General features: G+C 73.2%; 100 protein-coding genes (2 of these 100 only partly in view). 52 read left to right on the forward strand and 48 right to left on the reverse strand.

Annotated features, from left to right (window positions below; translation table 11 throughout):
* Positions 1-853 carry the 5' portion of an SMP-30/gluconolactonase/LRE family protein gene (locus ACH414_RS30170; protein ID WP_391768708.1) on the reverse strand. Its footprint begins 5 nt before the window's first position, so only the first 853 of its 858 coding nucleotides appear in the window; the start codon lies at positions 851-853; the stop codon falls past the left edge of the window.
* Positions 850-1,623, reverse strand: coding sequence for an IclR family transcriptional regulator (locus tag ACH414_RS30175; RefSeq protein WP_382540987.1), 774 nt, complete (start codon positions 1,621-1,623; stop codon positions 850-852). The genes ACH414_RS30170 and ACH414_RS30175 overlap by 4 nt, the downstream gene beginning before the upstream one ends.
* Positions 1,624-1,787: 164 nt before the next feature.
* Between ACH414_RS30175 and ACH414_RS30180 the strand changes: the two genes are divergently transcribed.
* From ACH414_RS30180 to mmsB, 6 genes are all read left to right on the forward strand, one after another.
* Positions 1,788-2,942: a mandelate racemase/muconate lactonizing enzyme family protein gene (locus ACH414_RS30180; RefSeq protein WP_382540990.1), complete on the forward strand. Its 1,155-nt coding sequence runs from the start codon at positions 1,788-1,790 to the stop codon at positions 2,940-2,942.
* Positions 2,939-3,952 (forward strand): zinc-binding dehydrogenase, encoded by a 1,014-nt coding sequence (locus tag ACH414_RS30185; RefSeq protein ID WP_398944191.1) that lies wholly within the window; start codon positions 2,939-2,941, stop codon positions 3,950-3,952. The genes ACH414_RS30180 and ACH414_RS30185 overlap by 4 nt, the downstream gene beginning before the upstream one ends.
* Positions 3,953-4,250: 298 nt before the next feature.
* Positions 4,251-5,246: a hypothetical protein gene (locus ACH414_RS30190; RefSeq protein ID WP_398944315.1), complete on the forward strand. Its 996-nt coding sequence runs from the start codon at positions 4,251-4,253 to the stop codon at positions 5,244-5,246.
* Between the two features lie 3 nt (positions 5,247-5,249).
* Positions 5,250-6,359 (forward strand): multiple monosaccharide ABC transporter substrate-binding protein, encoded by a 1,110-nt coding sequence (chvE, locus tag ACH414_RS30195; protein ID WP_382540998.1) that lies wholly within the window; start codon positions 5,250-5,252, stop codon positions 6,357-6,359.
* Positions 6,356-7,930, forward strand: coding sequence for a multiple monosaccharide ABC transporter ATP-binding protein (gene mmsA / locus ACH414_RS30200; protein WP_382541001.1), 1,575 nt, complete (start codon positions 6,356-6,358; stop codon positions 7,928-7,930). The genes chvE and mmsA overlap by 4 nt, the downstream gene beginning before the upstream one ends.
* Positions 7,931-7,939: 9 nt before the next feature.
* Positions 7,940-9,169, forward strand: a complete 1,230-nt coding sequence (gene mmsB / locus ACH414_RS30205; RefSeq protein WP_398944193.1) for a multiple monosaccharide ABC transporter permease — start codon at positions 7,940-7,942, stop codon at positions 9,167-9,169.
* A 111-nt stretch (positions 9,170-9,280) separates the two neighbouring features.
* Here the strand turns inward: mmsB and ACH414_RS30210 are convergent, their stop codons facing one another.
* Positions 9,281-10,786, reverse strand: coding sequence for an alpha-N-arabinofuranosidase (locus tag ACH414_RS30210; protein ID WP_382541007.1), 1,506 nt, complete (start codon positions 10,784-10,786; stop codon positions 9,281-9,283).
* 223 nt (positions 10,787-11,009) lie between these two features.
* On the opposite strand from ACH414_RS30210, the gene ACH414_RS30215 reads away from it, so the two are divergent.
* Positions 11,010-11,948: a poly-gamma-glutamate hydrolase family protein gene (locus ACH414_RS30215; protein WP_398944195.1), complete on the forward strand. Its 939-nt coding sequence runs from the start codon at positions 11,010-11,012 to the stop codon at positions 11,946-11,948.
* A gap of 54 nt (positions 11,949-12,002) precedes the next feature.
* On the opposite strand, the gene ACH414_RS30220 is transcribed toward ACH414_RS30215, so the two are convergent.
* From ACH414_RS30220 to ACH414_RS30235, 4 genes are all read right to left on the reverse strand, one after another.
* Positions 12,003-12,719: a hypothetical protein gene (locus ACH414_RS30220; protein ID WP_382541013.1), complete on the reverse strand. Its 717-nt coding sequence runs from the start codon at positions 12,717-12,719 to the stop codon at positions 12,003-12,005.
* Complete coding sequence (locus ACH414_RS30225; protein WP_382541016.1) at positions 12,719-13,297, reverse strand: SigE family RNA polymerase sigma factor; 579 nt, start codon at positions 13,295-13,297, stop codon at positions 12,719-12,721. Before ACH414_RS30225 ends, ACH414_RS30220 begins: the two co-directional genes overlap by 1 nt.
* Positions 13,278-14,342 carry a LacI family DNA-binding transcriptional regulator gene (locus ACH414_RS30230; RefSeq protein WP_382541018.1) on the reverse strand — a complete coding sequence of 355 codons (1,065 nt, stop codon included), beginning with the start codon at positions 14,340-14,342 and terminating at the stop codon, positions 13,278-13,280. Before ACH414_RS30230 ends, ACH414_RS30225 begins: the two co-directional genes overlap by 20 nt.
* Positions 14,343-14,533: 191 nt before the next feature.
* On the reverse strand, positions 14,534-17,428 hold the full coding sequence (locus ACH414_RS30235) for a glycoside hydrolase family 48 protein (protein ID WP_398944197.1): 2,895 nt from the start codon (positions 17,426-17,428) through the stop codon (positions 14,534-14,536).
* A 267-nt stretch (positions 17,429-17,695) separates the two neighbouring features.
* Between ACH414_RS30235 and ACH414_RS30240 the strand changes: the two genes are divergently transcribed.
* Positions 17,696-19,225 carry a cellulase family glycosylhydrolase gene (locus ACH414_RS30240; protein WP_398944199.1) on the forward strand — a complete coding sequence of 510 codons (1,530 nt, stop codon included), beginning with the start codon at positions 17,696-17,698 and terminating at the stop codon, positions 19,223-19,225.
* Positions 19,226-19,241: 16 nt separating this feature from the next.
* Positions 19,242-21,005, forward strand: coding sequence for a glycoside hydrolase family 6 protein (locus ACH414_RS30245; RefSeq protein WP_382541026.1), 1,764 nt, complete (start codon positions 19,242-19,244; stop codon positions 21,003-21,005).
* Positions 21,006-21,116: 111 nt separating this feature from the next.
* Here ACH414_RS30245 and ACH414_RS30250 read toward each other — a convergent pair whose 3' ends face one another.
* Entirely contained in the window at positions 21,117-22,154 is a 1,038-nt protein-coding gene (locus ACH414_RS30250) for a LacI family DNA-binding transcriptional regulator (protein ID WP_382541432.1), read from the reverse strand.
* 290 nt (positions 22,155-22,444) lie between these two features.
* Between ACH414_RS30250 and ACH414_RS30255 the strand changes: the two genes are divergently transcribed.
* From ACH414_RS30255 to ACH414_RS30275, 5 genes are all read left to right on the forward strand, one after another.
* Positions 22,445-23,791: an ABC transporter substrate-binding protein gene (locus ACH414_RS30255; protein WP_398944201.1), complete on the forward strand. Its 1,347-nt coding sequence runs from the start codon at positions 22,445-22,447 to the stop codon at positions 23,789-23,791.
* 78 nt (positions 23,792-23,869) lie between these two features.
* On the forward strand, positions 23,870-24,874 hold the full coding sequence (locus tag ACH414_RS30260; RefSeq protein WP_382541032.1) for a carbohydrate ABC transporter permease: 1,005 nt from the start codon (positions 23,870-23,872) through the stop codon (positions 24,872-24,874).
* Positions 24,875-24,877: 3 nt separating this feature from the next.
* Positions 24,878-25,759, forward strand: a complete 882-nt coding sequence (locus ACH414_RS30265; RefSeq protein ID WP_382541035.1) for a carbohydrate ABC transporter permease — start codon at positions 24,878-24,880, stop codon at positions 25,757-25,759.
* 61 nt (positions 25,760-25,820) lie between these two features.
* The gene (locus ACH414_RS30270) at positions 25,821-27,266 is read left to right on the forward strand and encodes a GH1 family beta-glucosidase (protein ID WP_382541038.1); all 1,446 of its coding nucleotides are present in this window, start codon (positions 25,821-25,823) and stop codon (positions 27,264-27,266) included.
* Positions 27,267-27,346: 80 nt separating this feature from the next.
* A complete protein-coding gene (locus tag ACH414_RS30275; RefSeq protein ID WP_382541041.1) occupies positions 27,347-27,991 on the forward strand; it encodes a 1,4-alpha-glucan branching protein in 645 nt (214 codons plus the stop codon).
* Positions 27,992-28,050: 59 nt separating this feature from the next.
* Here the strand turns inward: ACH414_RS30275 and ACH414_RS30280 are convergent, their stop codons facing one another.
* Positions 28,051-28,968 (reverse strand): glutaminase, encoded by a 918-nt coding sequence (locus ACH414_RS30280; RefSeq protein ID WP_382541043.1) that lies wholly within the window; start codon positions 28,966-28,968, stop codon positions 28,051-28,053.
* 121 nt (positions 28,969-29,089) lie between these two features.
* Between ACH414_RS30280 and ACH414_RS30285 the strand changes: the two genes are divergently transcribed.
* Both ACH414_RS30285 and ACH414_RS30290 read left to right on the forward strand, forming a co-directional pair.
* Entirely contained in the window at positions 29,090-30,031 is a 942-nt protein-coding gene (locus ACH414_RS30285) for an endonuclease/exonuclease/phosphatase family protein (RefSeq protein ID WP_398944205.1), read from the forward strand.
* Between the two features lie 117 nt (positions 30,032-30,148).
* Positions 30,149-30,952: a VOC family protein gene (locus tag ACH414_RS30290; RefSeq protein WP_398944207.1), complete on the forward strand. Its 804-nt coding sequence runs from the start codon at positions 30,149-30,151 to the stop codon at positions 30,950-30,952.
* A gap of 8 nt (positions 30,953-30,960) precedes the next feature.
* Here ACH414_RS30290 and helR read toward each other — a convergent pair whose 3' ends face one another.
* Complete coding sequence (helR, locus tag ACH414_RS30295; RefSeq protein ID WP_386569903.1) at positions 30,961-33,165, reverse strand: RNA polymerase recycling motor ATPase HelR; 2,205 nt, start codon at positions 33,163-33,165, stop codon at positions 30,961-30,963.
* Positions 33,166-33,307: 142 nt separating this feature from the next.
* Entirely contained in the window at positions 33,308-34,387 is a 1,080-nt protein-coding gene (locus ACH414_RS30300; RefSeq protein WP_382541054.1) for an enoyl-CoA hydratase/isomerase family protein, read from the reverse strand.
* A 210-nt stretch (positions 34,388-34,597) separates the two neighbouring features.
* Here ACH414_RS30300 and ACH414_RS30305 point away from each other — a divergent pair, with 210 nt between their 5' ends.
* Positions 34,598-37,369, forward strand: coding sequence for a SpoIIE family protein phosphatase (locus tag ACH414_RS30305; protein WP_398944210.1), 2,772 nt, complete (start codon positions 34,598-34,600; stop codon positions 37,367-37,369).
* A gap of 40 nt (positions 37,370-37,409) precedes the next feature.
* Positions 37,410-37,820 carry a VOC family protein gene (locus tag ACH414_RS30310; protein WP_382541060.1) on the forward strand — a complete coding sequence of 137 codons (411 nt, stop codon included), beginning with the start codon at positions 37,410-37,412 and terminating at the stop codon, positions 37,818-37,820.
* Between the two features lie 16 nt (positions 37,821-37,836).
* Here ACH414_RS30310 and ACH414_RS30315 read toward each other — a convergent pair whose 3' ends face one another.
* On the reverse strand, positions 37,837-40,146 hold the full coding sequence (locus ACH414_RS30315) for a glycosyl hydrolase family 18 protein (RefSeq protein ID WP_398944211.1): 2,310 nt from the start codon (positions 40,144-40,146) through the stop codon (positions 37,837-37,839).
* 307 nt (positions 40,147-40,453) lie between these two features.
* On the reverse strand, positions 40,454-41,623 hold the full coding sequence (locus ACH414_RS30320) for an erythromycin esterase family protein (protein ID WP_398944213.1): 1,170 nt from the start codon (positions 41,621-41,623) through the stop codon (positions 40,454-40,456).
* A gap of 100 nt (positions 41,624-41,723) precedes the next feature.
* Here ACH414_RS30320 and ACH414_RS30325 point away from each other — a divergent pair, with 100 nt between their 5' ends.
* Positions 41,724-42,452 (forward strand): TioE family transcriptional regulator, encoded by a 729-nt coding sequence (locus ACH414_RS30325; RefSeq protein ID WP_391768724.1) that lies wholly within the window; start codon positions 41,724-41,726, stop codon positions 42,450-42,452.
* Between the two features lie 47 nt (positions 42,453-42,499).
* Positions 42,500-43,084, forward strand: coding sequence for a TetR/AcrR family transcriptional regulator (locus ACH414_RS30330; protein WP_382541069.1), 585 nt, complete (start codon positions 42,500-42,502; stop codon positions 43,082-43,084).
* Between the two features lie 11 nt (positions 43,085-43,095).
* Here ACH414_RS30330 and ACH414_RS30335 read toward each other — a convergent pair whose 3' ends face one another.
* A complete protein-coding gene (locus ACH414_RS30335) occupies positions 43,096-44,382 on the reverse strand; it encodes a phosphoribosyltransferase family protein (RefSeq protein ID WP_398944215.1) in 1,287 nt (428 codons plus the stop codon).
* 416 nt (positions 44,383-44,798) lie between these two features.
* Between ACH414_RS30335 and ACH414_RS30340 the strand changes: the two genes are divergently transcribed.
* Entirely contained in the window at positions 44,799-46,124 is a 1,326-nt protein-coding gene (locus tag ACH414_RS30340; RefSeq protein WP_398944217.1) for a serine hydrolase domain-containing protein, read from the forward strand.
* Between the two features lie 3 nt (positions 46,125-46,127).
* Here the strand turns inward: ACH414_RS30340 and ACH414_RS30345 are convergent, their stop codons facing one another.
* Positions 46,128-46,721 (reverse strand): hypothetical protein, encoded by a 594-nt coding sequence (locus ACH414_RS30345; RefSeq protein ID WP_391768727.1) that lies wholly within the window; start codon positions 46,719-46,721, stop codon positions 46,128-46,130.
* A 181-nt stretch (positions 46,722-46,902) separates the two neighbouring features.
* On the opposite strand from ACH414_RS30345, the gene ACH414_RS30350 reads away from it, so the two are divergent.
* Positions 46,903-47,550: an NADPH-dependent F420 reductase gene (locus ACH414_RS30350; protein ID WP_391768728.1), complete on the forward strand. Its 648-nt coding sequence runs from the start codon at positions 46,903-46,905 to the stop codon at positions 47,548-47,550.
* Positions 47,551-47,556: 6 nt separating this feature from the next.
* Here ACH414_RS30350 and ACH414_RS30355 read toward each other — a convergent pair whose 3' ends face one another.
* Positions 47,557-48,984 (reverse strand): aspartate ammonia-lyase, encoded by a 1,428-nt coding sequence (locus ACH414_RS30355; RefSeq protein ID WP_382541084.1) that lies wholly within the window; start codon positions 48,982-48,984, stop codon positions 47,557-47,559.
* A 297-nt stretch (positions 48,985-49,281) separates the two neighbouring features.
* Positions 49,282-50,325: an asparaginase gene (locus tag ACH414_RS30360; protein ID WP_382541087.1), complete on the reverse strand. Its 1,044-nt coding sequence runs from the start codon at positions 50,323-50,325 to the stop codon at positions 49,282-49,284.
* Between the two features lie 107 nt (positions 50,326-50,432).
* On the opposite strand from ACH414_RS30360, the gene ACH414_RS30365 reads away from it, so the two are divergent.
* The gene (locus ACH414_RS30365) at positions 50,433-50,888 is read left to right on the forward strand and encodes an Lrp/AsnC family transcriptional regulator (RefSeq protein WP_382541090.1); all 456 of its coding nucleotides are present in this window, start codon (positions 50,433-50,435) and stop codon (positions 50,886-50,888) included.
* A gap of 82 nt (positions 50,889-50,970) precedes the next feature.
* Here ACH414_RS30365 and ACH414_RS30370 read toward each other — a convergent pair whose 3' ends face one another.
* A complete protein-coding gene (locus ACH414_RS30370) occupies positions 50,971-51,741 on the reverse strand; it encodes a hypothetical protein (protein ID WP_398944221.1) in 771 nt (256 codons plus the stop codon).
* A 199-nt stretch (positions 51,742-51,940) separates the two neighbouring features.
* Between ACH414_RS30370 and ACH414_RS30375 the strand changes: the two genes are divergently transcribed.
* From ACH414_RS30375 to ACH414_RS30385, 3 genes are all read left to right on the forward strand, one after another.
* Complete coding sequence (locus tag ACH414_RS30375) at positions 51,941-52,654, forward strand: molybdopterin-dependent oxidoreductase (RefSeq protein ID WP_398944223.1); 714 nt, start codon at positions 51,941-51,943, stop codon at positions 52,652-52,654.
* Positions 52,638-53,264, forward strand: a complete 627-nt coding sequence (locus tag ACH414_RS30380; RefSeq protein WP_382541099.1) for a cytochrome b/b6 domain-containing protein — start codon at positions 52,638-52,640, stop codon at positions 53,262-53,264. The genes ACH414_RS30375 and ACH414_RS30380 overlap by 17 nt, the downstream gene beginning before the upstream one ends.
* 151 nt (positions 53,265-53,415) lie before the next feature.
* Entirely contained in the window at positions 53,416-54,330 is a 915-nt protein-coding gene (locus ACH414_RS30385) for a potassium channel family protein (protein ID WP_398944225.1), read from the forward strand.
* Between the two features lie 164 nt (positions 54,331-54,494).
* Here ACH414_RS30385 and ACH414_RS30390 read toward each other — a convergent pair whose 3' ends face one another.
* Positions 54,495-54,956, reverse strand: coding sequence for a CBS domain-containing protein (locus ACH414_RS30390; RefSeq protein ID WP_382541106.1), 462 nt, complete (start codon positions 54,954-54,956; stop codon positions 54,495-54,497).
* A gap of 699 nt (positions 54,957-55,655) precedes the next feature.
* Here ACH414_RS30390 and ACH414_RS30395 point away from each other — a divergent pair.
* The 10 genes from ACH414_RS30395 to ACH414_RS30440 all read left to right on the forward strand — a co-directional run bounded on the left by ACH414_RS30395 (position 55,656) and on the right by ACH414_RS30440 (position 64,979).
* Positions 55,656-56,288 (forward strand): hypothetical protein, encoded by a 633-nt coding sequence (locus ACH414_RS30395; RefSeq protein WP_398944227.1) that lies wholly within the window; start codon positions 55,656-55,658, stop codon positions 56,286-56,288.
* Positions 56,289-56,429: 141 nt separating this feature from the next.
* The gene (locus ACH414_RS30400; RefSeq protein ID WP_382541112.1) at positions 56,430-56,900 is read left to right on the forward strand and encodes a Crp/Fnr family transcriptional regulator; all 471 of its coding nucleotides are present in this window, start codon (positions 56,430-56,432) and stop codon (positions 56,898-56,900) included.
* Between the two features lie 10 nt (positions 56,901-56,910).
* A complete protein-coding gene (locus tag ACH414_RS30405) occupies positions 56,911-57,564 on the forward strand; it encodes a CBS domain-containing protein (RefSeq protein ID WP_382541115.1) in 654 nt (217 codons plus the stop codon).
* A gap of 124 nt (positions 57,565-57,688) precedes the next feature.
* The gene (locus ACH414_RS30410) at positions 57,689-58,294 is read left to right on the forward strand and encodes a CBS domain-containing protein (protein WP_398944230.1); all 606 of its coding nucleotides are present in this window, start codon (positions 57,689-57,691) and stop codon (positions 58,292-58,294) included.
* Positions 58,295-58,389: 95 nt separating this feature from the next.
* Positions 58,390-58,989: a CBS domain-containing protein gene (locus tag ACH414_RS30415; protein WP_382541121.1), complete on the forward strand. Its 600-nt coding sequence runs from the start codon at positions 58,390-58,392 to the stop codon at positions 58,987-58,989.
* Between the two features lie 135 nt (positions 58,990-59,124).
* Positions 59,125-59,817, forward strand: coding sequence for a CBS domain-containing protein (locus tag ACH414_RS30420; protein ID WP_382541124.1), 693 nt, complete (start codon positions 59,125-59,127; stop codon positions 59,815-59,817).
* Between the two features lie 261 nt (positions 59,818-60,078).
* Positions 60,079-61,293, forward strand: coding sequence for an MFS transporter (locus tag ACH414_RS30425; protein WP_382541126.1), 1,215 nt, complete (start codon positions 60,079-60,081; stop codon positions 61,291-61,293).
* Between the two features lie 399 nt (positions 61,294-61,692).
* Complete coding sequence (locus ACH414_RS30430) at positions 61,693-63,201, forward strand: hydrolase (protein ID WP_398944233.1); 1,509 nt, start codon at positions 61,693-61,695, stop codon at positions 63,199-63,201.
* A 70-nt stretch (positions 63,202-63,271) separates the two neighbouring features.
* On the forward strand, positions 63,272-64,072 hold the full coding sequence (locus tag ACH414_RS30435; RefSeq protein WP_382541131.1) for an endonuclease I family protein: 801 nt from the start codon (positions 63,272-63,274) through the stop codon (positions 64,070-64,072).
* A gap of 190 nt (positions 64,073-64,262) precedes the next feature.
* Entirely contained in the window at positions 64,263-64,979 is a 717-nt protein-coding gene (locus tag ACH414_RS30440) for a flavodoxin family protein (protein WP_382541134.1), read from the forward strand.
* A gap of 53 nt (positions 64,980-65,032) precedes the next feature.
* On the opposite strand, the gene ACH414_RS30445 is transcribed toward ACH414_RS30440, so the two are convergent.
* The 4 genes from ACH414_RS30445 to ACH414_RS30460 form a co-directional block, all read right to left on the reverse strand.
* Complete coding sequence (locus ACH414_RS30445; protein WP_398944235.1) at positions 65,033-66,781, reverse strand: serine/threonine-protein kinase; 1,749 nt, start codon at positions 66,779-66,781, stop codon at positions 65,033-65,035.
* A 125-nt stretch (positions 66,782-66,906) separates the two neighbouring features.
* Complete coding sequence (locus ACH414_RS30450) at positions 66,907-68,127, reverse strand: metallophosphoesterase (protein ID WP_382541140.1); 1,221 nt, start codon at positions 68,125-68,127, stop codon at positions 66,907-66,909.
* Between the two features lie 169 nt (positions 68,128-68,296).
* Positions 68,297-68,923 (reverse strand): hypothetical protein, encoded by a 627-nt coding sequence (locus tag ACH414_RS30455; protein WP_382541143.1) that lies wholly within the window; start codon positions 68,921-68,923, stop codon positions 68,297-68,299.
* 159 nt (positions 68,924-69,082) lie between these two features.
* Positions 69,083-69,760, reverse strand: a complete 678-nt coding sequence (locus ACH414_RS30460; RefSeq protein ID WP_398944237.1) for a GntR family transcriptional regulator — start codon at positions 69,758-69,760, stop codon at positions 69,083-69,085.
* 185 nt (positions 69,761-69,945) lie between these two features.
* On the opposite strand from ACH414_RS30460, the gene ACH414_RS30465 reads away from it, so the two are divergent.
* From ACH414_RS30465 to ACH414_RS30475, 3 genes are all read left to right on the forward strand, one after another.
* The gene (locus tag ACH414_RS30465; RefSeq protein WP_382541148.1) at positions 69,946-70,518 is read left to right on the forward strand and encodes a hypothetical protein; all 573 of its coding nucleotides are present in this window, start codon (positions 69,946-69,948) and stop codon (positions 70,516-70,518) included.
* Between the two features lie 189 nt (positions 70,519-70,707).
* Positions 70,708-72,006, forward strand: coding sequence for a VWA domain-containing protein (locus ACH414_RS30470; RefSeq protein WP_398944239.1), 1,299 nt, complete (start codon positions 70,708-70,710; stop codon positions 72,004-72,006).
* Complete coding sequence (locus ACH414_RS30475) at positions 72,006-72,815, forward strand: hypothetical protein (RefSeq protein ID WP_382541154.1); 810 nt, start codon at positions 72,006-72,008, stop codon at positions 72,813-72,815. Before ACH414_RS30470 ends, ACH414_RS30475 begins: the two co-directional genes overlap by 1 nt.
* Before the next feature lie 50 nt (positions 72,816-72,865).
* Here ACH414_RS30475 and ACH414_RS30480 read toward each other — a convergent pair whose 3' ends face one another.
* The 4 genes from ACH414_RS30480 to ACH414_RS30495 all read right to left on the reverse strand — a co-directional run bounded on the left by ACH414_RS30480 (position 72,866) and on the right by ACH414_RS30495 (position 77,183).
* The gene (locus ACH414_RS30480) at positions 72,866-73,609 is read right to left on the reverse strand and encodes a response regulator (protein WP_398944241.1); all 744 of its coding nucleotides are present in this window, start codon (positions 73,607-73,609) and stop codon (positions 72,866-72,868) included.
* The gene (locus ACH414_RS30485; protein ID WP_398944243.1) at positions 73,606-74,910 is read right to left on the reverse strand and encodes a sensor histidine kinase; all 1,305 of its coding nucleotides are present in this window, start codon (positions 74,908-74,910) and stop codon (positions 73,606-73,608) included. The genes ACH414_RS30480 and ACH414_RS30485 overlap by 4 nt, the downstream gene beginning before the upstream one ends.
* Positions 74,911-74,983: 73 nt before the next feature.
* Positions 74,984-76,222: an acyltransferase gene (locus ACH414_RS30490; RefSeq protein WP_398944245.1), complete on the reverse strand. Its 1,239-nt coding sequence runs from the start codon at positions 76,220-76,222 to the stop codon at positions 74,984-74,986.
* A complete protein-coding gene (locus ACH414_RS30495; protein WP_398944246.1) occupies positions 76,215-77,183 on the reverse strand; it encodes an alpha/beta hydrolase in 969 nt (322 codons plus the stop codon). The genes ACH414_RS30490 and ACH414_RS30495 overlap by 8 nt, the downstream gene beginning before the upstream one ends.
* Before the next feature lie 259 nt (positions 77,184-77,442).
* Here ACH414_RS30495 and ACH414_RS30500 point away from each other — a divergent pair, with 259 nt between their 5' ends.
* Positions 77,443-78,540 (forward strand): NAD(P)/FAD-dependent oxidoreductase, encoded by a 1,098-nt coding sequence (locus tag ACH414_RS30500; RefSeq protein ID WP_398944247.1) that lies wholly within the window; start codon positions 77,443-77,445, stop codon positions 78,538-78,540.
* A 13-nt stretch (positions 78,541-78,553) separates the two neighbouring features.
* On the opposite strand, the gene ACH414_RS30505 is transcribed toward ACH414_RS30500, so the two are convergent.
* Together ACH414_RS30505 and ACH414_RS30510 are read right to left on the reverse strand one after the other, a co-directional pair.
* Positions 78,554-78,991 carry a MarR family winged helix-turn-helix transcriptional regulator gene (locus ACH414_RS30505; RefSeq protein WP_398944317.1) on the reverse strand — a complete coding sequence of 146 codons (438 nt, stop codon included), beginning with the start codon at positions 78,989-78,991 and terminating at the stop codon, positions 78,554-78,556.
* A gap of 95 nt (positions 78,992-79,086) precedes the next feature.
* Positions 79,087-79,581 carry a hypothetical protein gene (locus tag ACH414_RS30510; protein WP_398944248.1) on the reverse strand — a complete coding sequence of 165 codons (495 nt, stop codon included), beginning with the start codon at positions 79,579-79,581 and terminating at the stop codon, positions 79,087-79,089.
* A gap of 224 nt (positions 79,582-79,805) precedes the next feature.
* Here ACH414_RS30510 and ACH414_RS30515 point away from each other — a divergent pair, with 224 nt between their 5' ends.
* On the forward strand, positions 79,806-80,159 hold the full coding sequence (locus ACH414_RS30515) for a hypothetical protein (RefSeq protein ID WP_382541172.1): 354 nt from the start codon (positions 79,806-79,808) through the stop codon (positions 80,157-80,159).
* Positions 80,160-80,183: 24 nt separating this feature from the next.
* Here ACH414_RS30515 and ACH414_RS30520 read toward each other — a convergent pair whose 3' ends face one another.
* The 4 genes from ACH414_RS30520 to ACH414_RS30535 form a co-directional block, all read right to left on the reverse strand.
* Positions 80,184-80,783, reverse strand: coding sequence for a dihydrofolate reductase family protein (locus ACH414_RS30520; protein ID WP_398944250.1), 600 nt, complete (start codon positions 80,781-80,783; stop codon positions 80,184-80,186).
* Positions 80,784-80,824: 41 nt separating this feature from the next.
* Positions 80,825-81,304: a (2Fe-2S)-binding protein gene (locus ACH414_RS30525; protein ID WP_382541178.1), complete on the reverse strand. Its 480-nt coding sequence runs from the start codon at positions 81,302-81,304 to the stop codon at positions 80,825-80,827.
* Between the two features lie 29 nt (positions 81,305-81,333).
* Positions 81,334-83,688: a molybdopterin cofactor-binding domain-containing protein gene (locus ACH414_RS30530; RefSeq protein WP_398944251.1), complete on the reverse strand. Its 2,355-nt coding sequence runs from the start codon at positions 83,686-83,688 to the stop codon at positions 81,334-81,336.
* Between the two features lie 210 nt (positions 83,689-83,898).
* Complete coding sequence (locus tag ACH414_RS30535) at positions 83,899-84,225, reverse strand: hypothetical protein (RefSeq protein ID WP_382541183.1); 327 nt, start codon at positions 84,223-84,225, stop codon at positions 83,899-83,901.
* A gap of 139 nt (positions 84,226-84,364) precedes the next feature.
* Here ACH414_RS30535 and ACH414_RS30540 point away from each other — a divergent pair, with 139 nt between their 5' ends.
* Positions 84,365-85,135, forward strand: a complete 771-nt coding sequence (locus tag ACH414_RS30540) for a type 1 glutamine amidotransferase (protein ID WP_382541186.1) — start codon at positions 84,365-84,367, stop codon at positions 85,133-85,135.
* 88 nt (positions 85,136-85,223) lie between these two features.
* Entirely contained in the window at positions 85,224-85,664 is a 441-nt protein-coding gene (locus tag ACH414_RS30545) for an OsmC family protein (protein ID WP_391768740.1), read from the forward strand.
* A gap of 51 nt (positions 85,665-85,715) precedes the next feature.
* Here the strand turns inward: ACH414_RS30545 and ACH414_RS30550 are convergent, their stop codons facing one another.
* Positions 85,716-86,408 (reverse strand): RraA family protein, encoded by a 693-nt coding sequence (locus ACH414_RS30550; RefSeq protein ID WP_382541441.1) that lies wholly within the window; start codon positions 86,406-86,408, stop codon positions 85,716-85,718.
* Between the two features lie 187 nt (positions 86,409-86,595).
* Between ACH414_RS30550 and ACH414_RS30555 the strand changes: the two genes are divergently transcribed.
* Positions 86,596-87,366 (forward strand): metallophosphoesterase, encoded by a 771-nt coding sequence (locus tag ACH414_RS30555; protein ID WP_391768741.1) that lies wholly within the window; start codon positions 86,596-86,598, stop codon positions 87,364-87,366.
* A gap of 133 nt (positions 87,367-87,499) precedes the next feature.
* On the opposite strand, the gene ACH414_RS30560 is transcribed toward ACH414_RS30555, so the two are convergent.
* Positions 87,500-88,969, reverse strand: a complete 1,470-nt coding sequence (locus tag ACH414_RS30560; protein WP_398944254.1) for a carboxylesterase/lipase family protein — start codon at positions 88,967-88,969, stop codon at positions 87,500-87,502.
* Between the two features lie 393 nt (positions 88,970-89,362).
* Between ACH414_RS30560 and ACH414_RS30565 the strand changes: the two genes are divergently transcribed.
* Positions 89,363-90,760 (forward strand): ROK family protein, encoded by a 1,398-nt coding sequence (locus ACH414_RS30565; protein WP_398944256.1) that lies wholly within the window; start codon positions 89,363-89,365, stop codon positions 90,758-90,760.
* A gap of 131 nt (positions 90,761-90,891) precedes the next feature.
* On the opposite strand, the gene ACH414_RS30570 is transcribed toward ACH414_RS30565, so the two are convergent.
* The 9 genes from ACH414_RS30570 to ACH414_RS30610 form a co-directional block, all read right to left on the reverse strand.
* A complete protein-coding gene (locus ACH414_RS30570) occupies positions 90,892-91,425 on the reverse strand; it encodes a GNAT family N-acetyltransferase (RefSeq protein WP_382541200.1) in 534 nt (177 codons plus the stop codon).
* 126 nt (positions 91,426-91,551) lie between these two features.
* Positions 91,552-92,061: a DinB family protein gene (locus ACH414_RS30575; RefSeq protein ID WP_382541203.1), complete on the reverse strand. Its 510-nt coding sequence runs from the start codon at positions 92,059-92,061 to the stop codon at positions 91,552-91,554.
* Positions 92,062-92,152: 91 nt separating this feature from the next.
* A complete protein-coding gene (locus tag ACH414_RS30580) occupies positions 92,153-94,468 on the reverse strand; it encodes an arylsulfatase (protein ID WP_398944257.1) in 2,316 nt (771 codons plus the stop codon).
* A complete protein-coding gene (locus ACH414_RS30585) occupies positions 94,465-95,412 on the reverse strand; it encodes a formylglycine-generating enzyme family protein (RefSeq protein WP_398944259.1) in 948 nt (315 codons plus the stop codon). The genes ACH414_RS30580 and ACH414_RS30585 overlap by 4 nt, the downstream gene beginning before the upstream one ends.
* On the reverse strand, positions 95,409-97,259 hold the full coding sequence (locus ACH414_RS30590) for a dipeptide ABC transporter ATP-binding protein (RefSeq protein WP_398944261.1): 1,851 nt from the start codon (positions 97,257-97,259) through the stop codon (positions 95,409-95,411). The genes ACH414_RS30585 and ACH414_RS30590 overlap by 4 nt, the downstream gene beginning before the upstream one ends.
* Entirely contained in the window at positions 97,256-98,164 is a 909-nt protein-coding gene (locus ACH414_RS30595; RefSeq protein ID WP_398944263.1) for an ABC transporter permease, read from the reverse strand. Before ACH414_RS30595 ends, ACH414_RS30590 begins: the two co-directional genes overlap by 4 nt.
* A 5-nt stretch (positions 98,165-98,169) precedes the next feature.
* Complete coding sequence (locus ACH414_RS30600) at positions 98,170-99,114, reverse strand: ABC transporter permease (protein ID WP_398944264.1); 945 nt, start codon at positions 99,112-99,114, stop codon at positions 98,170-98,172.
* A 3-nt stretch (positions 99,115-99,117) separates the two neighbouring features.
* On the reverse strand, positions 99,118-100,710 hold the full coding sequence (locus ACH414_RS30605) for an ABC transporter substrate-binding protein (RefSeq protein WP_398944266.1): 1,593 nt from the start codon (positions 100,708-100,710) through the stop codon (positions 99,118-99,120).
* A gap of 503 nt (positions 100,711-101,213) precedes the next feature.
* Entirely contained in the window at positions 101,214-102,446 is a 1,233-nt protein-coding gene (locus ACH414_RS30610; RefSeq protein WP_398944269.1) for an ROK family protein, read from the reverse strand.
* 403 nt (positions 102,447-102,849) lie between these two features.
* Here ACH414_RS30610 and ACH414_RS30615 point away from each other — a divergent pair, with 403 nt between their 5' ends.
* Entirely contained in the window at positions 102,850-103,830 is a 981-nt protein-coding gene (locus ACH414_RS30615) for a TauD/TfdA dioxygenase family protein (RefSeq protein ID WP_382541226.1), read from the forward strand.
* A complete protein-coding gene (locus tag ACH414_RS30620) occupies positions 103,830-105,248 on the forward strand; it encodes a sulfatase-like hydrolase/transferase (protein WP_386568924.1) in 1,419 nt (472 codons plus the stop codon). Before ACH414_RS30615 ends, ACH414_RS30620 begins: the two co-directional genes overlap by 1 nt.
* Positions 105,249-105,314: 66 nt before the next feature.
* On the opposite strand, the gene ACH414_RS30625 is transcribed toward ACH414_RS30620, so the two are convergent.
* A complete protein-coding gene (locus ACH414_RS30625) occupies positions 105,315-105,686 on the reverse strand; it encodes a cupin domain-containing protein (RefSeq protein ID WP_382541232.1) in 372 nt (123 codons plus the stop codon).
* Between the two features lie 355 nt (positions 105,687-106,041).
* On the opposite strand from ACH414_RS30625, the gene ACH414_RS30630 reads away from it, so the two are divergent.
* The 4 genes from ACH414_RS30630 (at position 106,042) to ACH414_RS30645 (ending at position 109,118) form a co-directional block, all read left to right on the forward strand.
* Entirely contained in the window at positions 106,042-106,422 is a 381-nt protein-coding gene (locus ACH414_RS30630; protein WP_382541235.1) for a VOC family protein, read from the forward strand.
* Between the two features lie 272 nt (positions 106,423-106,694).
* Positions 106,695-107,054, forward strand: coding sequence for an SPW repeat protein (locus ACH414_RS30635; RefSeq protein WP_382541238.1), 360 nt, complete (start codon positions 106,695-106,697; stop codon positions 107,052-107,054).
* A 194-nt stretch (positions 107,055-107,248) separates the two neighbouring features.
* A complete protein-coding gene (locus tag ACH414_RS30640) occupies positions 107,249-107,605 on the forward strand; it encodes a DUF805 domain-containing protein (protein WP_382541240.1) in 357 nt (118 codons plus the stop codon).
* 226 nt (positions 107,606-107,831) lie between these two features.
* Entirely contained in the window at positions 107,832-109,118 is a 1,287-nt protein-coding gene (locus tag ACH414_RS30645) for an ATP-binding protein (protein WP_391768751.1), read from the forward strand.
* Positions 109,119-109,132: 14 nt separating this feature from the next.
* Here ACH414_RS30645 and ACH414_RS30650 read toward each other — a convergent pair whose 3' ends face one another.
* Entirely contained in the window at positions 109,133-109,621 is a 489-nt protein-coding gene (locus ACH414_RS30650) for a GNAT family N-acetyltransferase (protein WP_382541246.1), read from the reverse strand.
* 227 nt (positions 109,622-109,848) lie between these two features.
* On the opposite strand from ACH414_RS30650, the gene ACH414_RS30655 reads away from it, so the two are divergent.
* Positions 109,849-110,859 (forward strand): quinone oxidoreductase family protein, encoded by a 1,011-nt coding sequence (locus tag ACH414_RS30655; RefSeq protein WP_398944271.1) that lies wholly within the window; start codon positions 109,849-109,851, stop codon positions 110,857-110,859.
* A gap of 144 nt (positions 110,860-111,003) precedes the next feature.
* Here ACH414_RS30655 and ACH414_RS30660 read toward each other — a convergent pair whose 3' ends face one another.
* Together ACH414_RS30660 and ACH414_RS30665 are read right to left on the reverse strand one after the other, a co-directional pair.
* Positions 111,004-112,203, reverse strand: coding sequence for a pyridoxal-phosphate dependent enzyme (locus tag ACH414_RS30660; protein ID WP_398944272.1), 1,200 nt, complete (start codon positions 112,201-112,203; stop codon positions 111,004-111,006).
* Positions 112,204-112,273: 70 nt separating this feature from the next.
* Positions 112,274-113,551: the 3' portion of a hypothetical protein gene (locus ACH414_RS30665; RefSeq protein WP_398944274.1), read on the reverse strand. The gene runs 234 nt beyond the window's last position; the window shows 1,278 of its 1,512 coding nt (coding positions 235-1,512); its start codon lies beyond the right edge, outside the window — the gene reads right to left on this strand; it ends in the stop codon at positions 112,274-112,276.

The following is a 113,551-nucleotide window of genomic DNA, read 5'->3' on the forward strand; positions in this document are numbered from 1 at the left end:
CGGCGAAGGGCGTGCCGGGCAGGCCCTGGCCGACGTCCGGCAGGACGAGCACGGAACCGGCGAGCGGTTCGGGCCGGTCGAGGCCGGTGCGGGCGGTGGTGACGTACAGGTCGCGCAGGCCGGGGCCGCCGAAGGCGCAGGCGGTCGGGCGGCGGACGGGGAGCGGGACGGTCCGGTCGAGGATGCCGTCGGGGGTGTAGCGGTGCAGCCGGCCGCCGTCCCAGAGGGCGACCCAGACGCAGCCGTCGGCGTCGACGGTGAGACCGTCGGGGTATCCGGCGCCCGGGGCGAGGGTGGCGAAGCGCCGGCGTTCGACGACCTTCCCCTCCTCGACGCGCAGGGTGTCGATCCGGCGGGTGGGGCTGTCGACGTAGTAGGCGTAGCGGGGGTCCTCGGGGCTCCAGCCGAGGCCGTTGCTGATGGTGACCCGGTCGACGAGGGTGGTCGTGCCTCCGTCGGGGGCGATGCGTACGAGGCTGCCGCCGCCGGGGCGTTCGTCGTAGCGCATGGTCCCGGCCCACAGGCTGCCGTCGGGGGCGACGGCGGCGTCGTTGCCGCGGCGTCCGGGCACGGGGTCGTGGTGGAGCCAGGCGAAGGAGCCGTCGGGGTCGTAGCTTCCGACGCCGTCCCTGAGGTTGACGACGAGTCCGCCGCCCGCGCGGGGTTTCGCCGCGCCGACGTGCTGGCCGACGTCCGTCACGGTGCGGGTGCCGTCGGCCGGCCGATGGGTGTGGACGCGGGAGCCGAGGATGTCGACCCAGATCAGGCGCTCGGCGGCCGGGTCCCAGGTGGGTCCCTCGCCGAGGGCGGCGTCCGTCGCGACGGCGACCTCGATCGGGGTGCCGTCGCTCATCGCCGGCCGTCCCGGTGGCCGAGGCTGACGGAGAGGTCGGCGGCGCCCTTGGCGGCGAGCGCGGCGAGTTCGACGGCGCGCTCGTCGTTCCAGCGGATCACGGGCACGGAGATCGACAGGGCGGCGACCACCCGCCCGGAGGCGTCCCGTACGGGTGCGGCCACGCAGGAGACGTCGGGGTTGGACTCGCGCTGCTCGGTGGCGGTCCCGAGGATCCGGATCGCGTCGAGTTCGGCGCGCAGGGCGTCCGGGTCGGTGATGCTGTGGGGGGTCATGGCGACCAGTTCGCGGCCGTCGATGCGGGCCGCGAGCTCGGACTCGGGCAGCATGGCGAGGAGCATCTTGCCGACGGAGGTGCAGTGGGCGGGCAGCCGGCGGCCGGCGGCGGAGACCATCCGGACGGCGTGGGTGGAGTCGACCTTGGCGATGTAGATGACGTCGAGGTCCTCCAGGACGGCGAGGTGGACGGTCTCGTCGCAGGTCTCGGCGATCTCGTGGGCGACGCGCCGGCCCTCGGCGGCGAGGTCGAGCTGTTCGGCGTAGCGGCTGCCGAGCTGGTGGGTGCGGACCCCGAGCCGGTAGCGGCCGGGCTGTTCGGGGACGGCCGCCAGGTAGTTGCGGGCGGCGAGGGTGGTGAGCAGCTCGTGGGTGGTGGTGCGCGGGAGCTGCAGCCTTCGTGTGATCTCGGGTGCGGACAGGGTGGTGTCGCTCTGGAGGAACAGCTCCAGAATGTCGAATGCTCTGGTCACCGCTGGTACGAGACGCCCCATGGCCGTCACCCCGCCCCTCTGCTCGTTCGAAATACCGATCGCTGTCCGGCCTAACGAACATACGACACGGCCGCGCCCATTGACACCCCGTCGGAGGCCTGAATACCTTCACGCCACCATTCCGAACACGTTTCGAAATTTCGAACAGGCGGGGAGCAACTACCGTGCGGATCACGGGAATCACCACTCATGTCGTCGGAACGCCCTGGCGCAATCTCACCTACGTCCTGGTCCATACCGACGAGGGCCTGACCGGTGTCGGCGAGACCCGGATGCTCGGGCACACCGACGCCCTCCTCGGCTACCTCCGCGAGGCGGAGGTCAACCACATCGCCGGCTCGGACCCCTTCGCGGTCGAGGACCTCGTCCGGCGCATGAAGTACGGCGACTACGGGCGGGCCGGCGAGATCGTGATGTCCGGCATCGCCGTCATCGAGACGGCCTGCTGGGACATCAAGGGCAAGGCCCTGGGCGTGCCCGTGTGGCAGCTGCTCGGCGGGAAGGTGACCGACCGCGTCAAGGCCTACGCCAACGGCTGGTACACCACCGAGCGCACCCCGGAGGCCTACCACGAGGCGGCCCGGGGGGTGGTGGCGCGGGGCTACCGGGCCCTGAAGATCGACCCGTTCGGCGACGGGCACCTCGAGCTCGACGCCGAGAAGTCGCGGTACGCGGTGTCGCTGATCGAGGCGGTCCGCGACGCGATCGGTCCCGACACCGAGCTGATGGTGGAGATGCACGGGCGCTTCTCCCCCGCCACGGCGGTACGGCTGGCCCACGAGCTCGCGCCGTTCCGGCCGGCCTGGCTGGAGGAGCCGGTCCCGCCGGAGAACCTCAAGGCGCTGCGGAAGGTCGCCGACAAGGTGGACCTGCCGATCGCGACCGGCGAGCGGATACACGACCGGATCGAGTTCCGCGAACTCTTCGAATCGCAGGCGGTCGACGTCATCCAGCCCGACCTCGGACACATCGGCGGCATCCTGGAGTCCCGCAAGCTCGCCGCCACCGCCGAGACCCACTACATGATGGTCGCCCCGCACAACGTGGGCGGCGCGGTGCTCACCGCCGCCTCGCTCCAACTCGCGGCCTGCACGCCGAACTTCAAGATCCTGGAGCACTTCAACGACTTCGCCGACGCGGAGATCACCAAGATCGTGCACGGCGCGCCGCGGGTCGACCCGGAGACCGGCTGCTTCGAGATCTCGCACGCGCCGGGTCTCGGCGTGGAGCTGGACGTGGACGCCGCGGCCGCCTTCCCGCAGCAGCGGGCGCACTTCGACCTGTGGGCCGAGGGCTGGGAGCGGAGGGCCCCGAAGTGAGCCGGTCCGTCGAGGTCCTCGCTCCCGGGGAGCACCGGCTCGTCACCCGCGAGGTGCCCGAGCCCGGGCCGGGCGAGGTGCGGGTCCGGGTGGCCGCCGCGGGCATCTGCCTGAGCGACCGCGAGCTCTACGAGGGGCACCGCGCCCCCGGCTATGTCCGCTATCCCGTCGTGCCGGGCCACGAGTGGGCGGGCACGGTGGAGGCGGCGGGACCGGGCGTGGACCCGGCGCTCGTCGGGCGCCCGTGCGTGGCGGAGGGCTTCCGGTCCTGCGGGGTGTGCGAGCGCTGCCGCCACGGGGAGACCAGCCTGTGCACCGCGGGCTACGCGGAGACCGGCTTCACCGAGCCGGGGGCCTTCGCCGACCATCTGCTCGTGCCCGCGCGGCTGCTGCATCCGCTGCCCGAGGGCACGGACCTGCGGGCGGCCGCCCTGCTCGAACCGGCCGCGGTGGTCGCCGCCGCGGTACGGGCCGGGCGCCCGCGCCCCGGGACGCGTGTCGCGGTCGTCGGCGCCGGCACCCTCGGCCTGCTCGCGGTCCAGCTGCTCGCCGCGTCCTCGCCGGCCGAACTGACCGTGGTCGAACCGCGGTCGGCGCGCCGGGAGCAGGCGCTGCGGCACGGCGCGAGCGGGGTCATGGAGCCGAAGGAGGCCGAGCGCGACGCGTACGGCCGCTTCGACCTGGTGGTGGAGACGGCCGGCGCCCCGGCCACGGCCGCCGGGTCCTGCCTGCTGGCCCGCCGGGGCGGGCGGGTGGTGCTGACGGGCATGTTCGCCGCCGGGGCCGTCGGCATCGACCCCGTCCACCTCTCGGTCAGCCAGCTGGAGGTGCGCAGCGTCTTCGGCGCGTCCTCGGCGGACTGGGCCGAGGCGGTGCGCGCCTTCGGTCTCGGCTTGCTCGACCCCGGTCCGCTGGTCAGCCACGAGTTCCCGCTGGAGCGGTTCGCGGAGGCCCTCGCCCTGGTGGGCGGCGGCGATCCGCAGACCGGAAAGGTGCTGCTGCTGCCCTGAGTGGGGCCCACGCCCACGGCCGTCACGCCCACGGCCGCACGCCACAACCCTCACACGCCCACAGCCGTGACGCCCAGGACCGCACCCCCACGGACGTCACGCCCAGGGCCCCACGCCCAGGGCCCCACGCCCAGGGCCCCACACCCACGGCCGCACGCCCGAGCGCGCTGGCGCCCCAGCGCCCCAGCGCCCCGAGGGCCGGCGAGTCCAGCGCCCACGCCCTTCCCGTACCGCCCTACGCCAGCCCTCACGAACATCGTTCGACATACCGAACAGAGCAGGAGAGCCTCCCGTGTCCGTGATCGTCCCCCCGACCGCGCCCGCGCCGTCGAACCCGCCCCCGCCCCGGCTCCCCGGCGCCGCCGCACTCGACCGGATCGGCCACCCCGCGCCCGCGGCCGAGCCCGCCGACGCCTCCCCGCACGCCTTCCCCGACGGCGGCACCTGGCGCACGGAGATCCCCTCCGTCGAGGGGCCCGAGGCACTCGCCGCGGTCCTGAAGGAGAGCACCCGGCTCGATGTCCCGGTGCACCGCGTCAGCCAGGGCAGCGGCGTGTGGATGCTCACCGACGACGAGATCACCGAGATGGTGGGGGCCTGCGCGGAACGCTCCGTCGAGCTCTGCCTGTTCACCGGTCCGCGCGGCTCCTGGGACATCGGCGCCGCGACCCGCACCGACTCCGGCGGGGCGGGTCTGCGGGCCCGCGGCCACGACGCCCTCGCCGGGTGCGTCGAGGACGCCCTGCGCGCCACGGAGCTCGGCGTGCGCTGCCTGCTCGTCGCCGACGAGGGCGTGCTGTGGACCCTGCACCGGCTGCGCACGGCCGGCGTGCTGCCCGCCGACACCACCTTCAAGGTGTCCGCGCTGATCGGACCGGTCAACCCGGCTTCGTACGCGGTGTACGAGCAGCTCGGCGCCGACTCCCTCAACGTGCCCTCCGACCTCACCCTGGCCCATCTGACGGAGATCCGCCGGGTCAGCCGCGCCCCCATGGACCTCTATGTGGAGGCCCCGGACGACCTCGGCGGCTACGTCCGCATGTACGAGGCGGCCGAGCTGATCCGGCGCGGCGCGCCGCTCTACCTCAAGTTCGGCCTCAGCCGCTCGGCCGGCATCTACCCGTACGGCGCCCATCTGCGCGAACACGCCCTGGCCACCGCGCGCGAGCGGGTGCGCCGCGGGCGGCTCGTCCTCGACCTGCTGGCCCGGCACGGCGCCGACGGCGGCATGTCCCCGCTCGGCTCCCGGCTCCCCGGCGAGCTGCGGCGATTCCCCGCGACCGAAGGGAACTGACCCATGCGCACCCGCACCCTGCGCGCCGCCGCGGCGGCGGCACTGCTCGCCACCCTCCTGGCCGGCTGCGGCCAGGAGGCCCGCGGCGGCAGCCGCTACAAGCCCGACACCGGCAAGGGCGGCACGATCGGCCTCGCCATGCCCACCAAGGCGTCGGAACGCTGGATCGCCGACGGCGAGAACATGGCGAAGCAGTTTCAGAAGGCCGGCTACGAGACCGACCTCCAGTACGGCGACGACAAGGTCGAGAACCAGATCGCCCAGATCGAGAACATGATCACCAAGGGCCGTCGGCTCCTGGTGGTCGCGGCGATCGACGGCGCGGCCCTCACCGAGGTGCTCAAGCGCGCCCACGACGCCGGGATCCCCGTGATCTCGTACGACCGGCTCATCATGGGCACCGCCAACGTCGACTACTACGCCTCCTTCGACAACGAGCGGGTCGGCGAGCTCCAGGCGCGGTACATCGTCGACCGGCTGAAGCTCGGCGCGCCCGGCAAGGGCGGCGGCAAGCCGTACGACATCGAGCTCTTCGCGGGCTCCCCCGACGACAACAACACGCGCTACTTCTGGAACGGCGCGATGAAGGTGCTCAAGCCCTACTTCGACAGCGGCCGGCTGGTCGTCCGCAGCGGGCAGACCCAGCTGAACCAGGCGACGACCCTGCGCTGGGACGGCGGCACCGCCCAGAAGCGGATGGACGACCTCATCAGCAAGAACTACGGCGAGGAGAGCATCGACGCGGTCCTCTCCCCGTACGACGGCATGTCCATCGGCATCATCTCGGCACTGAGAAGCGCCGGTTACGGCACGGCGGGGCAGCCGCTGCCGGTGGTCACCGGACAGGACGCCGAGCTCGCCTCGGTGAAGTCGATCATCCGCGGGGAGCAGACCCAGACCGTCTTCAAGGACACCCGCAAGCTGGCCGCGCAGGCGGTCGCGATGGGCGACGCCGTCCTCAACGGGCGCAAGCCAGAGGTCAACAACGTCAAGGACTACGACAACGGGAAGAAGATCGTCCCCGCGTTCCTCCTCGACCCGGTCAGCATCGACCGGACCAACACCCGACTCCTCGTCCGTGAGGGCTACTTCACCGCGGGACAGCTCTCATGACCCGGCCGCCCGCCGACGGGACGCCCGTCCTGGAGATGCGGTCCATCACCAAGACCTTCCCCGGTGTCAAGGCCCTGGACGGAGTGCGACTGACCGTCCGGCCCGCCGAGATCCACGCCCTGTGCGGGGAGAACGGCGCGGGCAAGTCCACCCTGATGAAGGTCCTCAGCGGCGTCCACCCGCACGGCAGCTACACGGGCGAGATCCACTTCGAGGGCAAGCCGCTCGCCCTGCGCGACATCCGCGACGGCGAGCGCCACGGCATCGTCATCATCCACCAGGAGCTGGCGCTCGTCCCCCAGCTCTCCATCGCCGAGAACATCTTCCTCGGCAACGAGCGCACCCGCCACGGAGTCGTCGACTGGCCGGGCACCCTGCGCGAGGCCCAGCGGCTGATGAAGCGGGTCGGACTGCGCGAGCGGCCGCACACCCCGGTGTCCGAACTCGGCGTCGGCGGACAGCAGCTGGTGGAGATCGCCAAGGCACTGGCGAAGGAGGTCAAGCTGCTCATCCTGGACGAGCCGACGGCCGCCCTCAACGACGCCGACAGCGCGGCCCTGCTCGACCTGGTCCTGGAACTGCGCTCCCAGGGCATCGCCTGTGTCGTCATCTCCCACAAGCTGGGCGAGATCCGCCGGATCGCCGACACCGTGACCGTGGTGCGCGACGGCCGGACCGTCGAGACCCTCACGGTCCGCGCCACTCCGGACGCCGAGCCCGAGCTCTCCGAGGAGCGGATCATCCGCGGCATGGTCGGCCGGGAACTCGACCGCCGCTTCCCCGAGCGGACCGCGTGCACCCACGAGGAGGCCGGACGGGAGGCGCTGCGGGTGAGCGGCTGGACCGTCCGCCACCCCGTCGACCGTCGGCGCACCGTCGTCGACGACGTCTCCCTGACCGTGCGCCGCGGCGAGATCGTCGGGATCGCCGGACTGATGGGCGCGGGCCGCACCGAGCTCGCCATGTCGCTGTTCGGGCGCTCCTACGGGCAGTACGTCTCCGGCACGGTGGCGGTCGACGGGCACGAGCGGGGCATCGCGAACGTCCCCGACGCCATCGCCGCGGGCCTCGCGTACGTCACCGAGGACCGCAAGCAGTACGGCCTCAACCTCATCGACACCGTCCACCGCAACATCTCGCTGGCCTCGCTGCACCGGATGCGGCGGCGCGGGGTCGTCGACGAGCACCGGGAGCGGAGCGTCGCCGAAGGGTTCCGCGACAGCCTGAACATCAAGACCCCCACCGTCCTGGAGGAGGTCGGCCGGCTGTCCGGCGGCAACCAGCAGAAGGTCGTCCTCGGCCGGTGGATCCACGCCGACCCACGGGTGCTGATCCTCGACGAGCCGACCCGCGGCATCGACGTCGGCGCCAAGTACGAGATCTACACGGTGATCGACCGGCTCGCCGCCGAGGGCCGGGCCGTCCTCTTCATCTCCTCGGAGCTCCCGGAGCTCCTGGGGATGTGCGACCGGATCTACACCATGGCCGAGGGCCGGCTGACCGCCGAGGTCGCCCGCGCCGACGCCACCCAGGAAACCCTGATGCGCCACATGACCCTGAGCGGAAGCTGAGGCCCCGACATGACGACCACGACCCCTTCCGCCGAGGACACCATGACGTCCGGGCAGGCCAGAGCGTCCACCGGGGCACTGCTCCTCGCGGGGCTGCGGGCCAACATGCGCCAGTACGGCATGCTCGTCGCGCTCGCCTTCCTCGTCGTGCTGTTCCAGATATGGACCGACGGCACCCTGCTGCTGCCCAACAACGTCTCCAACCTGATCCAGCAGAACAGCTACATCCTGATCCTGGCCATGGGCATGATGATCGTGATCGTGGCCGGTCACATCGACCTGTCCGTGGGCTCGCTCGCCGCCTTCGTCGGCGCCCTCGCCGCGGTCCAGATGGTGCGCCACGACATGCCGTGGGTCCTGGCCCTGGTGATCTCGCTGCTGGTCGGCGCGGTCGCCGGCGCCTGGCAGGGCTACTTCATCGCCTATCTCGGCATCCCGTCGTTCATCGTGACGCTCGCCGGGATGCTGCTCTTCCGCGGGCTCACCCAGATCTTCCTGGAGGGCCGCTCGCTGGCGCCGTTCCCGGACGGCTTCCAGAACATCGCCAAGGGCTTCCTGCCCGAGATGGGCCCGTACACGCAGTACCACAACCCCACGCTGCTGCTCGGCCTCGCGGCGGTCGTGCTCCTGCTCGTCCGCGAGTGGCAGAGCCGCAGGCGGCAGGTGGAGTACGCGCTCGACGTGCCGCCCACCGGGCTCTGGGTCCTCAAGTGCGTGGCCATCACGGCGGCCGTCGTCGCCTTCACCCTCACCCTGGCGAGCTTCCACGGCGTGCCCGTCGTCATGCTCGTGATGGGCGCGCTGCTCATCGGCCTCGGCTATGTGATGCGCAACGCGGTCGTCGGGCGCCATGTGTACGCGCTCGGCGGGAACAAGGCGGCGGCGAAGCTCTCCGGCGTCAAGGACCGGCGGGTCACCTTCCTCGTGTTCGTGAACATGGGCGTGCTCGCCGCCCTCGCCGGCTGTGTCTACGCGGCCCGGCTCAACGCCGGTACCCCGCAGGCCGGCCTCAACTTCGAACTGGAGGCGATCGCCGCCGCGTTCATCGGCGGGGCGTCCATGAGCGGCGGGGTCGGCACGGTCATGGGCGCCGTCATCGGCGGCCTCGTCCTCGGCGTCCTCAACAACGGCATGTCGCTCGTCGGCATCGGCACCGACTACCAGCAGGTCATCAAGGGACTGGTGCTGCTCGCGGCGGTCGGCTTCGACGTGTGGAACAAGCGCCGCTCGGGTCGCTGACACCGGCGGGTACGACCGGCGCACAGGGCCCAACGGGTCACCGGTCTGACGGGGGGGTGCGGAGGAGGGCGGCGTCTCGCCCTCCTCCGCACCTCCCCCGGCCGGCGATGGTCAGGCCAGCCTGATGACGTTCCAGGACAGCGGCTCCAGGGTCGCCTTCAGGACACCGTCGGCGAGGCCGGCACCGCTCACCGGGTGCGGGACGACCCGGTCGGGCGCGTCGGCGGTGTTGCGGGCGTCGGGGTCGGCGTCGGCCAGGGCGGTGTGCTCGACGACCCGGGTGAGACCGAGGCCGTGCAGCACCACCTCCAGCGGCAGCGGGGCGTGCCGGTCCCGGTTCACGGCGAACACGGTGACCGTGCCGTCCTCCGCGCGCACGGCGGTCGCGTGCAGCAGGGGCACCTCCCCGTGCACCCGTGTCTCGTGCCGGGGAGCGTCCACCCGTACGTCGAGCACGGTGCCCCTGCCGTGGCGGGAGGCCTGGGCGAAGGGGAAGAAGGTCGTCTGGCGCCAGGCGGGCCCGCCGGGCTCGGTCATGATGGGCGCGATCACGTTGACGAGCTGCGCCAGGCAGGCGACCGCCACCCGGTCGGCGTGGCGCAGCAACGCGATGAGGAGCGAGCCGAGGACCACGGCGTCGGTGACGGTGTAGACGTCCTCCAGGAGGCGTGGGGCCTCCTGCCAGTCCTCGACGGGGTGCGGGTTGGGACGCCCGTGGTACCAGATGTTCCACTCGTCGAAGGAGAGGGTGAGCCGCTTCGACGACTTCAGCCGGGCGCCGACGTGGTCGCAGGTGGCGACGACGTCCTCGATGAAGCTCTCCATGTCGACCGCGGAGGCGAGGAAGGAGTCCCGGTCGCCGTCCGTCTCCTGGTAGTAGGCGTGCAGGGAGACGTGGTCGACCAGCTCGTAGGTCTCCGCGAGGACGGTGGCCTCCCAGGCGCCGAAGGTCTCCATGGAGCGGTGCGAACTGCCGCAGACGACGAGTTCCAGCTCCGGGTCGAACTGCCGCATCGCGCGGGCGGTCTCGGCGGCGAGCCGGCCGTACTCCTCGGCCGTCTTGTGGCCGGTCTGCCAGGGGCCGTCCATCTCGTTGCCGAGGCACCACAGCCGGATGCCGAAGGGCTCCTTGTCGCCGTGGGTTATCCGGCGGTCGGCGAGTTCGGTGCCGGCGGGGTGGTTGGCGTACTCGAGGAGGTCCAGGGCCTCGGCGACCCCGCGGGTGCCGAGGTTGAGGGCCATCATCGGCTCCGTTCCGGGCCCCGCCTTCCGCAGGAAGGTCATGAACTCCGAGATGCCGAAACGGTTGCTCTCGGTCGAGCGCCAGGCCAGGTCGAGGCGGCGCGGCCGCAGCGCGACCGGGCCCGTGCCGTCCTCCCAGCGGTAGCCGGAGACGAAGTTGCCGCCCGGGTAGCGGACGACGGTGACGCCCAGCTCGCGGACGAGCTCCAGGACGTCGGTGCGCAGTCCGTCCTCGTCGGCGGCCGGATGGCCGGGCTCGTGGATGCCGGTGTGGACGCAGCGGCCGAGGTGTTCGACGAACGAGCCGAAGAGACGCGGGTCGACCGGGCCCACGGTGAAGGCGGGGTGGAGGGTGAAACGTGCGGTGCGGGACATGGGTGCCTTTCCGTACGTGAAGGGGGTGGAGCCGGACGGCACGGTTTCGACGCGCCGAGACCGCTGGCCCGTCGGCAGGGATGCGCGACTGCCGGCCCGACTGACGGTCGCCGCCGACGGCGAGAAGGTTGCCGCCGGCCGCCCGGCGGGACCGTTCAGGGCTTGTCATGTTCAGGGGCACCCCGCGGACGAGGTCGCCGGGGCGCCGGTGCAAGATCACCCCATGAACAACACCAGCAGACGCTCCGTCCTCGCCTCCGCCGTCGCCGCCGCGGCGGCCCTGCCCACCCTCAACGCCGTCGTCGGGAGCGGCGCCACCCCGGCCGCCGCGGTCGCCACGCCCGACTCCAACTCCGAGCTGTACACCAAGACCGCGAGCAAGGAGGGCACCGACTGGGTCCGCCGCTTCCGCGTCGGCCCGCCGCTCCAGCTGACGGACAACCTCCGCGGCGGCAGCTCCGTCGTGCGCAGCACGGCGATCATCGCGCCGCACGGCGGCGGCATCGAGCCCGGCACCAGCGAGCTGTGCATGCGCATCGCCGGCTACACGCCCTTCGCGGCGTCCACCGACCCGGCGGACCCGTCGATACCCGGCACCGCGGCGATCGCCGACGAGCCGCAGCGCGACTTCTGGATGTTCGAGGCCCTGCAGAACTCGGCGGCGCAGCACGTGACCTCGACCGGCTGCGACGACCCGGCCGCGCTCGCCGTGTGTACGAACAACCTGTACGCGGTGTCCGTGCACGGCAAGGAGGACGCCGTGAACAAGGAGATCGTCATCGGCGGCCTCGACGAGCGGCTGAAGCGGAACCTGGCCGCCGCCTTCAGGGCCAACGGGCTCAAGAGCGGCTACGCGGACGCCACGATGAACGTGACCATCACGATGAACGGCACCGACCCGGGCATCGACGGCAACTCGCCCTCGAACATCGTGAACCGGACCCGGACCGGCGCCGGTGCCCAGCTGGAGATCTCCACGGCCCTGCGCTCGGCGATGTTCGGCATCTGGAACCAGGGCGTGAGCGGCCGGATGTCCAGCTACGGCCAGAACTCCTCCACGAACGCCTACGCGGAGCACTTCTGGAACGCGTTCGTCACCGCCGTGCGCCAGGCGATCGACTACCACGAGCGCGGCAAGGACGCCCTCTACCCGGAAGCGTGACCCCCGGTCCCGGCGGGCTCTCCCCCGGGCCGCCCCCGGAAGGGCCGTCGAACGTCAACGTGGCGGCCCTTCCGTGTGGGGCGCGAAGCCGCCGTACGCGCCGCCCTGTCGGGCGTCGGCGGCGGTCGCGGTCACCTTGTACGTGTCGGCGCCGGAGTCCCGCGGGCCCTCGGCGTGGTTGTACTGGGCGGCGAAGACGTGCCGGCCCGCGGGCGCGGTACGGCCGGGCCTGAGGGTCCAGCGGTAGACGAGGTGCTCCCGCTCCGCCCGTACGGAGACGGTGAAGTCCTCGGCCGGCAGGGTGCGCCAGTTGCCGGTGTCGGCGACGCCGCCGGTCTGGGCGATGCGCAGTTCGACGGTGAGGGCGGTCAGCGGCGCCGGGGTGGTCAGGGCGAGGTCGCTCTGGGCCCAGTAGCGGTTGCTGCCGGGGTCGATCACACCGGTGGCGGTCAGCCGCAGGGGCCGGGCCGGAGCGGTCGCGGCCGGGGCGGCGGGCCCGGAGGGCCGGGCAAGGGTGGTCACGGTGTACCCGGCGGCGAGCACCGCGGCGACCGCCAGGGCCGCGCCGGCAGCCCTCAGCACCGGGCGTACGGCGCGCACGGAGGGGCGGGCCGGGCCCCGGCGGGCACCGGGCTCCGCGGTCGTGCCGCGCTCGACCCGGGCGAGCATCCGGGCCCGGTCGGGCGCATGGGCGTGCGCCGCCTCGCGCAGGCGTGCCCGTACCTCTTCGGGGGACGCCACGGCCTCCCGGCGCGTCGTCGGCTCTTCCATCACACGTGCCTTCCGGCCAGTTCCGAGGCCGCGCCCGGCCCGAGGGCGCGCTGGAGTTCGGCCATGCCCTTGGAGGTCTGGCTCTTGACGGTGCCGACGGATATCCCCAGGGCCAGGGCGGTGTCCCGCTCGGAGAGGTCGAAGGCGTGCCGCAGCACAACACAGGCGCGTTTGCGGAACGGCAGGGCCCGCAGCGCGGTGCGCACGTCGACGACGGCCGGGACGTCGGGGTCGTCGACGCGCTCGGAGCGGCGGTCCCAGAACAGCGCGATCCGGCGCCGTTCGCGGACGGCGCTGCGGATGCGGCTGCGGACCAGGTGGGCGACGACCCCGCGGGCGTAGGCGAGCGGCCGGTCGGCGTCGCGCACCCGGTCCCAGCGGTGCCAGAGGGCCACCATCGCGTCGGCGGCGAGGTCGTCCGCGGCCTCGGCCTCGCCGCTCAACAGATGTGCGAACCGGGCGAGTTCGGCGTAGTGACGCTCGAAGAAGGCGCGGAACTCGACGGCGTCGTCCCCCCTGGCCCCGACGCCTGCGCGGCCGGGGCCGCTCGCCGTGCGCTCATCGGGAACCGCGGCCACCCCGGTCCCTCTCCCCCGCGTCCCGGCCCGCGGGCGCTGCCGCGGGGGCCGGCCCCGTGCTGCCGCGGTCGACGGTCTCGGGGGCGAGCAGGACGACGCCGGGCGGCTCCTGTCCTTCGAGGTGGGCGAAGAGCCGCTCGACGGCCTGCCGGCCCATCTCCTGGGCGGGCAGGCCGATGGAGGTGAGCGGTACGGAGGCCTGGGCGGCGGCCTGGCCCGCGCAGACGGCGAAGACGGAGACGTCCTCGGGCACGGCCCGCCCCTCCCGGCGCAGCAGGGTGAGCAGCGGCTCGATCGCGGCCTCGTTCTGGACCACGAGGGCGGTGGTGCCGGGGCGTTCCTCGAAGATGCGGGTGACGGTCGCGGTGACGGCGGCGTGGCCCCCGTCGCTGGGCCGGTGGAGCAGCGACACGGACCGCTCGGCCGCGGCGGCGCGCAGTCCGCGCAGGGTGCGCTCGGCGAAGCCGGTCCCCCGGGCGTAGACGGCGGGCGGCTCGCCGAGCACGGCGATCTGCCGGTGCCCGAGCGCCGCCAGGTGGTCGACGCACTGGGCGCCGGCGGCCTCGAAGTCGAGGTCGACGCAGCTCAGTCCCTCGGTGTCGGCGGGCAGGCCGATGAGGACGGCGGGCCGGTCGGTGGACGTGAGGTAGGGCAGGCGGGGGTCGTCGAGCTCGACGTCCATCACGATCAGGGCGTCGGCGAGCGCGCTGCCCTCGACGCGGCGGATCGCCTCGGGGCCTTCCTCGCCGGTGAGCAGCAGGACGTCGTATCCGTGGGTGCGGGCCGTGGTGGTGACGGCCATCGCGATCTCCATGAGCACGGGCACGTACATGTCCGTGCGCAGCGGCATCATCAGGGCCAGTATGTTGGTGCGGCTGCTCGCGAGGGCGCGGGCCCCGGCGTGCGGGCGGTAGCCGAGCTCGTCGATGCTCTGCCGGATGCGCTCTCGGGTGGCGGCGGAGATGGACCGCTTGCCGCTCAGCACGTAGCTGACGGTGCTGGCCGACACTCCGGCGTGGCGTGCGACGTCCGCGAGGGTGACCATGCTCTTCTCCGCCCCGTTCTTCGTGAAGTCCGCCCCGCGCGAGGGGAAGCGCTTCGATTCCTGTGGTCCCCGACCCTATCGTCCACGGCCCGAATTGTGACCGGGCGGAACGGAAGAGAGCCGGGCGGACCCTCCCGCGGGTCCGCCCGGCCTCGTCGTACGCGCAGCTGCCCGCTGTGGCGGGGCGGCTGCTATTCGAGCAGCTCCGCGTACGAGCCCATGGCCAGGGCGATGTCCGCCTGGGCCCAGAACCGGTGGTAGGTGAAGACGGGGGCGGCGCCGCCCGCCAGGTAGGCCTCGATCTTCGGCCAGGCCGGGTCGTTCTTGTAGAAGGAGCGGATCGAGGTGAACGTGGAGGACGCGTCGATCTTGTCGCCGTTCGGCATGGTTCCGGTCCAGCCGCTGGGGACGTAGACCGGGTCGTCGAAGCGGTTGTAGTCGGCGCGGGTCTCCGGGACGGCGATGCCGAGCGGGTCCTGGTAGTGGGTCCACATGCCGTCGAGGAGGGCCTTGGCGATCCGCTTGGCCTCCGCGTGGCCGGACTTGGCCGCGTAGTAGGTGAGGGTCTTGGCGTAGGCGGCGGCCACGCCGACGTCGTCGGTGTAGTCGGCGACGGTGACGTGCAGACCGGCGTTGGCGCCGGGGTTCGTCGCGTTCCAGGTGTCGGGCGCGCCGGACCACTGGAGGGTGGAGGGCACGCGGTAGGTGCCGTCGGGGTTGATCGTGGTCTTCGACAGGGCCCAGTTCACCCACTTGTCGAGCACGGTCTTGGCCTTGGCGTCACCGGTCTGCTGGTAGTACTCGGCGACCCGCTCCATCGACCAGGCCTGGAAGCCGAACCACTGGTTGGACGGCGGGTCGTGGTAGACCGGCTTCTCGTCGTAGTACATGCCGTGGAAGGTGGGGGTGCCGGCCGGCGGGGTGGCGTAGCGGCCCTGCCAGCTGTTGGTGGCGCCGCCCGCGATGGCGCCCTCGTCGGACTGGAGCCAGCGGTAGAACTCCAGCTGCCGGTCGAGGCTGGTCGCCCAGTCCGTAGCACCGGTGGCCGACTTGGGCTTCAGCGGGGCGTAGGAGCTCAGCGCGTAGGCGGCGAGGGGGTTCTGGTAGCCGCCGTGGGCGTGGCTGGAGCCGATGCGCCAGGACCAGCCCGCGTTGGTGTCGGTGGCTCCGCCCCAGGCGTAGTACCAGGACAGCAGGTAGTGGGAGCTGTTCTTGCCGGTGCCGGCCGGGCAGGCGGTCGGCCCGGCGCAGTCGCCCACCTTCTTGAAGTACTTGTCGAACATGGCGTAGCGCAGGTAGTCGCCCATCTTGGCGGCCTTGCCGACGGTCGTGGCGACCTGGGCGCCCTTGCCCTGCTGCTTGGACCAGACATCGGCCCAGTACACGGCCTGGATGGCGCGGGCGTCGGCGTCGGGGGCGTCGGTGAACTTCCACTGCTTGGCGTAGGAGCCGTCCCCGGTGAACAGGTCGAGGTAGCCGTTGGTGCCGCCGTAGGCGAACTTGTCGCAGGTGGGGTGGGTGACGGTCTCCCAGACCGACTCCTGCGGGCCGCGCTGGAAGGTGTTGATGTACGACGGTCCGGTGGCCGTCGGACCGGCGGAGCACTTTCCGGGCTCGTTGCCGTAGCCGTAGACGTTGTCGACGTCCTGGATCCAGTGCATCCCGTAGATGTCGTCGGTGCCGTACGCGCTCTTCAGCTCGGCGGCGAGCGGGTCGGCGCCGGCCGTGACGGAGTTGTCCAGCCGCGCCGGGTACTGGGACGGCAGGTCCCACTCGGGTGCGTAGGTGGCGGGCTTGGCCGCGTTGTAGAAGGAGGTGGTGGGCTGGTCGGCGTGGGTGGGGATCATGTACTTCTCGAGCGTGTCCCACGCGCCGTTGAGCTTGGACCAGTCGCCGGTGATCTTGCCGTACATCGCCTGGAGCCAGACGAGGTAGCTGTACGCCTCCGAGGTCGTCTCGTGGCCGTGGTCGGGGGCCTCGACGATCAGGGTCTCGACGGAGTGGTACGGGATGCCCTCGGGCGAGAAGTAGCCGTTGGCGGGGTTGGTGATCTTCCCGTAGAGGTCGAGGAAGCGGGCGTCGTAGGTGGACTCGGCGGCCAGCTGGGTGGCGGTGACCTCTGCCTTGGTGTGGCCGGGGGCGGTCGCGGTGAAGACCGCGGTGCCGGTGCCGGTCCCCGCGGCGCTGACGGTCACCTGCTGGGCGGTGCTCCAGTTCGCCGGGGTGAAGGTGAGGGTGGCCGGGCTCGCGGTGAGGCCGGTGACGCCGGAGGTGCGGGCCACGCTCACCGTGACGTTCGCGGCCGGCTGGGTGGAGAGCTTGAGGCCGAAGCCGGCGCTCGTGCCCTGGCGTACGGAGAGCTGCGCGGGCGAGGCGACCAGGGCGGGGCCCGCGGCGACGGTGATGCCGACGGGGGCCGACTCGCCGGTCGCGCCGAGGGAGTCGTACGCCTTGGCGTAGAGGGAGTGGGCGCCGGCGGCCAGGGAGGTGGCTCCCAGGGTGTAGGGCGCGGTGGTGTCGGTGCCGATCAGGGCGGTGTCGCTGTAGAACTCCACCTTGGAGATGGTGGCGTTGTCGGCGGCGGCGGCGGTCGCGGCGAGCGGGACGGCGTCGCCCTGGGTGTAGACGGCCCCGGGCGCCGGGCTGGTGAGGACCGTGACGGGCGGCTGGTGCGCGCCGGTGCAGGCGGTGCCGTTGACCGTGAAGGAGGTCGGCGCCGTGTTGGTGCCGGTGTACGAGAACTGGGCGCCGGTGGTGACGGCGGCGCCGGCGGCGACGGTGCCGTTCCAGGACGCGTTGGTGACGGTGACGGTCTTGCCGGACTGGGTCCAGGTGCCGTTCCAGCCGTTGCTCAGCTTCTGGTCACCGGTGTACGCGTAGCCGAGGGTCCAGCCGTCGAGTGCGCTGGTGCCGCGGTTGGTCAGGGTGAGCTCGGCGGTGAAGCCGGAGCCCCAGTCGTTGGTCTTGTAGTCGACGCTGCACTGCACGGCTGCCGCCTGGGCGGGCGGTCCGACGGCGAGCATCCCGGCGGGCAGGGCGAGCAGGGCGGCCAGCGCGATCAGCGGCCTGCGGGGTGGGGAGGGCATGCGGTGGTTCTCCTCGCGGCTCGGGAGGCGGGGGGAGTGCCCGTCGAGGGCACGGTCAAGCTCTGAACCAGTGGGAGCGCTCCCACTGTGCAGAGCCGAGGAGATCCCGTCAAGACACGTGAAGAGTCGAAGGCACCCGAGGCAGGAAATTGGCGAACTCCCCTTTTCCTTGGCGCGAGTTGACGCTACGGTCTGGCCCCACCAGTGGGAGCGATTCCATGCCGTCGGCACGCCGTCAGGGCCGTGCCCTCGCCGAAGGAGTCGCTCATGCGACATCCCCCGCGTCTGTTCGCGCTGCTCGCGGGAGCGGCGCTCACCATGGCGAGCACCGCTCTCGCCGTGGCCGGTGCGGCCCAAGGAGCCGCGGCCGCACCGCTCTGCACCGTGCAGTACTCCGTCGCCGGCTCCTGGGCCGGCGGATTCCAGGGAGCGGTGACCGTCACCAACGACGGCCCCGCGCTGACCTCCTGGAAGCTCGCCTTCGACTTTCCGGCCGGCCAGGTCGTCAGCCAGGGCTGGGGCGCCAAGTGGTCCCAGTCCGGCGCGAGCGTCACGGCCGTGAACGAGAGCTGGAACGGTTCGCTCGCCACGGGCGCGAGCACGACCACCGGCTTCCTCGCCTCCTGGTCGGGCGGCAACCCCGCCCCCGGCGCCTTCACGCTCAACGGCACGGTCTGCAACCAGGAGCCGACGCCGACGCCCACGCCGACGCCGACGCCGACGCCCACTCCGACGACGCCCGCCCCGACGCCCACCCCCACTCCCCCGACCCCCGCCCCCGGCGCGCCCGAGCTCGGCGTCAGCGGCAACCGGCTGGTCGACCAGAACGGCGCCACCCGCCGGCTGCTCGGCGTGAACCGCTCGGGCGGCGAGTTCATGTGCGTGCAGGGCTACGGCATCTTCGACGGCCCCGTCGACGACGCCTCGGTCCGGGCCATCGCCGACTGGAAGGCCAACACCGTCCGCATCCCGCTCAACGAGGAGTGCTGGCTCGGCCTGGACAACGTGAAGCCCGAATACCGCGGCGCCGCCTACGTCAGCGCCGTCAAGGACCTGGTGAACCGGGTGCTCGCGCACGGCCTGACGCCGGTGGTCGAACTGCACTGGACCCACGGCCAGTACACCGGCAACTCCGCCGGCTGCGCCGACGTGCACGCCACCTGCCAGAAGCCGATGCCCGACGCCCGGTACACCCCGGCGTTCTGGACCTCGGTGGCCGACACCTTCAAGAACGACCGGCGCGTGGTCTTCGACCTGTTCAACGAGCCCTATCCGGACCGGGCGACCGCCACCGCCGCCCAGGCCTGGAGCTGCTGGCGCGACGGCGGCAGCTGCCCCGGCATCGGCTACGAGGTCGCCGGCATGCAGGACCTGGTGGACGCGGTCCGCGCGACCGGAGCGCAGAACCTGCTCCTGGTGCCCGGCATCGCGTACTCCAACGACCTGAGCCAGTGGCTCGCGTACGCCCCCAAGGACCCGGCGGACCGCACGGCCGCCGCCTGGCACGTCTACAACTTCAACACCTGCTCCGACGAGACGTGCTGGAACAGCACCCTCGCCCCGGTCGCCGCCCAGGTCCCCCTGGTGGCGGGCGAGATCGGCGAGAACACCTGTGGGCACGCGTTCGTCGACCGCGTCATGGAGTGGTTCGACGACCGTTCCCTGTCGTATCTCGGCTGGACCTGGAACACCTGGAACTGCAGCTCCGGGCCCGCCCTGATCACCTCGTACGACGGCACCCCCACCGCATTCGGCATCGGGCTGCGCGACCACCTGCGCAGCCTGAACGGACACTGAAAGGGCCTTCACCCCCATGAGCCGCACAACCAGCCGTACCGCCCTGCTCGCGGCACTCGGCCTGATCACGGCGACCGGCGCCACCGCCACCGTGATCGGCACGGCCGCCGCCGGGGCCGCCACCCCGGGCTGCCGGGTCGACTACCAGATCGCCAGCCAGTGGAACACCGGCTTCGGCGCCAACGTGACCGTCACCAACACCGGGGACCCCGTCTCCGCCTGGACCCTGGAGTGGTCCTTCGGCGGCGACCAGGCGGTCACCCAGGGCTGGAACGCCGCGATCACCCAGTCCGGCGCCGCCGTCACCGCCAAGAACCTCTCCTACAACGGGACCCTGGCCACCGGAGGCTCCACCTCCTTCGGCTTCAACGGCTCCTACAGCGGGACCAACGCCATCCCGACCTCGTTCAAGCTGAACGGCGTGGTCTGCAACGGCGCGACGCCGCCGACCACTCCGCCGACGACCCCGCCGACCACGCCCCCCACGACCCCGCCCACCACGCCTCCGACCACGCCGCCGCCCACCGGGACCAAGGCGGACAACCCCTATGTCGGCGCCCGGGTGTACGTGAACCCGGAGTGGTCCGCCCACGCGGCGGCCGAGCCGGGCGGCACCCGGGTGTCGAACCAGCCCACCGGCATCTGGGTGGACCGGATCGCCGCGATCAACGGGGCGAACGGCGGCATGGGCGTGCGTGCGCACCTCGACGAGGCGCTGCGCCAGAAGGGCGCCGGCGAGATGGTCGTCCAGTTCGTCATCTACAACCTGCCCGGCCGGGACTGCGCGGCCCTCTCCTCCAACGGCGAACTCGGCCCGACGGAGATCGACAAGTACAAGACGCAGTACATCGACCCGATCGCGGCGATCCAGTCCGACCCGAAGTACGCGGGCCTGCGCATCGTCAACACGGTCGAACTCGACTCGCTGCCCAACCTGGTCACCAACGTGAGCGGCCGCGCGACGGCGACCCCGAACTGCGACGTGATGAAGTCCAACGGCAACTACATCAAGGGCGTCGGCTACGCCCTGAACAAACTGGGCGCGATCCCCAACGTCTACAACTACCTGGACGCCGGCCACCACGGCTGGCTCGGCTGGGACGACAACTTCGGCCCCTCCGCCGAACTCTTCAAGACGGCGGCGACCGCCGAGGGTTCGACCGTCGCCAACGTCACCGGCTTCATCGTCAACACCGCGAACTACAGCGCCCTGAAGGAGGACCACTTCTCGATCAACGACTCCGTCAACGGCGTCTCGGTCCGCCAGTCCAAGTGGCTGGACTGGAACCGCTACACCGACGAACTGTCGTACGCCCAGGCGATGCGCGAGAAGCTGGTCTCGATCGGCTTCGACTCGAAGATCGGCATGCTGATCGACACCTCCCGCAACGGCTGGGGCGGCACCGCCCGGCCGACCGCCCCCGGCGCGAAGACCGACGTCAACACGTACATCGACGGCGGCCGTTACGACCGCCGGCTCAACACCGGAAACTGGTGCAACCAGGCGGGCGCGGGCCTCGGCGAACGCCCCAAGGCGGCCCCGGAGCCGGGCATCGACGCGTACGTCTGGATGAAGCCCCCGGGCGAGTCCGACGGGGCGAGCTCGGAGATCCCGAACGACGAGGGCAAGGGCTTCGACCGCATGTGCGACCCGACGTACACCGGCAACCCCCGGAACAACAACAGCATGTCGGGCGCGCTGCCGAACGCCCCGCTGTCGGGCAAGTGGTTCTCGGCGCAGTTCCAGGAGCTCATGAAGAACGCCTACCCGGCGCTGTGAGGCACTGACAGGGCCTCGGGCAGGACCTCCTGACAGGACCTCGCAGGAACGGGAGAAGGGCGGGCCGGGACCCGAGGGTCCCGGCCCGCCCCTCGGCGTGCCCCGGCCCGGTCAGGACGACTCCCGTACCACCAGCTCCGTCGGCAGCACCCTCGGCGCCGCCTCCACGGCCGTGGCGCTGTCCGCGGTCTCCGCGATCCGCCGGAGGAGGAGCCGGGCCATGGTGCGGCCCATCTCCTCGGTGGGCTGGCGCACGCTGGTCAGGGGCGGGTCCATCAGGCGGGCCACGGCCGAGTCGTCGACCCCGACCAGGGCCACGTCCTCGGGGACCCGGCGGCCGGCCTCCCGCAGGACACCGCGGGCGCCGGCCGCCATGACGTCGGAGGCGGCGAAGACGGCGTCCAGGTCCGGGCTGCGGTCGAGCAGTTCGCGCATGGCCCGGCGGCCGCCCTCCTCGGTGAAGTCGGCGGTGGCGACCAGGCGTTCGTCGGGTTCCAGACCGGCCGCGGCGATGCCCTCGCGGTAGCCGTCGAGGCGTGCCCGGGCCGCGTACATGTCGAGGGGCCCGGTGACGGTCGCGATCCTGCGGCGCCCGCGCCCGGCGAGGTGCGCGACGGCGGCCCGGCCCGCGCCCGCGTTGTCGGAGTCGACAAAGGCGGCGGACTCGTCGGCCGAGCGCCGGCCGCCGAGGACGACGGGCAGGCCGAGCTCGCGCACGAGGTCGGGCAGCGGGTCGTCGGCGTGCACCGAGGTCAGCAGGACGCCGTCCACCCGCCGGGCGGCCAGGTACTGCTCGAAGCGCTGCCGCTCCCGCTCGGTGCGGACCAGGGTGAGGAGCAGCTGCTGGTCGGCCTCGCCGAGCTCGGCGCTGACCCCGCGGATCAGCTCCAGGAAGTAGGGCTCGGCGAAGAGCCGTGCCTCGGTCTCCGGGATGACCAGGGCGACGGCGTCGGTGCGGCTGCCGGCGAGGGTGCGGGCGGCCTGGTTGGGCACGTAGCCGAGCTCCTCGATGGCCCGGCGGACGGCCGCGCGGGCCTGTTCGCTGACCCGGGGCGAGCCGTTGATCACCCGCGAGACGGTGCCCCGCCCGACCCCGGCCCTGGCCGCGACCTCCTCCAGCGTGGGCCTGCCGCTCTGCCGTCCGTTCACCACCCTGGTACTCCCCTCGTGCGGGACCTCGCCCTTTGCGGCGATCAGGTCAAGATAGGCCACGACCGCCGCTCCCGTCAGAGCCGGTGCCGTTCGGCACCCGAACCATGGGAGCGCTCCCACACTAGCGGATTCCGGGCACGGCTCCCGCCACGCCCCACTCGGCGACGAATCCGTGTTCACGTCTTGACACCGGCACCCGGCAGGCAGGAACCTTCCGGCAACGACGACGTGGGAGCGCTCCCACCCTGGAGCGCACAGCATGCACGACCTTGGACGAGGAGAGTGGAATGCGCACTTCCAGCAGCAGACGGGTGAGCCGCGCCCGCCGCACCGCACTCACGGCGGTCGCCGCACTGACGGCCGGCACCGCCCTGCTCACCGGCTGCGGCGGTGACGACGGCGGGTCGGACGCCGCCGACGACGGGACCATCACGCTGCGGATCGGGACCTTCGGGTCCTTCGGCTACGACGACAAGACCGGGGCCAAGCTCTACGCCGAGTACCAGAAGACCCACCCCAAGATCAAGATCGTCGAGTCCAACGTCGCCGACGGCCAGAAGTACTGGGACACCCTCAAGCTCCGCCTCTCCCGCAACAGCGGACTCGCCGACATCCAGGCCATCGAGGTCGGCTACATAGCCGAGGCCACCGGCTCCTCGATGGCCGACAAGTGGGTGGACCTGTCCAAGAACGGCGGCGCCGACCTGGGCGCCTTCCTCGACTGGAAGGTCAAGCAGGCCACCACCGCCGACGGCAAGGTCATCGGCCTCGGCACCGACATCGGCCCCATGGCCATCTGCTACAACAAGGAGCTCTTCGCCAGGGCCAAGCTGCCCACCGACCGCACCGAGGTCGGCAAGCTCTGGGCCGGCGACTGGTCGAAGTTCCTGGCGACCGGCAAGACGTACCAGAAGAACGCGCCCGCGGGGACCTCCTTCCACGACTCCGCGAGCGGCCTTTTCAACGCCGTCATCTCCAGCGAGCCGCAGCAGTACGCGAACGCGAGCGGGCAGCTGGCCTGGGAGGACAGCCCCGGGGTGAAGAAGGCCTGGGACACCGCCATCGCGGCGGCGGAAGGCGGACTCACCGCCAAGCTGCGCCAGTTCGACGAGAAGGGCACCTGGAACGCCGCCTTCAAGAACTCGAAGTTCGCCACGGTCGCCTGCCCCAGCTGGATGACCGGAATCATCAAGGACCAGGCGGGCGCCGCCAACCAGGGCAAGTGGGACATCGCCTCGCCGCCGGTCGCCGGCAACTGGGGCGGCTCCTTCCTCGCCGTCCCCAAGTCCGGCAAGCACGCCAAGGAGGCCGCGGAGCTGGCCGCCTGGCTGACCGCGCCGGAGCAGCACGCCAAGGTGTTCGCCGTGAACGGCAACATCCCGTCGACCAAGGACACGCTGTCCTCGGCCGCCGTGGTCGGCGCCAAGCTGCCGTACTTCGGCGACACCCCGGTCGGCGAGATCTTCGCCGCCGCCGCGGCGAACATCCGCCCGGCCCCGATCAGCCGCTGGGACGGCCAGATGAAGACCTTCCTGACCGACAACGGCATCCTCGACATCGAGCAGCGCGGCACGGACCCGGCCAAGGCCTGGGAGAACGTGAAGAAGCTGGCCGAGGACAAGATCGACCAGTGACGTGAGGCGCGCGACGGCCCGCCCCGCGGGCCGTCGCCGCCCCTCGCACCCGCAGCTCCGACCTGGAAGGACGCCCCCGTGGCCACCTCCGTACGGGCGAGGAACGGCGGCTCCCCGTCGCCCGACGCACCGCCCTCCCCCGCGCCGCGCTCCGGCGCGGGACGCACCGGCGGGTCCCGCCGCAGCCGGCTCTACCGCTGGGACCTGAAGGCGACCCCGTACCTCTTCGTCGCCCCCTTCTTCCTCACCTTCGCCGCCTTCGGCCTCTTCCCGCTGATCTACACGGGCTGGCTCTCCCTCAACCGGGTCGAACTCGGCGGCGACCCGCGGTGGAAGGGCCTGGAGAACTACACCGACCTGGCCACCAGCGAGTTCTTCTGGAACGCTCTGGCCAACACCTTCACCATCGGGGTGATCTCGACCGTCCCGCAGCTGCTCATGGCGCTCGGGCTCGCCCATCTGCTCAACTACAAGCTGCGCGCCCGCGGTTTCTTCCGGGTCGCCGTCCTCGCCCCGTACGCGACCTCGATCGCGGCGGCCACCCTGGTCTTCGCCCAGCTCTTCAACACGGACTACGGGCTGATCAACTCGGCGCTCGGCTGGGTCGGGTTCGACCCGGTCGACTGGGAGGCGTCCAAGTGGCCCGCGCAGATCGCCATCTCGACCATCGTCACCTGGCGGTGGACCGGCTACAACGCGCTGATCTACCTGGCGGCGATGCAGGCGGTGCCCCAGGACCTGTACGAGGCGGCGGCGCTGGACGGTGCCTCGCGCTGGCGCCAGTTCCTCAGCGTGACCATCCCGTCGATCCGGCCCACCATCCTCTTCACCATCATCGTCTCCACCATCGGCGCCACCCAGCTCTTCGGGGAGCCGATGCTCTACGGCGGCAGCGTCGGCATCTCCGGCGGAAGCGGCAACCAGTTCCAGACGCTCAGTCTGCTGATGTACGAGAAGGGCTGGGTCACCGGCGCCCTCGGCCAGGCCTCCGCCATCGCCTGGGTGATGCTGCTGCTCCTGCTGCTCATCGGCGCCGTCCAGTCGCTCGTCGCCCGTTCGCAACGCAGGAAGCTGGGGGGCTGACCCGTGGCCGCTACTTCGTTCCTTTCCCAGCGGAAGAATCCGCTCCGGCAGTCGGCCGGCCGTCAGCACCACGCGGGACCGCTGACGTACGTGCTGCTCGGCGTCGCCGCGCTGTTCTCGCTCTTCCCCCTCTACTGGAACCTCGTCGCCGCCTCGCACAGCGGTGAGCGCGTGGTGGAGGCGCCGGCCCCGCTGCTGCCCGGCCCGCGCCTCTTCGACAACCTCTCCTTCGCCTGGAACCAGGTGGACATGGGAGAGGCCCTGGTCAACACGACCGTGGTCGCCTCGCTCGTGGCACTGTCGACGGTGCTGTTCTCCACGCTCGCCGGCTTCGCCTTCGCCAAGCTCCCGTTCAAGGGGCGCGGCGCGCTGCTGACCCTGGTCGTGGCGACGATGACGATCCCGCCGCAGCTCAGCGTGATCCCGCTCTACCGGATCATCACCGACCTGGGCTGGGTCGACCAGCTCCAGTCGGTGGTCCTGCCCTCGCTGGTCGCCGCCTTCGGTGTGTTCTTCATGCGCCAGTACCTCGTCGAGGCGCTGCCCGTCGAGCTGGTGGAGGCGGCCCGGATGGACGGTGCGCACTCGCTGCGGATCGTCTGGCACGTGGTCTTCCCGGTGGCCCGGCCCGCGATGGCCGTGCTCGGCATGCTGGTGTTCGTGCAGGCCTGGAACGACTTCTTCTGGCCGTTCATCGCGCTCACCCCGGACGGCAACCCCACCCTCCAGGTGGCGCTCGCCGGGCTCGGCGCGGGCAACCACACCGTCGACCAGGCGGTGGTGCTGACCGGTGCCCTCATCTCCACGGTGCCGCTGCTCCTCGTGTTCGCCGTGCTCGGCAAGCACATCGTCGGCGGGATCACCGCGGGCGCCGTCAAGAGCTGACGGCGCCCCTCCCCCCTCGTTCGTCCCGCATCCTTTTCCTCTGCGTTGGGAGCGCTCTCTTATGACCGCGTCCGAGATCCGGCCGCTCACCGCCGTCCGCCGATTCCCGTCCGACTTCCTGTGGGGCGCCGCCACCGCCGCGTACCAGATCGAGGGCGCGGCGGCGGAGGACGGGCGCACACCGTCCATCTGGGACACCTTCTCGCACACCCCGGGGAAGGTCTTCCAGGGCCACAACGGCGATGTCGCCGTCGACCACTACCACCGCTTCCGCGAGGACGTCCGGCTGATGGGCGAACTCGGTCTGAACGCCTACCGGTTCTCCGTCTCCTGGTCCCGGGTCCAGCCGACCGGGCGGGGTCCGGCCGTGCAGAAGGGCCTGGACTTCTACCGGCGGCTCGTCGACGAGCTGCTCGCGGCCGGGATCGAGCCGGCTCTGACCCTCTACCACTGGGACCTGCCGCAGGAGCTGGAGGACGCGGGCGGCTGGCCGGAGCGGGCGACGGCGGAGCGGTTCGCCGCGTACGCGGCCCTGATGGCCGACGCCCTGGGCGACCGGGTCACCCGCTGGACCACGCTCAACGAGCCCTGGTGCTCGGCTTTCCTGGGTTACGGCTCCGGGGTGCACGCCCCGGGCCGCACGGACCCGGTGGCCGCGCTGCGGGCCGCCCACCACCTCAACCTCGGCCACGGCCTCGCCGTGCAGGCCCTGCGCTCCGCGCTGCCGGCCGGGGCGAAGCTCGCGGTCTCGCTGAATCTGCACGAGGTGCGCCCGCTGACCCCGTCGGCCGCCGACCGGGAGGCGGCCCGGCGGATCGACACCGTCGGCAACGGGGTCTGGCTGGGTCCGATGCTGGAAGGCGCCTATCCCGAGGAGCTGTTCGCCGACACCGCGCACCTGACCGACTGGTCCTTCGTGCGGGACGGCGACACGGCGACGGCCGGGCAGCCTTTGGACTGGCTGGGCATCAACTACTACACGCCGACGGTGGTCTCGCGGGTCGGCGAGGGCGAGGAGAAGCCCCAGGACGACGGGCACGGCAACAGCGCGCACTCCCCCTGGCCGGGTGCCGACGACGTCGCGTTCCACCAGGCGGACGGCGAACGCACCGCGATGGGCTGGCCGGTGGACCCGGAGGGGCTGTACGACCTGCTGACCCGGATCTCGGCGCGCTACCCGGGCCTGCCGCTGGTGGTCAGCGAGAACGGGGCCGCGTACGAGGACGTGGTCGGCCCGGACGGCACGGTGCACGACCCGGAGCGCGCCGCCTACGTCCACGCCCATCTGCGGGCGGTGCACCGGGCGGTCGAGGACGGGGCCGAGGTGGCGGGCTACTTCCTGTGGTCGCTGCTCGACAACTTCGAGTGGGCGTACGGCTACGCGAAGCGGTTCGGGGCCGTGCACATCGACTACGAGACGCTGCGGCGCACGCCGAAGTCCAGTGCCCGCTGGTACGCGCGGGTGGCCCGCTCGGGCGAGCTGCACGCGCCGGACGCGAGGGACTGAGGAAGCGGAGCGAGAGGTACGGTTCCGGGGCGGGCCCGCGCGCCCGGGAACCGTACCGACGCGGAGGAAGTGCACGAGGAATGGCCGTCATTCACAAGACCACGATGCAGCCGACCAAGCTGGAGCTCCTTGCGACCTGGCTCCCGACCCGGCCCTGGTACCGGGGCGGCGAGGGCACCGAGCCGGTCCTGGAGCGGGCGGGTGGTTTCCGGCTCGACGACCCGGAGGGCGAGGTGGGCATCGAGTTCATGGTGGTCACGGACGCCTCGGGCGAGGAGACGCACGCCTATCTGGTGCCGCTGACCTACCGCGGGGCGCCGCTGGAGGGCGCGGAGGGCGGGCTGATCGGCACGTCCGAGCACGGGGTGCTCGGGACCCGGTGGGTGTACGACGGGACCCACGACCCGGTGCTGCTGGGCGAGTTGACGGCCCTGCTCGAAGGCCGGGCGGTGCCGCAGGCGCAGAGCCTTTCGGACACGCCGGACCCGACCGTCGCCGTCTCCTTCGACGGCTCGGGCTCCTGGGACCGGGGCGCGGTGCCGGTCGTCGAGGACGGGGCCTACGGCACCGACGTGCGGCTCGGCGCCGCTGCGCCGGTGCTGCGGGTGGCGCGGGTCCTCGACGCCAAGGCGGCCGGCTCGCGAGGCGAGGTGACCGCGGGCTGGCGCCTCCCCGACGGCGAGGAGCGCCGGGGCGCGTACGTCCTGGTGTTCGACGCGGCCTGACGGCGGGGCCGCGGGACCGGCCGGTCCTGACCGGGGCCCGCGGACCGGCCCGGTGCGTGTCAGAAGACGGACAGGCCGGTGATGGTGGTGAAGCGGTCGAGCGCGGCGACTCCGGCGACGGAGTTGCCGCGCTCGTCGAGGCCGGGGCCCCACACGGCCAGGGTGCAGCGGCCGGGGACGACGGCGATGATGCCGCCGCCGACGCCGCTCTTGCCGGGCAGTCCGACGCGGTAGGCGAAGTCGCCCGCGGCGTCGTAGGTGCCGCAGGTGAGCATGACGGCGTTGACCTGCTTGGCCTGGCTGCGGGTGAGCAGCCGGGAGCCGTCGGCGCGGACGCCGTGGCGGGCGAGGAAGCCGGTGGCGAGGGCGAGGTCGGCGCAGGAGGCCTCGATGGAGCACTGGCGGAAGTACTCCCGCAGCAGGGTGGGCACGGGGTTGGCGATGTTGTCGTAGCTCGCCATGAAGTGGGCGAGGGCGGCGTTGCGGTCGCCGTGCGCGGTCTCCGAGGCGGCGACGTCCCGGTCGAAGTCGAGGTCCTGGTTGCCGCTCTCGGCGCGCAGGAAGTCGAGCAGGACACCGGAGGCGTCGCCGGTCATCCGGTGCAGCTGGTCGGTGACGACGAGGGCGCCCGCGTTGATGAAGGGATTGCGCGGGATGCCGTTCTCGTACTCCAGCTGGACGAGCGAGTTGAACGGGTTGCCCGAGGGTTCGCGGCCGACGTGGTCCCAGAGGGGTTCGCCCTTGCGGGCCAGGGCGAGGGCGAGGGTGAAGACCTTGGTGACGGACTGCGTGGAGAAGGGCTGCTGCCACTCCCCCACGCCGTAGACCGTCCCGTCGAGCTCGGCGACGGCCATGCCGAAGCGGCGCGGGTCGGCGGAGGCCAGCGCGGGGATGTAGTCGGCGGGCCGGCCGCGCTCGGCGAGGGCCTCGATCTCCTCGGCGATGCGGTCCAGGACGGGTGCGAACGTCAACAGCATGATCACATGATGCGCCGGGCGGTGACCGGGCGCTGTCGGTGGCCCCCCTTAAGATCATCCGTTATCGCACGGAAACGGCATCCGGCCGCGGCGCGGCCGGCCACAGGAGGGGGATTCCGGCATGCGAGGAAACGTCCGCAGAGGGCTTCGACTGGCGCTGGCGGGGGCGCTGGCCGCGGTGCTGCTGCCGGCGACGGCGGCGGCCCAGGACGAGGCGCCGGCGCCGCGCACGTACACGGTCTGGCACTGGAACGTGGCGGGCAACACCATCCACAACGGCTCGACGACCGACGGACTGGTCACCCAGGCCGCCGCCTCCCTCGTCTCCCGGGGCGCCGACTTCGCCTCCTTCAACGAGCTGTGCCAGGGCCAGTACGACGCCCTGGTGGCGGAGCTGCGGGCCAGGGGCTGGCCGCAGGACCCGCAGAACTTCGGCCGGTTCGAGCCGAGCCGCCAGGCCGGGAACACCGCGGTGTGCAACGGCGAGGCCTTCGGCAACGCCCTGTTCAGCAAGCGGGCGCTGGGCGCCGCCGCCCGTCTCCCGCTGCCGGACGACGGCTCGGCGGAGAAGCGCAACATGCTGTGCGCGCCGCTGACGGACGGCACGGCGACCCGGTTCTGCACGACGCACATCACCACGAACCAGGCGTTCAACGTGGCCCAGCTGGAGTTCGTCCGGGGCGCGCTTGAGGCCTATCACTCGGCCGGTGAGACGGTCCTGATCGCGGGCGACTTCAACGCCCAGCCGCACTACGCCCGGCTGAACTCGTACTACGCGCCGAGCGTGGACACCCCGAACAACGCGGGCAACACCGGGCAGTACCGGGAGCTGGACGACGACGACGCCGGGAACTGCCCCGGCTACGGCGAGTGGACCGCGGACGGGACGCCGGGGACGACGCCCCCGTGCGGCGGCTACGCCAAGATCGACCACATCTTCGTGCGGGAGAGCACGCTGGCCGGCCCGTACGGCGCGGACTCGCTGGGGATCTCGACGAGCTGCACGGGGGTGGCGGCCTGCTCCGACCACCGGATACTCGTCGGTACGGTCACGGTCGCGTAGGCGCCCCCGAAGGCGCAGGAGGGCACCCCGCCGGGCCGACCGAGTGGCGAAGCCGGGAGGTCCGGGCGAGGGTGGCCTGGAGGACGTGGGGGACGGACCGAGAGTGAGGTGAGCCGGGTGCCGCTTTCCGCGGACGAGCCGGGAGCGCCCTGCTGGCTGAGCCTGGCGTCACGGGACCTCGAAGCCGCCGAGCGGTTCTACGGGGCGGTTCTCGGCTGGACCTTCCGGCACGGCCCGCTCGGCCAGGGTTTCTCCGTGGGCGAGCGGGACGGCACGCCCGTCGCCGGGATCGGCGCCGTGGTCGACCGGATGGCGGTACCGGTGGCCTGGACGCCGTACTTCGCGGTGGCCGACGCCGACACGGCGGTGTCCCGCATCCGCGAGCGCGGCGGCACCGTCGGCGTCGGCCCCGTCGCGTTTCCGCCGCGCGGCCGTGCCGCGCTCGCCACCGACCCGGAAGGCGCCGCCTTCGGTGTCTGGGAGGGCCGGATCTCCTCCCGCTGGCGGGTCGGCGAGCACCACGCGCCGGCCTGGCTGGAGCTGCACACCGGCAACGCCTTCGACGCCGCCGTGTTCTACGGCGGGGTCCTGGAGTGGGTCGACGGAGGATCGGAGCGCTTCGAGGTCTCCTACGAGGACGACCAGGTCGTCCTGCGCCGTCAGGGCGACGCCGTCGCCCGGCTGAACAGCGGCCCGGCGGACGCGGCCTCCGACCAGCCGCAGCGGCGGCCGCGCTGGCTGGTCCACTTCCGGGTACCGGACCTGGACCGGGCGGTCGCCACGGTCCTCGACCACGGCGGCGCCCTGGTGCCGGAGGCCGACGACGGCTGGCGCGCGCCGTACGGGCGCCGGACCACCGTGCGGGACCCGCAGGGCGGTCTCTTCACCCTGGACGAGAGCGACGACGACACGGGGCCGTGAGCGGGGCCTTACGGACCGGGCCGCCAGGTCGGCTCGGTCTGGCGCCCCGGTCGGCTCGTCAGCACGACGAGCTGCCGGGTGGCCCTGGTCATCGCCACGTAGCGGTCGACGGCCCCCTCGACTCCGTCGCCGAACCCGTCCGGGTCGACGAGGACGACCAGGTCGAACTCGAGCCCCTTCGACAGCGTCGGGGTGAGCGACCTGACCCGGTCGGTCGCCTCGAAGGCGGGATCACCGATGACGCAGGCGATGCCTTCGGGGTGGGCGGCGAGCCACTCGTCGAGGACCGCGTGGAGCTCCGTGACGGAGCCGTGGACGACGGGGATGCCGCTGCTGCGCACGGAGGTGGGCACGTTGGCGTCGGGCAGCGCGGCCCGGATGACCGGCTCCGCCTCCGCCATGACCTCCTCCGGGGTGCGGTAGTTGATGCTCAGCGAGGCCAGGGTGATCCTGTCGAGGCCGATGCGCTCCAGGCGCTCCTGCCACGACTCGGTGAAGCCGTGCCGTGCCTGGGCCCGGTCGCCGACCAGGGTGAAGCTCCCGGACGGGCAGCGCTGGAGCAGCATCTGCCATTCGGCGTCGGTCAGTTCCTGCGCCTCGTCGACCACGATGTGCGCGAACGGCCCGGCGAGCCGGTCCCGTTCGGCGCCGGGCAGGGCGCTCTCGTCGACCAGGGTGTCGCGCAGGTCCCGCCCGTGCAGCATCGTCACGGCGCCCTCGCCGTCGTCGTCGGCCGCGAGGATGTTGTCGATGACGCCCGCCATGCGCTCGCGTTCGGCGGCGACGGCCGCGTCGCGGCGGCGTTTGCGCAGGGACGAGGCCGGGTCGCCCAGGCGCTGCCGCGCCGCGTCCAGGAACGGCAGGTCGGACACCGTCCAGGCGTGGGCGTCGGTCCGCTGCAGCGCGCGGACCTCGTCGGGGGCGAGCCAGGGGGCGCAGAGCCGCAGATAGGCGGGGACGGTCCACAGGTCCCCGACGAGGTCGCCGGCCTCCAGCATCGGCCAGGCCCGGTCGAGGGCGCCGACCAGCTCCTCGTCGTGCCGCAGCGCCTTGCGGAACAGCTCGGCCGGGACGTCCTCGTCGAGCTTGTCCAGCAGGATGCCGACCAGCTCCTCCCAGATCTGCTCGCGCGCCTCGTTGTGCGGGGTGCCGCGGCCGGCCGCGTCGAACGCCTCGGCCCAGTCGCCGGCGCTCAGCCAGACGTCGGACCAGTCGGTGGAGACCCGCATCCCCTCGGTGGGAGGCTCCTCGTAGAACCGGACGGCCTTCTCGATCGCCCCCACCAGCGCGGCCGACGCCTTCAGCCTCGCCACCTCCGGGTCGCGCTCGGGCACCGCCGTGGCGCCCTCGGCGACCAGGTCCCGCAGGGTGCAGGTCCGCACGCCCTCCTCGCCGAGGCTGGGAAGGACGTCGGAGACGTAGTTGAGATAGGGCTGGTGCGGGCCGACGAAGAGCACGCCGCCGCGGCGGTGGCCGAGCCGGGGGTCGGCGTAGAGCAGGTAGGCGGAGCGGTGCAGGGCGACGACGGTCTTTCCGGTGCCGGGACCGCCGTCGACGACGAGGGCGCCGCGGGAGCCGGCGCGGATGATGGCGTCCTGGTCGGCCTGGATGGTGCCGAGCACGTCGCGCATCCGGGCGGAGCGGTTGCCGCCGAGGCTGGCGATGAAGGCGGACTGGTCGTCGAGGGCGGCGTGGCCCTCGAAGCCGTCCGCGGTGAACACCTCGTCCCAGTAGTCGGCGATCCGGCCGCCGCTCCAGCGGTACCTGCGGCGGCTGGCCAGGCCCATCGGGTTGCCATGGGTCGCGGCGAAGAAGGGCTCGGCCGCGGGCGAGCGCCAGTCGATCAGGAGCCGCCGCCCTTCGGCGTCGGTGAGGCCGAGCCGTCCGACGTAGACGGGCTCGGCGGCGTCGGCGGTGACGATGCGGCCGAGGCACAGGTCGAGGCCGAAGCGGCGCAGCGTGCGCAGCCGGGCGGTGAGCCGGTGGATAGCGGTGTCCCGGTCCATGGCCTCCCGGCCCACGCCGCCGGGTGCCTTGCGGAGCTCGTCGAGGCTGTCCTCCAGTTCGGCGATCGACTGCTCCATGCTCCGCGCGACGGCGGCGAAGTGCCGCTCGTCGGCGGCGATGAGTTCGGGGTCGGCCTTGGCCGACAGGTGCTCGGGCAGTTGAAAGACGCTGAACGCGCTGAGCGCGCTGCCGGTGGTGACGTGCACTGAGTGGATCTCCCGTTTCCGCAGGTCCTGGCCTCGGTAGGGGATTGTGCGGGAGATGGGGGGCCTTGCCGCAAGACCCCCCGTGCGCTATAAGTTGAGAGTGGCAAGGAACGCGGACGCGTCCTTGCCTTTCTTCTTTCTCTCAGCGGTCGGTGCCCTCGGCGGGGGTCAGCCCCAGTTCTCCGGTCGGCTGCGGGGCGAACCAGGCGGCGGTGTCCCGTTCCGTCACCTCGGCGAGCGTGGCCGGCGTCCAGCGCGGGTCGCGGTCCTTGTCGACGACCTGGGCGCGGATGCCCTCGACCAGGTCGGGCGAGGAGAGCGCGGCGCAGGACAGGCGGAACTCCGTGTTCAGGGCGGACTCCAGGGAGTCGAGCCCGCGGGCGTGCCGGATCGCCGCCAGGGCCGCCTTGAGCGCGGTGGGCGAGCGGCCGAGCAGCGTGGTGGCGGTCTCCTTGGCCTCGGGGACGCCGGAGTCGCCGAGGCGCTCCACGATGCCCTCGACGGTGGCGGCCGCGTAGCAGGCGTCGATCCAGGGGCGGCGCCCGGCGAGCTCGCCGGGCGGCACGGGCCGGGCGAACAGGGCGACCGCTTCGGCGGCGGGGAGCCGGGTGAGTGCCTCGGCGAGCGCCGGGAGGTCGGCGGCGGGCACGAAGTGGTCGGCGAGGCCGGTCAGGATCGCGTCGCCGGCGCCGGCCTGGGCGCCGGTGAGGGCGAGGTGGGTGCCCAGTTCGCCGGGCGCGCGGCCGAGGAGGAAGGTGCCGCCGACGTCGGGGACGAAGCCGATGCCGGTCTCGGGCATGGCGATCCGGGAGCGTTCGGTGACGATCCGCACCGATCCGTGCGCGGAGACTCCGACGCCGCCGCCCATGACGATGCCGTCCATGAACGCCACGTACGGCTTGGGGTAGCGGGCGATCCGGGCGTTGAGGCGGTACTCGTCGCGCCAGAACGCGACGGTGGCCGTGCCGCCGGCCCTGGCGTCGTCGTGGATGGCCCGGATGTCGCCGCCCGCGCACAGCCCCCGCTCCCCCGCGCCGCGGATGACGACGGTCTCGACGGCCGGGTCGTGCTCCCAGGCGGTCAGGGCCGCGTCGAGGGTGCGGACCATGGCGTGGGTGAGGGCGTTGATCGCCCGGGGCCGGTTGAGGGTGAGGAAGCCTGCGCGGCCCTCGGTGTGCACGAGCACGTCGGGCTCAACGGGGTCGGCGGTGCCGTGGGACATGGTGTCGCTGCTTCCTGCCGGTGACGGGCGGTCGGCGACCGGTGGCGGCGGGCGACTCCCCCGCCCCCGGCCAAACGATCTTCCACCCACCGTAACCGCCGGAAGGGGCCCCGCACAGGTGCTCTCGGTCCCGCTCCCGTTTCCCCTGCCGGTCGCGGCGGAGGAGCATAGGAGACAGGCGCCCGTGTACAGGGCGGGAAGGAGCGCACAGTGACGCGAGGCGCGAACCGGTCCGCAGGTGACACCCGGGGGCGCTCCACCGGGCTGCGGAGCGTCGCGGGCCAGGTCTTCGCCCTGCAGGCGCTCATCGCGCTGCTGATCGTCGGAGCGGCGGCGCTCGCGCTGGTGCTCCAGGGGCAGTACGACAGCCAGCGCGACGCCCGCAACCGCTCGCTGGCCGTCGCCGAGGCCTTCGCGCACGCACCGGGCCTCGCGGACGCGCTGCGCTCCTCCGACCCGACGGCGCTCCTTCAGGGCCGGGCGGAGGCCGCGCGGGTCGGTTCCGGTGTCGACTTCGTCGCCGTGCTGTCCCCGGACGGGGCGCGCTACACCGACTCCGACCCGTCGCTCATCGGGCAGCGGGCCCAGGGGGACATCGGGCGTGCCAGGGCCGGGGAGTCGTTCACCGAGATCTTCCACGGGGCGCCGAACGACGCGGTGCGGGCCGTGGTGCCGGTGCGCGACGAGAACGGCACCGTGGTCGGCATGGTGACCAGCGGCCTGGAGGTGGAGACGGTCGGCAAGGCCGTCCAGGGCCGGCTGCCGCTGCTGCTGGGCGCGGCCGCGATCGGCCTGGTCTTCGCGGTGGGCGGCGCGGGTCTGGTGAGCGCCCGGCTGCGGCGCCAGACGCACGGACTCGGCCCGGCCGAGGTGACCCGGCTCAAGGAGCACCACGAGGCGGTGCTGCACTCGGTGAAGGAGGGCGTGGTCATCGTCGCCGCCGACGGGCGGCTGCTGCTCGCCAACGACGAGGCCCGCCGGCTCCTGAAACTGCCCGCGGACGCGGAGCGGCGGCATGTCTCCGAGCTCGGTCTCGATCCCCGTACGTCCACGCTGCTGCTGTCCGGGCGGGCCGCTACGGACGAGGTGCACCTGGCCGGGGACCGGCTGCTCGCGGTGAACGTCCGGCCGACGGGGTACGGGGCGCAGGACGGCGGCTGCGTGATGACCATGCGCGACACCACGGAGCTGGCCGCGCTCACCGGCCGGGCCGAGGTGGCGCGGGGCCGGCTGCGGCTGCTGTACGAGGCGGGGACGCGGATCGGCACGACGCTGGACGTGGTGCGGACGGCGGAGGAGCTGTCGGAGGTGGCGGTGCCGCGGTTCGCGGACTTCGTCACGGTGGAGCTGCTGGACCCGGTGGTGCGGGGCGAGGAGCCCTCGGGGGCGTTCACCGAGATGCGGCGCACGGCGCTCACCGGGATCCGCGCCGAGTCGCCGTTGCAGCCGGTGGGCGACCTGATCCGGTTCGTGGTGCCCAGCACGCCGATGGCCTCGGCCCTGGACGAGGGGCGCGCGGTGCTCCAGGCGGACCTGGCCGCGGCGGACGGCTGGCGGGCGCAGGACCCGGAGGGGGCGGCGCAGGCGCTGGCGTACGGGCTGCACTCGCTGCTCACCGTGCCGCTGCTGGCCCGCGGGGTGGTGCTCGGCATGGCGAACTTCTGGCGCGGCGCCGACACCCCGGAGCCGTTCGGCGAGGAGGACCTGTCGTTCGCGGAGGAACTGGCGGCGCGGGCGGCGCTCGCGATCGACAACGCGCGCCGGTTCACCCGGGAGCACACGATGGCCGTGGCACTGCAGCGGAGCCTGCTGCCGCGCGTGCTGCCGGAGCAGAGCGCGGTGACGGTCTCGTACCGCTATCTGCCGGCGAAGGCCGGCGTGGGCGGCGACTGGTTCGACGTGATCCCGCTGCCGGGGGCGCGGGTGGCGCTGGTGGTCGGGGACGTGGTGGGGCACGGGGTGCACGCGGCGGCGACGATGGGGCGGCTGCGGACGGCGGTGGCCAACTTCTCCACCCTCGACCTGCCGCCCGACGAGCTGCTCGGGCATCTGGACGAGCTGATCGACCGGCTCGCCGAGGAGAACGACTCGGGCGCCGAGGGCGGCGAGGAGTCCGACGGTGAGGGCCCCGCCGAGGGCAGCGCGGGCGCCACCTGCCTGTATGTGATCTACGACCCCACGACCGGCGCCTGCACGATGTCCAGCGCCGGGCATCCGGGGCCCGCGCTCGTGCGGCCCGACGGCAGTGTGGAGTTCCCGGCGCTGCCGGCGGGGCTGCCGCTGGGGCTCGGTCTGGGCGAGCGGCCCTTCGAGTCGGCGCGGCTGCGGCTCGAACCGGGCAGCAAGCTGGTGATGTTCACGGACGGTCTCCTGGAGGACCGCACGAGGGACTTCGACACCGGGCTCCGACTGCTGCGCGAGACCCTCGCCCGGCCGGACCGCTCCCCCGAGCAGACCTGCGCGGACGTGCTGGCGGCGATGCTGTTCCCGGTGCCGTCCGACGACATCGCGCTGCTCGTGGCGAGTGCCCGGCGGATTCCGGCGGACCGGATCGCCGAGTGGGAGGTGCCGGGCGATCCGTCGGCGGTCGCCCCGGTGCGCAACCAGGCGGCGGCGCGGCTCGCGCGGTGGGGTCTGGAGGAGGCCGGGTTCACGGCGGAGCTGGTCCTCAGCGAGCTGATCACCAACGCGATCCGCTACGGCAAGCCGCCGGTGCGGGTGCGGCTGGTGTACGACCGGGCGCTGATCTGCGAGGTGTCCGACGGCAGCAGCACCTCGCCGCACCTGCGGCACGCGACGGACACGGACGAGGGCGGTCGCGGGCTGTTCCTGGTGGCCCAGTTCGCGCAGCGCTGGGGCACGCGTTACGCGCGGCGCGGCAAGACCATCTGGGCCGAGCTGCCCGTCACCCCCGAGCAGCGGGGCGACGGCGCAGTGACCCCGCTGCTCGATCCGGACGCCCTGGAGGACCTCGCCTGGTGAGCTCGGGATACGGTCGTGGGCCGACCTCTTGGAGGATGTTGTGACCGGCCCCGTCGCCACCGGAACCCTGCACCATGTGGAGCTGTGGGTGCCCGACATCGGGCGGGCCGCCGCCTCCTTCGGTCCGCTCCTCGAAGCACTCGGGTACTCCTCCTTCCAGAGCTGGGAGCGGGGCCGCAGCTGGCGGCTCGGTGCCACGTACGTGGTGGTCGAGGAGTCGCCGGCGCTGAGCGCCCGAGCGCACGACCGGCTGCGTCCGGGGCTGAACCATCTGGCGTTCCACGTGGCGACGCGGGCGGAGTTCGACCGGCTGGTCGACGGGGCCGTGCGCGGCGGCTGGCGGCTGCTGTTCCCCGACCGGCATCCGCATGCCGGCGGGGAACGGACCTGTGCGGGTTATCTGGAGAACGAGGACGGGTTCGAGGTCGAACTCGTGGTGTCGCGGCCCTGATCCTCCGGGCGCCGGCTCAGCCGAGGCCGGTGCGCAGGGCGGTCATCAGGGTGCCGTCGGGGGTGTCGCCGGACATCTCCCAGACGAAGACGCCGAGCAGTCCCTTGGACTTGAGGTAGGTGGTCTTGCGGCCGATGGACCAGGGGTCGTCGAAACTCCACCACTGGCCGCCGGCGCCGGTGTAGCCGTAGGTGGCGCCGGACTGTTCGTCGTGGCGGACGGTGAGTCCGGGCACCGAGGCGATGAGGTTGGCGTAGCCGCGGACGCCGGCCTCCTCGGCGAACTGCCCGGGGGCTGCCCCGGTCGCGCTCTGCCATTCGCCGGCGGCGCCGCCGTCGGCGACGCCCTGCCAGCCGCGGCCGTAGAAGGGGATGCCGAGGGTGATCTTGCGGGGGTTGAAGCCGGCGGCGAGGTACGGTCTGACCGCCTCGTCGACGCTGAAGTGGAAGCCGTAGGGGTCCTGGGCGTCGGTGTACAGGTTGGCCTGGTGTCCGGTGCGGTTCGGCTCCCAGGAGTTGTCGCTGCCGGCGCCGTGGAAGTCGTAGCCCTGGACCATGGCGTAGTCGAGGGCGGTGGCGGCCTTGGCGAGGTCCCAGCCCTGCCCGATCTTCACCGGGTCGGCGGGGGTGAAGGCGGTCAGGAGCCGGTGCTCGCCGCCGAGTTCGTCGAGCTGTTTGCGGAACTCGGCGACGAGGGCGGCGTTGTTCGCCTTGTCCTGGGCGGTGACGTGGTTGCCGGGGTGTCCGTCGGGCGAGCCGGGCCACTCCCAGTCGAGGTCGATGCCGTCGAAGACGCCCGCGGCCGCCCCCGCGCCGCCGGCGCCGTTGTAGAGGGGCAGGTTGCCCCTGATCCACACGTCGACGCAGGAGCGGACGAACTTCTGCCGTGAGGCGTCGGTGGCGGCCACGTCGGAGAAGTACTTCGAGTAGGTCCAGCCGCCGAGGGAGACCACGACCTTGAGGTGCGGGTACTTCGCCTTGAGCTTCTTCAGCTGGTTGAAGTTGCCGCGCAGCTTGCCCCAGCCGTCGTCGGCGACCCCGTCGACGGACTGTGCGGCACTGAAGGGCCGTGCGTAGTCGGCGTCGGCGTCACCCGCGCCGGTGCCCTGGTCGGGGTCCTGGGGGTTGGATCCGACGCCCTTGGTGACGCCTGCGAGGCAGGTGAGGTTGACGGGGTCGATGTTCTCGAAGGCGTAGTTGACGACGTCGAGGGAGGCCGCGGCGCCGGAGGTGTCGAGGTTCTTCACGAAGTACTGGCGTCCGTAGATGCCCCACTGGGCGAAGTAGCCGACCTTCAGGTGGCGGCCGGGCGCCAGGTCCGCGGTGGTGACGGTGAGGGCCGCCGACGGGGGTGAGGCGTTGTCGGCGGCGTCGCGGGCGCGGACGGTGAAGGTGTACGGGTTGGCCGGGCCGAGGCCGCCGACGGCGGCCGTGGTCGCCGTGCCGGGGACGGTGCGGGCGAGGGTGCCGTCGCGGTACACGTCGTAGGCGACCACGCCCCGGTCGTCGGCGGCGGCGGTCCAGGCGAGGCTCACGCTGGAGGCGGTGGTGCCGGTGGCGCGCAGCGCGCCCGGGGCGGTGGGCGGGTTGGGGTCGCTCGCCGGGTCGACGGTGGTGACGGTGGCGGGCGGGCTCTCGGGGCCGGTGTTGCCGCGGGTGTCCTTGGCGCGGACGGTGAAGGTGTACGCGGTGGCCGGGGCCAGACCGCCGACGGTCGCCGAGGGCGAGGTGGCGGTGGCGACGACGGCGCCCTTCGCGAGGACCTCGTAGCCGGTGACGGGGTGGTCACCGGGGGCGGCGGGCGTCCAGTCGAGGGCCACGGTCCGGGTGGTGACGGTGGTGGCGCGCGGGGTGCCGGGGGCGCCGGGCGGTACGTCGGGGCTGCCGTCGCACTTGCCGCCGTTGACCGTGCAGCCGGTCGGCGGGGTCGCCGGGCCGGTGGCGACGAACCAGTAGCTGTACGGCTCGGTGGAGCCGCCGGCCGGGACGGTGGCGTTGTAGTGGGCGTTGCGGACGGTGACGTGGCGGCCGGTGACGGTGGCCTCGCCGTTGTAGTGGGAGCTGATCTCGACGCCCGCGGGCAGGTCGAACTCCAGGGTCCAGCCGTTGACGGGGGTGGTGGTGCCGTTGCGGATGACATAGATGCCGCGCCACCAGCTGCCGTTGTTCTCGGAGGTGAATGCGGCGGTGACGGTGCCGGCGGCGCGTGCGGGGGTGGCACCGGGTCCGGTGAGGGCGGCGAGCGGGAGGAGGAGGGCGGCGAGCAGGACGAGGAGTCCGCTGCCGTGGAGCCGCGGTCTGCGGCGGCTTCTGCGCTGTCTGTCCATCGGGTCTCCCTGGGACGCGTGTGAGGGGTACGGGAGCGCGTCGCGGGACCGTGTGGGGGCTCGGGTGCGGCCTTGCGGCTGTGGGACCGCCGAACGGGAGCCATGGGCAAGGTAGTTGGTACGGACCATTACGTCAACGCGGTGCGGGACCGCTTGACTCCCCCAGTGGTCTACTCCACCGTGGGGGACGGGTCGGGGGCAGCGCCGGTGTGGGCCGGTCCCGTTCCCGCCCGGCACCGCAGTTCCACGCAGGACCGTGTGTGCACGCCCGGCCGCCCCGTCACGGGGCGGCCGGTTCCGGCCTCCGTCAGCGGGCGGACGCGGGCGCGGCGACCGCCCCGGCGTCACCGATGTGCAGGACCGCGTCGACGCCGTCGAGCGTCGTCCCATCCAGCGGGAAGTAGCCCTTCGCCGGGTCCAGGCCGGTCCGCTTCCGGCCGTCGCGCAGGTCAGCGGCGCCGATGATGCCCCAGCCGTCGACGCGTTCCTGGAGGACGCCTTCGTACGTGTCGGGCTCGGGGTGCCCGAGGCCGAGGGCCGCGCTGCTCCCCAGGCTCCCGGCGACGCACACGTACCGCTCGCCCAGGAGTGACCCGAGGATGCCGCCGGCCCCGGACCAGGTCGCGCTCAGCTCCCCCGTGCTCCAGACGCTCACGGTGCGGTGCAGGTGCAGGTTGTGGGCGGAGACGAGCGTCGGACCTCTGCGCTCCTCGGCGGCCCTGATGTCGAGGAGGTTCTCGGCCATGAGCGCGTCCCGGGTGGCGAGCAGCCGGGTGATGCGCGTTCCGGTGTCTCCGGGCTCGGCGCACTGCCGGTGGTAGCGCAGCAGCCCGATCCCGGCCGTGAGGTGCGTCTTCGCCCGCCGCCAGGCGCCGAGCGAGGTCGCGGCGATCAGCTCCGGCGCACGGGAGTGGAGCGCGCCGACGAGGTCGTCGGCGAGGGCCCGCACCTGTTCCGCCTCCCGGGTGGCGCCGGGCGAGCGGTCCGCGTCCAGGACCGCTTCCGGACGGCTCCAGCGCTCGTCGTCGCCGAGCAGGGCGGCGAGTCGGGCGGCCTCGGAGTCGAGCCCGAGGTAGCCGCAGACCTGTTCCAGGGCCGCGCGGGGGCTGGGCGCGCTGTAGTTCTCGGTGGGGGTGTCGAAGCCGTGGAAGGCCAACTGCTCCCCGGGCGGCAGGTCCTCGTTGTGCTGCCGCATCCAGGCGACGAGCTCGCGATTGGCGTCGAGCGCGCCGAAGTCGTGCGAGAACCCTTCGGTCATCACGGAGTCGAGGGTTCCGGCGCCGCCCCGGACGTAGTCGTCGACGCGCAGCGCGGCCACTCGGTCGGTCTCCAGGGCGACGGAGCGGAAGCCGCGGTCGGCCAGCCGGGCGAGGAGCGCGTTGCGGACCCGGCCGAAGGCGGGTTCCTGATGGGTCGGTTCCCCCAGCCCGAGCAGGGTGCAGGAGGGGGTGGCGAACGTATGGATGTCCTGGCTCATGGACCTCCACCGTATCCTTGAAAGAACGGTGGAGACTTTCACGGCAATTCCGCGAAGCCCGGCCGCATGGCGGCCGGAAAGCCTCAAATCGGGGATCAGGGTGCGACCGACCGACCTGGCCCGCCGGCACGGGATCTCGACCCAGGCGGTCCGCAACTACGAACGGGACGGCTGCATCCCGCCGGCCGCGCGCACCTCCAGCGGCTACCGCGTCTACACCGAGGCGCACGCGGCCGCTCTCGACGCCTATCTCGCCCTCGTCAGGGCCTACGGGCACGACACCGGTGGCCGGATCATGAACGCGCTGCACGCGGGCGCGCTCGACGCCGCCCTGACGGCCGTCGACCGCGGACACGCCCAGTCCCTCCGCGACCGGGAGACCCTGGACGCGGTGCGCGGCGCGGTGGAGCAGCTCACGCGACGGGACGGGCACCCGGGCGGGCGGCCCGGGACCGGCGCGGACACGCGCTCGGTCGGCGAGCTCGCGCACCGGCTCGGGGTCACCCGGGCGACGCTGCGGAACTGGGAGACAGCGGGGATCCTCGCGCCCGCCCGGGACCCCGCCACCGGCCACCGTACGTACCGGGCCGCCGACGTGCGGGACGCCGAACTGGCCCATCTGCTGAGGCGCGGTGGCTATCCGCTGGACCGGATCGCCGACGTGGTCCGGCAGGTCCGCACGGCCGGCGGCACGCAGGCCCTGTCCGCGGCCCTGGAGGGCTGGGAGCGGCGCCTCACCGCGCGGCGGCTCGCCATGCTGGACGCGGCCGAGCGCCTCGGCCGCTACCTGGAGGTGTGGGACCCGCAAGCGATGCCACTCCAGCCGTAGTACTGTCCCCGGAGTATGTGATCGACCCGAGGACGGGAGTGACAGCGGTGGCCCGCAGCAACCCCGAGCGCCGCGCGGCGCTCGTCGACGCCGCCATCGAGGTGCTGGCCAGGGACGGCGCCAGGGGCCTCACCTTCCGCGCGGTGGACACCGAGGCCGCCGTGCCGCCCGGCACCGCGTCCAACTACTTCGCCAACCGGGACGACCTGCTCACCCAGGCGGGCGCACGGGTCTACGAGCGGCTCCAGCCGGACGCCGAGACCATCGAGCGGCAGCGGACGGCGAGCCCCGACCTCGCCACGTACACCCAGCTCATGCGGGAACTCGTGGGCCGGGTCAGCTCCTTCCGCACCGGCTATCTGGCCCTCCTGGAGCTGCGCCTGGAGGCCACCCGGCGCCCCGCGCTGCGCCAGGTCCTCACCGAGCGGATCCGCGCCGACGTCGAGGCCAACGTCGCCTACCACGAGGCCTCGGGCCTCCCCGGCGACGCGACGGCGGTCAAGCTGCTGATCCTGGCCTTCAACTGGCTGATCGTCGAACAGCTGACGCTCCCCGACGTCTTCTCCGAGGAGGAGCGCGACGCCCTGATCGCGGCGGCCGTCGACCGCATCGTCGGCGGCTCCCGGCCCTGACCCGGCCGGACTCAGAGCCGTTCGGCGAACCAGGCCGCCGCCAGGTCGCCCACCCGCTCCAGCTCCCCCGGCCCCTCGAAGAGGTGCCCCGCGCCCGGCACGGTGACCAGCCGGTGCTCGCAGCGCAGCCTCCGCTGGGCCTGCTCGTTGAGGTCGAGGACCAGGGTGTCCGCGCCGCCGACGATCAGCAGGGTGGGAGCGGTCACCTCGGGCAGGCGCTCGTCCGCCAGGTCGGGGCGTCCGCCGCGCGAGACGACGGCGGCCACGGGGTCGTCCGGCTCCGCGGCGGCCCACAGCGCGGCGGCCGCGCCCGTGCTGGCGCCGAAGTAGCCGACGCTCAGCGCGCCGGCGCCGAACCGTCCGGCCAGCCAGTCGGTGGCCTGCCGCAGCCGCCGGGCGAGCAGCGGGGTGTCGAAGACGTTGGCGCGGTCGGCCGCCTCGGCCTCGGTGAGCAGGTCGAACAGGAGGGTGCCGAGACCGGCCCGGTTGAGCGTGGCGGCGACCTCCAGGTTCCGCGGGCTGTGCCGGCTGCTGCCGCTGCCGTGCGCGAACAGCACGACGCCGGTGGCCCGTTCGGGCAGGGTGAGCCGGCCGCCGACCTCCGAACCGCCCAGCGGGATCCGCACCTCGCCGTCCTCGGCGTACCCGGCGTGCTCGCCGCGGCCCTCGCGGCGCGCCCGCAGACACGCGACGACCTCCTCGTCCGTGGTCTGGGAGAAGTCCGTGTAGAACTGCCCGATCGCGTAGAACAGGTGCGGCTCCCGCACGGCGTACGTCTCGTCCGCCGCGTCCCCGACCCGCTCGGCCCAGTCGTGCGGTGCGACCGGCACCGCGAGCACGATCCGCGAGGCGCCCCTGGCCCGTACCACCCGGCAGGCGGCGAGCGCGGTGGCACCGGTGGCCATGCCGTCGTCCACGACGACGACGGTCCGGCCGCTCGGGTCGGCGGGGCCGCGGGCGGACCGGTAGCGCCGGGCGCGCTGCTCCAGGACGGCACGTTCGCGCTTCTCGACCTCGGCGAGGTCGTGCGCGGACACCCCGGTCTCGGCGAGCACCCGGTCGTTGAGCACCCGGACGCCGTTCTCGCCGATCGCTCCCATGGCGAGCTCCGGCTGGTAGGGGACGCCGAGTTTGCGTACCAGGCAGATGTCGAGCGGCGCGTCGAGCGCGTCGGCGACCTCCGCGGCCACGGGCACTCCCCCGCGGGGCAGCCCGAGGACGACCGGGTCCTGCCCCCTGAGGCCGGTCAGCCGGGCGGCGAGCTGCCTGCCCGCGTCGGTGCGGTCGGTGAAGTACATCTCCAGCCCGCCTTTCTGGACCGCGCCGCGCTCAGGCGGCGCGGGCCGTCGGTGCCGCCCCGTCCGCCGCCCCGGCGGGCGCGGAGGCGATCCGCGTCCGGCGGTGGCCGCACGAGGTTCTCGACCGGATCGGCCGGACCCACGGCGCCGCGCACGTACCGCTCGGGCAGGGCCGGGTCGAGGGGAGGGTGAAGGCGCCGGTCGGCCCCTGGCCGAGCAACACGTCTCCGCAGAGGAACAGCCTGGTCACACCAGTGCCGGCGCCCATACACCCAGGGTAGTCCTCCGGACGTCCTGGGTTCCGGTGGGCATGATCGTCCCGAGGGCTGACGCGCGGCCCGGCACCCCGCGGCGAGGATGGACGGTCCGCGCCCGGATCGTGGGCGCGGACCGAACGACGGAGGGGACCCTTTTCCATGCGCTTACGCGTGACGCGCCCGGCGCGGACCACGGCCGTGGCCGCTACCGCCCTGCTGACCGTGTCCCTGGGGGTCCTGCCGGCCCAGGCGGCCGAGGCTGCCGCCGGACCGGAGGCACCGCGGACGACGACGGCCGCCCGCCACACGCCCGCCCTCGACCGCGCGGCGCTGCGCTCGTCGCTGGACGCCTTCCGCGACGCCGGGATGTACGGGGCGTTCACCTCGGTGCGGGACGGCTCCGAGCGGTGGCGGGGCGCCACGGGCGTCGCCGACACGGCCACCGGCCGCCCGATGGCCCCGGGCTTCGAGCACCGGATCGGCAGCATCAGCAAGACCTTCACCGCCGTGGCGGTCCTGAAGGAGGTGGAGCGCGGCCGGATCGACCTGGACGCGCCCCTCGGCCGCTACCTGCCCGGGCTCGTCACCGGCGAGCGCGCCGAGAAGGTGACCGTGCGGATGCTGCTCAACCACACCAGCGGCATAGCCGACTACGTCCTGCCGGCCTTCCCCGGCATCCTGCAGGACCCCGGCGCCGTGCTCGACCGCAACCGGCTGCGGCACATCGAGCCCGAGGAGCTGGCCCGGCTCGGCCTCGCCGCCCCGCCGGTGCAGGAGCGGGGCAGGCACAGCTACTCCAACACCAACTACGTCCTGGCCGGGCTGGTCCTGAAGAAGGTCACCGGCCAGGACCCCGAGGCGTACATCACCCGCCAGGTGATCCGCCCCGCGGGCCTGCGCCACACGTACTACCCGTCCTCGCCGGCGCTCAGGGGCCCGCACGCGGGGATGTACGAGTCGTTCTTCGGCCTGATCGACCCGCCGCGGGACTACAGCACGTACGACATGTCGTGGGCGAGCACGGCCGGGGCGATGGTGTCGACCACCGACGACCTCGACACCTTCTACCGCAAGCTGCTCGGCGGGCGGCTGCTCGGCCCGGCGGCGCTGCGGGAGATGAAGACGACGGTCCCCGCCTACGAGACGGAGCCCGGCGAAGAGCCCCTGATGCGGTACGGCCTGGGCATCTACACGCTCAAGATGCCGAGCGGCTCCTGGTACTGGGGCCACGACGGCGCGGTCTTCGGCGCGGGGACCTGGTCCCTGTCCACCGAGGACGGCCGCCGCCAGGCCTCGATCGCGTACAACCTCATGAAGTACCAGCGCTTCGACGAGCAGGGCCGGCCGCTGCCGGACCCGATCACGGCGGCGCTGTACGCCTACATGGACGGCGCCCTGAGCGGCAGCCACGCCCCCGCGGGGCTGCGGTCCGCCGCTCCGGCCGGCGCGCTGCCGCCGCTCGTCGACCGCCTGCCCGCGCACTGACGCCTATCGCCCGGCCCGGGCCGCGCGGCGGATCGTGGCGTCCACCAGGGCGAGCGCGTCCGCCGCGGTACGGCCCGGGGCGCGGTTCCAGGGGCCGATGAGCCCGGTCCAGCCGTGCGAGCGGAGCTCTTCGAGCATCCACGCCCCCGCCTCGTTCATGGTGGGGGCGCTGCCGTAGCCGAGCCGGTGCGCGGCGAGCATGGCACCGCAGACACAGCGTGCGCCGCGGGCGTCGCGGAGCCTGTACGGGGTGTTCTGCCACCCCCACTCCGTCAGGACCCGCCGGGCGTGGGCGAGATGGACGGAGGGCCGCACGTCGGGGCTGCCGATCCGGCGCCAGACGTGCAGCCGGTCGGGCAGCATCGCGCCGAGCCGGCCGGGCAGCGGCCGCTCGGCGGGCCGGGCCGGGGGCAGCGCGTCGAGGGCGTCGGCGACGAGCCGGTCCACCGGGACGGACAGCAGCCGGCGCCAGTCTGCGGCATCCTCCCGTACCGGCGGGGCCTCGGCCCAGCGGTCCACGATGTCCTGCCAGGCGGCGGTGTCGAGGAGGGCGGCGGCCTCGCGGTCGAGAGCGTCGGGGGTGGTGGCGACAGACACGCGGCGACTCCATGAGATGCGTACGATTCACGCCGATTCTCATATAAATGTCGGTTTTGTGCCCCTCGAATCGCCCTCATGATCGTCGGAACCCCTGCGCGACACCTCCCGAGGGCATACGGTCCCCCTGAAGTCCCCTGAACCCCTGAACTCCCCTGACGCCGCGAAGGAGCGCACACGTATGAGAATCGCCGTACTCGGCACCGGCGACGTCGGCCGGCAGCTCGGGAGCAAGTTGGTCGCGGTGGGCCACGAGGTGACGCTCGGCTCCAGGACCGCGGACCATGCCGGAGCGACGGCGTGGGCGGCGGAGAACGGGGCGGCCCACGACACGTTCGCGGGGGCGGCGGCCGCGGCCGAGCTGGTGGTGAACGCCACCGGGGGTCTGGTGTCGCTGGCGGCGCTGGAGGCGGCGGGCGAGAAGAACCTGGCGGGCAAGGTCCTGGTCGACGTGTCGAACCCGCTGGACTTCTCGGAGGGCTTCCCGCCCACGGTCCGGCAGCCCGACGGCGGCAGCCTGGCCGAGCAGATCCAGCGCACCTTCCCCGAGGCGCGGGTGGTGAAGACGCTGAACACCATGACCAACACGGTGATGGTGGACCCCGCCCGGGTCCCGGGCGATCACGTCGTCTTCGTGTGCGGCGACGACCCGGAGGCCAAGGCCACCGTGACCGGCCTCCTGCGGTCCTTCGGCTGGCCGGACGCCCGGATCGTCGACCTCGGCGATCTGTCGGGCGCCCGGGGCACCGAACTGCTGCTGCCCCTGTGGGTGCGCCTGATGGGGACCCTGGGGACGGGGGACTTCAACTTCGGACTGCTGAAGGCCTGACGCGGGTCAGCCCTTGAGCACGCCGCCCGTCGTACCGGTGAGGTGCTCGGTGGCGAGGAGCTCGGCGAGCCGCTCGGGCGGGAGCAGGCCCTTCTCCAGGGTGAGTTCCGCGACCGAGCGGCCGGTGGCCAGCGCCTCCTGGGCGATGGCGGTGGCGGCGGTGTAGCCGAGGTGCGGGTTGAGGGCGGTCGCGAGGCCGATCGAGTTCTCGACGCTCGCGCGCAGGGTCTCGACGTTGGCGGTGATGCCGGTGACACAGCGCTCGGCGAGGGTGAGGCAGGCCGCCCGCAGCGAGGTCATGCTCTTGGACAGCGCGTGGAAGATGACCGGCTCGAAGGCGTTGAGCTGGAGCTGGCCGCCCTCCGCCGCCATGGTGATGGTCATGTCGTTGCCGATGACCTCGAAGGCGACCTGGTTGACGACCTCGGGGATGACCGGGTTGACCTTCCCCGGCATGATGCTCGAACCCGCCTGGACGGGCGGCAGGTTGATCTCGCCGAGCCCGGCGCGCGGGCCGGAGGAGAGCAGCCGCAGGTCGTTGCAGGTCTTGGAGAGCTTCACCGCGATCCGCTTGAGCACCCCGGAGAGCTGCACGAAGGCGCCGCAGTCCTGGGTGGCCTCGACCAGGTTGGCGGAGGTCACCAGGGGCAGGCCGGTGAGGTCGGCGAGGTGGCGGCGGGCGGTCTCGGCGTAGCCGGGGGCCGCGTTGAGGCCGGTGCCGATGGCGGTCGCGCCCAGGTTGATCTCGTGGATCAGCTCGATCGCCTCCGCCAGGCGCCCGCGGTCCTCCTCCAGCATCACGGCGTACGTGGAGAACTCCTGGCCCAGCGTCATGGGCACCGCGTCCTGGAGCTGGGTGCGGCCCATCTTGACGACGCTTGCGAACTCGACGGCCTTCTCGGCGAACGCGTCCTGGAGCACGGCCATCGCCGCCAGCAGCTCGCGGGCGGCGCCGATGGCGGCGATGCGGATCGCGGTCGGGTAGACGTCGTTGGTGGACTGCCCGAGGTTGACGTCCTCGTTGGGGTGCAGGTGCCCGTACGCGCCCTTGGGGTGGCCGAGCAGCTCCAGCGCGCGGTTGGCGACCACCTCGTTGGCGTTCATGTTGGTCGAGGTGCCGGCGCCGCCCTGGACGACGTCGACGACGAACTCGCCGTGCAGCGCGCCGCCGCGGATCTCGCGGCAGGCGGCGACGATGGCGCCGGCCTTGTCGGCGGGGAGCAGGCCGAGCTCCTCGTTGGCGAGGGCGGCCGCCTCCTTGACGGCGGCGAGGGCGCTGATGAGCTGCGGGTAGACGGAGATCGGGATCCCGGTGATGGGGAAGTTCTCCCGGGCGCGCAGGGTGTGCACCCCCCAGTACGCGTCGACGGGGACGTCACGGTCGCCGAGCAGATCGTGCTCGCTGCGGACGGACTGCTGCTGTGCGGGGATCACGGTTGCGGGTGCCTTACGCGTCGAAGAGGAAGAGCCTCGGGGAGGGAGAAGGCTCGGAGAGGGAGAGCCTCGGGGGACAAAGAAGGCCGGGGCAGGGGATGGCGGCCAAGGCAGGACCAGGGCGGCCAGAGCAGAAGGCGGCCAAGGCGGCAACAGGGCGGCCAGGGCAGGAGAGGGCCAGGGGACGAGTCTCGGAGGAGTCCCAGGGGAGGAGGGGAGGCTCCGTCGCCGGCGGCCGGGGGAGCGGCCGCCGGCGACGGTGGGGTGGCCGGGGCCATCGGCGGACCCCGGCCGGGCTCAGTGCGCGACGGACAGCGCGGGCTCGGTCCTGACCGGACCTTCCAGCAGGCTCCGCAGCAGGGCGGTGCGGCGCTCGGGCGCGGCGCCGGTGTCGGCGAGCAGGGCGGAGAGCAGGGCGATACGGGCCTGGCCGGGGCGCAGGGTGCCGGCGAGGACCGCGCCGGCGGCCACCAGGTCGACGGCGCCGCCGCCCGTGTAGACCTCGGCGACCGGTCCGGCGGCGACCCGGGTGGACAGGACCACCAGGACGCCCTGGTCGACGGCGCGGGCGACGGCCTCGGCTATCTCGGGCGTCGCGTTCCCCGCGCCGGTGCCGACGAGCACGATGCCCCGCGCCCCGGCGGCGACGGCCGCGTTCAGCAGCAGCGGATCGGCGTCGGAGTGGTGCATCACGATGTCGACCCGGGGCACGGGCCGTCCGGCCTCGGGCACCGGCAGCGGGGCCGAGCGCTCGGGTTCGCGCTCGATGTCGACCTGCCCGAACCCGAGCCGCCCCACGCGCTCGCCGGAGAGGTCGGCGAAGGGGTTGGAAGCGAGCGTCTTGGTCTTGACCGTGCCGCGGGCCGCGTGGACCAGGCCGTCGAAGACGACGAGGACGCCGAGCCCGTGCACGGTGGCGGCGACCTGGAGGGCGTCGTACAGGTTCCCGGGTCCGTCGCCGTCGCCCGTGCCGAAGGGGCGCTGGGCACCGGTGAAGACCACGGGCCGGCGGTCGGAGTGGTGCAGGTCGAGGAAGAAGGCCGACTCCTCCAGGGTGTCGGTGCCGTGGGTGACGACGATGCCGTCGACGCCGGGGTCGGCGAGCGTCTCCTGGACGGCGCGCAGCAGGGTCAGCTGGCGGTCGGTGGTCATGCGGGAGCTGTTGACGTTGAACAGGTCGAGGACCTCGACGTCCACCGCGTCGGGCACGGCCGCGGTCGCGACGACGTCGTTGCCGGAGGCGTCGGCGGCGTATCCGCTGCCCGTCCAGCGGCTCGCGATCGTGCCGCCCGTGCTGATCACCACGATGCGGCGGGGCCTGGCGTCGCGCGTCCACTTCATGACCTTGTGTCCTTCCCTGAGATACGCCGCAACGATAGGCCAACCGACGCGCAAGGCGATTGCGACTTCTCCCCGGAACCATGAACTCCGTGGTGGATAATTGCGCCATGGACCGAATCGATCTTCAGATCTTGCGTGAGCTCCAGGAAGACGGCCGTCTGAGCAACCAGGAGCTCGCCCAGCGCATCGGACTCAGCCCCTCCCCCTGCATGCGCCGGGTGCGCCAGCTGGAACAGGACGGCGTCATCCAGGGGTACCGGGCGGTGATCGATCCGGCCGCCGTGGGGCGCGGCTTCGAGGTGCTGGTCTCGGTCGAGGTGAAGCGCGACCGCGAGACCGTCGAGGCCTTCGAGGAGGCGCTCCAGGACATCCCCGACGTCATCGAGGCCTATCGCCTCTTCGGCAGTCCCGGCTGCCTGCTGCGCATCGCGGTCGCGGACCTCGCGGCCTACGAGCGCCTGTGGATCGAGCGCCTGACCACGCTGGCGGGGGTCACCGAGGTGAACTCCCAGATCATCATGAAGCGGGTCAAGGAGCCCCGGGGCCTCCCGGTCGAGCGCTGACCGAGCGGCGCCCCGGACGCCCGCGCGCCCGCCGGCCGGGGCGGGCCGACCGGAGGCGCGGGCGTCCGCCGGCGCGGCGCCCTCAGGCCGGATAGGCGATCGAGCCCAACGGCGGACAGGGGGCGAGCACGGTGCCGGCACCGGGGCGTTCGACGAAGGCCCTGGCCTCGGCGGCCCGCGCACGGCGGTCGTCGAGGTCGTCGGCGTACCAGGCGTCGCGTCGCGCGCGGTCCTCGTCCCACGAGCCGTCGATGAGATCGAGGCTGGTGTTGCCGGCGCTGCGCCGGAGGTCCGCCCGGACGGCGGCCTGCCGCAGGGCGGTCTGCACCGCGGCGAGATCGATGCGGGCGCCCAGGACGCCGGGGGTGTTCGGCGCGCGCGTCGGCATGGGGGCGCCCGGGAGCAGCGACACCCCGTTGTCGAGCCGGCCGAGGTTGTCGACGGCCGCGTTCCGGGCCTCCCGCGCCATGGTGTGCATTTCCCGGTGCAGCCAGAAGAACTCGTCGAGGTCGGCCTGGGTGACGCGCATCCGTCCGTACAGGGCCTGGAAACGGGGATCGTGGTGCAACGGGCGCAGAGCGGCGCTGTGGAGCGCCACGCAGTCGTTGAAGCCGGCCGCCACCGCGGCCTCGAAATGGGCGATGGCCTGGTCCGTCCGCCCCTGGACGCAGGCCAGTTCACCCAGGGTGGCCTGGCCCGCCGCGACCAGCCACGCGCCGTCGGGGCCGAGCGCCCCGGCCCGCGCGACGACATCGTGGAACCCCCCGGTGCCCACCCCGGCGGGCCCTTCGGTCAGGAGCCGCACCAGCAGTTCGTGCAGACGGTCGGCAAGGGTGCGGACGGTGTCGGCCATGGATCTCCTCGGACCTCGATGGTGAAGAGCGCACGGGGTCGACTCGGCCCGCCGCCCCGTGGAGAGGACGGGCGGACGGCGCGCGAGGTTCCTGCCGGGTCAGGGGCGAGGTCGTGGGCCGGTCCGGGAGAGATGACGAAAGTCTGACGGAGCGGCATCGTCCCTGGCCGTGGACCGGGCGGGCTGGTCGAATCAGGGTGTGAAGAACACGACGGAACATCCCGAGGGCACCCCCGTGGGCCGCCGGGTCGTGCTCGGCCTGCTCGGGCTCGGCGCTGTCGGCGTCGCGGCGGGGCCCTCCCTGGAGCGGGCCCAGAGCGCCCTCGCCGCCACCGATCCCACCGGGCTGACCCGCCTGCTGCCGGGCGGTGGCGCCTTCCGGTACTACTCGGTGGTCTCCTCCGTGCCGGCGCGCACCGAGCTGACCTACGCCCTGACGGTGGACGGCCTGGTCGAGCGCCCGGCCGGCTATCGCCTGGCCGACCTGAGGGCGATGCCGCAGCGCCGGATCGTGCGGGACGTGCAGTGCGTGACCGGCTGGCGGGTACCGGACACGCCGTTCGAGGGCGTGCCCCTCAGGCACCTGCTCGATGCCGCGGGCGTCCGGGCGGAGGCGCGGGCGGTGCGGTTCACCTGCTTCGACGGCACGTACACCGAGAGCCTCACGCTCGAACAGGCCCGCCGTGACGACGTCCTGGTGGCCCTGCGGATGCAGGACGCCCCGATCTCCCACGCCCATGGCGGGCCGGTGCGGCTCTACGTGGCGCCGATGTACTTCTACAAGTCCGCCAAGTGGCTGTCGGGAATCACCGTCACCTCGGCGGTACGGCCCGGCTATTGGGAGCGGAACGGCTATGACGTCGACGCCTGGGTCGGCAGGTCGAACGGGCGGGACGATGAGCCGACCGGCTGACCCGGACCGGCTGCTCCGGTTCACCCGCCCGGTGCGCTGGGCGCACCGGACCACCGCGGCCCTCATGCTGACGTGCCTGGCCACCGCCGCCTGCCTGTACGTGGCTCCCCTGGCCGAGCTGGTCGGGCGGCGCCGGCTGGTCGTGACCGTCCACGTGTGGTGCGGTCTGGCCCTGCCGCTGCCCCTGCTCTGCGGCCTGGTCCTCGGCCCGCTGCGCGCGGACACGGCACGGCTCAGCCGGTTCACCCCTGTCGACCGGGCGTGGCTGCGGGCGGTGCGGTCCCGTGCCCCGCACCGCCCCGCCGGGAAGTTCAACGCCGGGCAGAAGCTCTACGCGCAGTGGACGCTCGGATCGATGCTGGTGATGCTCGGTACGGGCCTGCTGATGTGGCTCACCCAGCTCGCTCCCCTGTCCCTGCGGACGGGTGGGGCGTTCGTCCACGACTGGCTCGCCGCGGCCATCGCCGCGGTGACGGCCGGGCACATCCGGATGGCCGCGCGGGATCCCCAGGCCCGGCTCGGGATGCGCACCGGACTCGTGGACCGCGCATGGGCCGCACGGGAGCACCCGCACTGGAAGGACGAGCGACCGGCGGAACCCGTGCCGTAGCGCCGGCGTCCCGACGCGGCGGGGAGCGGGCGCATCCCCACCGCGGTCACCTCCACCGCCACCGCGGTCACGGCCACCGCGGTCACCGCCACCGGACTGGAATCGGCGGGGGCCGCGGGAGTGGCCGAGCGAGGCGTGGGAGAGAACCGGAATGACCTGGCTCTCCATGATCACGGGCGGCGCTCTCGTCCTGCTCGTCCTGCGGGACGTCTTCCACACGCTCTGGCATCCCACGCGGCACGGCGGGCTGAGCAGGCTGGTGATGCGGGTGGTGTGGCGCCTGTCGGCGCTGCGCGGCACGCGCCGGCGGACGGCCGGCCTCGCGGGACCCACGGGCATGGTGGCGGTCGTCGCCTTGTGGGCCCTCCTCCTGGCCGTCGGCTGGGGCCTCGTCTACTGGCCCCACATGCCGGGGGGCTTCTCGTACGCGGCGGGCCTCGACCCCGGGGAGCACGCGGGCGCCGACGACGCGCTGTACGTCTCCTTGGTCACCCTCTCCACCCTCGGCCTGGGCGACATCGCCCCGACCTCGGGCTGGCTGCGGGTCTTCGCCCCCATGGAGGCCCTGGTGGGCTTCGTACTGCTGTCCGCCACGGTGGCGTGGATCCTCGGCATCTACCCCGCGCTGGCCCGTCGCAGGACGCTCGCCCTGCGCCTGTCGCACGTACGGCGCAGCCCGACCACCCGGCGGGCGCTCGACTCCGACGGCGGCGCCACACTCCTGGACGGGCTCGCCTCCACCCTGTCCACGATCACGGTCGACTTCCTCCAGTACGCCGAGTCCTACTACTTCTACGACGGGGACGAGAACACCTCCCTGCCCGGCCAGCTCGGTTTCGCCCTCGCCCTCGCGGAGGAGGCCTCGGCGGCGCGCCACCCGGACGTCCGGCTCTCGGGATCGGTGCTGCGTACCGCCCTGGAGGACCTGGCCACCGTGCTCGACGAGCGCTTCCTGCGCACCGGAGCGGCCACCGAGCACGTCTTCGCGGCCTATGCCGAGGACCACGGGAACCCCGGAGAACCGACCGCACCTGCCGGGCCGCGGGGAACCGGGCGGCGATCCTGAGGGACGGCGCGCCGAGATGCGGTCGGTCCGGCAGGCAGGCGCCGGCGGCGGCGTCCCCTCCGCCTGACTCGGTGACCAGGGCCGACCCGGTCGTCGGCGCCGGCCCGTTCGAGGAGGGAAGGGCCGAACAGGGTCTTGCGCTGATCACCAAGGAGGTCGCGGGGTCAGGTCCCCGGCGCACGGGGCTCTGTCGAGGGTGGTCGGAGCGGTTCCTCCAGCACGCTCCAGGCGACCGGGCCCAGGAGGTCGCCCAATCGCCGGAAGACATCGATGAGCATGTCGTCCACGGTGAGGACACCCACGACTCGGTGTCCGTCGAGGACCGGCAGGCGGCGGACTCCCACCCTGCGGAAGGTGCGGTAGGCGACGTGGATGCCGTCGGAGACGTCCACGGTGATCACGGGCGAGGTCATCACCGAATCCACCGCCTCCTCCGCGCCGAAGCCCCTCGCGAGGGCACCCACCGCGAGGTCACGATCGGTGACGATGCCGCGCAGGGCCTCCCCTTCGGTGACCACCACGGAGCCGACTCCGTATTCGGCCATCTCCCTGGCGACGCGTCCCAGGGGCGTTCTCGTCGGAACGGAGACCGCCGGGTGGCTCATCATCTCGGAGATCTTCATCATCGGGCTCCTACGATCCCTGGCCGGGAAGCCGTTCGTGCACCGGCCGGGCGCCGTGTTGCGCCTGTTTGTCCCGAGCGATCTCCTCCGAGCGGGTCTCCTCCCGCCCCTCGGTCAGCACCCTGGTCGACTCCGACCGTGACGACTGGCGCCATGGCGACTGCCTCCCACCTGAACGATGCCACGGAAGGGGGCGTGCGGGCGGCGGCGGCAGAGGGCCGAAGCACGCCCGTTCATCTCATTCGAGGAGTACCCCAGTTCGTCCTGCCGCGCATGCGGGCGGCGACGGACCCGGCTCGGTGGCGCTGTGCGCCGGAGGGCCGGTAGGGCCATGCGAGCCGTGGTCCGTTCGGCCCCTTCACGGGCCCGTCCGGCACTCGGAGAGCGCGCTGACGGGCGCCAGGGTGGGGGTGACAGGTCGTTCCACGACCCGAGGGAGCGAACGATCATGCCGACAGACACGGAAGGCTGCCGCAGCTTCTTCCCTGAGTTCCCCGACGTCAGGGACTGGTTCGGCGACCTTCGCCACCGTCACTGTGGACGTCGACGTCCTCACGGTCAGTGCCGGGCATGAGGCGAGCACCGAGACGAAGGACCGCTCCGAGCTCCGCCAGGGCACCTTCGAGCACGCGGTGCCGACACCATCACACCGCGCCGAGCCCGTGCGGGCCCGGCGCGGGCCCGCTCACCTGGAGGCCCGCCATGCGCGACGGAACCACACCGGCACCCGGGCAGCCGGAGCGGCCCTGGCACGACGGCCGAAAGGCCGACCCCGCCGGTCCGCACGCCGACATCCTGCGCCGCCCCTGCGACCGGATCCGCAACCGCTGGCACGTCGGCCTCGCCCTCGCGGTGCTCGTCGCCCTGCTCTGCGGCGTGGTCGCGGGTGCCCGTATGTGGAGCGACGCGGCACGAAACGCCCGTGCCGAGTCCGCCCACCGCCACGAGACCACCGCGACCACCCTCGCCCGCGCCAACGGCCCGTCGACGGCGGCCCGCTTCGACACACCCCCCGTGCTCGTCGACGCCTCCTGGCGCGCCCCCGACGGCGCACCGCGCACCGGCAAGGTCGCCGTCCAGCCTCGTACCGCCGAGGGCACCACGGTGACCATCTGGGTCGACGACGCCGGGGCGGTCACGCGCGCCCCCCGCAGTGCGGCCGAGGGACAGTTCGGCGCCGCCGTCGGCGGTACGCTCGTCGCCGGGGCGCTCGCCCTGACCGCCGCCGGCGTGGTGGGCCTGCGTCTGCGGCGCACCGAGGCCGCCACCCTGGACGAGTGGGAGAGGGAGTGGGCCGTCGTGGAGCCGCTGTGGACCCACCGTGGGCGTACCTGAACCGGGCCGGCCAGCCCCCCAGGGCAGGGGGCCGTCCTGATCCGCTGGTGCCGGGCCCTTCGGTCCCCGGGTATGACCTGCGCGGCCCTCCCCGTGCCCGCGCCCCCGCGGCAGCCTGTGAGGGAAGGGCTGGAGGACACCATGACCACCACGCGGACGCTCCTGAACGAACTGGCTCCCGAGGCCGGCGACCGACTCCTGGAGCACTCTCACCCGGTCCGCTTCCCGGTGGGCACGCGCATCTTCGACCAGCGTCAACAGGCCGACCGCTTCTGGATCATCGAACGCGGTCGCGTCGCACTCGACATGCACGTACCGGGTCGCCGCAACGCCGTCGTGGACACCCTCGCCTCAGGCTCCCTCCTCGGCTGCTCGTGGTTGTTCCCGCCCTACCACTGGCACCTCGGCGCCACGGCGACCACCGAGGTGCACGCCCTCGAGTTCGACGCGCGGGCCGTCAGGGAGCTCTGCGCCGAGGACCTGACCGTCGGCGAGGCCGTGTTCGCCTGCGTAGCAGCCACGATGGCGCGCCGGCTCCTTTCCGCCCGCAGCCGTCTGCTGGACGACCTCATGCCGCGCGTCGGCGCGGAAGACCTCGCGTACGCCCGGTGAGGAGACAGCCATGACCGACAGGCCGTTCACCGTGGCCGACGTGATGACCAAGAAGGTCGTCGCCGTCCTGCCCGGCGCGGAGTTCAAGGAGATCGTCACCGCCATGGAGCGGTGGAAGGTGACCGCCGTGCCCGTCGTCGAAGGCGAGGGCCGGGTCCTGGGAGTGGTCTCCGAAGCGGATCTGCTCCTCAAGGAGGAGTTCCACGACCATCGCCTCGGCCTCATCGAGCAGATGCGACGCCTGGACGCCACCGCCAAGGCCGGCTCCCACCGCGCCGAGGACCTGATGACCTCGCCCGCCGTCACCGTCGTCCCCGAGGCATCCCTGCCGCGGGCCGCACGGCTCATGGCCACCCATCACGTCAAGCGGCTGCCGGTCGTCGACGCGAGCGGCGTGATCCAGGGGATCGTGAGCCGTGCCGACCTCCTCAAGGTCTTCCTCCGCTCGGACGACGATCTGGCCGCCGAGGTGCGCCGGGATGTCGTCGAGCAGCTGTTCCCGCTTTCCCGTCACCGGATCGACGTTCATGTCGACGACGGCGTCGTGACCCTTTCCGGCGAGGTCCGCGACAGCACGCGCATCGCCCTCGCGGAACGCCTGTCACAGGCTGTCGAAGGGGTGGTGGACGTGAGGTGCGAGCTCACCGCCCCGGACCGGCCGTAGCCGTGTCCGGTCACACGGGTGCAGGTCACATGAGCTTGGGCCGTACGGCCCTCCCCGAGCCGAAGCGAGCGGGCCATCCTGAATGGCGGGGCCTCCTGTCGAACGCGCATGAAGGAGACGAGCGATGAGGCACCGCAGCGTCGCCGATCTGATGACGCCCACCGCGGTCAGTGTCGTGCGGGACACGACGTTCAAAGAGGTCGCGCGTCTCCTGGACGAGTTCGACATCACGGCGGTGTGCGTGGTGGACGAAGCGAACCGGCCGCTCGGTGTGGTCTCGGAGGCGGACCTGGTGCGCCGCCGTGCCACCGGGGCCGGGCTCGACACCGCGGGCGCGCTCATGTCGAGTCCGCCCGTCGTCGCCCGACCCGAGTGGAGCGTGGTGCGCGCCGCCCGGGTGATGGACCGGGCCCGCGTCAAGCGCCTGCCCGTGGTCGACGACGACATGCAGCTCGTCGGCGTGCTCAGCCGCAGCGACCTCGTCCAGCTGTTCCTCCGCAGGGACAGGGCCATCCAGGAGGAGATCGTCGAGGACGTGGTCACCCGCACCCTGGGGCTGAGTCCGTCGGCCCTTTCGGTGGAGGTCACGGACGGCAGGGTCACCCTCAGCGGCACGGTCCCCCGCCGCGGCCTCGTTCCGGTGCTTCTGCGCCTCTGCAGGAGCGTCGACGGTGTCGTGGGGGTCGTCGACCGGCTCACGTACGAAATCGACGACATGACGGGGACGTGACCCGGCGGTCACGTGGTGGCCGCTCGCCCCCGCCGCCCTGCGGCGGCACCCTCTCGGCAACAGGACTCGGGGCACAGAAGCACCGGAGGCCGGTCATGAAGCATCCACGTACCGTCGACGACGTGATGACCCATGCGGTGGTCTCCGCCAGGCTCGACGCGCCGGTCAAGGAGATCGTCCAGTCCATGCGGCGCTGGGGCGTGAGCGGGGTCCCCGTGTTGTCGGCCGAGGGGCGGGTGGTCGGCGTCGTGTCCGAGGCGGACGTTCTCGGCAGACCACCGCGAGGGGAAGGGGACGGCCTGGGAGCGGTGACGGCGCGCAGCCTGATGTCGGCGCCGGCCGTCACCGTTTCGCGCGGCGCCACGATCGCGGGGGCGGCTCGGCTGATGGGGCGCGGTCGTCTCAAGCGGCTGCCCGTGGTGGACGAGGACGGCCGCCCGGTGGGTGTCGTCAGTCGAAGCGACCTGCTCAAGGTCTACCTGCGGTCCGACGCCGAGGTCGCAGAGGACGTGCGGCACGAACTCCTCACCCACCTGATTCCGGCGGGCGACGCAGAGCTCACCGTACGTGTCACGGACGGCGCGGTGACGCTCGGTGGGCGCCTGCCCCGGTCCGTACCCGAGGATCTGGCCGTGCGGCTCAGCCGGGCTGTGCCCGGGGTGGTGGACGCGGCCGCGGAGTTCACGCCCGCGTAGCGGCCTCCGCGTCATGCCGTGCAGTGGGGGCGAACAGTCCCGGAAAGGGACCCGTTCGGCACTGCCCCGGGGTGGGCCCCGCGCAGCAGTGTGGGATCTGGCGGGGCCGGCCGCGTCCCGTGAAGGAGGACCGTCATGCAGCACCGTACGGTTTTCGAGGTGATGACCCACTCCGTGGTCACCGCCGCCCCGCAGACCCCGTTCAAGGAGATCGCGCGGCTCTTCGCCGAGAACGACGTCTCCGCGGTCCCGGTCGTCGATGCGGACCGACGCCTGCTGGGCGTGGTCTCGGAGGCCGACCTGCTGGGGGCCACGGCCGAGCTCCCCGATCCGGAGGGCCGCCCGGCGGGCGTCGGACTGCCGTTCCGGAAGCAGGCGCCGCCCGGTGCGGAGACCGCCGCCCAGCTGATGACCTCGCCCGCCGTCACGGCCCAGCCGGACTGGAATCTCGTCGAGACGGCCCGGACGATGCACCGCAAGGGGATCAAGAGGCTGCCCGTCACCGACGAGGCCGGTCGGCTCGTCGGGATCGTCAGCCGAAGCGACCTGCTCCGGCCCTTCCTGCGCAATGACACCTCGATCCGTGACGAGATCGAGCACGACGTCCTGGACCACACGCTGCGCCTCGCCCCCGACACGATCCACGTGACCGTCGACGACGGAGTCGTCAGGCTGACGGGACGGGTCGACGAGCGTGCCGACATCCCCGTGATCGTGCGGCTCTGCCGCTCGGTCGACGGAGTCGTCGCCCTGCACGAATCGATCGCGTACTCCTACGACAACCTCGCGCTCGATGTCGAGCCACCCCGAGGAACACCCTCCGGGTAGCACCGGTCATGTCCCATCACGACAGCGCCCGGGGCACGTTCCCCTGGTCCCGCGAGCGGCCGACGGCGGGCGTTTCCTGCCCGCCGCTGCGGGACACGTTCGAGACGGGCGTCACGGACTGACGGTGGCCGACCGTGTCCTCACGAGGGCCGGACGGTCGCCGAACGGAGCGGGGGGCCCGTGGAACCGGGGCACGGCGGCCGGAGGGTGGGGAACAGCACGGCTCACGCCGTCCACGCCTATCACTGCCGGGAGGCGATCATGGCCCGGACCACGGGGAGCCCACCCGTCGCGGACGCGCCGCGGCCCTGGGAGATGCTGCTCCTCGCCACCATCGGGTTCGCCCTCTGCTTCTGGGCGTGGGCACTGCTGGCCCCTCTCGGCCCGCGGCTGCGGGACGACCTCGGACTGAGCTCCTTCGAGCAGTCGCTGGTGGTCGCCGTGCCCGTGGTGGTGGGCGCGCTCGGCCGCATCCCGGCGGGGGCGCTGACGGACCGCTGGGGTGCCCGCCGCATGTTCCCCCTCGTCGCGGCCCTGACGATCCTCCCCGTGCTGTACCTGGGTCACCTGGCCGACTCGTTGGCCGAGGTGCTCGCAGGCGGATTCCTCCTCGGGGTCGGCGGCACGGCCTTCGCCGTCGGCGTCCCGTTCGTCAACGCCTGGTACCCGCCGGCTCGGCGGGGCGTCGCCCTCGGAGTCTTCGGCATCGGTACGGGAGGCACGGCCCTGTCGGCGTTCACCACCGTCCAGCTCGCCGACGCCGTCGGCCGTGCGTTCCCCTTCGACCTGGTCGCCGGCTGCCTCGCGGTGTACACCGGAGTCGCCTGGTTCCTCCTGCGCGACAATCCGGGGCGCGCGACGGCCGCGGGGTCGCTGCTCTCGCGTACCGCCCTGGCCATGCGCACGCCGGCCACCTGGCAGCTGGCCTTCCTGTACGCCGTGTCCTTCGGCGGGTTCGTCGCCTTCAGCGTCTACCTGCCGACCTATCTCACCCGGGCCTACGACCTCGGCCGCTCCGACGCCGCCCTGCGGACGGCGGGATTCGTCGTCCTCGCCGTGGCCATGCGGCCCGTGGGCGGCTGGCTGTCGGACCGCGTCCACCCCGTGTCGGTACTGACGGTCTCGTACGGGCTCGTCTCGGTGGCCGCCCTGGTCGCGGCGTTCGAGGCGCCCCTGGTCCCCGTGGGAACGGCGGCCTTCCTCGGCATGGCCGCGGGCCTGGGGGCCGGGGCCGGGGCGGTCTTCGCACTCGTCGCACGGCTGGTTCCGGCCCAGCGGGTCGGGTCGGTCACCGGACTGGTCGGGGCGGCGGGCGGTCTCGGCGGCTTCTTCCCACCGCTCGTCATGGGAGCCGTCGACAGCATCGCGCACGACTACACGTGGGGCTTCGTCCTCCTCGCCGTCACCGCGACGGCTGCGGGCGCCTTGGCCGCCACCGCTGTCCGGCGACGCGCTCGGGCGGCCGCGGACGTCTGACCGACGAAGCCGGGGGGCGAGCGGGCCCTTCGCCCCCCTTCGCGGGCCTGGGTGGCCATCGCCCCCGAAGCCCCGCCATCAACGGGTCCCGTGCGCCCGTACGGCGCGGCGGAGCCACGGAGGAAACCGGACGATCCTGAGCGACGGCGCACCGAGGCGAAGTTCCAGACCGGCATGAAGCGGGTCAAGGGGCCCAAGCGTTTCCCGGTCGAGCGCCGATCCGCTGCCGGGTCGTCAACCTCCGGGTGGAGCAGGGCATTCCATGGGTGGGATCTGGTCATGTACGGTTCAACCGCGCGTGATGTGGACGTCCGATCCCCGACGTTCTACGCGCGCAGAGTGGGCGCCCGCACCGCCTTTCCGCCATATCGCCCCATCCCCCTCACGGAGGTCTGACGGATGCTCGGACTCAGAAGGTCCACCCGCCACACCGCACCCCACCGCACCAGCAAGCGCCGTGTCGCCACCCTGACCGCCGTCGGCGCGCTCGTCGCCGCGGCCGCCGCCCCGGCCCTCGGCGCCCCCGCATCGGCGGCCCCGGCACCGGCCGCGTCCGGAGCGGCGACGGGGACGGCCACGACTCCCCTGCGCGTGCTGTTCGACAACTCCAAGGCGGAGACCGCCGGAAACGCCGACTGGATCATCGGCACCGGCCAGCCCGACCCGCTCACCCAGAACGCCTCGCCCTCGGTCGAGACCGACTGGACCGGCGCCATCTCCGCCTGGGGCGTGGCCCTGCAGAGGACCGGACGCTACTCCCTCAGGACGCTGCCCTCGGGCGGCACCATCACCTACGGCACCACCGCCGCCACCGACCTGCAGAACTTCGACACCTTCGTGCTGCCCGAGCCGAACGTGCGGCTGAGCGCGAGCGAGAAGACCGCGGTCATGAGGTTCGTCCAGAACGGCGGCGGGCTGTTCCTCGTCTCCGACCACTCCGACGCCGACCGCAACAACGACGGCTGGGACGCGGTCGAGATCATCAACGACCTGATGTCCGACAACGGAGTCGACAACACCGACCCGTTCGGCTTCAGCGTCGACACCGGCACGGTGCAGACCGACAACCCGCGCGCCGTCGCGGACACCGCGGACCCCGTCCTCAACGGCACCTTCGGCAAGGTGACCGGCAGCATCATCCGCAGCGGCACCACGGTCACCCTGAAGCCCGCCGACAACCCCGCGGCCAAGGGGCTCGTCTACCGCACCGGCTACTCCGGCACGACGGGCGCCTTCTTCGCGACCAGCACCTTCGGCAGCGGCCGCGTCGCCGTCTGGGGCGACAGCTCGCCGATCGACGACGGCACCGGCCAGTCCGGCAACACCCTCTACGACGGCTGGAACGACCCGGCCGGGACGAACGCGGCGCTCGCCCTCAACGCCACCGACTGGCTGTCGAAGGCGACCACCGGCGGAGGCGGCGGGGGCGGCACCTGCACCGCGGGCCAGCTGCTCGCCAACCCCGGCTTCGAGTCGGGCGACACCGGCTGGACCGCCTCCTCGGGCGTCATCACGAACGACCCCGGGCGCCCGGCCCGTACCGGCACGTACAAGGCCTGGCTGAGCGGCTACGGCTCCGCGCACACCGACACGCTCGCCCAGACGGTGACCATCCCGGCCGGCTGCACCACGGCCGCCCTCGGCTTCGCCACGCGCATCGACACGGCCGAGACCACCACGACCACGGCGTACGACACGCTCAGGGTCCAGGTCCTCGACAGCGGCGGCGCGGTGCTGTCGACGCTCGCGACCTACTCGAACCTCAACGCGTCGAGCGGCTACGTCCAGCGCTCCTTCAGCCTTGCCGGGTACGCGGGCCGGACCGTGACGCTGAAGTTCACCGGCACCGAGGGATCGACGCTCCAGACCTCCTTCGTGATCGACGACACGTCCCTCACCGTCGCCTGACGCGGCACCCCCGACCACCACCCGCACCCACCACCCCCACCACCCCCACCGGGAAGGACGCAGACCCCCCATGTCCCTTGCTCCCATAGGCAGATGGAAGGTGTGGGCGGCCCTGTCCGCCGCCCTCGTCGGACTCAGCCTCCCCACGCTCACCGCGACTCCGGCCGCCGCCACGACCACCGCGTACGACACCACGTACTACAAGAACGCGGTCGGCAAGACCGGCACGAGCCTGAAGTCCTCGCTGCACACCATCATCAGCAGCCAGAGCAAGATCTCGTACGACGCGGTCTGGAACGCGCTGAAGGTCACCGACCAGGACCCGAACAACACCGCGAACGTCCTGCTGCTCTACAGCGGCACCTCGCGGAGCAAGACCCTCAACGGCGGTAGCGTCGGCGACTGGAACCGCGAGCACGTCTGGGCCCAGTCGCACGGCAGCTTCGGCACCTCGGCCGGCCCCGGCACCGACCTGCACCACCTGCGCGCGGCCGACGTCCAGGTCAACAGCATCCGCGGCAACAAGGACTTCGACAACGGCGGCAGCGCGGTCAGCGGCGCACCCGGCAGCTACACGGACGGCGACTCCTTCGAGCCGCGCGACGCCGACAAGGGCGACGTGGCCCGCATGATCCTGTACATGGCCGTCCGCTACGAGGGCGACGACGCCTGGGCCGACCTGGAGCCCAACGAGTCGACCTCCAACGGCAGCGTCCCCTTCATCGGCCGCCTCTCGGTCCTGAAGCAGTGGAACGAGCAGGACCCGCCGAGCGCCTTCGAGGAGCGCCGCAACAACGTGATCTACAGCTCCTACCAGGGCAACCGCAACCCGTTCATCGACCACCCCGAGTGGGTCGAGGCGATCTGGTAGACCCCCCCCCGGGTACGCCGAGCCGCCGGTGCGGCTCGGCGTACCCGTCGTCGGCGAGCCCCTCGGCCGCGAGCCCGTCAGGCGACCGGCCCAGCTCCGCGCGCGCCCGGGGCCGGGGCCTGGTGAGCTGTACGGGGAGATCTCCGGTGCCCTCGCGTCCGGAACCCCGGAACGCTTCGAGGAGGATTCCGTGCCGGACCCGACGACGTCGTACGCCGACCTGCGCGCCCTGGTGATCAACTGCACCCTGAAACGTTCCCCGGAGCGCAGCCATACCCAGGGGCTGATCGACATCAGCACCGGGATCATGGAGCGCCAGGGCGTGCGGGTGGACGTGCTGCGGGCGGTGGACATCGACATCGCGACCGGTGTCTGGCCGGACATGACGGAGCACGGGTGGGAGACGGACGAGTGGCCGGTGATCTATTCCCAGGTGATGGCCGCCGACATCCTGACCCTGGCGGGGCCGGTGTGGCTGGGTGACAACTCCTCGGTCATGAAGAAGGTCATCGAGCGCCTCTACGCCTGCTCCTCGATCCTCAACGAGCACGGCCAGTACGCCTACTACGGGCGGGTGGGCGGCTGTCTGATCACCGGCAACGAGGACGGCGCCAAGCACTGCGCGATGAACGTCCTCTACAGCCTCCAGCACCTCGGCTACGTCATCCCGCCGCAGGCCGACGCGGGCTGGGTCGGCGAGGCCGGCCCGGGCCCGTCGTACCTCGACCCCGGCTCCGGCGGGCCGGACAACGACTTCACCAACCGCAACACCACCTTCATGACCTGGAACCAGCTCCACCTGGCGAGGATGCTCAAGGACGCCGGAGGCATCCCCGCCCACGGAAACCAGCGCTCCGAATGGGACGCCGGCTGCCGCTTCGACTTCGAGAACCCCGAGCACCGTTAGGACGGGCCGGGCGGCCTCGGCGGCAGGCGGTCGAGCGGTGCCGGTCGGCGGCCTCAGGACGCGGGCAGGGTCGACACGACCTTGCCGGAGGCGTCGACGGCGAGATAGCCGCTGGCCTGGTAGGCGTTGCTCAAGTAGAAGCGCAGTGTCGGACGGTCGTCGTTGAAGGTCCAGCGGTCGACCACGACGTAGCGCATCGTGGGGTCGTCCACCTTGAGGTCGCGTTCGCCGCGCTTCATCAGCGCGGGCAGGCTGTCCCAGGGCATCGTGGTCACGTCGAAGGGCTGCTCGTCTGCGTCGTCGGCGCTGATGGTGCCGCCGGGGCCGGTCTTCCTGGCCACGCCGGCACGGTACTCGTACGCGTCGTAGGTCTTCGCGCCGGGCCGGGTCGGGATGTCCGCCAGGGCGTACTCCTCATAGACCGTCAGGTCCTTGATCGTCGTGGTGCCGCTCGCGCGGCGGAACTCCTCGATGACGGCACGGACGTTGGCGGTGGTGAGGAGGCTGCCGCGGACCGCGGGCGTGGAGGCGGCGGCGGAGGGGGACGTAACCGTCCCCGTCCCCGTCCCCGTTCCCGTTCCCCTGCCCTGGCCCTGGCCCTGGCCCTGGCCGGGGGTGCGGGCGGCGCCGGTCGGCGAGGTGCCGCCCTTCGCCCCGGAGGTCCCGCCGCCGTTGTCGCCGTCGGGGATCAGGTTCACCACGCCGATCACCGCGGCGGTCGCCAGCGCGAGGCCGACGGCGGCGCCTGCGACACGCTTGCGCGGGCTCGGGGGCGCGGGGGTGGGCAGCGTCGGCGGGCCGAAGCCCGCGCCCGGCACGCCGGCCGGGCCGTAGGCGGGGTGGGGGTACGGCGCGGGCGCCGGTGCGTACGGGCCGGGGGCGGCAGGGTAGGCGACGGGCGCGGCAGGAACGGCGGGAGCGGCGGCCGGAGCAGAGGCCGCGGTCGCTCCGCCCTGCGCCTCCGTCTGCGCCTCCGCCAAGAGGCGGTCCAGGAGCGCCCCGTCCGGCCGCTGCGCCGGATCGCGGACGAGGAGCCGGGTCAGTACGGGACCCAGCGCGCCGGAGCGCACCGGCGCGGGGATCGGGTCGTCGAGCACCGCGACCACGGTCGCGAGGCCGGTGGCGCGGCGCAGCGGGTGGTGGCCCTCGGCCGCCACGTACAGGAGCATGCCGAGCGACCACAGGTCGGAGGCCGGGTTGCCCTCCTCGCCGCGGACCCGCTCGGGGGCGATGAACTCCGGCGAGCCGATCAGGTCGCCCGTGGAAGTGAGCCGGGAGGTGGCGCCGTCGAACGCGGCGATGCCGAAGTCGGTGAGCACGGCCCCGCCACCGTGGCGGAGCAGGACGTTGGCGGGTTTGACGTCGCGGTGCTGGATGCCGGCAGCGTGCGCGGCACGCAGTGCGGACAGGACCTGGCGGCCGAGGGCGAGCACCTCGGGGACGGGCATCGGGCCCGCCGCCAGCCGGTCGTACACGGAGCTGCCCTCGACCAGCTCCATCACGATCCACGGGTGCGAGCCGTCCTGCGGCTCGATGATGTGGTGGATCGTCACGACGTGCGGGTTCGAGAGCCTGGCCAGGGCGCGGGCTTCGCGGACGGCGCGTTCGCGCAGCTGCGCGGCGAATCCCGGGTTCGCGTCCTCGACGGCGGGGTCGGGCGGGCGGACCTCCTTGAGGGCGACGTCACGGTCGAGGGCGATGTCGCGGGCGCGCCAGACGGTGCCCATGCCCCCGCTGCCGAGTCGGGAGATCAGTCGGAAGCGCCCGTCGACCAGGGGTCTTCGGTCGTCATTCGTGCTCATGGGCGCTCATCGTAGGGGGTTTCGGGTGCGGGGCCGGAGCGGGCCCGGCCCGGCACCGCCGGAGCGCGGCGAGGCGGGTGGCCGCCGCGCTCGACGTCTCACCGCCGCCCCCGCGGACGAGCCCGTCAGGCCGCGGTGGACCGCTGTGGGGAGCGGAGCACGAGCAGCGTGATCTCGCTGGGGGCGAAGACGCGGAAGGGCGGACCCCAGAAGCCGGTGCCGCGGCTGGTGTAGAGCAGGGTGCGGGCGCCGTGGCGGCTGAGGCCCGCCACGGAGGGCTGGTCGAGGCGGACCAGGTGGTGGAAGGGCCAGATCTGGCCGCCGTGGGTGTGGCCGGAGAGCTGGAGGTCGATCCCGTGGGCCGCCGCCCGGTCGATGAACTTGGGCTGGTGCGCGAGGAGGAGGACGGGCAGCTCGGGATCGGCGCCCTGGAGGGCTCCGGCGAGGTGGGCGCGGTGCCCCGCCAGGCCGGAGGACTCGGCCGTGACGTCGTCCACGCCCGCCACCACGAGGGTGTCGCCCCCGCGTTCGAGCAGGAGGTGGCGGTTGCGCAGCGGCTCCCAGCCCAGCTCGTCCATCAGGTCGACCCAGCCCTGGGCCTCGCTGTAGTACTCGTGGTTGCCGGTGACGTAGACACGGGCCCGCGTCGCCCGCACGGTGCCCAGCGGGGCGGCCTGGGCACGGCGGCGTTCGGCCGTGCCGTCCGCGATGTCACCGGTGTGGCACACCAGATCGGCGTCCAGGCCGTTCACCGTCTCGCAGACCCGCGCCGACCACCGGGCACGGTCGAGCGGACCGTAGTGGGTGTCGGTGATCAGAACGACCCGGGTGCCGTCCAGCCCGGCCCCCAGACGCGGGAGCGGCACGTCGAGCCGGCGCACCCGTGGCACGCGCCGGGCCTCGGCGTACCCCCATCCGAGCAGCACGGCCGTCAGCCCGAGGACCGCCCAGGTGACGATGCGCGCGCGGTCCTGGCCGTCGCCGACACCGGCCACGGTCAGCACGAGCCGCAGCAGGACGCCGAGCAGCACGGACCAGGTGAACAGCACCCAGGCGCCGCCCAGCAACGTGTCGCCCACGATCGCGGCCCGGTCCTGCTGACGCCGCCCGTGGCCGCGCACCATCGCGAGCGGCATCGCCACCAGGCCGAGCACGAACAGCGCGGTGCCGCCGACCGCGACGGGCAGGGGCCAGTGCTGCCCGGCATGAAGCAGGACCCAGCACGGCACGGACCACAGCAGGAGGGGCGCGATCAAGGGGATGTACCGCATCAGGCGCTGCAACCCGCTCCGTGACGCCCCGGGCGCCTCCCCGGCGGGGGATCGGGTGTCGCTGGTGTCGGTCATGTCTTCCTCCTGAGCTTCTGCCCCGCGGACGGGATCGTACGGTGGCGGACCCGGGTGCCTCGCGCGCGCCGCCGCGGCGCACGCCGGGAGGCGCATCGGCCGGTGCCTGTCGGACCGTGATCGCGGGGTGGAGGGCGAGCACAAGCGGGACGAGACCGCCGTGGGGGGGTCAGCCGCCGGGCGTCTCCGCTTCGGCCCGACGGCGCCCTCCCGCGGAGGCGACCAGCGCGTCCGCGACGATCGCCGCGTCCGCCTCCGCGACGTCCGCCGGATACTCGGGCAGGAGGTCGTCCCACACCGGCAACCACGAACCGTACAGCTGGGCTTGCCCCGCGGGTCGGGCAAAGAACCAGATGTGCAGGTGCGCCCCGCCGTCCCCGATCCGGTAGACGTGAGCGCGCGAGATGTGCTCCAAAGCCTGCACGTGACGCACGATGTGGGTGGTCAGTACGCCCAGCTCGGCCGCCAACTCGTCGGGCAGGTCGCCCATGTCATGGTGGTCGAGCGGATGCAGCATAAGCACCAGCGGCACCCCGACGCCGGTGATCCGTGTCAGCCGCCAGTTGTCGTTGAACCAGATCCCCTCACCGCGCCCGCGGCAGGCATCGCAGTCGGCCGGATCCTCGCCGTGCCGCGCCGGCTCGGGCAGGACGGGGGGCCGCAAGGGCGAGACACGCAGTCCACCCTCCTCGAACGGGCTGATGTCCCAGCCGGTCATCCGCGCCAGCGGAAGCCGGCGCTCGGCGTCCGAGGCCGCGAGGGCGTGGTCGTAGAACTCATCAGGTCGCAAAGCCATGGTGCGAAGAGTAGTTCGAGCGGTGGCCGCGACGGAGCCGATGCCGTACGGCGGGGGCGGTCGTCCTGACAGGATCGGCAATGGTTCGACCCGGGCGTCGGGCCGGACCGGGCCGTCCTGTCCCGATCCCGGTTCGGGGACCCGGCAGCGCCCTCGCCCTCAGGAGTCGAACAGCAGCCGGTTCGCCACCTCGCGGTAGTGGCGTACGTGGTGCAGGGCGTAGTCCTCGGCCGCGTCCGCGTCGCCCACCGCGATCGCCTCGTACAGCAGGCGGTGCTCCTCCCACAGCGACTCCGGCTCGTCGATCTGCTGGAACAGCCAGCGCAGCCGGCCCTCCAGGGATTCGAGGGCGGTGACGAGCAGCTCGTTGCGCGACAGACGCACGATGTGGGCGTGGAAGGCGGCGTTGGCCCGCGAGAGCTCCTCCGGGCCGCCCGAGTCCGTCGCGGCGCGGGCCCGCGCGAGCAGCCGGGCGAGTGCGTCGAGCTCGGTGAGGGTGGCGCGTTCGGAGGCCCGGCGGACCGCCAGGACCTCCAGGGCCTCGCGCATGTCGAAGAGGTTGTCGACGTCCTGCCGGGTCATCTCGCGCACCACGATCCGACGCTGGGAGACGGTCTGCAGGAAGCCCTCGCCGATGAGGATGCGGATCGCCTCGCGCACCGGGACCCGCGAGACGCCGAAGTCCTCGGCCACCTCGCGCTCGACGAGCCGGTCGCCCGGCTTGAGCCGTCCCGTGATGATGCGGTCGCGCAGCCCCTCGCAGACCTGGTCGCGAAGCCAGCCGCCCTCGGGGGCGGTCGCGCCGGCTTCGGCCTTCTGTGTCCCTGTCCCGGTCACATGTCCTCCCGGTGTCCAGGCCTTACCGTATGCCACCCGCGCCACTGGTCCGGTCCAACCCCCCGACCGCGCCGCCGACCGCACCCCCGCTCTGACCTCCTGTGATCCACGCCTGATCCACTTGACGCGCACACAGGATCCACTTAGCTTCGCCTTACCTAACCTCACCTCGAAAGACTTCCGCCATGCCGAGAACCCTGCCGCGCCTCCACGCGTCGGGCCCCACGCCCGATCGCGAGCTCACCCCCGGCTGGCTGCTCGCCGCCGTCGGGGTGCTCGCCGCCGGGTTCCTCGCCGCCTCCTGCTGGACCGCCGGCCATGTGCACGCGGACGTCACCCTGCAGACCGCCGCCCGCTTCCTGCACGTGGCGAGCCTGGTCGTCGGCCTCGGCTCGGTGCTCGCCGTCGACTGGTTCGCCGCGCTGTGGCTGACCGGGCGGCGACCCCTCGCGGGCGTCCTCGACACGGCCTGCGCCCTTCAGACGCCCATCTGGGCCGGCCTCGGCGGGCTCACCGTCACCGGCCTCTTCCTCCGCCCCGACCTCGGCTCACCGCTCACCCTCGTCAAGCTCGGCCTGGTCCTCGCCGTCACGCTCAACGGCCTGTACGCGCACCGCCTCGGCCAGCTCCTGGAGCGCTTCCGCGGGTCCGGCGAGGTGCCGCGCCGGCTGTTCGTCCGCTCGGCCGCCGCCGCGGCGGTCAGCCAGGCGGGCTGGTGGGGCGCGACCCTCATCGGCTTCCTCAACAGCCAGTCCTGATCACCCTCCTGAGCCCTCTCGGGGGCCGCCCCCGCCTGGTCCTCCTGATCCCTTCCCGTGCCCACTCCGGGCCCCCGCCCGATCGCCCTCCTGGCCCCCCTGACCCGTTCGACCCCTCCTGACCCCCTTTCACCGGCCCCGCACCCACCCCGTTTTGGATTGCCGGACGATCATCCATACGATCCTGCGATGATCACGAGAAAACGGCTGGCGACCGGGGCCTGCGGTGCGCTGCTCGCCGCCCTTGCCGTCGGACTCCTCCCGACGAGTGCCGCCGCCGACGACGGCCCGGTGGCGACGGACTCCCCCAAGGAATCCCCCAAGGTCGAGCTGGTCCTCGACGTCAGCGGCTCGATGCGGCAGCGCGACATCGACGGCCAGTCCCGCATGACCGCCGCCAAGCAGGCCTTCAACGAGGTCCTGGACGCGGTCCCCGAGGAGGTACGGCTCGGCATCCGCACCCTCGGCGCCGACTACCCCGGCCAGGACCGTCAGCGCGGCTGCAAGGACACCCGGCAGCTCTACCCGGTCGGCCCGCTGGACCGCACCGAGGCCAAGACCGCCGTCGCCACCCTCGCCCCCACCGGGTGGACCCCCATCGGGCCCGCCCTGCTGGGCGCCGCCGAGGACCTCAAGGGCGGCGAGGCCACCAAGCGGATCGTGCTCATCACCGACGGCGAGGACACCTGCGCCCCGCTCGACCCGTGCGTGGTCGCCCGTGACATCGCCGCCAAGGGCATCCACCTCGTCATCGACACCCTGGGGCTCGTCCCCGACGCCAAGACCCGCCGGCAGCTGATGTGCATCGCCGAGGCCACCGGCGGCACCTACACCTCCGTGCACCGCACCGAGGAGCTCTCCGGGCGGGTACGGCAGCTGGTCGACCGCGCCGCCGACCCGGTCGTCACCCCCGTCGCCACCACGGGCGCCGAGCGCTGCGCGGACGCCCCGACGCTCAAGCCGGGCCTGTACACCGACCGCCAGGTCATCGGCCGCCACCGCTGGTACCGGGTCGACGTCCTCCCGGGCCAGGAGCTGCGCGCCTCCGTGAGCATCGCGGCCGACCGGGCCGTCGACAACGACTACGGCGTGCTGCTGCGGGCCGTCACCGTGCACGGCCGCGAGATCGTCCGCGGCAGCGAGGCGGGCGACGGGCGCACCGACGTCATCTCGACCGGTCTGCGCTACCCGAAGGCCGACCTCGACGAGGGCTTCGGCGACGGCGACGCCAAGCCGGCCGCGGAGGTCGTCTGCCTCCAGGTCAGCAACTCCTTCTCCGCTCCCCCGTCGGTCAAGACGACCCCGGGCATGCCGGTCGAGCTCGCCATCGACGTGGTCGACGGTCCCGACTCCGCCTCCGACGTGGCCTCGTTCGGCCTCGGCCGCGGCTGGTGGCTGCTCGGCGCCCTGGTGCTCGCCGGCTTCCTCGGCGGCCTCGTGTGGGGCTGGCTGTCCCGTTGGCGCGTCGCGGTCTGGAGGAACCACTGATGCCGATCACCTCGCGCACCTTCGGCCGGCTGACCGCCGGCCTCGCGCTCGCGGGCGCCGCCCTGCTCGGTCCGGCCGCCGCGACCGGCTCGGCCGACACGGCGACGCCCAGCCCGAGCAGCACCGCGAAGGAGGCCGGGCCCACCGAGGCCGGCACCTCCTTCCGCACCGCCGCCTTCTTCCGCCAGGGCCAGGAGGCCACGGCGCAGGCGTCCACGGGTGACTACCTGTACTGGGTGTTCCCCGCCGACACCGGCCAGCGGCCGACCGTCGCGGCCACGGTCACCCTGCCCGACGCGGCCCTGCGGCACGGCTCCTCCGCCTGGCGGATCGACGTGTACGACGGGCTGCGCAGGCGCCAGGCGTGCATGTACGGGATGCAGAACCGGGTCGCGGCCAAGGACACGGCGACGGTGCAGCTCTCCTGCACCCTGCGCCCCGTCCGGGCGGCCGCCGACACCTGGTCCGACGACCCGCTGCCCGGCAGCTACTTCGTCCGTCTCACGGTGACCGGCCTCCCGGAGGAGGACCTGGGTCAGCCTTTCTCGGCGCGGCTCACGGCGACCTCGCTCGACAAGGGCGGGGCGTACGCGACGGACGGCTCCCTGTCCGTACCGCTGGTGCCGGGGGCGAGCACACCGGAGACGGTGGAGGCCCGGGCCCCGGAGGACGGCTGGTCGGGCGGCTGGTGGTCCGACCGCTGGATCTGGACGGCGGCCGGCGGCGTGCTCGCCGCGCTGGCGGGGATCGGCGGCTACGTCCTGACCCGCGGTTCGGGCCGCCCGGGCCGGGTTCCGCCGACGGCCTGACGGCACGCGCACACGGTGGCCCCCTCCGCTTGGAGGGGGCCACCGTGCTGTCACAGCCCGCCGGGGCGGACCAGGCCCGTCTCGTACGCGTGCACGGCCGCCTGGGTGCGGTCGCGCAGGGAGAGCTTGGTGAGGATCCGGCTCACGTACGTCTTCACGGTCTGCTCCGCGACCACGAGCCGGGAGGCTATCTCGGCGTTGGACAGGCCCTGGGCGATGAGGGTGAGCACTTCGGTCTCCCGCTCGGTCAGGGTGCCGACGCGGTCCATGAGCGGCGTCCGCGGAGTGACGCTGAGCCGGGAGAACTCGGCGATCAGCCGCTTGGTCACGTTGGGGGCGAGCAGGGCGTCGCCGCGCGCCACGACCCTGACGGCCTGGGCCAGTTCCTCGGCCGAGGCGTCCTTGAGGAGGAAGCCGGACGCGCCGGCGCGCAGCGCCTCGTACACGTACTCGTCCAGGTCGAAGGTGGTCAGGACGAGGACCTTGACGGTGGCGTCGGCGGGCGCGGTGAGGATGCGGGTGGCTTCGAGGCCGCCGGTGCCGGGCATGCGGATGTCCATCAGGACCACGTCGGGGGCGAGTTCGGCGGTCTTGGCGACGGCGTCGGCGCCGTCGACGGCCTGGCCGACGACCTCGATGCCGGGCTCGGCGTTCAGCAGGACGGTGAAGCCCTGTCTGACCATCGCCTGGTCGTCGGCGATGAGGACCCTGATGGCGCGGCCGGAACCACCGTCCGTGCCACCGGTGCCGCCGGTGCCGCCGGTGCCGCCGGTGCCGTCTGTGCCGTCGGTCATGAACCGTCCTTCGTCTGGATCGTGCTGAGCAGGGGTGCGGGCAGGGTGGCGGTGACGTCCCAGCCGCCGTCGGGGGTGGGTCCGGCGGCGAGTTCGCCGCCGAGCATGGCGGTGCGCTCGCGCATGCCGAGCAGCCCGTGCCCGGGCTCCCTGGCCGTGCCCGGGGGCACGCGGCCTGCCGGGCGGGTCGCGGCGGCGTTGGTGATCCGTACGGTCAGTCCGTCGGCCTGGTAGTGGATCGCCACGGCGGCCGGGGCGCCGGGGGCGTGCCGCATGGCGTTGCTCAGGGCCTCCTGGACGATGCGGTAGGCGGAGAGCTCGGTGCCCGGGGAGAGCGGCCGGGCCTCCCCGACGGTCTCGGAGGTGACGTCGAGGCCGGTCGCCCGGACGTTGGCGAGGAGCTCGCCCAGCCGGTCCAGGGTGGGCTGCGGCGCGTGCCGCACGCCGGCCGCGGCGTCGCCCGCCGCGCCGTCACCGCGCAGCACGCCGAGGACGCGGCGCAGTTCGGTGAGGGCGTCGACGGCGTTCTGCCGGATCCCGGCCAGGTTCTCGCGCAGTTCCGGGGAGGGGTTCTCGACCAGGTGGGGGGCGACCTGGGCCTGGATGGAGATGACGGACATGTGGTGGGCGACGACGTCGTGGAGCTCTCGGGCTATCCGGCCGCGCTCTTCGAGCAGGGCGCGGCGGGCGCGTTCCTCCGCCGTGAGCTCCTCCTGCTGGACGAGCCGGGTGCGCGAGACGCGGGCCGCGCGCAGCGAGGCGCCGATGACGGTGGCGGTGGCGTAGGCGGCGATCCCCACCCACAGGGTCGGCGCGTGCGGGATGCCGCCGGGGGCGAGGGCCCCGAGGCCGGTGAGCAGGCTGACGCCGAGGGCCGTGGCGGCCGCGACGGGGCGCACGCGCAGGGAGAGCAGCAGCAGGACGAGGGTGTGGAGGGCGAGTTCGCCGCCGTTCCAGGGCCAGGGGGCGCCGAAGTGGGAGGAGGTGAGCGCGACCGAGAGCATGAGCGCGACGGTGGAGAGCCACCAGGCGGCGGCGGGCCGGGTGAGGGCCAGGACGGGCGCGGCCGTCTGGGCGACGACGAGCAGGGTCACGCCGCCGGGGGCCGGGTCCATGGCGTGCTGCTGGAGGTTCATGTCCCAGATGCCCAGCAGGACGGCGAGGAGCACGAGGTGGGCGTGCGGCAGCCAGTTGAGCCAGCGGTTGCGCGGCAGCGGGTCGCGGCGCGTGGTCCACAGCTCGGCGCGCAGGATGTCCGGCGCCTGGCGCAGCGCGGCCTCCCAGCGTGTCGCGTCCCTCACCGTGCTCCCCCTGCCGCGTGCGTGGTCGTGGTCGTGGTGGTAGTCGTGCTCATGATCGTCGTGCCGCCCCAGCCTAGGCATGGCGGACCTCCGTGCGGGCGTCGGGCCGGGATCCGGTCCGGGAGTCGGGCCGGGAGTCGGTGGCCCGCCGGGCTGCCCGCGCGCGGCGGGCCGGGCGGCGCGTCGTCCGCTCGTGGACGTGGAACGCCGCCCCGCAGACCAGCAGCGCGCAGACGAAGAGCGGGAGCCAGCCGAGCCGCGCGAGGACCCAGGCGTATCCGTCGGGGACGGTGCCCAGCCCGGTCGGCGGCCCGTGGCCGAGGCTCCGCGCGGCGAGGAGGCCGCCCGCCGTGACGGCGATCATCGCGGTCTGGTGCCAGAGGAAGACGGTCATGGCGCACAGGTTGAGCAGGGCCACGGCGGCCCAGGCGACGGGTCGGCGCAGCAGGCGGCGGAGCGGGTCGAGCAGCAGGATCGCGCCGCCGCACTGGGCGAGGCCGAAGGTGACGGCGGCGAGCGTGGGCGGGTTGAGGTTGGAGACGGGCGCGCCGGGCACGCCGACCATGGAGCCCGGGTAGCCGGCGAAGGCCACCAGGAGTCCGGTGACGGCGGCGCCGCCGAGCAGCAGCGCCCAGGCGGCGCGGCGGGCAAGCGGACCGCGGCGGGCGAGCAGGGCACCGAGGCAGTACGGGACGAGCCAGCCGGCGGGCAGGTTGAGCCGGCCGAGGGCGTCGGGCCCGTCGAATCCGAAGCGGAGCAGGTCGACGTGGAGCACGACGGCGAACGGCCACAGCGGGTGGACGCGGGCGACGAGCGGGGTGGCGGCGGTGAGCGCGGCGAGCACCAGCAGGAACCACAACGGGGAGAGAACGAGCTTGCCGAGCGTGTGGAGGCTCTGCCAGGGCACCCCGCAGGCGAGCATCACGCCGGCCGCCACCAGCCAGACGCCGAGCAGCGGCGCCACGGGCCGGAACAGGCGCCGCAGCCGGGCGCCGATCCACCGCCCGTGGCTCTCGCCGCGAGCACGGGCGGCGGCGTGGCCGCGGGCGGCGACGTACCCGCCGACGAGGAAGAACACGGAGAGGGTCTGGAACACCCAGGAGACGGGGGTGAGTTCGGGGAGGCGACCGAGCGGGCTCTCGACCCGCAGGGTGCCGCCGTCGGCGACCAGCGCCGTGACGAGCCAGTGTCCGAGGACCACGCCGAGGATGGCGAGCCCGCGCAGGGCGTCGAGGGCGCGGTCGCGACCGGGCGGGGTGCCGGATTCGACGCGACGCGCGAACGACCGGATGGCACGCAGGACTTCAGCCATGGCGGAGCTCCTGTCCGTCGACGATCCGGGCGAGGTTGTCCAGCGGTACGGAGCCGGGGGCGAGGTAGTCGCTGTGGCCACCGTCGCCCGCGGCGAAGGTACGGGCGCCGAAGGCGGGGTCCACGGGGTCGGTGCCGAAGCCGAGTTCGGATCCGGCCGGCAGCGGGAGGCGCACGTGCGGCACGCCGCCGACCCAGTCGCCGGAGGCGCGCCCGGCCCAGACCGTGGCCCGGGTGCCCAACTCGGCGGCACGGTCGAAGCCGGTGCCGGGGCTGCCGTAGAGGACGAGCGCGGCGACGGGAAGGCCGGCGGCAGAGCGGGCGCAGACCACGGAACCGTACGAGTGGCACAGCAGGGTGATCCGCGCGCGGGGCTTGGCCCGGTGCAGCTCCTCGACGAAGGCGCGGAGCGCGGGTGCGGCCTGGTCGGCGCGGCCGGGGGTGAGGGAGGAGGAGCTGCCGGTGGCGGGGGTGCGGTAGCCGAGCCAGGCGACGACGGCGGCGGGGGCGGCGCGCTGGTGCCGCAGGGCGTCGTCCAGGGCGACGGCTCCGGCGCGGAAGCGCGCGTAGTGGTCGAGGTCGGTGTCGGCGCCGGGGACGAGCACCGCGATCCGCTCGGCCCGGGCGAGGTCGCCGACGACCTCGGCGCTGCGACCGCCGGCGCGCCCGTCGAAGGCGAGGAACCGGCGCCCGGGCGCGCCCATGGTGCGCAGCGCGGCGGCCCGCGTGTGCGCCCCGTACGCCTCGGCCGCCCGCTCGCCCGCCCGCAGCGCCTCGCGCCCGGCCGCGTACCGCGCGTCGAGCTCCGCGGGCGCCGCGGTGACGAGCGGCGTGACGGGCGCCGGGGCGGGCGCGGGCACGTCCACGGCTCGCGCGGCCCCGGCGACGGGCACGGCGACGGCGGCGGTGACGAGCGCGGCGAGCAGCGTACGGCGAAGTCGGCCGCGTGGGTGGGACGCCATGGGTGTTCCTTCCGTACCGGAGTTCGATCCGGTACGGACGGTAGGCAGCGGCCGGTGTGGTCGGCGTCCCGCCGGGGAGCCAAACGCGGGGGTAGCTCCCGGGTATGACGAGTAGTCGACGAATTCCGGCCGAGGGCGATCACTTCAGGCCAGAGAAGAGCCGCACCACGCCACACACCCCGAAAGGTTCGTTGCACGAACTACAGTGGTTCGCGCAACGAACTAGAGCGAAATGCACGCACTCTCAAGGGAGTTAGCCATGCGTCGGATTATCGCGGTCATCGGCGGAGGATACGGCGGCGCGGCCGTGGCCCAGGCACTCGACCAGGAGGCCGCCGTCGTACTCGTCGAACCGAAGGACGCCTTCGAGCACGCGGCCGGCTCGCTGCGCGCCCTGGTCCGCCCGGACTGGGCACCGAACGTCTACTTCCCCTACGACCGGCTCCTGGAGCACGGCCGGGTCGTGCACGAGCGGGCCGTCTCGGTGGACGCGACGGGCGTCACCCTGGCCTCGGGTGCGCGGATCGACGCCGACTACATCGTCCTGGCGACCGGCTCGGCGTACCCGCACCCGGCGAAGTCCGGCCTCGACTCCTCGGCCGAGGCGCTGGCCCGGCTGAGAGAGACCCACGAGGAGCTGGCGGTCGCGGACCGCGTGCTGATCGAGGGCGCGGGTCCGGTGGGTCTGGAACTCGCAGGCGAGATCAAGGCCGTGTGGCCGACGAAGGCCGTGACGATCGTCGACCCGGCCACGGAGCTGCTCCCGGGCTTCGCCCCGGAGCTGCGCGAGCAACTGCACGCCCAGCTCGCCGCCCTCGGCGTGGACCTGCGGCTCGCCACCTCGCTCACCGAGCGGCCGCCGGCCGCGCCGGGCCGGACGAAGACGTTCACCGTGCGCACGTCCGCCGGGGACGTGACCGCGGACATCTGGTTCCGTTGCCACGGCGCGCGGGTGGCAAGCGACGTCCTCTCCGGCGAGCTGGCCGCCGCGCGCGACGCCCAGGGCAGGGTCCGGGTCGACGCCTTCCTGCGGGTCGAGGGCCTGGAGCGGGTGTACGCGGTCGGGGACATCACGGACCTCGCCGAGGCGAAGATGGCGGGCTACGCGATGAAGCACGCGGAGGTCGTGGCCCGGAACATCACCGCCGCCCTCCACGACGAGACCCCTGACGCCATCTACCACCCCTCCCCCGTCCCCTCCGTCCTGCTGCCGCTCGGACCCGAGCACGGGGTCGGCCAGGTGCCTTCCCCCGAGGGACCGCAGTTCCTGCCGGCCGAGACGGTGGCGCAGTACAAGGGCGCGGACCTCTTCACGGGCCGCTTCGCGGAACTCTTCGGCACCCCCGTCCCGAACTGACCCTCCCCCGCCCCTACTCGGCGGCCGGCTCCGCGAACACCACCGGCACCTCGTTGTCCAGCACGACCCGGCCGAGCAGCTCCGCCAGGTGGCCGCGCTCGGCGGGGTCGAGCGAGGCGGGGAGCAGGTCGATCCGCCGGCAGGTCTCGGCGTAGAACTCCTCGGCGATCCGCGCGCCTTCCTCGGTGAGCACGATCCGCACGGCCCGGCCGTCCTCGGGATCGGGCTCGCGCCGCACGAGCCCACGCTGCGCGGTCCGGTCGACGAGCCCCGTAAGACTGGACTTCGCAAGCCCCAGCACCGCACCGAGCTCACCCATCCCGTACGGCTGCGGCATCAGCACACAGAGCAGCTGCCCCTGCTGCGGGGTCAGTCCGAACTCCCGACTGGACTCGGCATACACCGCGTTGACCAGAAACGAGGAACGCACCAGCGCGGCGACGACGCCCATTTTCCCACCCGCGGAATTCCCCATTCTCCCAGAATACGGCAGGGCAGGCAGGCCCGTCGCAGGGCCGTTTCCCGCCGTCGTACTCGCAAGCACCATCAGAAGTAGCCGAAGAAGCGACTCCACCAGGTGGGCCGTGCGACAAACGAGGGCAGCCGGCTCGGTCCGGCGTAGTCGCACGCCAGCAGCTCCTCGGGGACGAGTGCGTAACCGAGGTCGGTCAACGCCTCCCGGACCCTGGCCAGATCCGCAGCGTCCAACTCGCCCTCCGCCTGCGCATCGTCCGTGCCGAGGAATGCGCCGGGATTGTCGGCGCAGACGAACGCCAGGGAGCCGAACTTGCTGACGCAGACCACGATTCGGGTCCCGCACACAGTCGCCCCGGCCGGCACGACGACACGCCCGTACTCGCTGGAGTCCTGCGTGTCCCGTTCGTCGTCGCACGACGTGGCGAAGTCGCCCTCAAGCCGTGCCACGAGGACATCGAAGTCCCTGCCGGCCGCACCACGGTCGTAGCCCTGAGGACGCTCCAGCCAATCCGGATCGTCGAGTCCGCGCAACAGGGCGACCAGCTCTTCCTCGTTTTCCGTCACGCGCGGATCGTGGCTGATCGACCACCGCCCCCGCCAGCCCGAATTCCCTCCTTCGCCTTCCCCGTCAGACGGTGGATCACCGGTCGGGAACGGGCCTCGCGGAGGCCCCCGCGTCACCGAAACCCCGTGGCCGCCGCGCCCGTGCTCACGGTAGGTTCCGTGCCCCGGCCTGCCGTATCAGCAGGTCTCCACCCACCGGCCCATCTCCCGAAAGCGGTTCCCCCATGACCAGCCTCCGAGCGACCACGACCCTGTGGCGGCCCACCGGGCCCAAGGAGCTCGAGTTGGTACGCGAGCTCGGGTGGCGGGCGTGGCCGCCGCGGTTGGCCGAGCAGCCGATCTTCTATCCGGTGCTCAACGAGGACTACGCGATCAGGATCGCGCGGGACTGGAACGTCAAGCACAGCGGCGCGGGTTTCGTCACCAGGTTCGAGGTGGAGTCGGAGTTCCTGGCCCGGTACCCGGTCCGGCAGGCCGGTGGGCGGACGATCCTCGAGCTGTGGGTCCCGGCCGAGGAGCTCGACGACTTCAACGCGCACATCGTGGGCGGGATCCAGGTCGTGCACGAGTTCCGCTGAGCCCCGGTCAGGGCGCCGGGGGCGCTAGGACGCTCCCTGATCCTCCGGATCCCCCGGCCGCTCCGCCTTCTCGTAGCGCAGCATCACCACCCCGTTCGGGAACGCCCGGGTGGATTCCAGGCGGAGGTCCGTGCCGGAGTCGGTGACGGGGAAGAGGGGGGTGCCGCGGCCGATCAGGACCGGGTGGACGCTGATCTGGTAGACGTCGATCAGGTCGAGTTCGCGGAAGGTCGCCGCCAGGTCCGCGCCGCCGAGGATCAGGTCCCCGTCGGCCGCGGCCGCCAGGACGCGGACCTCCGTGGGGTCGACGCTCCGGACGATCGTGGTGTTCCAGTCGGCGTGTTCCAGGGTCGTGGAGTAGACGGTCTTCGGCATCGAGCGCCAGATCCCGGCGAACTCCCGCGTGGCGGGGCTGCTCGCCGGGTCGGCGTCGGCGGTCGGCCAGAAGTCGGCCATCAGCTCGTAGGTGCGGCGGCCGCTGAGGAATCCGCCCTTGTCGGCGAGTTCCCGGTTGAAGTACAGGTGCAGTTCCTCGTCGACCCGGTGCCAGCCGATGTCGTGGTCCGGTCCCTCCATGTAGCCGTCCAGGGACACGCCCGCGAAGAGGATGATCTTTCCCGGCATCGGCGGCACGACCTTTCGTTGCGACAGGCGGCCCTGCCGCGTCAGCCCATGCGGCGGGCCCCCTCCTTGATGGCCTCTCGGATACGGTTATAGGTTCCGCAGCGACAGATGTTGCGGATCTGGTCGAGATCGGCCTCGTCGACCTCGCGCCCGGCCTCGTGGGCGCGGCGTACGGCCGCCACGGCCGTCATGATCTGCCCGGGCTGGCAGTAGCCGCACTGGGCGACGTCGATGTCGAGCCAGGCCTCCTGCATCGGGTGCAGTTCCCTGCCGACGGTCGCGGGCAGGCCCTCGATGGTGGTGACCTCGTCGGTGGGCGCGAGGTCCTTCACGGGTACGGAGCAGGGAGTGAACGCCCGGCCGTTCAGATGGCTCGTACAGGCCTGGCAGACGCCGACGCCACAGCCGTACTTGGGTCCGGTGACGCCGAGGACGTCCCGGAGCACCCAGAGCAGCCGGACGTCGTCCTCGACCTCCGCGGTGACGGCCTTGCCGTTGAGGATGAAGGTGTGCTGGGGCACGGTGGCTCCTGTGTCGGGTCTCGGAGGTCTCAGAGGGCGCGGGCGCGGCCGTCGGTCGGGGACGCGGGGATCGGCGGGACGGTGGGCAGCGACGTGAAGGCGAGCGGCTTGTCGTGGTTGACCGGGAAGCTGGTCGGCATGGTGCCGGTCGCCCTGCCGTAGGCGCAGGCGACGGCGGCCGCGGCGGCTCCGACGGCCAGCTCGCCGGCACCCCCGGGCCTGTCACCGGTCGGCGGCATGACGATGATCTCCAGCTCGGGCGGGGTGTTCCACTGCCGGGTGTAGTAGTAGTTGTCCCAGCTGCTCTCCAGGAAGTGGCCGTCCTTCAGATGCAGGCCGGAGGTCAGCGTGAGCGCGATGCCGTCGATGATGCCGCCCATCATCTGGGCCTCCAGGCCCCGCGGGTTGACGGCGAGACCGACGTCGACGGCGCACACGACCTTGGTGACCCGCGGGCCCGTGTAGGCGTCGCGCACCGTGCGCCCGGTGGTCTCGGGCCGGCAGTCGATCTCGGCGAGCACGGCGACGAAGGCGTGGTACTCGGTGTGGACGGCGATGCCCTGCGCCGTGCCGGGCGCCGTCTGCCGCCCCCAGCCGCCGACCGCCGCGACCTTGTCGAGCACGGCACGCGCCCGCCCGTCCTTCAGGAGCCGGCGGCGGAAGGCCAGGGCGTCCTGCCCGGTGCGTTCGGCGACCTCGTCGAGGACGAGCTCCTGCGCGCAGCGCACGTTCGGCGAGTAGATGTTGCGCATCGAGCCGGTGTTGAAGCCGGTGTCGACCTCGTTGAGGAGCTGGGTCGTGACGCCCAGGTGGTACGGGCTCGCCTGGGTGAGCTGGAACATCGTCTCCGAGAACGTCAGGTCCGCCACCGGGAGCTGCGCGACCTCGGAGGTGATGACCTCCCCGATGCCGTGCCCGAAGTCGGTGGCGACGGAGGTGTGCCGCTGCTCGTACGTGAGGACCTCGCCCAGCGCGTACGTGGCGCGGACCCGGGAGGTCGCCATCGGGTGCGTACGGCCCTGCCGGAAGTCGTCGGTACGGTGCCACATGAGGCGCACGGGCTTGCCCATCGCCCGGGAGATCTCGGCCGCCTCCCCCGCCGCGTCGTGGAACAGCTTGCGGCCGAACGAGCCGCCGCCCTCGGTGACGTGGACGGTGACGGCATGGACCGGCAGGCCGAGCTGGAGGGCGATCTTCTCCTGGGCGACGATCGGGGACTTCAGGCTCGCCCAGATCTCGGCGGAGCCGGGCCGGACGTCGGCGACGGCGCAGTTGGTCTCCAGGGCGCCGTTGCTGGCGAAGTGGAAGGTGAAGCGGGCGTCGACGGCCTTGGTGAGCAGATCGAGGGGCGGTACGACGAGGGGCGGTTCGGCCCGGCGCAGCTCCTGGAGGACGGTCGCGTCAGAGGCGCCTTCGGCGGTCCCCGGCCCCCAGCCGACCTTCAGGGCGCGGACGGCGTCGATGCACTGTCCGAAGGTGCGGCCGCGGACGGCGACCCCGGTGGAGACGGCGACGACGTCGGTGATGCCGGGCATGGCCCTCACCTCGGCGAGGTTGTCCACCGAGCGCACGGTGCCGTTGATCGTCGGCGGGCGGCAGACCATCGTGGGCAGGGCGCCGGGTACCTGCACGTCCATGGCGAACTTCTTGCGCCCGGTGACGGCGTCGAGCGCGTCGACCCGGGACCGGCCGGTGCCGATGACGCGGAACCGCTCCGGGTCCTTGAGGGCGACGGAGACCCGGGTGTCGGTGAGCGCGGCGGCCTTCGCCGCGAGTTCGCCGTAGGTGCGGCTCAGGCCGGTGGCGGAGGTGATGACGCCGGCCTTGGCGGTCAGGGTCCCCACGAGCTCCCCGAGTTCGAGGGCCGCGGCGCGCAGCAGACGGTCACGGGCGACGGCGGCGGCGACGCGGACCGGGGTGAAGGTGGAGATGGTGGTGTTGGAACCGCCGGTGAGCTGGTTGAAGAGCAGCTCGGGCCGGGCGTCGGCGAGGGTGACCTTCACCCGCTCGACGGGCAGGTCGAGCTCCTCTGCGATGATCATCGCGGTGGAGGTCGTGATGCCCTGGCCGACCTCGGCCCGGGGCAGCGCGAAGTGGGCGGTGCCGTCGGCGTCGATCCGGATGGTGATGAGGTTCGCCGTCGGCAGGGCGGCGTGCGTGAGCATGTCGTTCAGGTCGTAGATGTCCGCAGGCCCGGGGAGGGACGGCACGACGGCCGGCACGGCCGCCGCGGCGGGCGTGGGTGCGAGCGCGTCCGCGCCGACCTGGGCGGCGACCGTGAGCGTCGGCGCCGCCAGTACGTACCCGAGGAATCGGCGCCGGCCGATGCCGCGGGGCGGCGCGGCCTCCTGCTCCTGCTGTGCGGCGCGGTCCTGCGCGTCCATCGGCGCTGCCCTTTCGACGAGGGTGGTGGGGGGTGGTGGGGCCCGGCCACCGTGGCCGGCACGGTGGTGTGAGGTGCAGAGAGGATCATCACCCGTTCGGACCCCTCCGCGGAACGGAACGATCCGACTTCCCACCCGGCACGCCCCGATGCACCCGACACTCCAGGCCCTCACCACCCAGCGGCCCCCCAGGGCATCGGGCGCGTCGGGTCAGCCGCCCGCCGAGCGCATCGCCCCGCAGGGCTTCCTGCCGGCCCACCGGGCGGACTGACCCCACGCGCCCCGCGCCGTCGCGAGCGCGCGGTGTCCGCATCCCCGCAGCTGGGCGCGGGACACCCGGGCCCGCTGGCCGCCGCCGGCGATCAGGGCGTTCACCGACACCATGGGGTCGCCACCGGCGGTGCGCGCCACGAGCGCCCCGACCACGAGCGGCAGCAGTGCGACCGCGAGGGCCGAACCGGTGGCGGTGGCCGTCGCCGTGACGTTGCGCAGGGGGCGGGACTCCTGGCCGCCGCGGCGCGGGGGGTACGTGTTCATGAGGCCAGTCCACCAGCGGCGCGGGGGGCCGGGCACCGTGCGAGGTACTCAGACGCGCGGGCGCCGGATACTCATCCGGGCGGGCACGCACCGAGGCGTTCCCGCGACGGATCGTGGAGGCGGGACGACTGTGACGCGCATGTCCGCACACCCTGTACTGGTGGTCCAGCACGAGGCCGACGCCGGCCCTGGACTGGTCGGCGAACGGCTCCGCGAAGCGGGGCTCGAACTGCGGGTGCACCACCCGTACCGCGGCGAGGAGCTTCCCGCGGAGCTGTCCGGCTGGGCGGGCCTGCTCGTCCTCGGCGGCGCCCCCAACTGCGAGGACGACGAGGCCGCCCCGTGGCTGCCGCGCGTGCGCGCGCTCGTACGCGAGGCCGTCGGCGCCGGACTGCCGGTGCTCGGCATATGCCTGGGTAGCCAGATCCTGGCGCACGCCCTCGGCGGCCGGGTCGTGCGCCGCCCGCGGGGCCCCGAGGTCGGGGCCGTACCGCTGCGCCGGCTGCCCGCCGCCGACGCCGATCCCGTCCTCGGCGCGGTGCCCGACGGGGCGCTCGCGGCGCAGTGGCACTGGGACGAGGCCGACCGGCTGCCGGCCGGGGCGGTGCCGCTGCTGACCGGGGACGACTGCCGTTACCAGGCCTTCCGGGTCGGCCTCCGGGCCTGGGGCGTGCAGTTCCACCCGGAGGTCCTCTCGGACGCGATCGCCGACTGGGCGGGCTCCGACGGGCCCGCGGTGCGCGCGGCGGGTGGCGACCCGGTCGGCGCCGTCGCCTCCGTACGGGAGGCGGAGCCCGAACTGCGCGCGGTCTGGGGCGCGATGACCGAGGCGTGGGGAGCCGTCGTGCGGGAGGCGGCGGAGCGGGCGGGCGTCCGGGAGCCGGTGGCCGGGACCGGCGCGCGCGAGTGAGCGGCTGCCCGGGGGCGCGGGGATGATGGGATGGTCCGTGCGCGCGCGTCCGTGTGCGCGCGGATCGCAGTGAGGAGCAGTGCCACCCATGGCCGACTACCGGATCGAGACCGTCCGCACCGGGTACCGCACCTGGACCGCCCGCAACGCCCGGGGCGCCGAGGTGCGGATCGGGGCCGCCGACGACGCGGACGCCCAGCCCTCGTTCACGCCCGTCGAGTTGCTGCTCGCGGCGATGGGCGGCTGCGGCGGCATGGTGATCGACCGTACGGCGCGGGCCGTCGACCACGACGACCTGCGGATCGTGGTCGAGGGGGTGTCCGGGCCCGAGGACGACGGCCGGATCGGGCGGATCCGGGTCAGCTACGAGTTCGAGCTGCCGGACAACAACCCCCGGGCGGCGGAGGTGTTCGCCCGTGGGGTGCGGCTCACGCACGAGAAGTTCTGCACGGTGAGCCGCACCGTCGAGCACGGCGCGGAGGTGGAGGCGGTCCTCCCGGACGGCACGGTCGGCTTCCGGGCCGGCTGAGCGTCCAACGGGTAGCGGCGGGCCGCGGCCCCGGACCGCCGCGGCCCGCCGCTACTCCTCGATCGCACCGCCGATCTCGCGCAGGTGCCGGCGGAAGGTGTACGTGGGGTCCTGGGCGCTCCGCTCCAGGTAGACGTCGAAGCGGGTCTGGTCGCGCAGCGTCCGCCCGGCCCTGATCAGCCGTGCTTGGTTCCGCTCGGTACGGAAGATTTCCTCGGCCGTCTCCAGGACGGCCTCGGCGCGGTCCGCCGCCACGAAGAGCACGCCGTCGTCGTCGGCGAACACCACGTCGTCCGCGTCGACCGTGTGCTCGCCGACGCGGGCGCTGCGCAGCGCCTCGGGACCTCGCCGGTCGAGGCGTACCGGTCCGGGGGCGTGGGGCCCGTACGAGAACACCGGCAGCCCGATCGCCACCAGGTCGGGGGTGTCCCGGTGCAGGCCCCACACGACGACCCCCGCGACCCCGGCGGCCTCGGCCTCCAGGACGGCGAGGTCGCCGATGCAGGCCTCGTCCCTGCGCCCCTCGTTGTCGATGACGAGCACGTCGCCGGGGGCGGCGCGGGTGTAGGCCTCCAGGAAGACGTCGACGCTGCCGTAGTGCCGTACCGGCAGCGCCCGCCCGGCCGATCGGCGGCCGGGCAGAACGGGAAGGATCCCGGCGGGTGCGGCCCGCAGCGGTTCCCCGAGCCGTACGCAGGCGTCGGCGATCAGCGGGGTGGCGAGCTCGGCGAAGCGCTCGGGCAGGGTGGCGCGGGCGGGCACGGGGTGCTCCCTTCGACGGGGTGGGAGGTCCGGATGCTAGCCGAGCGGCGGCGTCGCAAAAGGGCCAATGGCGGGGTGTTGGCCCGTGCGGGGCGCTCGAAGGGCGCTGTACGGTCCGACGGGGGCGGAGCCACCTCCCCCGTCCGACCGCAGGTTAGGGGACCCCACGGTGATCGTGATCGCGCATCTCAGCGACATCCATGTCGCCTCTTCGCCGCGCAGCCGGGAGCGGACGCTGGCGGCGATGGACTTCCTGGACTCGCTCCCGTACGCGTTCGACGCGGTGATCGTCACCGGCGACCTGGCCGACCACGGCGCGGAGGCGGAGTACGCGTGGATCCGGGAGCACGTTCTGACGTCCCGCCACCCGGTGCTGACCTGCCCGGGCAACCACGACCGCAGGGACGTGTTCCGGCGCGTGCTGCTCGGCGAGGAGCCGCCGGCCCCCGAGGCGCCGGTGAACCAGGTGCTGCGCGGGGACGGCTTCGTCCTCGCGCTGTGCGACTCCTCGGTGCCGGGGAAGGACGAGGGGTTCCTGGAGGAGGAGACGCTGGCCTGGCTGGACGCGGAGCTGGCGGGCACCCCCGACGGCGTCCCCGTGTTCGTGGGCTTCCACCATCCGCCGGCCGCGCTCGGCATCCCGTTCGTGGACGGCATCCGCCAGTTCGGCGAGGACCGGCTCGCCGAACTGGTGCGTCGGCACCCGTCGGTCACGGCGCTGCTGTGCGGGCACGCGCACACCGCGGCGGCCACGACCTTCGCCGACCGCCCGGTGCTGGTGGCACCGGGCGTGGTGTCGATGGCGAAGCTGCCCTGGGAGCAGACGGGCAGCCCGCGGGACTACGTGTACGAGGACGAGATGGCTCCGTCGCTCGCGTTCCACGTCCTGCTCGACGACGGCCGTCTGACGACGCACTACCGGACCGTGCCGATGCGCTGAGAGCGCGGCACGCCGGACCGGGCCGGCGAGGCCGCCGGAGCCGCCGACGCCGGCGGGCCGGGCGCGGCGGGGCCTCCCCCGCCGGCACCGCCGCGCCCGGCCAAGGGTGCCGCCGGGAGCGGCGCGTGGCGGCTCAGCCCAGCCAGATCGCGCGGAGCGCCTTCAGCGGGTCCTCGGCGACCTCCGGCGGCGTGTTCCAGAGCATCGTCGCCCGGCCGCCGGCGGTGTACGCGGGCCACTCGGGCCCGGGATTCCGCTCGGTGACGAACGAAACCCACGCACGGTGGATGGCGTCGGCGAGCTGCTGTGGCGGGTTGTCGCCCGCGGCGGCCGTGACGCCCTCCGCGTCGAGGAGGTCGAAGGCGTAGGGCAGGTCGAGGCAGTGGTAGGACTGCCCGTTGACCGGCGAGGTCCAGTCGAACTGGTAGAGCCAGGTGGGCTCGTCGCGCTCCGCGCGGGCGTCGGCGACGGCGAGGGCCGGGGCGCGGAAGGTCGCGTCGGTGAGCGCCTGGCCGAAGAGACCGGCCGGGTCGGTCTCCGCGTACGTCCGGGCGAACGCGGCCGCCCCGGCCTCGTCGAGGCCGAGTCCGCCGAGCAGCAGCGGGAGCGGGAGCGGTGCCTCGTCCGGGCCGGCGCTCGGCGTGGGGACCATGTTGAACTCGTGGGCGGTGAAGCCCAGCAGCAGCGGCACCCCGGCTCCGGCGTCGCCGGTGGTGAGCGCGTCCAGGACGGGCTCGGGGATCAGCTCGCCGTCGGCGAAGGGCACGAGCGAGAGCATGGGCGGCAGCCCCTCGCGGTCCGGGCCGGGCGCGCCGAGGCGGTCCTGGAGGTCGAGGAGCTCGTCGTCGCCGAGGTCCCGGAGGGCTTCGGCGGTGGCCGGGAGACCCGTACGGGCGGTGAACAGGCGCGAGACGGTGCGGGCGACCTCGGGGCCGTCGGGTCGCATGACGGCCCCGGACACGGAGATCGCCCCGCGGAAGAGCTCGCGTGCCGAGGGGACCGCGAGCAGCGTCTGGACGGCGCCGCCGCCCGCCGACTGGCCCGCGATGGTGACCTTGGCCGGATCGCCGCCGAAGCGGGCGATGTTGTCGCGGACCCACTCGAGGGCGGCGATCCAGTCCCGTACACCGCGGTTGTCGGGGGCGTCGTCCAGGTGGAGGAAGCCCTCGATGCCGAGGCGGTAGCCGAGGGAGACGAGGACGACCCCGTCGCGGTTGAACGCGGCGCCGTCGTACCAGGGGCTCGCGGCCGAGCCCGCGACGTAGCCGCCGCCGTGGATCCAGACGAGGACGGGCAGGGCCGCGTCCTCGTCCGGCGCGGGGGTGAAGACGTTCAGGTTGAGCACGCCGTCGCCGGGGATGGACGGCTCGGGGATGGTGGTGACCTCGGCGAAGGGGCGGCGCTGCGCGGTCGGTCCGTACGCGGTGGCGTCGAGCGGCTCGGTCCACGGCTCGGGCGGCACGGGCGCGGCGAAGCGGAGCGGGCCGACGGGCGGCTGGGCGTACGGGATGCCGAGGAACCGGCAGCTCCCGTCGGCGCGGCGCTCGCCGCGGACCGGGCCGTGGGTGGTGGTGACGAGGGGTGAGGGGGCGCTGGTGGTCATGAGGGGCTCCTGACGGGGCTGGGCGGTGCTGTTCACTTGACGCTTTCGATGGGCTTGATGGCGAGCGCGCCGACGAAGACGACGCCGATCGCGAAGACGAAGACGGCGCGGTGGCGGCGTCGTGGTCCCCGCGGCCCCGGCGGCTGGTGCGGCCTCGGGCGAGGTCTGGGTGGACATGGCGTGCCTTCCTCGCCGGGCCGGTGCGGGCGGTACCTCGCCGGGCCGGTGCGGGCGGGACCTCGTCGGCCCCGACCTCTTTGTCGGGACGCCCACAGCGTCTGGCCGGAGACCATTTACGTCAATGGTCGAAATAAAATGGTGACGCGTGTCACTTACTCGTGTCAGCACAGAGTACTCCGCCGTTCGCTCCCCGCCGTCGGAGAGAATCACCGGGTGCCCGCCCCCTCCGCCGAAACCCCCGTCGACTCCGCCGCCGTGCGCCGTGTCAACCTGGCGCGCGCCCTGCGGCACATCGCCGAGCACGGCCCCTGCTCCCGCAGCGAGGTCTCGGCGGCCACGGGTCTCGCCCACGGCTCCCTCACCGCCCTCACCGCCGACCTCATCGACCGCGGTCTCGTGCGTGAGGCGGGACTGACCCCGGCCGGCGGGCGCGGACGGCCCAGGCGCCAGCTGGAGCTGGTGCCGCGGCGGGTGCTCACCCTGGCCGTACGGATCACCCGTGAGCGGCTGCAGGTCGCGGTCGCCGACCTCGCGGGCGCGGCCGTGCACCGGGCCTCGCTCCCCCACCGCACCCCGCAGGGCGACCCGCGCCCGCTCGCCCGGGCGGTCGCGGACGCGCTGCGCGAGGCACGGGCGGCGGCCCTGGCCGTGCCGGGGGCGCATCTGTGGGGCGCGGTGACGGCGATGCCCGGCCCGGTGGCCGCGGCGGGCGCCCACGCCTTCAGCACCGACTTCGGCTGGCCGGGCCCGGTGGACCTGGCGGCCCTGGTACGGGAGGAACTGCGGGCCCCGAGCGGGACCCGGCCCACCCCCGCCGCCACTCCGGCTCAGGCCGGGGCGGCTGCGGCTGGGGCTGGGGCTCCAGATCCGGCGCCGGCTGGAGCTCCGGATGCGACTGCGGCTGGGGCTCCGGCTCCGGCTCCGGCTCCGGCTCCGGTGGAACTCCCGCTGGTCCTGGTCAACGACGCCAACCTGGCCGCGCTCGCCGAGTACCGCGCCCTGGTCCCGCGCCGCGGCACGCCGCCCCGCTCGCTCGCGTACCTCAAGGCGGACATCGGCGTCGGCGGCGGCCTGGTCCTCGACGGGCGCATCCACACCGGCGGCCACGGCGTCGCGGGCGAGCCCGGCCACATGCCGGTCGTCCACGACGGGCCGCCGTGCGCCTGCGGCGGGCGCGGCTGCCTCGCCCTGTACGTGGGACCGGAGGCCCTGACCGACGCGGCCGGACTCGGCCGGCTGCGCGCCACGAACGGCCCGGACGCCGCCCTGGAGGCCCTCGGCCGTGCCCTCGAAGCGGGCGAACGGCGGGCCCTGGACGCCCTCGACGGCGCCGGCGAGGTGCTGGGCGCGGCCGTGCTCGCCGTCACCAGCCTCCTGGACGTCGACGAGTTCGTCCTCGGCGGCTACCTGGCGGACTGGTACCCCTGGCTCGAACGCGGCCTCACCGCCCGCCTCTCCGGCCGCCGCGCCCTCGCGGCGCGGCTGGTCCCGCAGCCGGTAGCGGGCGTGCTCGGCGCGGACGCGGCCCTGGCGGGCGCGGTGACCTACGGGCGGGACGCCGTCCTCGACGACCCCGCGGCCGTGCCCTCGCGGGGAGTTGACGGGGGCTGACGGTCCCGTGGGGCCCGAACCCCGGCGCAGTCCCTGGTGGAGCCCGCCCCCGGCGGAGCCCGACTGAGAGCCCGGCCCCGGCGAAGACCGACTGAGCCCCGGCTCAGCCCCGGCTCAGCCCCGGCGGATGCCTACAGGGCGATCCAGTACCGGCGCTTGAGGCCGAGCTCGGTGTCGCGGACGTCCTCCAGGACGCCTCCGTTGGCCTCGATGGTGCGCGCGGAGGCGGTGTTGGTGTCGTCGCAGGTGAGCAGGACACGGTCGAGGCCGAGGGCGCGGGCCTCGGTCAGGACGGCGCCGAGGGCCCAGGTGGCGAGGCCGCGGCGGCGGGCGGAGGGACGGATGCTGTAGCCGATGTGGCCGCCGGCGTGGAACAGGAAGTCGTTGAGCTCGTGGCGCAGGTCGATCGCGCCGAGATACGTGTCGCCTTCGGCGATCCACCAGTGGGTGGCGTGCACCCGGCCCTCGGGCTGGGGCCGGGCCCGGTCGGACTGCTCGCGCAGCCGCGCCACCCAGGAGGCGAAGACCTCCGGGACGGCGAAGGCGTCGTTCTCCGCGGCGAGCCGCAGACCGGAGCCGTCCTGGTGGGCGCCGGGGCCCCATTCGGCGTGGGCGTCGAGCCAGGAGGCGTGCAGGCGCGTGGTGGGGGCGATCAGCTGCGGCATGCGGCGACGATAACAGCCGTGTCGACCCCCACTACTTGGGGTTTTTCCTCTCCGAGAGGAATCCCCCACCGCCCGGGGTTTCTTCCTCTCCGGGAGGAATGTGTGCCCGCGCCCGGAATGCGCGCCCTATTCGCCGGTCACGCCGTCGATGCTCTCGCGCAGCAGGTCCGCGTGCCCGTTGTGGCGCGCGTACTCCTCGATCATGTGGGCGACGACGTACCGGACCGAGTAGGTCTCGCCCTCGTGGCGCGCGGTCGTGTCGAGGGAGTCGGCGGCCGCGACGATCTCCCTGGCCCGCCGGCACTCCGCGCGCCAGACGGCGAAGGCCTCCTCGACGTCGGCGTCGTCCACGTCGAAGCCGGCCCGTCCGGTGGCACCGGGCGGATTCCAGGGGCTGCGGCTGTCCTCACCGCCGAGGACGTTGCGGAACCAGCCGCGTTCGACCTCGGCCGCATGCCGTACCAGACCGAGCAGCGAGAGGCCGGAGGCGGGGACGGACCGGGTCTTCAGCTGCTCGGGCGTCAGGCCCTCGCACTTCATCTCCAGGGTCTTGCGGTGGAAGTCCAGCATCGTGGTGAGCGTGGTGCGTTCGTCCGCGGTGCGGGGCGTGTGCATGCGGTGGTCTTCGATGGTCATGGGCGCATCCTGCCAGCGGGCGGGGGCCCGGGGCCGGGAGTTTTCGTCCGGCCCCGGGCCGGGGGGCCGTGCCCCCCGGCCCGTGCTCGCCTCACTCGAAGGCCGCGGCCGCCGCCTTCAGGGCCTCCGCCACCGCCTGCGGCGCGTCCGGGCCCGGCGGACCGGGCCGGTAGGTGACCGAACGGAGTTTCCCCTCGTAGCGGAACGAACGCCGGCGTTCGTACAGCGGCCAGGAGACGGGCGACTTGCGGTCGATACCGACGCTGATGCCCTGGAACGGGGCCATGCCGATCAGCTGGTGCACGCTGTCGGGCGTGGCCCGGAGCTCGCCGTCGACGGTGACCGTGAAGCGCCAGCGCAGCCCCTCCTCGGCGGTCGCCGAGAGCAGGATGTCGTGGGCGCCGGGGGCCAGTTCGCCGGCGTCGGTCTCGTACAGCTCGCCGTACTCGTTGTACGCGAGGACGAGCCGGCCGTGTTCGACGTAGAGGCTGTAGCCGCCGCCCTGGTCTCCGTGGGAGACGAGGACCCCCTCGCCGGTCTCGTCGACGGCGACGGCGATCTCGAAGGAGCGCAGGGAGATCAGCCGGGAGGAGCGGTAGCGCTCGAGTTCCGGGGTGCCGGGGAGCAGGGTGAGGGGGCGGGCGAGGCGCTGTTCGGCGGGGTTGCGGCGGGCGAGGGCGCCGCTGTGGTCGGGCAGCGGGAAGACGCCGTTGCGCCAGGCGGCCTCCTCCCAGGCCTTGGACAGCTCCGCGACCAGGTCGGGGCGGTCTGCGGCGAGGTCGTGGATCTCGGTGGGGTCGGTGCGGATGTCGTAGAGGGCCCACTCGGAGTCGTCGTAGGGCGCGCCGGGCCGGTGGAGGGTGACGAGCTTGTGGCCGTCGCGGTAGAGGCTGCGGTTGCCGGTCATCTCGCAGTACTGCTCGGGATGGGTGGAGTCGTGCCCCGGATCGGCGAGGACGGGCGCGAAGCTGGTGCCGTCGGGTTCCTGCAGCGGGGTGCCACGGCGGGTGTCGGGGCGCTCGATCCCGGCGAGTTCGAGGAGGGTGGGCGCGATGTCGGTGACGTACTGGTACTGGGGGCGCAGCCCGCGGGCGAGCCGTCCGTCGCGGGCGCCCTCGGGCCAGGACAGGACGAAGGGGACGCGGACGCCGCCGGCGTAGGTGTGGCCCTTGTACAGGCGGAAGGGGGTGTTGGAGGCCATGCCCCAGCCGCGCGGGTAGTGGACGAGGCTGCGGGGTCCGCCGATGAGTTCGGGATCGCGGTCGACGTCCGGGTCCCAGTCGCCCGGCAGGCGCGGGTGGTGGACGAAGCGGCTGAAGTAGGAGCGGGTGCCTTCGGCACCGCCCTCTCCGGTGCCGCCGTTGTCGGAGGTGAAGACGATGATGGTGTTGTCGAGTTCGCCGAGCCGGTCGAGGGTGTCGGTGAGCCGGCCGAGGTTCTGGTCGATGTTGTCGACGAGGGCGGCGTACACCTCCATGTAGCGGGCGTAGAGCCTGCGCTGCTCCTCGGTGAGGGAGTCCCAGGCGGGGACGTCGAGTCCGGCCTCGCTGTTGCGTTCGGGGAGTTCCGTTCCGGGCGGAAAGATCCCGGCGGCGATCTGTGCGGCGAAGCGCCGGTCGCGCAGGGCGTCCCAGCCCTCGTCGTAGCGGCCGCGGTGGCGGGCGATGTCCTCGGCCTTGGCCTGGAGCGGGCCGTGCACGGCGTTGTGGGCGAGGTAGAGGAAGAAGGGCTTGTCGGGGTCGTGGGCGCGCAGCGAGGTCACCATGGCGATGGCCTGGTCGGTGATGTCGTCGGTGTAGTAGTAGTCGTCGGGGAACTCGTCGATGTCCAGCGGGCTGTTGTCGCGGACGAGCTGGTGCGGGTGGAAGAGGCTGGTGAGCCCTTCGAGGACGCCGTAGTACTGGTCGAAGCCCTTCCGCAGCGGCCAGTTGTTCCGGTCGTCGGCGGCGTTGGAGGCGGAGTCGCGGACGAGGTGCCACTTGCCGACGGCGTAGGTGGCGTAGCCGGAGTCGTGGAGGAGTTCGGCGAGGGTGGGGATGTCGTCGGCGATCTCCATGCCGTAGCCGGGGAAGCCGGGGTCGGAGTTGGCGACCATCGCGTAGCCGACGCGGTGCGGGTTGAGGCCGGTGAGCAGGGCGGCGCGGGCCGGTGAGCACAGCGGCATGGTGTGGTAGTTGGTGAGCCGCACGCCGTCCTCGGCGAGGGAGTCGAGGACGGGGGTGGGGATCTCGGAGCCGAAGGGGCCGATGTCGCTGTAGCCCATGTCGTCGACGAGGACGACGACGATGTTGGGGGCCTTGGCGGGCGGCGTCGGGCGCTCGGGCCAGGCGGGCTCCGAGTCGGCGAAGGTGCGGCCGATCCGGCCGGGGAAGCCCTCGTACGGGTCGCGGCGGGTGCTGGTGGTCATGCGGGAAGGTCTCCGGTCAGTGTTCGGGCGCAGCGGAAGCCGCCGTGGCCGGTGGAGGAGTCGGGTGTGTTGTGGGAGCGGGCCGCGACGCGGTAGCGGTTGCAGTAGGAGTCGTGGCAGAGGTAGGAGCCGCCGCGGATGATCCGTTCGACGGGGCCGGCCGGGAGGGACGGGGCCGCGAAGGCGTCGGAGCACCACTCCCACACGTTGCCCGCGACGTTGTGGAGGCCGTGGCCGTTGGGCTGGTGGGCGGTGACGGGGACGGTTCCGGTGCGCCCGCCGGGCCGGTCGGAGCGGTGCGGGAAGGCGCCCTGCCAGATGTTGCACATCTCGCGTCCGTCCGGGGTGAGTTCGTCGCCCCAGGGGTAGCGGGCGCCGTCGAGGCCGCCGCGGGCCGCGTACTCCCACTCGGCCTCGGTGGGCAGCCGGAGGCCGGCCCAGTCGCAGTAGGCGGTGGCGTCGTCGTGGCTGATGTGGACGACGGGGTGGTCGGCGCGCCCTTCGAGGTCGGAGCCCGGCCCTTCGGGGCTGTGCCAGGCGGCTCCCTCGACGCCGAGCCACCAGGGGGCGTTCGCCACCCGGCCGAGGACGTGGGGTTCGGCGGCCGGGTGGAGCAGGAGGTGGAACACGTAGGAGGATCCGTACCGTTCGGCGTCGGTGCGGTGTCCGGTGGCCTCGACGAAGCGTGCGTACTGCGCGTTGGTGACCGCGGTGGTGTCGATGGCGAAGGGGGCCACGGTCACCTCGCGTACGGGTCCCTCCCGGTCGGCGGGGTGACCCTCGTCGAAGTGGTCGCCCATCCTGAAGGTGCCGCCGGGCAGTTCGGCCATGGGCAGGGCGGGGGCGTGCCGGCCGGTGGTTCGTTTCGTCGGCAGCGCAAGGAATTCGGTGGTGCCCCGGCTGCCGCCCGTGCAGGGGCGGCCGGGCGAGCAGCAGCTGCTCATGCGCTCACCCCGGTGAGGAGCGGTGCGGGTACGGGTTCGGGGGCGGCGGCCAGGAGGGCGCGGGTGTAGGGGTCGCGGGGGTGCTCGCAGACCTCGTCGGCGCTGCCGGTCTCGACGATCCGGCCCTGGTGCATGACGGCGATGCGGTGGCTGACCTGCCGGACGACGGCGAGGTCGTGGGCGATGAAGACGAGGGCCAGTCCGAGGTCGCGCTGCAGGTCGGTGAGCAGCCCGACGATCTGGGCCTGGACGGAGACGTCGAGCGCGGAGACGGGCTCGTCGCAGATGAGGACCGAGGGTTCGGGGGCGAGGGCGCGGGCGATGCCGATGCGCTGGCGCTGGCCGCCGGAGAAGGAGCGGGGCCTGCGGTCGGCGACGGCCGGGTCGAGTCCGACGAGGCGCAGCAGTTCGGCGACGCGCCGTTCGCGTTCGGCCCGGTCGCCGAGGCCGAAGGCGCGCAGGGGTTCGGCGACGATCTCGCCGACGGTCATCCGCGGGTTGAGGGAGGCGTACGGGTCCTGGAAGACCATCTGCACGCGGCGGCGCACGGTGTGCAGCTCGCGGCGCGAGGGGCGGGTGACGTCCCGTCCTTCGAGGAGCAGCCGCCCGCCGTCGGCGGGGTGGGCGTGGGCGAGGATCCGGGCGAGGGTGGACTTGCCGGAGCCGGACTCGCCGACGATGCCGAGGGTCTCACCGGCGGCGAGCGTGAGGGAGACGTCGTCGAGGGCCGTGAAGGCCCGCCGGCCGCGCCGGCGGTATTCCTTTCGGAGGGATTCGGCGGCGAGGACGACGGCTCCGGGCGCGGGCCGGTCGATGCGGGCCGGGGGCGGGGGCGGCGGCAGGGGTTCGGTGCGTTCGGCGGCGAGCACGCAGGCGGCGCGTACCCCGCCGTCGAGGGTGACGGCGGCGGGGGTGGCGGTCCGGCACCGGTCGGTCACGAAGGAGCAGCGGTCGGCGAAGGCGCAGCCGTCGCCGAGGAGGCTGAGGTCGGGCGGGTTGCCGGGGATGCCGGTGAGGCGGGTGCCGGAGGGCGCGGAGAGCCGGGGCACGGCGGCGAGGAGGCCGGCGGTGTAGGGGTGGCGGGGACGGGAGAGGACCTCGGCGGTGGGGCCGTCCTCGACGACGGTGCCGCCGTACATGACGAGGACGCGGGAGCAGGCGCGGGCGACGACGCCCATGTTGTGGGTGATGAGGACGAGCGCGGTGCCGGTCTTGCGGCCGAGTTCGCCGAGCAGGGTGAGGATCTGGTCCTGGACGGTGGCGTCGAGGGCGGTGGTGGGTTCGTCGGCGAGGAGGATGTCGGGTTCGCCGGCCAGGGCCATGGCGATGAGGATCCGCTGGCGCTGGCCGCCGGAGAACTGGTGGGGGTGGTCGTCGAGGCGGCGGGCCGGGTCGGGGATGCCGACCAGGTCGAGGAGTTCGGTGGCGCGGGCCCGGCGGGCGGCCCTGTCCCCGTGTCCGTGGGCGCGCAGCACCTCGTCGAGATGGGTGCCGGCGGTGAGGACCGGGTTGAGGGCGGTCATCGGGTCCTGGAAGATCATGCCGATGCGCGCCCCGCGGACGGCCCGCAGCTCCTGCTCGCTCGCGGTGGTGAGCTCCTGTCCGTCGAGGCGGACCGAGCCGGCGGTGACGCGGCCGGTGCCGGGCAGCATGCGCAGCAGGGCGAGGGCGGTGGTGGACTTCCCGGAGCCGGACTCGCCGACGACGGCGAGGGTCTCGCCCCGGCGCAGGGTGAAGGAGACGTCGCGTACGGCCCGCAGGGTGGAGCCGTCGGGGGTGGTGAACTCGACGTCGAGGCCGCCGACTTCGAGGAGTGCGGGCGCTGGGTCGCGTACCGGGTGGGTCATCGGCGGGTCTCCCGGTTGAGTGCCTCGGCGATCAGGGAGAGGCCGAGGACGAGCACGGTCACGGTGACGAGGGGCCCCGCGGCGAAGTGCGGGGCCTGGGCCAGGTAGGGCATGGACTGGCTGAGGACGGCCCCGAGGGTGGGCTGCGGGGGCCGTACGCCGACGCCGAGGAAGCTCATGGCGCCTTCGATGAAGACGGCGACGGTGAGGGAGACGGCGATCTGCACGACGAGCGGGTCGGCGGCGTTGGGCAGGATGTGGCGGGCGAGGATCCGGCCGCGCGAGGTGCCGCCGACGCGGGCGGCGGTGACGTACTCGCGTTCCCGCTGGACGAGGATGCCGGTCCGCAGCAGGCGTCCGAAGGCGGGGATCTCGGCGAGGGCGATGACGAGGACGACGGGCAGGGGGCCGGGGCCGAGGACGGCGGTGACGGCGAGGGCCAGGATCAGTCCGGGGAAGGCGAGGACGAGGTCGAAGGCGCGCTGGACGACGGTGTCGGCGGCGGGGTGGGTGGCGGCGAGCAGGGCGGCGAGGGCGCCGAGGGCGGCGCCGAGCGGGACGGCGACGGCGATGATGCCGAGGTCGGCCCGGATGCCGTACAGGAGGCGGGCGAGCAGGTCGCGCCCGAGGTCGTCGGTGCCCAGGGGGTGGCCGGGGGTGCCGAGGCCGGCGAGGGACTGGCCGCTCTGGTCGGTCGGTCCGTGCCCGGCGAGGAGCGGGGCGAGCAGGCCGGCGGCGACGACCAGGGCGACGAGGACGAGTCCGGTGCGGCCGCGGGCGGTGGCGAGCGCGGCCCGGTAGGGGTGCCGGGGGCGGCGGGTGGCGACGCGCACCGACGGGGCGGCGGGGGCGCCTGCCTTGGGGGACGAGGCGGGCGTGGGCGGCGAGGGCGTGGTGGTGGTCATGGCGGTCACTCCCACCTGATCCGGGGGTCGAGCCAGGCGTGGGCGAGGTCGGTGAGCAGCTGGACGAGGACGAAGACGGTGACGAGGAGGAGCAGCAGGTCCTGCACGACCGGGTAGTCGCGGCGGACCAGGGCCTGTTCGGCGAGCTGGCCGAGGCCGGGCCAGGCGAAGATCGCCTCGACGAGGACGGCGCCGCCGAGCAGATGGCCGGTCTGCATGCCGAGGAGGGTGACGACGGGCGGCAGGGCGCCCGGCAGGGCGTGGCGCCACAGGATCCGGCGGGGTGCGATGCCCGCGGCGGTGGCGGTGCGGATGTGGTCCTCGGTGAGGGCGCGTTCGATGCCGTCCTTGAGGTAGCGCCCGAGGACGGCGGCGCTGGGCAGGGCGAGGCAGAGGGCCGGCAGCAGCAGGTACTGCACTCCCAGGTCGGGTGCGGTCAGGATCGGGACCCGGCCGCCGGGCGGCAGTACGCCGAGGAGGACGGCGAACAGCAGGACGAGCAGGACTCCGGAGACGAAGGGCGGTACGGCGAGGGCCGCCGTGGTCGCGATCCGTACGGCGCCGCGCAGCCAGGGGCGGCGGGCGGTGGCGCCCAGGATGCCGAAGGCGCCGCCGAGGACGACGACGAACAGCAGGGCACCCAGGGTGAGTTCGACGGTCGCGCCGAGTCCGTCGCCGATGAGGTCGGCGGTCTGCCCGCCGATCGCGTACGAGGGACCCAGGTCGCCGGTCACGAGCCCGCCGAGCCAGTGGGCGTACTGGCCGACCGGGGAGGCGTCGAGGCCGAGCCGGGCTCGGATGGCAGCGACGGTCTCGGCGCTCGCGTCGGGTCCGGCGAGGGAGCTCGCGGGGTCGCCGGGGACGAGCCGGATGAGGGCGAAGACGGCGACGGAGGCGAGGAGGAGGACGAGGAGGGCGGAGGGGATCTTCCGCAGGAGGTGGCGGGCCATCGCTCAGGCCGCCAGATAGGCGTCGTCGAGGTTGAGGTAGGAGAACTTGTTGAGGGTGACGCCGTGCAGCTTGGCGGAGGCGACCTGGACGTTGCCGCGGATGACGAGGTCGATGATGAAGGCCTCGTCGAGCAGGATGTCGGAGATCCTGCTCTGCAGGGCGTTGGCCGCGGCGCCGGTGGCGCGGCTCGTCCAGGCCTCGCGGACGACCCGGGTGTACTCCTCGGAGCGGAACTTGGACGTGTTCTTGGCCTCGTTGAAGGGGTACGCGCTGACGGCGAGGGTGGACGGCTGGACCTGGGCGAAGCCGTGGCCCATGGTCCACAGGGCGGGCATGTTCTGTGCGATGAGGTTCTTCTGGGCGGTGGCGGGGTCGGTGGGCTGGAGGGTGACGTCGACGCCGACCTGCTTGAGGTCGTACTGGATCGACTCGGCGACGGCGGTCTCGCCGGGCAGGCTGATGTGCAGCAGGGGCAGTTCGAGGCGGGGGTGCCCGGCCGACTTGAGGAGCTCGCGGGCCTTGGCGGGGTTGTACGTGTAGTGGGTGCGGCCGGCCTCGGTGAAGGCGGGCGAGGACTTCGGCCAGGGGGCGGCGGAGTCGAGGCCGTAGCCGCCGAGGGCCTGCTTGAGGAGGCGCTCGCGGTCGACGGCCCAGGCGAGGGCCTGGCGGACGAGCTTGTCGTCGAGGGGGGCGACGGTGGTGTTGACGCCGAGGTAGGTGGCGCCGGCGCCGGTGTCGTAGCTGGTGACGGTGAGGGCGGGGTTGCCCTTGACGACGGCGAGGCTCTTGCCGGGAACGTTGAAGGAGAGCTGGGACTGGCCGGTGCGCAGGGACGAGATCAGGGCGTCGGCCTGGGGTATGACGCGGAGCTCGACGCCGTCGAGGTAGGGGCGGCCGGGCTGCCAGTACTTCTCGTTGCGGGTGAGGCTGAGGCCGGTGCCGGGGCTCCACTTGGCGAGCTTGAAGGGGCCGGTGCCGTTGAGCCGCTTGCCGGTGACGGCGTCCTCGACGCTGTTCCGATCGGTGATGATCATGAACTCGAACAGGTCGAAGAGGTTGTTGACGGGGTGGGCGAGGCGGAGCGTGAGCTCGTGGTCGCCGCGCTTGTCGAAGCCGGTGACCGTGGCGGCGGTCGCTCGCAACTGAGCCGCTCGCAGCGGGTTCTGGAGGTTCTTCACGGCGAAGACGACGTCGTCTGCGGTGAAGGGGCGGCCGTCGTGGAAGGTGACGCCGGTACGGAGCTTGAGGGTGATGCTGCGGCCGTCCTCGGCGTAGTCCCAGGAGGTGGCGAGCTCGGGCTGCGGGCGGAGCTGGTCGTCGTAGCGGGTGAGGGTGTTGAAGACCAGCCGCTGCTGGAGCGACTGGGCGCTCTGGGCGAAGAGCAGGCCGGGGGTGAAGTCGCTGTTGACGGCGACGGTGACGGTGCCGCCGCGGCGGGGGCCGGCGGCGGCCTTGGGGTCGGTGGCGCCGGACTCGGAGACGGCCGAGCGGCAGCCGGCCAGACCCAGCCCCAGGAGCAGGGTGCCACCGCCCGCGGCGCGCAGGGCGGTGCGGCGGGAGGGGGTGCTGGGCGCGGAGGGGTACAGCTCGGTCATCGAATGCCTGCCTGTGGGAGGGAAGGAGAAGGGTTCCCCTGGACGTGGAGGAGCATGGACGTGCTGGGGCATGTCGGGACGTGATACGACGCACTTGGACGTGCCGGGACGCCCACGAACGCCGACGAACGCCGACGAACTCCGAAGAGCGCTGACGAACCCCGAAGAGCGCCTAGGTCACGGTGAATTACTTCCGCTGCGGGAGAAACAAAACCCCTGGCAGCAGAGGGAGAGACACAAGAGGGATCCGTGAGGATCAGGGGTGCGACGGAGCGAGGGCCCAACGAGGCAAGGGACCGCTGGGCTCTCCGGTCAGGTCAGCGCGTGGGCGCCGGCGCCTGGGGTGCGGGACCGCTCAGACGCGGACGGCACAGACCGCGCTGGCCTGTCGACAGAGGTCGACGTGCCTGCGGCAGATGAGGCGCATGTCCGGATTCACGGGAGCAATATGGCAGCGGCCTCGGGACCAGGTCAACCAGGCTTGTCCGCATTCTGAGAAGTACTCAGCGCTCCACCCCCGGCCACGACAGCTCCTGAAGGGTCTGGAGAGGGTGCCTGAACAGGGGATTCAGCACCACCGTGCCCGCCGCGACGGGAAGGGTGGCCGGTCCGGCATGTGGACTGACGATCCGTTCGGGGTCGTCGCAGACATGCGAGAGGTCGACCGCGGCACCCCGGATCTCCTCCAGGTACTCCGGGTTGAGGATGCTCGACTGCTCGGTGACCACGACCAGGTCGGGGTTGAGCACGTCGAGCAGCAGGGCGACGGCCCGCCCCACCGCGCGGGCCCGCTCCCGCAGCAGCCGGTCGGCACGCCGGTCGCCGGCCGCCGCCGCGTCCACCACCAGGGACACGTCCGGTTCGGGCACGATTCCCCTGCGCTGTGCGGTCTCGCCGACCGCCGTGTTCGAGGCGGTCGCCTCCAGGCAGCCCGCGCGTCCGCACGGGCAGACGGCGGTGGAGTCCGGAACCGGCAGATGGGCCACGTCGCCCGCGGCGGAGCCGGGGCCCTGGTGCACCACCCCGGCGATCCCGAGGGCGGCGTCGACCACGTTGCCGATGAAGAGGTGGACCAGGCTCCGGCGTGCCTGGGGGCGCCCGAAGAGGATCTCCGACTGGGCGATCGCCCGGGCGTGGTTGTCGAGCCGCACCCTGCGCCGGCCCAGGCCGCGGGCGAGTTCGGCGGCCAGCGGCCGGTGGAACCAGCCCAGGGCGTCGTGCCGTACGACGAGGCCCTGGTCGGGGTCCACCCAGCCGCCGGCGGCCGCGCCGACGCCGAGCAGCGGGCGCCCGTCGAGGTGCTCCGCGAGAAAGGCGTCCAGCTCCCGGGACACGTGGGCGGGCAGCACGCGCGGGTCGGCGCCGACATGGTTCATGGTGCGCCGGGCGATCACCCGGCCGCGCAGGTCCACCAGCCCGAAGGAGGAGGCGGGGACCCCGAGGTGGACGCCGGCGGCCACGGGGCCGTGGCTGGCGCCGAGGTGCAGGTCGACGGGGACCTGGGGGCGCCCGACTCCCCCGCCCTCGCCGAGTTCGGGAAGCTCGCGCAGCAGTCCGTGCCGGAACAGGTCGGTGGCCTGGCGGGAGACGGCCGCCGGGCTGAGCCCCGAGTGCCGGGCGATGGCACTGCGGGCGAGCGGTCCGTGGTCGAGGACGGTGCGCAGCACGGCGGCCGCGTTGGCCTCGCGCCGGCCGTCTCCGGCCATCCGTGGGGTGGCGTAAGGGATGAAGGTCATGAAGGTCTCGTCTCCGGAGTGCTGCTGAGTATTGCGACGGCGTGAAATCCCCCGGCACCGCGACGGCCGCGCGCGCGGCTTGCCACCGGGCCGCTCGCCGCATTCCGTCGTACGGGCGAACGCACTGGTCACAGGGGTGCGACGGGGTCCGGTCGTCCGCTGTCCGATGCCGGCGGGGAGGCCGATTCAACCACCAGCGGCCGATCGGCGCCGGGCCTGTGGACAGTTGACGGTCCGCCGGACGCGCTGCGATGGTCCTGGACATCGGCCACCGCCGCCGCGTCGACCCGCTCTCCGGTGCACCTCCCGTGGCGCCCGCCGGCTCTCCCCGTCGACGCCCTCTGGCGCCCTCATTACTTCCCCTGCGAAATTAACTCTGCACGCCGTCCCGAAGGGATCCGTCATGTCGATCACGACCTCCCCCGCCACGCCCACCACGGCGACCGCGACCAGCGCCGACGAGCTCACCGTCCGGAAGATCGGCGGCCGGCTCGGCGCCGTCATCTCCGGAGTGCGTCTCGGCGGCGATCTCGCCCCCGAGACCGTCGCCGCGATCCGCGCCGCCCTCCTGGAGCACAAGGTCGTCTTCTTCCGCGGCCAGGACCACCTGGACGAGGAGGCCCACGAGGCCTTCGGCAAGCTCCTCGGCACCCCCGTCGCGCACCCGACCGTCCCCTCGGCCGACGGGCGCTACTCCTTCCCCATCGACTCCGACTACGGCGGCCGCGCCAACCAGTGGCACACCGACGTCACCTTCGTCCCGGCCTACCCCGCCTTCTCCATCCTGCGCGCCGTGGTCATCCCGCCCTACGGCGGCAACACCCTGTGGGCCAACACCGCCACCGCGTACGAGCGCCTGCCCGAGCCGCTGCGCGTCCTCGCCGACGGGCTGCGGGCGGTGCACTCCAACGACTACGACTACGCGGCCCTGCGCCCCGACACGCTGCCGGAGCAGCTGGTCCGCTTCCGCGAGATCTTCGCCTCGACGAAGTTCCTGACCGAGCACCCGCTGGTGCGCGTCCACCCCGAGACCGGCGAACGCACGCTGGTCCTGGGCAACTTCGTCCAGCGCATCAGCGGACTGACCGGCGCCGACTCGCGCGCCCTGGTCGACCTCTTCCAGTCCCACATCGAGCGCCCCGAGAACACCGTCCGCTGGCAGTGGGAGGTCGGCGACGTGGCCATCTGGGACAACCGCGCCACCCAGCACTACGGCGTGGACGACTCCGACTCCCACGACCGCAAGCTGCGCCGGGTGACGATCGACGGCGACGTCCCGGTGGGCGTGGACGGGCGCTCGTCGGTGCTGCTCGCGCCCGAGGGCGTGCCGGACCCGGCCTTCGGCATCGCCTCCGGCGCCTCGACGGCGCAGCCCGCGGTCTGATGCCGGCCGCCGCCGCCCGGCCGAGCGTCGTCGTCGTCCTCACCGACCAGCAGCGGTGGGACACCACGGGCGCCCACGGGAATCCGGCCGGGGTCACCCCGGAGTTCGACCGGCTGGCCCGCGAGGGCACGCTGGTCGATCAGGCCATCACGCCGAACCCGGTGTGCGCCCCCGCCCGTGCCGCCCTGCAGACCGGTCGCTTCCCGACGGCCACCGGGGTGTTCCGCAACGGACTTCCGCTCGGAGCGGAACTCCCCACGCTCGCCGGCTCCTTCGCCGAAGCCGGCTATGTCACCGGCTATATCGGCAAGTGGCACCTGGCCGGGGAGGAGCACCCCGACGGCCCCGTCCCGCCCGACCGGCGCGGCGGCTATCAGCACTGGCTCGCCTCGGACCGCCTGGAGTTCACCTCCGACGCGTACCGGACCGTGGTGTACGACGAGGAGGGTGAGCCGGTCCGGCTGCCGGGCTACCGCTCGGACGCCCTGATCGACGCGGCGATCCGCTTCGTCGCCGACCACCACGAGCGCCCGTTCCTGTTGTTCCTCTCCCTCCTCGAACCCCACCACCAGAACGCCACGGACACCTATCCGGCGCCCGCCGGCTATCGGGAGCGCTACGAGGGGACGTGGCTGCCGCCCGACCTCGCGGCGCTCAGTCCGGGCGCGGCCCAGGGTGGCGCGCACCGCCATCTCGGGGGCTATCTGGGGCAGATCAAGCGGGTGGACGAGGGTGTGGGCCGGTTGCGGGACGCACTGCGCAGCCTGGGCATCGAGGACGACACGGTGCTGGCCTGGACCGCGGACCACGGTTCGCACTTCCGTACCCGCAACGGCGAGTACAAGCGTTCCGCGCACGAGGCCTCGGTCCGGGTGCCGTTCGCGCTGACCGGTCCGGGCTTCCGCGGTGGCGGGCTGATCCGTCAGCCGGTCTCCACGGTGGACCTGATGCCGACGCTCCTCGACGCGGCGGGACTGAAGGTCCCCGCGGGCGTGCAGGGCCGTTCGCTGCGCCCACTGGTGGGCGGGGGCAGCGACCCCGAGCGGCCGTTCTCGGTGTTCGTCCAGATCAGCGAGGACGTGACCGGGCGGGCGGTGCGCACCGAGCGGTGGAAGTACGTCGTGACGGCACCACCCGGCACGGATCCCTGGCTCCGGGCGGACGCCGACCGCTACCGCGAGACCGAGCTGTACGACCTGGCGGCGGACCCGTACGAGCTGGAGAACCTGGTGGGTCTCACCTCGCACCGGCAGGTGGCCGACGGGCTGCGGGACGCGCTCGCGGCCTGGCTGCGTGAGGTGGAGGGGGCCGATCCGGTCATCGAGGCGGCCCCGCCGCGCACGTTGGAGCAGCGCTCACCCGACTCCTTCGCCCACGACCGTGTGCCGTGGCAGGGGGTGCGGTTCGGGCACGCGTGAGGACGCGGCCCGTCGGTGCGGGGTGGGAAGCGCCCGGGAGACCGGGGCAGGAGGGAGCGGGAGGGGTCAGGAGCCGGACCCCATGGCGTAGTCGCCGAAGCCGACCCAGTCCAGGGCCACGCAGGCGTCGTCGCCGAGCACCCAGGCGTCGTGTCCGGGCTGGATCTCGTAGAAGTCGCCGGGGCCCAGCTCGGCGGTGTCGCCGCCGTTCATGACGACCTTGATGCGCCCGCTGACGACGTAGCCGACGTGGTGGGCCTGGCAGCTCGCGGTGCCGGCGATCGGCTTCACGTGCTCGGACCAGCGCCAGCCGGGTTCGAACACGGCCCTGCCGACCTGTCCGTTGTCCGTGTTGAGCAGGTCCAGGCGTCCCTTGCCGCCCTCGAAGGGCCGCGTCTCGTCCGCGGAGTCGAAGTTCCTGGAAACGATTCCGGTCATCGTCGACCGCCTCCCGGCGGGGTGCAGCTTCGGGCCCCGAGTCCATTTCCAGGCTACGCCGGGGGGCGTCGGCGCACTCCTCCGCGGCCCGGTGCCGGGCCGTCCGGAGCGGTGGCCGGGGGCGATCGCGGGGCGGGCGTCGTGGCCGTAAACCGCGTTGCCGGGCAAGATCGGCACGGGTTAGCGTGGCCTCATGACTGCCGGGTCGGCCATGGGCCGTGATCGAGTTGGGTGCCCGGCCGTGGCATGAGCGCCGCCGGGTGGTGGGCGCGGGGTCCGCCGCGGCCGTCTCTCCCGCACCTCGTGTGCGGGGTAGGAGACCGTCGACAGCGTTTGCCCTGTGAAAGGACCCCCCATGGCCGTTGAGCTCAACCACACTGTTGTCCATGCCCGTGACCGGCGGGTTTCCGCCGAGTTCCTCGCCGAGGTGCTCGGCCTCTCCGTCGGGGCCCCGATGGGACCGTTCCTCCCGGTGGAGACCGGCAACGGCGTGACCCTGGATTACTACCAGCAGGGTGACGAGCCGTTCACGCCCACCCACTACGCGTTCCTCGTGCCCGACGAGGAATTCGACACGATGATCGACCGCCTGGAGCGGATGCGGGTCACGTACTTCGCCGACCCGAACCACACCGAGCCCGGGCGGATCAACCGCCGGTTCGGCGGGCGGGGGGCCTATTTCGCCGACCCCGACGGGCACAACATGGAGATCATCACCCGCCCGTACATCCGCTGACCTGGAAGGTTGGCCGAAGCCGTTGTTGAAGCTTCCTCTTCTTTGGCGGATTCCCGCATACCGGAAGGGAGAATTCTGTATGAATCCCTTATCGGGCGGATCTACACATAAAGGCCAGATAAGCGCACAATGAAACCGCGGCAGCAGCCGCAAGCGCGGTCAGACGTGCAGGACGCCAGAAGGAGGCGAGTCGTATGGCCGACGTCTCTCACCGTCCCGGTGATATCCGAGGGCACCCCGACGCAGGGGAAATGCGGGACCGTTATGCCCGTATGCTCCAGACCCGCGGTGTGGCGGCGGTCGAGGAACTGGTGATCCTCGCCGGCATCTACGCGGCGGTCTCCGCGTGGACGGTCCACTTCTCCGCCGCAAAGCCGGAACTCGCCATCAGCAACCTGATCGTCGGCCTCGCTCTCGCCGGCCTCGGTCTGTGCATGTCGATGGCGCCGGAGCGGTCCCAGGACCTCAACTTCGTGGTCCTGCTGCTCGGTGTATGGCTGATCGTCTCCCCGTGGGTGGTCTCCCGGGACGCCGGTACCGGCGCGATCCTCAGCAACGTCATCACCGGCGCCTGCGTGTGCCTGTTCGCCCTCACGGCGGGCGGACTGCTCATGAGCAAGAGAAGGACGTGATTCCGGTCCTCTCCCGGAACGGCGTCGCCCCTCGCACGAGGAGGCGACGCCGTTCACTTTTGTCGCGCCCGCATGTGTGAACGGCCACCTCCAGGTAACGAATTGCTCCACATGGTTTCGGCCACATAAGTTCTGCGTAAAGCTTGCCCCACAGGACAGACTCCCGCTCATCAACCGGTCCTTGGGGGGACAAAGTGAACTGGTACCTGGACGTTCTCAAGAAGTACGCGGTGTTCAGCGGCAGGGCGCGCCGCCAGGAATACTGGATGTTCACGCTGTTCAACGCGATCGCGGGGATCATTCTCATGATCGTCGACTTCGCGCTGGGCACGTATCCGCTGCTCACCGCGATATACGGCCTCGCCGTCCTCCTGCCCGGCCTGGGCGTGACGGTCCGCCGACTGCACGACACCGGACGCTCCGGCTGGTGGATCCTCATCGACCTGGTGCCGTTCGTCGGCTTCATCATCCTGATCGTCTTCCTCGCCACCGAGGGCGACTCCCAGGCGAACGCGCACGGCCCGAACCCCAAGCTGGCTCCGTCCTACTGACGGTCCGCACCGCGCACCACGCACCACCGGAACCAGCCACCGAAGCCCCCGGACGGAACGCCACCGGGGGCTTCGCGCGTGCCCGGCCGCGCGGGCGGCGCATAGAGCCGGACCGGAGCATTCACCGGCCGCGGCTTGTGCACGGCGGCGCAGGACCCGCCCCGGCCGTCCCGCCTAGCCTCGCCGACACGGAGCGCGACAGCAGCAACGAGGGGCGGTACCACCGGTGAACTGGCTCATCCACGACTACCGCGAGAGCGATCTCGCCGCGGTCGTCCATCTGATCGACACCACGGCCGAACTCGGCCAGGAGTCCGTCTTCTCGCTCGCCGAGTGCATCGGAGCCCTGACCTCCCGCCAGCCGGCCGTCGTCGCCGTCCACCAGGGCACCCCGATCGGCGCCGCGCTCGCCTGCGTGGCGGGCGAGCGCGCCTGGGTGATGCGGATCGCGATCAGCTCCGCCTGGCGTGGCCGGGGCCTGGCCAGCGCCCTCCTGGTGGAGCTCGAGCGACGCCTGGTGGCGGCCCGGGTGGGCCGGATCGCGTACGTGCTGCCCGAGGAGGAGCTCGTCGGCGAAGGGCTTCTCAACGCCGGCTACACCCGGCAGCCGGCGGTGGCCTACTTCGAGAAGGTCGAACCGCTCCACGGGCCCGCCGCGAACCTCCTCGACGACCTCGGCGGACGGCTGCTGCCCGCCGACCTGTGGGCGAAGGTCGCCGGCATGGAACGGGAGAAGGACCTGATCGAACGGCGGGTCGTGCTGCCGCTCGCCGAACCGGAGCGGGCCGCGCGGCACGGGGTCAGGCCCCCGCGCGCCCTGGGTCTCTTCGGGCCGCCCGGCACCGGGAAGACGACCTTCGCCCGGGCCATCGCCTCCCGGCTCGGCTGGCCGTTCGTGGAGATCCTGCCCTCGCGCCTCGCCGACGAGGGCAACCTGGCGGCCGCGCTGCGCTCCGCCTTCGCCCGGATCGCGGAGCTGGAGCGGGTGCTGGTCTTCATCGACGAGGTCGAGGAGATCGCCCCCGTACGCACCGAACCGGTGCAGCCCGGCGGGACGCACGGCGTGACCAACGAGCTCCTCAAGCTCATCCCGGGCTTCCGGGAGCGGGACGAGCGCCTGCTCGTCTGCGCGACCAACTCCATCCGCTCCCTCGACCCGGCGTTCCTGCGTCCGGGACGCTTCGACTACCTGATCCCGATCGGTACGCCGGACAAGGCGGCCAGGGCCGCGATCTGGGCCCGCTACACCGACGCCCGACCGGACGTCGACGTCGACGAACTCGTGCGCGCGAGCGAGCTGTTCACCCCCGCCGACATCGAGCACGCGGCCCGGATCGCCGCGCAGAACTCCTTCGAGCGGGACCTCGGGTCGGTCGGCCGCCCCGGCGACGAGAAGGCGCCGGGGGCGACCACGACGGACTACCTGGACGCCATCGCCCAGTGCCGGCCGACGGTCACGCCCGAGATGATCACCCAGTTCGAGTCCGACATCACGACCCACGCCCGGTTCTGAGCGGCCGTTCCGCCTCAGTCCCGGCGCCGCCGGTACAGCACCTGGTGCGCGTCCCACTCCACGAAGGACCCGACGTGCGCCAGGCCCACGGCGTCCAGGAGCCTGCGTGAGCGCTCGTTGGCCTCCTGGGTGACCGCGACCACGCTCGGCGCCTCCCGCAGGGCCTGTTCGACGGCCGCGGCGACGGCCTCGCGGGCGTACCCCCGCCCCCAGTGCTCGGGCAGGAACTGATAGGAGACCTCCGTCTCCCCGTCCCGCGCGCCGGACTCCACCGTGACCAGGCCGAGGACCACGCCGTCGGCGGCCCGCTCGACGGCGTGGAAGCCCGGCGCCCCGACGATCCGGCGCTGCCGGATCCGCACCACGGAGTCGATCACGGGCCCGCCCAGGTGCCGCCGCACCTCGGGGTCGGTCCACAGCCGCGTCACGGCCGGCACGTCCCGGGTGCGTACGGGACGCAGGACGAGCCGCTCGGTGCGGAGGGGGGCGGGCTCGGGGGGCATACGTCGATGATGCCAGGCCGCCGGAGGGAGCCGCCCGGGCGGGCCGCGCCCCGGGCCCGATCCCGCCCCTGGCCAGGTTCTGGCTGCCTGGGTCGTCAGGGCCGGGAAGGCGTCAGTGACGGGAAGTGGTCGGGGCCGGGAAGGCGTCGGGGACGGGAAGGTGTCGGGGACGGGAATCGGATCCCCGTCAACGGGGTTGGTGGGGGCAAGTCGATCATCGGAGGGTCATGCGAGCGATACAGGTGCACGAAGTGGGCGGTCCCGAGGTGCTGCGGCCGGCCGAGGTCGACCAGCCGCGGCCGGGTCCGGGCGAGGCGGTCGTGGAGGTCGCCGCAGCCGGGGTCAACTTCCTCGACGTCTACCACCGCGAGGGCCGGTACACCCTCCCTCTGCCCTTCACCCCGGGCGCCGAGGGCGCCGGCACGGTCGTCGAGGTCGGTCCCGGCGTCGCTGACGTCGCGGTCGGGGACCGGGTCGGTTGGGTGGAGATTCCCGGCGCGTACGCCGAGCGGGCCGTGGTGGACGCCTCCCGGCTGGTGCCGCTGCCCGACGACATCGGCTTCGAGACGGCCGCCGCCGTGCTCCTCCAGGGCATGACCGCGCACTATCTCGTCAAGGACGCCTACCCGGTTCGGGCAGGCGACACGGTGCTCGTGCACGCCGCTGCCGGTGGCATGGGGCTGCTTCTGACCCAGCTCGTCACCCGTCTCGGCGGCAGGGTGATCGGCACGACGTCGACCACCGCGAAGGCCGACCTGGCGAAGCGCGCCGGGGCCGCCGAGGTGATCCTGCCCTCCGCGGTCGACGATCTCGCGGCCGAGGTGCGGCGGCTCAACGGCGGTCAGGGACTGCCGGTCGTCTTCGACGGCGTCGGCGCGCACACCTTCGACGCGAGCCTCGCCAGCCTGCGGCCCCGCGGCCATCTCGTGCTCTTCGGCGCGGCGAGCGGCGCCGTGCCGCCGTTCGATCCGATCCGGCTCGCCCGCGGCGGTTCGCTGACCCTGATCCGGCCCAGCCTCGGGGACTACATCGCCGACCGGTCCGAACTGCTCCGACGGGCCGCCGAGGTGTTCGCCTGGGTGCGCTCCAAGGCACTCGAGGTCACCGTGACGGGCCGATACGCCCTGTCCGACGCCGCCCGGGCCCACAGCGACCTGGAGGCTCGGCGTACCACCGGCAAGCTGCTCGTCCTACCCGACGAGTCCGCTCTGGGACGCCGCCGGGAGGCGCAGAGCTGATCGCGGGTGACGCGGCCGGGGATCCCGGAGAGACGGAGGCCGAGGGGCCGACCGTCATCGCCAGGATCCCCGACCGCGTCAGGCGGCCGGCCGAGACCGGGTTCCGGTGGGGCTCACCCGTCCACCACCTGCCGGGCCGGCACGCTAGGCCTCGGCCCGGGAGAGCAGGGCCTTCACGTCGGCCCACTCCAGGTCCACCGGAGCGTAGGTCTCACGAGCGGTCGCCGTGTCCTTGTAGCCGCTCGACGTGACCACGCAGACGACGGGGCCGTCCGTCTCCTGGGGGCCGTGGGCCCGCAGGCTCGCCAGACCGGCTGCCGAGGAGATCTCGCACCACAGGCCCTGCGCGGCCAACTCCGCCTGGGCGTCGCTCATCTGGCGGTCCGTCACCGTACGGGCGGCTCCCCCGCTCTCGCGCAGCGCGACGACCCCGCGGTAGCCGCTGATCTCGCAGTCGATGGCGTACGCGGCGGTCGGGCCGACCGGGACGCGCGCCGTGTCCGCGCCGGTGCGCATGGCCGTGGTGAGCGCCCCGGCGGAGGCCGGCTCCGCGGCGTACATGCGCGGGACGGAGTCCGTCACGCCGAGCCGGGCGAGCTCCAGGAACCCCTTGGTCACGCCGTAGAGCAACTCCCCGTATCCGGTGGGCAGATGGACCGACGCCGGGGCGCGTCCCAGCTCCAGGGCGATCTCGTACGCGATCGTCTTGTACCCCTCGGGCCCGAAGGGATGGCCGGTGTGCGCGGTGTCCGTCACGCTGCTCACCGGTTGGTAGCCGAACTCCTCCACGATCCGTCGCATCAGCGGGCGCACCGACTCGCGCGGGGGCGTGAGCACGGTCGCACCGTAGGCGCGCAGGTGGGAGGCGACGGCGGGCGGGGCGAAGGGCGAGGTGAAGACGACACAGGGAAGTCCGGCACGCGCCGCGTACGCCGCGGCCGCGGCGCCGTGGTTCCCGGAGGACGACACGACGATCCCGCGCGCGCCGGACGCCACGGCGGCGCTGACCGCCACCCGGTTCAGGCGGTCCTTGTGGCTCCAGGTGGGGTTGCGCGACTCGTCCTTGATCCAGACGCCGTCGGCGAGCCGCACCAGCGGCGTGTCGCCCTCGCCGAGGCCGGGCGCGGCGAGCGGCGGGAGCAGCGGCGCCCAGCGCTCCAGACCGTGCGCGGCGGGGCGGGCGAACAGGTCGGCGGGAACGCGGTCGTAGTCGTAGTCGATGTCCAGGGGGTAGGCGACCTCCTCCGTGGAGGTCACCGGACACCCCGCGGTCAGCGGCGGCCACAGCGGGTGGCGCACGGTCGGGTCGAGCAGGGCACGCTGGGCGGTGGCGAGGGAGGTCACGGCAGCCTTTCGTACGGTGCGGACGGCAGGTGCGGGGCTTCTGGCTTCCGGGCGCGGACGACGGCGGGCGTCAGCCCAGCCTCCGTTGCAGCGCCGCGAGCGCGCCGGCGCGGCGGCCGGGGACCCGGCGCCGCAGCTCGACGAGCGCGGGACCGAGGGCCCGGGCCCTGGCCGGGTCCTGGATCTGCTCCCACTGGTGGTGGGCCCGGTCCACGGCGCCTTCGACGTCCGGCTCGTCCGGCTCCTGCCGGAGGCCGAGCCGGGCCTGCGCCACGGCGATCCAGAGCTCGCAGCTGCGCGCCGGCTCCCCCGCCAGCCGCGCCAGGTCGGCCCGCACCTCGACCCAGTGCACCGCCTCCCTCGATCGCGGGCCGTGGCGTCGCAGCGCCTCGCTCTCCCACGCGGCGGCCATCGCCGCGGCCTCCCCGTGCCGCCCGGCCATGGCCGCGGCGAGGATCGCGGGATGCGGATCGTCGCCGGTGCCGGGCCGCGGCGGGACGGGCGGGTGCGCCGGAGGGGCGGGGAGGGGCGCGGGGGCGGCCGTAGCGGGCACGGGAGCAGGGGCGGAGACACGCACCGGGGCCGGGGCGGAGGTCGGAACGGCAGCCGTGGCGGGAGCCGGCGCGGCAGCCGGAACGGGGGCCGGGGCCGGAAGGGGAGCAGCACCGGGCAGGGCAAGGGGCGCAGGCGCCGGCCCCGCGGCGAGGACCGCCGCTCCCGCCGGTGCCGCGGTCCGCCGGTCCCCCGGGCTCCGGCCGGTCCCGCCGAGGCGGCGGGTCGGCGGCGACTCGACGGCGGCTCCCCGAGGCACCGTCACGACCGCGGCGGCCTGGACCTGCGCCACGGCGTGGGCCTGGGCCTGGGCCTGGGTCTGGGCCTGGGTCTGGGGCTGCGTCTGCGTCTGCGTCTGCGTTGGCTGGCCATGCGGCTCGGCCTGCGGCCCGCCCGCCGGCGGCGCCAGCGGGATCGCACCTGCCGTCCCCGTCGCCGCCTCGGCCGCGGCCACGGCGTCCGCGTGAAGGAGCGGGAGCGGGGGTCGCGCGCCCGTGCGCCAGACCGTGGCGAAGTGGCGCAGGTACTCCGGGGTCGACGGCGCGCCGCGGCGCGGGAACGGCGTCACATGGGCGAACAGCGCGACCGTCGGGCCGAGTCCGAGCGCTTGCCGGTCGGTGCCGAGGCGCTCGAAGAGTTCGGGCTCGGCCGCCAGGTCGGCGAGGACCGTGGTGGTGCCCGGTCGGCGGGCGGCCAGTTCGGTGGCCAGCCAGTGCCAGGGAAGTGCCGTGTAGCGCAGGGTCGTCGGGGTGGTGCGCGCCAGCGCGAGGTGCGGGAGGCGCTGGCGGCGGTCGAG

Source organism: Streptomyces sp. NPDC020422, assembly GCF_044386705.1.
Lineage (GTDB): Bacteria > Actinomycetota > Actinomycetes > Streptomycetales > Streptomycetaceae > Streptomyces.

What these genes read in the sequence shown, in the direction of transcription:
- ACH414_RS30175 (WP_382540987.1), bottom strand. Translation starts at nt 1,623, where the DNA reads ATGGGGCGTCTCGTACCAGCGGTGACCAGAGCATTCGACATTCTGGAG.
- chvE (WP_382540998.1), top strand. Translation starts at nt 5,250, where the DNA reads ATGCGCACCCGCACCCTGCGCGCCGCCGCGGCGGCGGCACTGCTCGCC.
- mmsA (WP_382541001.1), top strand. Translation starts at nt 6,356, where the DNA reads ATGACCCGGCCGCCCGCCGACGGGACGCCCGTCCTGGAGATGCGGTCC.
- mmsB (WP_398944193.1), top strand. Translation starts at nt 7,940, where the DNA reads ATGACGACCACGACCCCTTCCGCCGAGGACACCATGACGTCCGGGCAG.
- ACH414_RS30210 (WP_382541007.1), bottom strand. Translation starts at nt 10,786, where the DNA reads ATGTCCCGCACCGCACGTTTCACCCTCCACCCCGCCTTCACCGTGGGC.
- ACH414_RS30215 (WP_398944195.1), top strand. Translation starts at nt 11,010, where the DNA reads ATGAACAACACCAGCAGACGCTCCGTCCTCGCCTCCGCCGTCGCCGCC.
- ACH414_RS30220 (WP_382541013.1), bottom strand. Translation starts at nt 12,719, where the DNA reads ATGGAAGAGCCGACGACGCGCCGGGAGGCCGTGGCGTCCCCCGAAGAG.
- ACH414_RS30230 (WP_382541018.1), bottom strand. Translation starts at nt 14,342, where the DNA reads ATGGTCACCCTCGCGGACGTCGCACGCCACGCCGGAGTGTCGGCCAGC.
- ACH414_RS30235 (WP_398944197.1), bottom strand. Translation starts at nt 17,428, where the DNA reads ATGCCCTCCCCACCCCGCAGGCCGCTGATCGCGCTGGCCGCCCTGCTC.
- ACH414_RS30240 (WP_398944199.1), top strand. Translation starts at nt 17,696, where the DNA reads ATGCGACATCCCCCGCGTCTGTTCGCGCTGCTCGCGGGAGCGGCGCTC.
- ACH414_RS30245 (WP_382541026.1), top strand. Translation starts at nt 19,242, where the DNA reads ATGAGCCGCACAACCAGCCGTACCGCCCTGCTCGCGGCACTCGGCCTG.
- ACH414_RS30255 (WP_398944201.1), top strand. Translation starts at nt 22,445, where the DNA reads ATGCGCACTTCCAGCAGCAGACGGGTGAGCCGCGCCCGCCGCACCGCA.
- ACH414_RS30270 (WP_382541038.1), top strand. Translation starts at nt 25,821, where the DNA reads ATGACCGCGTCCGAGATCCGGCCGCTCACCGCCGTCCGCCGATTCCCG.
- ACH414_RS30275 (WP_382541041.1), top strand. Translation starts at nt 27,347, where the DNA reads ATGGCCGTCATTCACAAGACCACGATGCAGCCGACCAAGCTGGAGCTC.
- ACH414_RS30280 (WP_382541043.1), bottom strand. Translation starts at nt 28,968, where the DNA reads ATGCTGTTGACGTTCGCACCCGTCCTGGACCGCATCGCCGAGGAGATC.
- ACH414_RS30285 (WP_398944205.1), top strand. Translation starts at nt 29,090, where the DNA reads ATGCGAGGAAACGTCCGCAGAGGGCTTCGACTGGCGCTGGCGGGGGCG.
- ACH414_RS30300 (WP_382541054.1), bottom strand. Translation starts at nt 34,387, where the DNA reads ATGTCCCACGGCACCGCCGACCCCGTTGAGCCCGACGTGCTCGTGCAC.
- ACH414_RS30315 (WP_398944211.1), bottom strand. Translation starts at nt 40,146, where the DNA reads ATGGACAGACAGCGCAGAAGCCGCCGCAGACCGCGGCTCCACGGCAGC.
- ACH414_RS30320 (WP_398944213.1), bottom strand. Translation starts at nt 41,623, where the DNA reads ATGAGCCAGGACATCCATACGTTCGCCACCCCCTCCTGCACCCTGCTC.
- ACH414_RS30335 (WP_398944215.1), bottom strand. Translation starts at nt 44,382, where the DNA reads ATGTACTTCACCGACCGCACCGACGCGGGCAGGCAGCTCGCCGCCCGG.
- ACH414_RS30340 (WP_398944217.1), top strand. Translation starts at nt 44,799, where the DNA reads ATGCGCTTACGCGTGACGCGCCCGGCGCGGACCACGGCCGTGGCCGCT.
- ACH414_RS30350 (WP_391768728.1), top strand. Translation starts at nt 46,903, where the DNA reads ATGAGAATCGCCGTACTCGGCACCGGCGACGTCGGCCGGCAGCTCGGG.
- ACH414_RS30360 (WP_382541087.1), bottom strand. Translation starts at nt 50,325, where the DNA reads ATGAAGTGGACGCGCGACGCCAGGCCCCGCCGCATCGTGGTGATCAGC.
- ACH414_RS30365 (WP_382541090.1), top strand. Translation starts at nt 50,433, where the DNA reads ATGGACCGAATCGATCTTCAGATCTTGCGTGAGCTCCAGGAAGACGGC.
- ACH414_RS30370 (WP_398944221.1), bottom strand. Translation starts at nt 51,741, where the DNA reads ATGGCCGACACCGTCCGCACCCTTGCCGACCGTCTGCACGAACTGCTG.
- ACH414_RS30380 (WP_382541099.1), top strand. Translation starts at nt 52,638, where the DNA reads ATGAGCCGACCGGCTGACCCGGACCGGCTGCTCCGGTTCACCCGCCCG.
- ACH414_RS30385 (WP_398944225.1), top strand. Translation starts at nt 53,416, where the DNA reads ATGACCTGGCTCTCCATGATCACGGGCGGCGCTCTCGTCCTGCTCGTC.
- ACH414_RS30390 (WP_382541106.1), bottom strand. Translation starts at nt 54,956, where the DNA reads ATGATGAAGATCTCCGAGATGATGAGCCACCCGGCGGTCTCCGTTCCG.
- ACH414_RS30395 (WP_398944227.1), top strand. Translation starts at nt 55,656, where the DNA reads ATGCGCGACGGAACCACACCGGCACCCGGGCAGCCGGAGCGGCCCTGG.
- ACH414_RS30400 (WP_382541112.1), top strand. Translation starts at nt 56,430, where the DNA reads ATGACCACCACGCGGACGCTCCTGAACGAACTGGCTCCCGAGGCCGGC.
- ACH414_RS30405 (WP_382541115.1), top strand. Translation starts at nt 56,911, where the DNA reads ATGACCGACAGGCCGTTCACCGTGGCCGACGTGATGACCAAGAAGGTC.
- ACH414_RS30410 (WP_398944230.1), top strand. Translation starts at nt 57,689, where the DNA reads ATGAGGCACCGCAGCGTCGCCGATCTGATGACGCCCACCGCGGTCAGT.
- ACH414_RS30415 (WP_382541121.1), top strand. Translation starts at nt 58,390, where the DNA reads ATGAAGCATCCACGTACCGTCGACGACGTGATGACCCATGCGGTGGTC.
- ACH414_RS30420 (WP_382541124.1), top strand. Translation starts at nt 59,125, where the DNA reads ATGCAGCACCGTACGGTTTTCGAGGTGATGACCCACTCCGTGGTCACC.
- ACH414_RS30425 (WP_382541126.1), top strand. Translation starts at nt 60,079, where the DNA reads ATGGCCCGGACCACGGGGAGCCCACCCGTCGCGGACGCGCCGCGGCCC.
- ACH414_RS30430 (WP_398944233.1), top strand. Translation starts at nt 61,693, where the DNA reads ATGCTCGGACTCAGAAGGTCCACCCGCCACACCGCACCCCACCGCACC.
- ACH414_RS30435 (WP_382541131.1), top strand. Translation starts at nt 63,272, where the DNA reads ATGTCCCTTGCTCCCATAGGCAGATGGAAGGTGTGGGCGGCCCTGTCC.
- ACH414_RS30445 (WP_398944235.1), bottom strand. Translation starts at nt 66,781, where the DNA reads ATGAGCACGAATGACGACCGAAGACCCCTGGTCGACGGGCGCTTCCGA.
- ACH414_RS30450 (WP_382541140.1), bottom strand. Translation starts at nt 68,127, where the DNA reads ATGACCGACACCAGCGACACCCGATCCCCCGCCGGGGAGGCGCCCGGG.
- ACH414_RS30455 (WP_382541143.1), bottom strand. Translation starts at nt 68,923, where the DNA reads ATGGCTTTGCGACCTGATGAGTTCTACGACCACGCCCTCGCGGCCTCG.
- ACH414_RS30465 (WP_382541148.1), top strand. Translation starts at nt 69,946, where the DNA reads ATGCCGAGAACCCTGCCGCGCCTCCACGCGTCGGGCCCCACGCCCGAT.
- ACH414_RS30470 (WP_398944239.1), top strand. Translation starts at nt 70,708, where the DNA reads ATGATCACGAGAAAACGGCTGGCGACCGGGGCCTGCGGTGCGCTGCTC.
- ACH414_RS30475 (WP_382541154.1), top strand. Translation starts at nt 72,006, where the DNA reads ATGCCGATCACCTCGCGCACCTTCGGCCGGCTGACCGCCGGCCTCGCG.
- ACH414_RS30480 (WP_398944241.1), bottom strand. Translation starts at nt 73,609, where the DNA reads ATGACCGACGGCACAGACGGCACCGGCGGCACCGGCGGCACCGGCGGC.
- ACH414_RS30490 (WP_398944245.1), bottom strand. Translation starts at nt 76,222, where the DNA reads ATGGCTGAAGTCCTGCGTGCCATCCGGTCGTTCGCGCGTCGCGTCGAA.
- ACH414_RS30495 (WP_398944246.1), bottom strand. Translation starts at nt 77,183, where the DNA reads ATGGCGTCCCACCCACGCGGCCGACTTCGCCGTACGCTGCTCGCCGCG.
- ACH414_RS30500 (WP_398944247.1), top strand. Translation starts at nt 77,443, where the DNA reads ATGCGTCGGATTATCGCGGTCATCGGCGGAGGATACGGCGGCGCGGCC.
- ACH414_RS30505 (WP_398944317.1), bottom strand. Translation starts at nt 78,991, where the DNA reads ATGGGCGTCGTCGCCGCGCTGGTGCGTTCCTCGTTTCTGGTCAACGCG.
- ACH414_RS30515 (WP_382541172.1), top strand. Translation starts at nt 79,806, where the DNA reads ATGACCAGCCTCCGAGCGACCACGACCCTGTGGCGGCCCACCGGGCCC.
- ACH414_RS30520 (WP_398944250.1), bottom strand. Translation starts at nt 80,783, where the DNA reads ATGCCGGGAAAGATCATCCTCTTCGCGGGCGTGTCCCTGGACGGCTAC.
- ACH414_RS30530 (WP_398944251.1), bottom strand. Translation starts at nt 83,688, where the DNA reads ATGGACGCGCAGGACCGCGCCGCACAGCAGGAGCAGGAGGCCGCGCCG.
- ACH414_RS30535 (WP_382541183.1), bottom strand. Translation starts at nt 84,225, where the DNA reads ATGAACACGTACCCCCCGCGCCGCGGCGGCCAGGAGTCCCGCCCCCTG.
- ACH414_RS30540 (WP_382541186.1), top strand. Translation starts at nt 84,365, where the DNA reads ATGTCCGCACACCCTGTACTGGTGGTCCAGCACGAGGCCGACGCCGGC.
- ACH414_RS30545 (WP_391768740.1), top strand. Translation starts at nt 85,224, where the DNA reads ATGGCCGACTACCGGATCGAGACCGTCCGCACCGGGTACCGCACCTGG.
- ACH414_RS30560 (WP_398944254.1), bottom strand. Translation starts at nt 88,969, where the DNA reads ATGACCACCAGCGCCCCCTCACCCCTCGTCACCACCACCCACGGCCCG.
- ACH414_RS30570 (WP_382541200.1), bottom strand. Translation starts at nt 91,425, where the DNA reads ATGCCGCAGCTGATCGCCCCCACCACGCGCCTGCACGCCTCCTGGCTC.
- ACH414_RS30575 (WP_382541203.1), bottom strand. Translation starts at nt 92,061, where the DNA reads ATGACCATCGAAGACCACCGCATGCACACGCCCCGCACCGCGGACGAA.
- ACH414_RS30580 (WP_398944257.1), bottom strand. Translation starts at nt 94,468, where the DNA reads ATGACCACCAGCACCCGCCGCGACCCGTACGAGGGCTTCCCCGGCCGG.
- ACH414_RS30585 (WP_398944259.1), bottom strand. Translation starts at nt 95,412, where the DNA reads ATGAGCAGCTGCTGCTCGCCCGGCCGCCCCTGCACGGGCGGCAGCCGG.
- ACH414_RS30590 (WP_398944261.1), bottom strand. Translation starts at nt 97,259, where the DNA reads ATGACCCACCCGGTACGCGACCCAGCGCCCGCACTCCTCGAAGTCGGC.
- ACH414_RS30595 (WP_398944263.1), bottom strand. Translation starts at nt 98,164, where the DNA reads ATGACCACCACCACGCCCTCGCCGCCCACGCCCGCCTCGTCCCCCAAG.
- ACH414_RS30600 (WP_398944264.1), bottom strand. Translation starts at nt 99,114, where the DNA reads ATGGCCCGCCACCTCCTGCGGAAGATCCCCTCCGCCCTCCTCGTCCTC.
- ACH414_RS30605 (WP_398944266.1), bottom strand. Translation starts at nt 100,710, where the DNA reads ATGACCGAGCTGTACCCCTCCGCGCCCAGCACCCCCTCCCGCCGCACC.
- ACH414_RS30610 (WP_398944269.1), bottom strand. Translation starts at nt 102,446, where the DNA reads ATGACCTTCATCCCTTACGCCACCCCACGGATGGCCGGAGACGGCCGG.
- ACH414_RS30615 (WP_382541226.1), top strand. Translation starts at nt 102,850, where the DNA reads ATGTCGATCACGACCTCCCCCGCCACGCCCACCACGGCGACCGCGACC.
- ACH414_RS30620 (WP_386568924.1), top strand. Translation starts at nt 103,830, where the DNA reads ATGCCGGCCGCCGCCGCCCGGCCGAGCGTCGTCGTCGTCCTCACCGAC.
- ACH414_RS30625 (WP_382541232.1), bottom strand. Translation starts at nt 105,686, where the DNA reads ATGACCGGAATCGTTTCCAGGAACTTCGACTCCGCGGACGAGACGCGG.
- ACH414_RS30630 (WP_382541235.1), top strand. Translation starts at nt 106,042, where the DNA reads ATGGCCGTTGAGCTCAACCACACTGTTGTCCATGCCCGTGACCGGCGG.
- ACH414_RS30635 (WP_382541238.1), top strand. Translation starts at nt 106,695, where the DNA reads ATGCTCCAGACCCGCGGTGTGGCGGCGGTCGAGGAACTGGTGATCCTC.
- ACH414_RS30650 (WP_382541246.1), bottom strand. Translation starts at nt 109,621, where the DNA reads ATGCCCCCCGAGCCCGCCCCCCTCCGCACCGAGCGGCTCGTCCTGCGT.
- ACH414_RS30655 (WP_398944271.1), top strand. Translation starts at nt 109,849, where the DNA reads ATGCGAGCGATACAGGTGCACGAAGTGGGCGGTCCCGAGGTGCTGCGG.